A 115,343-nucleotide genomic window follows, 5' to 3' on the forward strand; every position below is an offset into this window, starting at 1 on the left:
ACGAGAAGTATAAGCAGGATGGTGTTCCCGACGACGTATATGAACGATCGATGGCGTACGGTGAGGCCGTTGCCAAACACGTGCTCGATTACGCAGCCAAAGACAATTACAAACAGACACGCGGATTCAAGCATACAGTAACCAATGCCGAAGGAACCTGGGTGCCAACCCCGCCTGCTTACATGGACGCGGCCGAGCCCCAATGGAACAAGCTACGCTGCTGGGCCATGGATACCTGTAACCAGTTCATGCCGCCCCGCCCATTGCCGTACAACATGACCGTCGGAAATCCGTACCGGAAGGAAGTCGACGAGGTATACACCGTAGTTAAAAACCTGACGAAAGAACAGGAAGCGACGGCTTATTTCTGGGACGACAATGCGTTTGTGATGAACGTAGCCGGACACGTCATGTACGCGTCGAAAAAAATGACCCCCGGTGGCCACTGGATGGCGATTGCGCAGACGGTTGGGCGGCAGAAAAAACTGTCGATGATGCAGATGGTTGAAGCCTATGCGCTGACGTCGTTTGCCCTCACCGACGGCTTTATTTCGTGCTGGGACGAGAAGTACCGCAGCAACATGGTTCGTCCGGAAACGGTTATCAACAAGCTGATGGATCCAAAATGGACGCCCTTCCTGCAAACCCCGCCCTTCCCCGAGTACCCAAGCGGGCACAGCGTGATTTCGACGGCCGCAGCGACGGTGCTGACCAACCTGATGGGCGATAATATTGCGTTCACCGATTCAACCGAGTACAAATATGGCCACGGTGTTCGCTCGTTCAAGTCGTTCCGCGATGCTGCCAACGAAGCATCGATCAGTCGGCTGTATGGAGGTATTCACTACCGGTCGGCGCTGGATAACGGGCAGGTAGAGGGCGAAAAAGTGGGCAACTGGGTTGTGCAAAAAGCTATAACCCGGCGCAAGGCGGTTGCTGCACGCTAGCTTTAACAAGGCTTTAATGCACATGAGCCGGGAAAGAGCCACATTGGCTGTCTAGCTCAACGCAATAGCCTGTGAACCACGTCTTCCGAATCATCTGTGTCATAACCTTGCTGGCTACGAAGCCCGGTTTTAGCCAGCAAACGTATTTCAACGTGCCCTCGTCAGACATTGTCGATAAGCACAAATTTGCGATTCAGCAGCAGTTCAATATCGAGTCTTCCTATCACTCGGCCACAACAATTAACTACGGGCTGGGGAATAACGTTGAGGTCGGGGCGAATCTGTATAATCTGATCTACGACCCCGATCAGCGGCAATTGTCTCGTAACGATTCAAGTACGCAGATGCCATTCGGTCCGCTGGTGCTGTTCAACGCGCAAAAAGCGTTTCCCATTAGCGAGCAGTTGGAGATTGGCTTCGGTACACAGTTGGGATTCAACCTGTCTCAACGGCATCAAACCCGATTTGTGTCGTATGGATACGGTCAACTAGCGGGTTCGTTCAAAAAACAGCGTTACAAATGGTCGCTGGGTGGGTATGTCGGCAATCAGCCTTATCTGGGTGAAGGGCGTGCCTACGGTTTTCAGGGTGGTTTTGATGCCGGAATTTTTGAAAAGCTACATCTGCTGGGCGACTGGATTTCCGGGCAACACGTACAGGGACAACTCGTAGTCGGTATCGAATACTATGTCACAAAACAGTTGCCCATTGCTCTTGGCTGGCAGCGCACCAACGTCGATGGATCGCAATCAGCAGTGATTCAACTTACGTACAGCCCGAATTAATTTAACGATTCAACGAGTTTAAGACGGCCCGGCGGCTATTCATGCACGGATAGCCGCCGGGCCATTGTTTTATAGTGTAGAATAGAATTATTTTGATAACTAATTTTCCTATGACTACATGAAAAAAACGTTACTACTCGTTGGGCTGCTTGTCGCGGCTGGCTCTGCCGTACAGTCGCAGAATACTCCGGCCGATTGGCTTATCGTCGGGCAAAACATTAACCCGGCTAACTACTACGGCATTACCGTCGCCAACGGGATGGTCGGCCTGGTATCGTCGCCGGAGCCGATGAAAGTGAAAGACGTAGTGTTGAATGGTGCCTTCGACACCTATGGCCGGGGACGGGTGTCGAACATTCTGAAGGTGTTCAACTTCGCCAACATGAACCTCGACGTCGACGGTACACGGGTAGGGCCTAAGGATATCAGCAACTACCGGCAGACGCTCGATATGCAAAAGGCTGCCCTCACAACAATCTTCGACTACAAGGATAAAGTCAGTGTGCGGCAAACGATGATGGCGCTGCGCCACCTGCCTTTCTCCGAGCTGACGATGATGGAAATCACGGCGAAGAAAGACTGTGAAATCATGCCTGCCAGCGTCATCGAAACACCGGATAACCTGCGGGAGGTCAAAAACCTGTATTCTGAGATCGACCGTTCGCACGTAACCATCCGCCTACTGACGTCCGTCGCGAAAAGCCCGACCGGACGGCATACCGTAGCCGCATCCACCAGCTTCATCTTCGAGGAACCGCACGGGCAGGAGCCCGATGTAATTCACGAAGACTGGGATTACAACATGCATCTGGCTAAGTTCAAAAAGCGGCTGAAAGCTGGCGAAACGTACCGATTCAGCGTTGTCGGCTCGGTATCGTCGACTGCTCATACGGCTGACCCGCATAATGAAGCTGAACGCCTGACACTGTTTGCTGCACTCGAACGCACCGAACGACTGCTAAGCCGCCACCGCGCCGAATGGGACAAACTCTGGCAAAGCGATATTGTCATCGAAGGCGACGCCGATGCGCAGCGGGCCGTACGCTCAGCCATCTACCACCTGTATTCGTTCTCGCGGGAAGGTACCTCGTATAGCCTGTCGCCGATGGGCCTGTCGGGATTGGGCTACAACGGACACGTATTCTGGGATACCGAACTTTGGATGTACCCACCGTTGCTGACGCTGAAACCGGAATTGGCAAAGTCGCTGCTGGAATATCGGTTCGAGCGGATGAGCATGGCCCGGCAGAACGCATTTAGTCATGGTTATAAAGGCGTTATGTTCCCCTGGGAGTCTGATTCAGACGGGCAGGAAGCTACGCCCGTCTGGGCGTTGACTGGCCCTTTCCAGCACCATATTACCGGCTGCGTCGGCTGGGCTTTCTGGAAGTACTATCAGGTCACGGGCGACAAAGAATGGTTGCGCACGCGCGGCTATCCGATGCTTAAAGAAGTGGCCGAATTCTGGGCAAGTCGTGTTGAGCGGGAGGGCGCGGGCAAATACCACATCAACAACGTGATCGGGGCCAACGAGTGGCAGGAAAACATCGATGATAACGCGTTTACGAATGGTATGGCTAAAACCTCCTTGCAGTACGCCATACAGGCGGCTCAAACACTTGGTATAACGCCTGATCCCGACTGGAAGCTCGTCGCTGATAATATTCCAATCCTGAAATTCCCGGACGGAGTGACCAAAGAGAACCGCACGTACGACGGTGTACAAATCAAACAGGCTGACGTAAACTTGCTGGCTTACCCACTGCATATCGTTACCGACGAAGCGGCCCGGCGCGATCTGGACTACTACAGCCCGCGCTATTCGCCCGAAGGCCCCGCCATGGGCTGGTCGGTACTGTCGACGCTCAACGCCCGTTTTGGCAACATGGACAAGGCGTACGAGTGGTTTGTTCGAAGCTACAAACCCAACGAAGTGCCGCCTTTCGGGGTGATGGCTGAAACGGCGGGAGGTACCAATCCTTACTTTGCTACGGGGGCTGGGGGCATGCTACAGTCGGTGCTCAATGGCTTTGGCGGACTGGAAATCACCGATTCCGGTATCGTTCAACAAAAGGCCCGATTGCCCAAACAGTGGAAGTCGCTGACTATAAAGGGATTCGGGCCGCAGAGGAAGACGGTCAAGGTACAATAAAAATAAGCGGCTGGAGTCAGACTCCAGCCGCTTATTTTTTAACGAGTTAGTTAGGTTGGTAGGAAAACTACCACTGCGCCACCGGCAATTGCGCCGATTGCAGTTCGAGGTTTACTTCTTTTGCCTGGCTGGCCATGCGATTCAATGCGATGTATATCGTTTTCACGGCACTTTCAACGCGCTTCCAGCCTTCTTCGCTCCGCAGATCAATGCTGATCATTGTACGGTCGTTCTGCGCCATGATTGTCAGGTAATTCATCGCGCCCAGTATGATGGCAGAAATTGCCTGCGTATCGGCACCTTTAACGAATGACAGCTGCTCCACCAGACGAGTCATTTCTTCGTCCTGCGCGCGGGCCGTCGTTTCGGCAATCGAGTCATTTTCGATAACACTGGCTTTCAGTACCTCGCGGGCTGCTTTAAACGTACGGAAATACCGGTACGTCTGAATTACCTGCCGATACCATATGCGGGCTACGTCGGAATCATGCAACGGGCGAATCTGGTCCAAAACCGCCGGGTTGAATACCGGAAAGAGTTTGCCCATCTTCACATAATATTCCATCAGCCCCTCCATGCCGCCGAAATAGCGGTAGATCAGGACTTTGCTGACATTAGCTTTTTCGGCCACTCGGTTTACGCCTACGCCTTCCAGACCCCGTTCAGCAATGACTTCTTCAAGAGCTTCTACGATACGTTGGGTCGTCTTCGCGCGGTTCCGCCTGACCTTCTCGTCCTTCTCCATACAACGACTATGAATTAAATATCCAGAACTTTATAGTACTGTGACGTAATTTGAGAAACGTGGTCACATCAGGTTTTTAAATTGTCTGCCGTATCAAATACAAATCGTATTATACGAATGAAGACGATGTTATAACTTAAACGAGTCTTAGCTGATTGCTTGTATACGTGTTCGGGTAATAGTGCAATAATTTTTTTGCTGACCGCTTCACAGTTAGCGTAACCGTAAGAGCGAATCAATTCTAAATAAGCGAGCTGATTAGTAACAAGTTATGGGTCAATTGTTAACGAATTCGGCAATTACTTTCGGGCGTCACCTGTGTCTGTATAGTTAACGAATTGCATTTGAGAGACACTGTGTTTACCAGATACATACACCTACTATTGCCTACTAAAATAGCTTACAATTCCGACAGAGAATAGGGCTGAAGAAAAATAAAAAAGCCGCTAAATTCTCATTTAGCGGCTTTGCTGTTGCCCGAGAAGGATTCGAACCTCCACAAACAGAACCAAAATCTGTCGTCCTACCCTTAGACGATCGGGCAATTGCGAGTGCAAATGTAGGATGATTTGGTAGGTAAATGCAAGCCTGGGCCGAAAAAAAATAGCCAGAAAGAGTAAAATAGTCTCTTTCTGGCTGATAATCAGATTAAAAATTTTTTAGATTGCTCGTGTCGGAACTGATGAGTTTATCTTTTTGATCAACCCTTGCAACACTTTGCCCGGACCACACTCGATAAATTCGGTGGCACCATCGGCAACCATACGCTCAACCGATTGTGTCCAGCGAACTGGAGCCGTCAGTTGAGCAATCAAATTGGCTTTGATTTCAGCCGGATCGGTATGGGGCAGCGCGTCGACATTTTGGTAGACCGGGCAGCGGGGCGTCTGGAAAACCATGTTTGTGACGGCTTCAGCAAACTCAGCACGGGCAGGCTCCATAAATGGTGAGTGAAACGCGCCACCTACTGCTAATGTCAGCACGCGTCGGGCACCAGCTGCCGTAAGCTGTTCACCCGCCCGCCGGATACCTTCCATGCTTCCCGAGATTACCACCTGACCAGGACAGTTATAGTTCGCGGGGATGATTATTTCATCAGTGATGCCGGCGCAGATACGCTCGATCACGTCGTCAGCCAGATTGGTTACTGCCGCCATTCCCGATGGGGCCAGTTCGCAGGCTCGTTGCATGGCCGTAGCCCGGATTGAGGCTAACCGCAATCCGTCGGCAAACGACAGCGCGCCGGCGGCCGTCAGAGCAGACAGCTCACCCAGCGAATGCCCCGCTACCATATCCGGTGCGAATGAATCGGTAGTCAGGGCTAGTGCTACGCTGTGCAGGAAAATAGCGGGCTGGGTGTAGACGGTTTGTTTAAGTTCTTCTTCAGTACCCTCAAACATGATGCGTGTCAGGTCGTAGCCGAGAATGTCGTTGGCCTGATCGAAGAGTTGTTTGATGGCGGGCGAGGTTTCGTACAGGTCGCGGCCCATACCGGGCGATTGCGATCCCTGCCCTGGGAATACATATGCGTTCATAGCTAAAAATAAGGTTCGTCGCTGCATTTCGAGCACGTTGTACAGCCAGCGATTGTTCTTTTTACAAAGGAACGGGCCTTTTCAACGTAATTCAAGACCGGTCTGCCGTTGCAGCGGTTATCGGGAGAATACGGAAGGTCGTCTATCGATAAAGATTGTTTCGATTGCCTATGAACCAAACAGTCTAGGATAGGCCACAGGGCAAACATTTTTGACGAACGTTCCGTTGGAAAAACATTTTCAAATTGCGGAATTTGGTGATTGGACAGGGTCTAAATACTAATCGAAATGGAAAGGCAAAGTTGTTTGCGTGGGGTTTGTGAAGTAGTTTTGATGCGCCGTAAACTGCGGCTTTCGTCCTAATTTTTCCCACTTAATTTTCGTGTCGTTTTTTATATGGTTTGGATAACGCAGGCATTGTCCAGCTCCCTCGGCCGCAAGGTAATCATGTCGCTGACGGGGCTTTTTCTGAGTTCGTTCCTGATCGTGCACATGGCCGGCAACTTGCAACTATTCAAGGCCGACGGCGGACGGGCGTTCAATGAGTACACGTACTTCATGACGCACAACCCACTGATCATTACTGTTTCGTACCTGTTGTATACGTCGATTCTGGTGCATGCGCTGATGGCGTTCATCCTGACTCGTCACAACCGGGATTCGCGCCCTGTTCAGTATGCTTACTCGAAGCCAGAAGCTAACAGCGACTGGTCGTCGCGGAACATGGGTATCCTGGGAACGATCGTTTTGCTGTTCATCATCATCCACATGCGTACGTTCTGGTATGAAATGCACTTCGGTTCGGTTCCGATGGCTGAGTACGATGGCAAACAGTACAAAGACCTGTATGCTGTGGTGAAGGAAGCGTTCTCACAGTGGTGGTATGTGTTGCTGTACGTGCTCTGTATGGGCGCACTGGGCTATCACCTGGCCCACGGCTTTCAGAGTGGTTTTCAATCGCTTGGTGTCCGGCACAAGAAATACACGCCGGTCATTGAACTGGTCGGGCGTTATTTCTTCGCGATCATCATTCCGCTGGCATTCGCAGCGATGCCAGTCTACGTGTTTCTACAGGTTCACGGGATTATTTAATGAGCGTCAGGTTAAGGGTGTGCTCAGCGACATCAAGCGACAGCCACTCTTTCATTCGTTCACTCTTTCACTCTTTAGAGTATGAAACTCGAATCTAAAATTCCTGCGGGGCCGCTAGCCGAGAAATGGGCGCGGCAGAAGTTTGGTCTGAAACTGGTAAACCCGGCCAACAAACGCAAATACGATATCATAGTTGTCGGAACAGGGCTGGCGGGAGCGTCGGCAGCCGCATCGCTGGCTGAGCTGGGCTACAACGTAAAAGCATTCTGTTTTCAAGACAGCCCTCGCCGGGCGCACTCGATTGCCGCGCAGGGTGGGATCAACGCTGCCAAGAACTATCAGAACGACGGCGACAGTGTATTCCGGCTGTTTTACGATACCATCAAGGGGGGCGACTACCGCGCTCGTGAAGGAAACGTGTACCGACTGGCAGAAGTTAGTGTCAACATTATCGACCAGTGCGTAGCGCAGGGGGTACCCTTCGCCCGTGAGTACGGCGGTTTGCTGGCCAACCGGTCATTCGGTGGTGCACAGGTATCGCGTACATTCTACGCCCGTGGGCAGACCGGCCAGCAGTTGCTGCTGGGTGCTTACTCGGCGCTGAGCCGTCAGGTGGCCAACGGTAAAGTGAAACTGTACACCCGGACCGAAATGCTGGACCTCGTCGTAGAGGGCGGCAAAGCACGGGGTATCGTAACGCGGAACCTGATTACGGGTAAAATTGAATCGCACGCAGGACACGCTGTATTGCTGTGTACCGGCGGCTACGGTAACGTATTCTACCTGTCGACGAACGCGATGGGCTCGAACGTGACGGCTGCGTGGCGGGCACACAAGAAAGGGGCGCTGTTTGCCAATCCCTGCTTTACACAGATTCACCCAACCTGTATTCCGGTATCGGGTCACTACCAGTCGAAACTGACGCTGATGTCGGAGTCGCTGCGGAACGATGGTCGGGTGTGGGTTCCTAAAAAACAGGAAGATTCACTGCGGATTCGGGAAGGTAAAATCAAGCCGACGGATCTGCCGGAAGATGCACGCGATTACTTCCTGGAACGTCGCTACCCATCGTTTGGTAACCTTGTGCCACGCGACGTAGCGTCCCGCAACGCGAAATATGTCTGTGACGAAGGACGTGGTGTTGCCAAGACGGGTCTGGCCGTATACCTCGATTTTGCTGATGCCATCAAGCGCGACGGTCGGAAGACGATCGAAGCCAAGTACGGTAACCTGTTCGAGATGTACGAAAAAATCACCGGTGAGAATCCATACGAACTGCCGATGATGATTTATCCTGCCGTGCACTATACCATGGGCGGTCTTTGGGTTGATTACAACCTGATGACGACTATTCCGGGCTGCTACGCGCTGGGTGAAGCAAACTTCTCGGACCACGGTGCAAACCGGCTCGGGGCATCGGCCCTGATGCAGGGATTGGCCGACGGGTATTTCGTGATTCCGTACACAGTCGGTGACTACCTGGCTACGATCGGGCCTGCCGATAAGATTGCGGTCGATTCGCCGGTGTTTAAGGAAGCCGAGAAGAAAGTTCACGATACGGTACAGCAACTGCTGTCGATCAAAGGCGATCGGCCAGTCGACGATTTCCACCGCGATCTGGGCCACATCATGTGGGAGTATTGCGGCATGTCGCGTAACGCAGAAGGCCTGAAAATTGCCAAGCAGAAAATTCAGCAGTTGAAAAAAGACTTCTGGACGAACGTGAAGGTGCTGGGCGATTCGGAAGAAATCAACCAGGCGCTGGAGCAGGCCTCACGTGTGGCCGACTTCATCGAACTGGGTGAGTTGATGGTCGACGATGCACTGAACCGGGAAGAATCGTGTGGCGGTCACTTCCGCGAAGAGCACCAGACGGAAGACGGCGAAGCCCTGCGCGATGACGAAAACTTCACGTACGTGGCAGCCTGGGAGTATCAGGGTGAAAACCAGCCTGAATTGCTCAACAAGGAAGTGCTGGAGTTTGAAAACGTGAAACTGACACAGCGGAGTTACAAATAAGTGATGGGTTTTCGGTATTCGGTTTACGGTGACTGATCTCAACCGAGGATGGTACCGTAAACTGAATACCGAAAACCGTAAACCCATCAAAAAGATGAAAATCACACTCAAAGTCTGGAGACAGAAAAATAATAATACCCCAGGTAAGTTGGTTGAGTACCAACTGGACAACGTATCGGAAGATATGTCGTTTCTGGAAATGTTCGACGTGCTGAACGACTCGCTGACCCGCAAGGGCGAGGAGCCGGTTGCCTTCGACCATGATTGCCGCGAAGGAATTTGTGGTATGTGTTCGATGTACATCAACGGTCGGGCACACGGGCCACAGACGGGGGCAACGACCTGTCAGCTGCACATGCGCTCGTTCAGCGATGGCGACACGATCGTGGTGGAGCCATGGCGGGCACGCGCATTTCCGGTCATCAAAGACCTGATGGTCGACCGGGCAGCGTTCGACCGGGTTATTCAGGCGGGTGGGTATGTATCGGTCAACACCGGTTCGGCCCGCGATGCCAACGAAATCCTGATTCCCCGTACGATTGCTGACGAAGCAATGGACGCGGCAGCCTGTATTGGCTGTGGAGCCTGCGTAGCCGCCTGTAAGAACGCATCGGCTATGCTGTTTGTGTCGGCGAAAGTGTCGCAACTGGCTATTCTGCCGCAAGGTAAAGCCGAACACGTTGAGCGGGCCGAACGCATGGTTGCGCAGATGGACGCTGAAGGTTTTGGTGCCTGTTCGTTCACGGGTGCCTGCTCGGTAGAATGTCCCAAGTCGATTTCGCTCGACCATATCGCCCGGTTGAACCGCGAATACCTGGGTGCCAAACTGACGTCGGACAACGTTCAGTAAGCCTATATCGCTTCAAGAAAAGCCTGATCTGCCAGCGGTAGGTCAGGCTTTTTTGTTGGTGCGTAGAGACCGCACCGGCGGACCGGCAATCCTTTGCGTCTCCTCTGCCGGATGGTTTTAGCTGACGCGCACCGAGACGCGAAAGATCGGAAGTTGGCGAAATGATTTGATCAGGATAGCTGTGGCGGACGCATGCTGAGACGCGAAGGATCGCCGGTCCACGCCACGGTGGTCGCCGGTGCGATCGCGTTCCCACAAACTACCATTCAATCACAATTTTTAGGCTAGTCTAAAAATTAAGTAAGTATACTGTGATTTTTGTGGCAGATACGCGTACTTCGTTGTTGAATAAAAAGGTGAGAAGCGACACAGTTTGCTAACCAGAACAACCATACGACGATACACGGCGCGGGGCCTGACACTGCTGTGGGGATTGATTACGCTCAACAGCATGATCTTTCTGCACGCGCACCGCTTGCCGAATGGTCGTATCGTTATTCACACCCACCCGTACAAACTGACGGGCAAACAGGGGCCGATTTCCAACAATCCGCACACGTCGTTCGAGCTGTTCTGGCTCGACATGTGCACGAATGCGCCGTTTGTCCCCGGTGTTGAGCCAGTGTTGACTACTCCGGTCTGCTGGACAATCCCAACGACAAACACCGGTTTTTCTTACCTTCTCCCGACTGCCGAGCAGCGCGCCATCTTCGCCTGTCTCCGTGGCCCGCCTGCCTTCATGGCCTAGCATCCTGATTGACAAACGTTCATCAGCAGCTTCGGCTGTGTCGCACGAGCGTTGCGTTTCCTATGCGCGTCTTTCCGCGCTGTACCCTGGCCGAACCCGTTCGGAGCGTCGGTTAATTGCTGGTTCTATCTGTCTATTCTTCCTGTCTTAGCCGGTCAGTTGACCGGTCCTATCGCCTTGTTTACCATGCGGGTAACGCTTTTACTCCTGATTTTTCTTGTTGCCATAGCGCCGGTTTGGGCGCAGTCAGACAGTCTGGTTTCTGTCAAGGGTATCATCACAACCGGTGGATCGCCGTTGCCCGGTGCCACGGTTACGCTCATCAATACGCAGTTTGGTACGGCTACCGATACGACGGGCGCGTTTCAATTCATTGACGTTCCAACGGGGACGTACCAGCTTAGTGTATCGCTGATCGGGTACGAGTCCTACCGCAAGACCGTAAAACTGACGGCCGGTCAGGTAATCAACCTGTCAGTTGACCTGCGGGAATCGGCCCGTAATCTGAACGAGGTTGTCATAACCGGCGCGCGAGCGACTGAACTTCGGAAAAGCCCGGTTGCCATTGCTGTGATAACGCGGAAGGAGATGAATCTCAACGCGAATACGAATGCTGTCGATGCGGTGCTGAAAGGTGTGCCGGGTCTAAGTGCGGTAACTACCGGCCCCAACGTATCGAAGCCATTCATTCGTGGCCTGGGGTATAACCGGGTACTGACGTTGTACAATGGCGTTCGGCAGGAGGGGCAGCAATGGGGCGACGAACACGGTATCGAAGTCGATCAATACGGCATCGAGCGGGCAGAGGTGGTCAAAGGGCCGGCCAGTTTGATTTACGGGTCCGATGCGGTAGCGGGAGTCATCAACTTTATCCCCTATGTGCCGCGTGGTGCCGAGGAAAAAATCAATGGCGATGTCGTCGGCGAATACCACACCAATAATAGGATGATTGGTACATCATTGGGACTATCGCACGTAAAGAGTGGCTGGAAGTCGGCCTTTCGGATGTCGAACAAACTGGCTACGGCTTACACCAATCCCGTCGATGGGCGAGTATATGGGACAGCTTATCGTGAACTGAATCTTTCGGCGATGACGGGCGTGGAGAAGCGCTGGGGCTCATCGTTTCTCTACGCAACGCTGTACGATAACTTACAGGAAATCCCCGATGGAAGCCGCGATTCATTGACCCGCCGGTTTACGCGTCAGGTGCTGGAAAGCGATGAAGACGATATCAAACAACGACCAATCGTACCCGACGCTGACCTGCGGACGTATCGTATCAATCCGCTGCATCAGCACATTCAACATTATCGACTGTTTACCCGGAATCGGTTTATCATCGGCAAGAGCGATCTGTCGGTACTGGCGGGTTTTCAGCAGAGCGTTCGCCGGGAGTACAATCACCCCACCGCCACCGATCAGCCGGGCCTGTATGTCCGACTTAACACGCTCAACTATGATCTAAAGTACAACCTGCCGATCTGGAAGGGCGTTGAGCCGACGCTGGGTGTGAACGGGATGTACCAGACGAACAAGAATCTGAACGGCACCGATTTCCCAATACCCGACTACTCGCTGCTGGACATTGGTTCGTTTCTCTTTGTTAAGAAAACACTCGGACCTGTCGATATCAGCGGGGGAATTCGCTACGACACCCGGTTGATCGACTGGGCCAGTCAATATGTACAACCCAACCTGGCTACCGGGTTCGACCAGTTGGTCTACGCACCGGCCAATCCGACGGCGGTACCGCAGTTTGCAGCATACCGCAGGCCGTTCACGGGCGTATCGGGTAGTTTGGGTGCGACGTACAACATCTCGGAACGTCTGTTGGTAAAAGCCAACCTGTCGCGCGGCTATCGGGCTCCCAACATCACCGAGATCGGGTCGAACGGTCTCGATCCGGGTGCCCGTATTGTTTATCTGGGCAACCGTAACTTTCAGCCGGAGTTCAGTCTGCAAACGGATATTGGCTTCATTGGCTACCTTAACGACATGGACGTCAGTGTCGAGTTGTTCAACAACGTCATCGACAATTACATCTATCAGGCCCGGCTTTACGACGACGCTGGTCAGCCGGTCGTGATCGTGCCGGGAAATTTTACGTACCAGTACCAACAGTCGAAAGCGCAATTGTACGGAGCGGAGTTTAGCCTGAATCTGCATCCCCGTACAAGCAAGTGGCTGACGATCAACAATAGTCTGGCGCTGATTCGCGGATTGAACTGTAACCCCCGGCTAATCGAACAGCAGGGAGATGCTGCCCGGTATTTGCCATTTATCCCTCCGCTGCACGGCCGATCAGAAGTTCGGGCCACGTTCGGGACGGATAAAGGCCAGCTGACGGCGTTGTATGCCCGAGCAGAGCTGGACTACTATGGCGCGCAGAACCGATTCTATGGGGTCGACAATACGGAGACGGCAACACCGGGCTATGCACTGGTCAACGCAGGTTTTGGCGGTACCATCAACAACCGCCAAAACCGACCGCTACTTCAACTCTTTTTCCAGGTCGACAACCTGTTCAACGTAGCGTACCAGTCGCACCTGAATCGGCTTAAGTATTTCGAATATTACACGGCATCGCCCACGGGCCGGTTTGGTATGTACAACATGGGGCGAAACGCGAGTGTCAAAGTAATCGTACCCTTCTAAACGCTGCGGGCTTAACGCATGGTGATCTGACGCTGTGGCAAGGTCTCCTGAATACCGGGTGTACTGATGCGGAAGCTGCGTTCCTGCGTTTGCTTACCGTCGCTAATCGTGAACGTATACAGACCATCGGCGAGCTGGCTCATATCAAAGCACTGCCGTCCTTTGTCGGTTTGGCGCGGTACGTATCCGTCGTACATTTCTCTGTTCTTGTTATCGCGCAGTGTGATTCGTAATGGTTTGACGGCATCGTACCGTTCGAAGCTGAGCCAGACTTTCGTTTGTGTGCTATTAGGGAACATACCAATCTGGAAGGTAGGAGTCGCGTAATAATCGACCGCTTTCTGGGCGAAAGAAGGGAGCGAAACAGACAGACTTGTCAGAAGCAACAGGGCAGACAGGATAGAGGCAGCACGGGTTTTCATGGCGATCGGTAAGGTTTGTGATCCGAACCATTTCGAATCTGACCAAGAGATGAGCGCCTGCCGGAGCACGTTGCACCGATCGGACCAACGGCTGATTTTTGGGATAAAAGGCAAATCGGCGATTGTACGAAAACAGACAGGCCGTCGTTCGCGCGAACGACGGCCTGTCTGCCTGGTATAGTCTAACGCAGTTCGACCTTATTTCATCAGCTTGTTAAGCTTGCCGGACGCCTGCATTGTGTTCATTTTCTTCATCATCTTGCGCATCTCGTCGAACTGCTTCAGCAGATTGTTGACCTGCGTGATACTGGTGCCGCTACCGGCGGCAATACGCTTTTTGCGACTACCGTCGATGAGTTCAGGCCGGCTACGCTCTTTCGGCGTCATCGAGCTGATAATGGCTTCGATGGGTTTAAACGAATCGTTGTCGATGTCGAGATCCTTGATCATCTTGCCCATTCCCGGAATCATACCGAGCAGATCCTTGACGTTGCCCATCTTCTTGATCTGCTGAAGCTGTGACAGGAAGTCATCGAAGTCGAACTGGTTCTTCCGCATCTTGGCGTTGATACGTTTCGCTTCGTCTTCGTCAAACGCCTGCTGCGCCCGTTCAACCAGCGAAATCACGTCGCCCATACCCAGAATCCGGCTAGCCATCCGGTCGGGATAGAACACGTCGAGGGCTTCCATTTTCTCGCCCGTGCTGATGAACTTGATGGGTTTGTTGACAACGGTTTTGATCGACAGGGCGGCTCCACCGCGAGCGTCACCGTCGAGTTTTGTCAGTACGACACCGTCGAAATTGAGCCGGTCGTTGAAGGTTTTGGCCGTGTTTACCGCATCCTGCCCCGTCATCGAATCGACAACGAACAGGGTTTCTGTTGGGTTGATGGCCCGCTTCACCGCTTCGATTTCCTGCATCATCGCTTCATCGACAGCCAAACGACCGGCGGTATCGACGATAACGATTTTCTTGCCGGTTTTGCGGGCGTGACTAATCGCGTTCTGCGCGATGCTGACGGCGTTTTTGTTCTCAGGCTCCGAGTAGACCTCAACGCCTACCTGCTCGCCCAGCACTTTCAGCTGATCGATAGCGGCCGGCCGGTAAATGTCGTCGGCAACGAGCAGCACGCCACGACCCTGCTTTTTCAGAAAAGCGGCCAACTTACCCGAGAAGGTTGTTTTACCGGACCCCTGCAAGCCCGAGATCAGGATAACTGCCGGATCGCCTTTCGTATTGATCTGCTGCGCTTCGCCACCCATCAGCTCGGTCAGTTCTTCCTGCACGATCTTGACGAACAGTTGGCCTGGTTCCACCGAAATCAGTACTTTCCGGTCGAGGGCTTTATCGCGAATACGGTCGGTAATGTCTTTGGCAACTTTATAGTTAACGTCGGCGTCAGTCAGCGCCCGGCGCACTTCCTTCACGGTAGCGGCCACGTTGATTTCAGAAATTCGACCCTGTCCTTTGAGGGTTTTGAACGCCTTATTGAGTTTATCCTGAAGGTTCTCGAACATAGTTTATGGCAAACAGTGCAACAAAGATAGTAGTTTCCGGCGGGCAAAACCCACCCGTCTTTACAGACCCTGTCAGGTAGCAAACTTCCCTGGTACATGAGCCCGTTAGCTGCGATAACTGTTACAGCACCGAAGGCATAAAGTTTGGCTGTCTAGTGTAACAATAGAGTGAGCCGATAATGCGTTGATTCAGAAGATTAGCCCAATAATTCGCCTAAAAGCCACACAACTATTCGTCAACTTGGTTGATTAGTTAATTTCCTTCGGAAAACTGGCTATTTTTTTAATGTGGTAAAAGGTGGTTTCTATTAAACTATTTTTATATGTTTGTTGTGCTTCGCTGATTGCTGTCAATTCTGCTTAACCGCTTGCCTGTAAGATCATGAATAGGAAACACATGAAAGATACCGCTATGTCAGTGCTTCTGCTGGTCGTGATGATGCTCCCCGCTACAGCTGGCAGCATTGATAAGCAGGTGCCGGTAAACCGGAGCAGCAGTGCCGCAAAAACCGATTCACCGTATAAAAGTGCGGTGCTCGCCCGCAACACGACAGCGAAAGCAGACGTAACCACCGTGGCTACGGTACCGGCCAAAGAGCAGAAAAAGCATGATAAACGCGCGATCGGTCGCTGCTGGAGCCGGCTGATGGAGACGTTCCGTGAGATCAACCTGGCGCACCGCAACCGGACGAAATAAGCGGTTTACAGTATACGGTTTACCGTTAGCCTTCGCCAGCTACTTTAAACCGTACACCGAAAACTGTAAACACACCCCTACAAATCAGAAAGGCACGACAATCGCTGCGATTGTCGTGCCTTTCTGATTTGTAGGGGTCAACGCTGACCTGACGTGGCTTTTTGTAAGTCGGCCTGCTGATCGTCGCGCAGGGTCGGGTACTTGATGCCCAACTGGTCGAGGTACGTTTTATACTTCGACGGATCGTAGTAAAATTTCTCCAGTTTTGGCTTGTATTCGGTCATGATCTTCTGGTTCAGATAAACCGCCGGATACTCTTTTGGCGAAATCAGGGGTGTATATTTCTGCTCTTTCGTCTGCTCATCTTTGTAGTACGCCCATGCCTGCTTGACGATCTCTGGTTTCGTCAGCAGATCGATCAGGGTCATGGCTTCGGCCTTGGCCCCCGCCACAATTCCTTTATGGGCAATTGGCGTTGCCATCGAAATGGCATTGCTCCAGTGGTGGCCCGGCAGGCCCGGAATGTTCGACGGATAATAGAGTACGATCGTCGGCAGCGACCAGGAAATATCGGCAATGTCGTCGGAACCACCCGTTAGCGGTACGAACGTTTGCCCGCCCATCATCATGGTGGGTTGCGTTGTCGCCGGCAGATCGATGCTGTCGAGTTTCATTGCCAGGCCTTCTGTCTTGGGAGCCTGTAACTCTTTCTGTGTCGCCTTGGCCAGCATCTGATCGTCTGCCGACCAGGTTGGTAACCCTACCTTTTTGATGTTGTTGTACATCGCTTCGGCAATGGGCTTGTTGAAATGCCCCGGCCAGGCTGACCCCAGGATTTCGTAGGTCATTTTGGTGTCGGTCATCATGGCGGCTCCCTCGGCAATCTTCATTCCCGTTTCAAACAGCTTTTTGATTTTCGGATAGCTGCGTTCCCGGAAGTAGTACCAGGCCGACGCTTTCGACGGAACGACGTTAGGCTGATCGCCCCCGTCTGAAATCACGTAGTGCGAGCGCTGGGTGAGTTCGAGGTGTTCGCGCCGGAAGTTCCAGCCGATATTCATCAGTTCAACCGCATCGAGCGCACTACGACCCCGCCAGGGTGCTCCCGCAGCGTGGGCCGCCGACCCTTCGAAGCTAAACTTCACCGACACCAGCCCATTGTTGCCCGCATCGCCGTAGCCGACTTTCAGATTGTTGCCCACGTGGGTGAAGATACAGGCATCGACGTCTTTGAAATAGCCATCACGCACGTAAAAGGCTTTAGCACCGACCAGTTCTTCGGCGACGCCCGGCCACAGCATGAGCGTACCGGGTATCTTTTCCCGCTCCATGAGCTTCTTGACCGACAGGGCCGCCACAATGTTGAGCGCCTGCCCGGAGTTGTGGCCTTCACCATGGCCTGGTGCGCCTTCTACGATCGGATCTTTATAAGCCACACCCGGTTTCTGACTGGCTTTCGGAATACAATCGACGTCGGAGCCGATGGCAATAACGGGTTTTCCACTACCCCAGGTCGCGATCCAGGCAGTAGGCATACCGGCGATACCGCGCTGAACGGTAAATCCTTCCTTTTCGAGCAGATTAGTCAGGTAGGTGAATGTTTCCTGTTCCTGAAAACCAAGTTCCGAAAAGCTGAACAGCATGTCGTTGATCTGCTGCGCCTGGTCTTTTCTCGCATCAACAGCCGCCATCGCTTCGGCTTTTAATTTGTCAATCCGGGCGTCAGGTTTTGCTGCCTTTCTCGACTGCCCGAAGAGCAGGGTTGGAATCAGTAGCAGGGCTGTTAAAAGATTTGTACAGTTTTTCATCAATAAGACAAAATTTTATATAGATGATTGGGTATTTGTCCATATAAAGATAAGGTCTACATTGAAAAGTTAGCATTTATTTTGCCAACACATTCTCTCTGTGTAATCAGTACGATCTACATATCGGCAGGCTGACAGCCAATTGAAGCGATTGCGAAGCTGCAATGTTCGTTACGCCATCCAGTACCGCATGAGACAGGATACGGGCTTCTACGTAAAGTGGGTATTTCTGTCTGATGAGCAGGTTAGCACCTACGCCCGCCAGAGAACCCACACCTAAATTTGTGCGGTGTAAAATATCAATAGGAATGGTTATGCCTAAATCACTTGATACGAAATTGGCGTCCTGAATTGTCGTCAGCGTCGGGCCGAGCCCAGCTTTGATATACCAGCGTGTGCGCTTATCTATAAAGACATACCGGGCAGTAATGGGAAGGGAGAGATACGACTCTTTGAACGAATAGAGCCGATACGCTTTTTTAGTTGGTTCCAGCGGATCGGTGAGGGGAACGTTACGATTACCGGAATACCAACTGGCCAACAGCTCAATGCTCACCGACAGACGCTTACGGGGAGCGATAGTGAAAAAGCCGCCAATAGCTGCGGTGTAGGTTGGGCTGTAGCTACCACTAGGATCGTAGTAAGTTGCGTTCATCTGGCCAGATCGTCCGTAAATCCACCTGTTCTGAACCGCACTTACAGACAGGCCGAGTTCGTATCCTAATTTTTTCTTTGGCGTCGACTGATTCGCCACCTGACCAGGCTTAACGCAGGTATTATACGTGCTGACAATACGCTTTAGTGTGACGTCCGATACGTAAAACGACTGCGGGCTGAGTAGTCGGGTAAAACCAGGATTACTGCACTCCTTGAGACTATTAGTCAACATCAGTAGTGACAGCTTACCTCGCAGCGGCACAAACGTGTTATCCGGTAACCGAAGGGCGTGCGTCAAGCGTCCTTCGGGACTAAATAGCCGGTATAAACTGACGTAGCCGTTGAGCAACTCATACATGAAATACGAGTTAGTCCGTCCGTCCTCTTTCAGATAAACGGAGACCCGGTTTGTATTGTCGGTGTAATAGCTGGCGACCTGCGCTGGTGTGTACTCCTGCGGAGTTGATTTGTCGTTTTGACGAAACTGAATCAGTTGACTGTTCTGCTCACGCACTTCACCCTTGACGGTATCACCGGTGGTAGTTACTAAATAGCCAGGTGTGAAAAAAAGCTGGGCAACGCTCTGGTTGGTCAGCAGAACAAAGTAGGTAAGAAAGGCGACGATGCGGCTAGTAGTAGACAGTGACATATAGGCTACGGGGCTAAACAATCGGCAAAATATCACAGTCGCTTTGTCTATCAATCAAGTACTAGTGGTAGACATCGATATTGTTAGCAGACGGTAGTCAGCTTGGTCAGTTGCGCAATTGGCATGGGTAGAATCCGGCGGTGACGGGGTTTTTTACTACTTTTACCCCCCGAAAGTTGTATCGTTTTCAATCGCTTATACCCAAGTCCAATGGAGAAAATTAAAGTAGCCAATCCGGTAGTCGAACTGGATGGCGACGAAATGACCCGGATTATCTGGAAATTCATCAAAGACAAGCTCATCCTGCCATACGTCGATGTCGATATCAAATATTACGACCTCGGCATTGAATACCGCGATGAAACGAACGATCAGGTAACGGTCGATGCGGCTAACGCGATCAAACAATACGGTGTTGGTATCAAGTGTGCCACCATCACGCCCGACGAACAGCGCGTGGAAGAGTTCGGTCTGAAGCAGATGTGGAAGTCGCCCAACGGCACGATCCGGAACATCCTCGACGGTACCGTATTCCGTGAGCCAATCGTCATGAGCAACGTGCCCCGCCTGGTTACCAACTGGACCGCGCCGATCATCATCGGCCGTCACGCGTTTGGCGATCAGTACCGCGCTACGGATTTCGTCGTACCCGGCCCCGGTAAGCTGACGATGAAGTTCGAAGGTGAAGACGGTACCGTGATGGACTTCGACGTATTCCAGTTCAAAGCGGGTGGTGTTGCGATGGGTATGTACAATGTCGACGAGTCGATCCGTGGGTTTGCCCGCGCCTGCTTCAATGTCGCCCTCGACAAAGGCTGGCCGCTCTACCTGTCGACCAAGAACACGATCCTGAAAAAATACGACGGTCGGTTCAAAGATATTTTCCAGGAAATCTACGACGCCGAGTACAAAGGCAAGGTTCATTACGAACACCGCCTGATCGACGACATGGTGGCATCGGCCCTGAAATGGGAAGGTAACTTCGTGTGGGCGTGTAAGAACTACGACGGCGACGTACAGTCGGATACGGTAGCGCAGGGCTTCGGTTCGCTGGGTCTGATGACCTCCGTACTGGTTACACCCGATGGCAAGACGATGGAAGCCGAAGCCGCACACGGCACGGTGACGCGTCACTACCGCGAGTACCAGAAAGGCAACAAAACCTCGACCAACCCGATCGCGTCGATCTACGCCTGGACGCGTGGTCTGGCCTTCCGGGGTAAGGTAGACGGCAACCAGCCGCTGATCGACTTCGCCAACGCGCTGGAAGCCGTCTGCGTTGAAACGGTTGAAAGTGGTAAAATGACCAAAGACCTGGCCCTGTCGGCGTTCCCGGCTGGTACGAAGCTGGTTGCTGGTGAGCACTACCTCTACACCGAGGATTTCCTCGACGCACTGGATCAGAACCTACAGGCTAAACTTGCCTAAGCACGTTCAGAACCACTACAGGCGGGTTGATTTCTTCGGGAGTCGACCCGCTTTTTTTTAACCGGCAAATCGCTACCTTCGTTTTTCGCAGTGGATGGTATGCAAGTTCAGATAGACATTGGATTCAGCCAGTTGATGCAGATCGTTAAAGCGCTGCCGCCAACGCAATTGAAGCAACTACGGGTCGCCATTGATGAAGAAATTCAGGCCGAACCAACACCGACGGAAGAAGAAAAACTGTTGTTGGCCTTTCCGGTCGCCACGGAAGATGATCTGCGATTTATTGAAGAGAAACGTCAGCATCTGAATCAATGGCAATAGCCTGCGTTGACACATCGGTGCTGATTGACCATTACCGGGCTACGGATAAGAGTGGTACATTTCTGTTCAAGGCTGCGTCTCTGTACACGTTGCACATTCCGGCTATCGTAACATACGAGGTGTTGCGGGGCGACGCGCAGAAAGATCAATTTTGGAAAGCATACTTCAGCACTAAAATCATATTGCCATTTGATGAGTTGTGCGCCGAACGAGCTGCTACTATCTACGCTGCTCTGAAGCGCGCCAACCAATTAATTGGCGCGGAAGATATATTAATCGCGGCTGTGGCTTTAGTAAATGAACTACCGCTGCTTACGCTGAACGCAAAGCACTTTTCGCGTATCGCTCACTTGAACGTCATTACGCCCGGACAATTGACCGTATAATCTCCAACCCCTTACCTTTTACCTGACAAACATGAAACGAATCCTTTCCCTGCTGATGGTTGGCTTGCTGCTTGCTGTCGGCACGTATGCCAAACCGCCCAAGAAAGCCATGAAAAATGCCGTTGTGCAGCATATTGTCCTGTTCAAATTCAAGCCGGAAACAACGCCCGAAAAGCTGAAGGAAATCCTGACAGCGTTTGAAGCGTTGCCATCAAAAATCAAAGAAATCAAGCGTTTTCAGTGGGGTACGAACAACAGCCCCGAGAACCATGCCCACGGTCTGACGCACGCGTTTATCCTGACGTTTGACTCGGAAAAAGACCGGGATGCGTACTTGCCGCATCCGGCGCACAAGGAGTTTGGAACCATTGTCGGTCCGTGGCTGGCTGATGTCACAGTAGTTGATTTTACCAATCAGGCGAAGTAAACCATAACTGCCTGATGTGAAGGGGGGGCTGGCAATCTAACTATTAGATTGCCAGCCCCCCCTTCTTTTACTACTGACTAGTTAGCCCAAAAAGGCTTAAAGTCCAGCTAATGCGCAATACGCCAAATACAAATATTCTGCTTTAGAATAGTACTTATTGTATTGTGTAAATTTTACACTATATATTTGTTCGCCGAACTGCATCACTTCCTCTTTACGACACATGGATAGTTATTTGAACGGGCATCGGGTGCTGGTCGCTCTGGACTGTATCATCTTCGGATTCGATGGTAAGTCGCTCAAACTGTTGCTGATCAAGCGAAACTTCGAGCCCGAAGTTGGCAAGTGGTCGTTGATGGGCGGGTTTCTCGAAGAAAACGAGGCCTTACAGTCGGCGGCTTCCCGGATTTTGTTTACGCTGACGGGGCTGCACAACAACTATCTGGAGCAACTACAAACGTTCGGTGCTGTCGACCGCGATCCCGTTGAGCGAACCATATCGGTAGTCTACTACGCACTGGTCACGATCGACGATCAGGACCCGGTTACGCTACAGGCCCATAACGCGTCGTGGATCGATCTGGCCGACAAGCCCGCCCTGATCTTCGACCACGATCAGATGGTGGAAACGGCCTTGCGTCAGTTGCGCTACAAAGCAGCCATGTATCCCATTGGCTTTGAATTACTGCCCGAAAAATTTACCGTTCCGCAACTGCACAAACTCTACGAAGCGATCTACGGCGTGCAACTCGACCGGCGTAATTTCAGCCGCAAGGTGATCGCTACCGAACTGCTGCGTGGTACGGGCGAAAAAGACGAAACATCGCTGACCAAGAAAGGACAACTGTACGCGCTCAATACGGAGAAATACCAGGCCTACCTGAACGGCTATGCCACCTTTATGCCCGAGCTGGCTGAACTGGCGAAACCCTAGCAAGTGCCACACGAGTCATCCGGTCAATCGCTGGCCGACTCGGAATAAAAGCGATGCGCTGGCCTGCATCGGTACGATAAGCGAACCACCTAAAACAGTCTAACAGACGCATGTACGTAGTAACCAAGACGGTTGCCCTGCTATTGGCAACTGCCTGCATGACCCTCGCTCAGCCAACGCCCGTGCTCCGGGTTGACATGGCGAAACCCGTTGCGGAGATTCAGCCGACGATGTGGGGGGTATTTTTTGAGGACATCAACTTCGGAGCCGACGGTGGTATTTACGCCGAAATGGTCAAAAATCGCTCGTTCGAGTTTTTCAAGCCGTTGATGGGCTGGAAAGTCGAGGGAAAAAAGCGTACCGAAGGCGACGTGCTGGTACAAAACCGGGGCGATGAGAAAAGCAGCAATCCCCGCTACCTGCGTGTAACCACCAATAACGCAGCTACCGGTGATCTGAGCCTGACTAACGAGGGTTTTCGGGGAATGGGCATCAAAAAAGGATTGCGCTACGACTTTGCCATGCTGTACCGCTACCCGTCGGCTGGTCAGGTAACGATGCGGCTGGACCTGCTCAACGCCAAAAACGAAGTCATTGGCACAGGTACACTGAAGCCTGGTGACGCGACACCGGGACAGTGGCAGAAAGCGCAGGTTAGCTTCACGGCGACGGCCACCGAGCCGAAGGGTAAGCTGCGCATCGGGCTGGAAGGAACGGGCGTGATCGACCTGGATATGATTTCGCTGTTTCCTGAAGATACCTGGAAAGGGCGACCCGGTGGTATGCGGGCCGACATGGTGCAGATGCTGGCCGACCTGAAACCCGGTTTCGTACGCTTTCCCGGTGGCTGTATCGTAGAAGGGCACGATCTGGAACAGCGGTATCAGTGGAAGAAAACGCTTGGGCCGATCGAAGACCGGCAATTACTGATCAACCGTTGGAATTTCGAGTTTGGACACCGCCCGGCCCCCGATTATTTTCAAACGTTCGGACTGGGCTTTCTGGAGTACTTTCAATTGTGTGAAGACATCGGTGCGGCTCCGCTGCCAATACTGAACTGCGGCATGGCCTGTCAGTTCAACACCGCCGAACTGGTACCGATGAGTCAGATCGATCCTTACGTACAGGACGCGCTCGACCTGATCGAGTTTGCCAATGGCGACGTGTCGACGTCGTGGGGAAAAGTACGGGCGGATCTGGGACATCCCAAGCCGTTCAACCTCACGATGATGGGCGTCGGCAACGAAAACTGGGGGCCGCAGTACATCGAGCGACTGGCCGTTTTTCAGAAAGCGATCAAAGCCAAACACCCTGATTTTAAACTCATCTGTAGTTCCGGTACCGATCCCAATGGTGACCGGTTCGACTACCTGAACGGGAAGCTGCGGGCGATGAATGCCGATCTGATCGACGAACACTACTACCGCCGTCCCGACTGGTTTTTGAAGAACGTTGGCCGGTACGATGACTACCCGCGTTCCGGCTCGAAAGTGTTTGCCGGCGAGTGGGCGGCTCAGAGCGACGATATCGCGAAGCCAACCAACAAAAACAACTGGCAATGCGCGCTGTCGGAAGCCGCGTTCATGACGGGGCTGGAGCGTAACGCGGCTGTTGTGCAGATGGCTTCCTACGCCCCGCTGTTTGCCAATGCCGACGCCTGGCAATGGACGCCCGACCTAATCTGGGTCGACAACCTGCACGTGTATGGTACGCCCAACTATTACGTACAGCAACTGTACTCGCGCAACAAAGGCACGAACGTACTGAATCTGACGGAAAACGGACAGGTGCTGGCCGGCAAAGACAGCCTGTATGCGTCGGCAGCCTGGGACAAAGCGACCAGCGAACTAATTCTGAAACTGGTCAACACGTCGGACAAATCCGTAAACCGGACGGTTCAACTTGCCGGAGCCAAAAAGCTGGCTAAAACGGGCACGCTGACGTTGCTGACGAATGACAAGCTGGACGCTGTGAATTCATTCGAGAACGCCACCGCCGTCAGTCCGGTCGACCGGCAGATTCCGGTCGATAGCAATCGGAAAACGGTCGCGCTGACGCTGGCACCCCGGTCGCTATCCGTCGTCCGCATTAAGGTTACGCCCTAAATTTTCTTCGCTCATAGGTTGGTAGTGCAAATGGGGGTGGGGCGTTGCTCCACTCGCTTTTCAACCGCCGACAAACTCCATCACTTCATGAATCATCCTTACGTAATTGGCGTCGATTTCGGGACCGACTCGGTCCGGGCGCTGATCGTCGATACGCAAACCGGTCAGGCGGTTGGTACGCACGTGCATGAGTACGCCCGCTGGAAGCAGGGCCTGTATTGCGATCCGGCTACGTCGCAGTTCCGGCAGCATCCACTCGACTACCTCGAAGGTATCGAGGCAACCATCAAGGGCGCGCTGGCGCAGGCTCCGGCGGAGGTGCGCGGGCAGGTCGTCGGCATTTCGATCGACACAACGGGATCGACACCCGGCCCGGTCGATGAAACGGGACTGCCGCTGGCACTTCGTCCCGATTTCGCCGAGAACCCGAACGGTATGTTTATCCTCTGGAAAGACCATACTGCCAATGCCGAAGCGGAAGAAATCAACAACCTGGCACACCACTGGGATACCGATTACACCAAATATGTCGGCGGTATTTACTCGTCGGAATGGTTCTGGGCCAAGATGCTGCGTACCATTCGCGTCGATGCGGCCGTTCGGGAAAAGGCGTTCTCGTGGATCGAACATTGCGACTGGATTTCGGCGGTGCTGACGGGCAACACGAACCCGCTGACCTTGAAACGATCGCGCTGTGCAGCCGGCCACAAAGCCCTCTGGCATGCCGACTTCGACGGACTACCATCCGAAGAATTCCTGACCAAACTTGATCCGCTGCTGGCTGGTCAGCGCGACCGCTTGTTCCACGACACCTATACTTCCGATCAGGCGATGGGTACGCTGTCGCCGGAATGGGCGGAGAAGCTGGGCCTGTCGCCGGACGTGGTCGTGGGTGTCGGTGCGTTCGACGCGCACATGGGCGCTATCGGAGCCGAGATCGAACCGTACGCATTCGTCCGGATTATCGGTACCTCGACCTGCGATATTCTGATGGCCCCCAACGAAGAGATCGGCCACCGGCTGATTCGCGGTATCTGCGGACAGGTCGATGGGTCGGTAGCACCGGGTATGCTAGGTCTGGAAGCGGGTCAGTCGGCCTTTGGCGATGTCTACGCCTGGTTTGCCCGGCTGATTACTAAGCCCGTTCGCGAGTTGCTGGGCGATGACGCTGCTGATACGATGGCGGCCAAACTGATTCCGCACCTGACCAGACAGGCCGAGCAACTGCCCGTCACACCGACCGATCTGATTGCGCTCGACTGGATCAACGGCCGCCGTACGCCTGATGCCAACCATACGCTGAAATCAGCCATTGCCGGGCTGAACCTGGGTACCGATGCCCCCCGCGTGTTCAAGGCGCTGGTGGAAGCCACGGCCTTCGGCTCGCGCAGTATCGTTGACCGCTTTATCGAAGAAGGTGTCCCCATTAAGAAGGTGATCGCCATTGGTGGTGTCGCCAAGAAATCGGTGTTCGTGATGCAAACGCTGGCCGACGTATTGAATAAACCCATTCAGGTCGCGCAGGCCGATCAGGCGTGTGCGCTGGGTGCGGCTATGTGTGCTGCCGTTGCCGCTGGCGTGCACCCGACAATGGAAGCCGCTCAACAGGCGATGGGTTCCGGCTTCGACGCTGAATACCATCCCCGCCCGGAGCTGGTACCCATCTACGAGACGCTGTATCAGCGTTACCGGAAACTGGGTGGCTTTGTGGAAGGGGAATTCGCGAAAAACACTGAGTTCGTTAGTGCCTAAACTTTACCGCACCAGTGGATTACCCCCAACCCCCTGAAGGGGGCTTAGACCGCAAGTAAGCGCAGCCCCCTTCAGGGGGTTGGGGGTACCAGCAAAGAATTTAGAGCGGATCATCAAAAAATCATTCTACAACCGAATACAATGCTTGATTTAAAACAGTACGAAGTCTGGTTCGTAACGGGCAGTCAGCACCTTTACGGCGACGAAACCCTGCGGCAGGTGGCCGACCACTCGACGCAGATCGCGCAATTCCTGAACAACAACGCGGCTGTGCCGGTACGGGTCGTTTTCAAACCGACCGTTACCCGGCCCGACGAGATTTACGCCATTTGTCAGGAAGCGAACGTAGCGCCGAATTGCGTTGGTGTGATTGCCTGGATGCACACATTCTCGCCCGCTAAAATGTGGATTCGGGGCCTTACCATCCTGAAAAAGCCGCTGTTACACCTGCACACACAGTTCAACCGCGACATTCCCTGGTCCGACATCGACATGGACTTTATGAACCTCAACCAATCGGCGCATGGCGACCGGGAGTTTGGGTTTATGGTCTCGCGGATGCGAATGAATCGGAAAGTCGTTGTCGGCTACTGGCAGGACGAAACCGTACTGGCGCAAATCGGTGCCTGGACACGCGTAGCGGTGGCGGGTTACGAACTGAAAACATTGAAAGTAGCTCGCTTCGGCGATAACATGCGGCAGGTAGCTGTCACCGAAGGCGACAAGGTTGCCGCTGAAATGACCTTCGGTATGTCGGTTAACACCTATGGCATCGGCGATCTGGTGGCGGTTATCAACCAAATGGCCGACGCCGATGTGGATAAACTCGTGCAGGAGTACGCAGATACGTACACGCTGATGGACTCGCTGGTACGCGGTGGGGCGCAGCACGAATCCCTGCGCGATGCCGCCCGTATCGAATTGGGGCTGCGCGCCTTCCTGACCGATGGTGGTTTCAGCGCGTTCACCGACACCTTCGAGGACCTGCACGGGATGAAGCAACTGCCCGGTATCGCGTCGCAGCGCCTGATGGCTGATGGCTTCGGTTTCGCTGGCGAAGGCGACTGGAAAACGTCGGCGATGGTTCGTACGATGAAGGTAATGGCGGCTGGTCTGCCGGGCGGTAACTCGTTCATGGAAGATTACACCTACCATTTCGATCCGTCGAACCCGCTCGTGCTTGGGTCGCACATGCTGGAGATCTGCCCCTCGATCGCGGCTGGGAAGCCGACCTGCGAAATCCATCCGCTGGGTATTGGTGGCAAAGAAGATCCCGTCCGGCTGGTGTTCAACGCGGGCGCGGGTCCGGCAATCAACGTGTCGCTGGTCGACATGGGTAATCGCTTCCGACTGATCGTCAACGAGGTTGAAGCCGTCGAGGTCGCGCAGGCGCTGCCCAAACTGCCTGTGGCCCGTGCGCTCTGGAAGCCCATGCCCGACATGGTAACCGGCTGTGCCGCCTGGATTTACGCGGGTGGCGCGCACCATACCGTGTACAGCCAGAACCTGACGACCGAACACGTCGAAGACTTCGCCGAGCTGTTTGGCGTCGAGCTGGTCGTGATCGACAAAAACACCACCCTGCGTCAACTCAAAAACGAGCTGCGTTGGAGTGAGGTAGCGTATAAATAGACTGATTGAGTGTTAGAATGATTGAATGGAAAAGTGTCTTGACAACCTATTCAATCATTCTGTCATTCAATCACTCGATCCTTCCAACCTTCCCGAACTATGAAAAAACTGTTTATCACGCTATGGGTTGCTTCCCTCGCCATGCCCACCTTGGCGCAGAACAAGGCGACGGTCAACGCTGAGGGGGCCACGGTGACCATCAACCGGCATATCTACGGCCATTTTGCCGAACACCTGGGTCGTTGCATCTACGGCGGGTTTTACGTTGGCGACAACAATAAGACCATCCCGAACAAAAACGGGGTACGGCTCGACGTGGTCGACGCGCTGAAGAAGATGAAAATTCCGAATCTGCGGTGGCCGGGCGGCTGCTTCGCCGATACCTATCACTGGAAAGACGGTATCGGTCCGAAGGCGAAACGCCCGAAGATCGTGAATACCTGGTGGGGGGGCGTTACGGAAGATAACAGCTTCGGTACGCACGACTTCCTGAATATGTGCGAGCTGCTGGGCACCGAGCCGTACCTGGCGGGTAACGTCGGGAGTGGTACCGTGCAGGACCTCAGCGAATGGGTGCAGTACGTCAACTTCCCCAGCAATAGTCCGATGTCGAACCTGCGGCAACAGAACGGTCGCCAGAAACCCTGGAACGTGAAATTCTGGGGTGTCGGCAACGAAGCCTGGGGCTGCGGAGGAAACATGAAGCCTGACTACTACGCCAACATCTACCGGCAGTACAGCACGTTCATGAACAGTCAGGTCGGTACCGAAAAGATCTTCCGCATCGCGTCGGGGGCCAGCTCCGACGATTTCAACTGGACCGAAACGCTGATGAAGAACATTCCCGGCAGCATGGTCGAAGGGGTCGCGCTGCACCACTACTCGGTATTCGGCTGGGGCGAAAATGCAAAGGGCTCGGCCACGGAATTTACCGAAACCGACTACGCCCACACGATGAACGAAGCCCTGAAAATGGACGAGTTCGTGCAGAAGCATTCCGACATCATGGACAAGTACGACCCGAAGAAAAAGGTCGCGCTGGTCGTCGACGAGTGGGGGGCGTGGTACAACGTCGAGCCGGGTACGAATCCGGGTTTTCTCTTTCAGCAGAACACCATGCGCGATGCCGTACTGGCGGGGGCTACGCTCAATATTTTCCACAAGCACGCCGAACGGGTTCGGATGGCGAATCTGGCGCAGGCGATCAACGTACTACAAGCCGTTATCCTGACTGATGGGCCGAAGATGCTGCTGACGCCGACCTATCACGTGCTGGAGATGTACAACGTCCACCAGGATGCGACGATGCTGCCCGTCGACGTGAAAGCGGACGAATACAAAGTGGGTGAGTACAAACTCCCCGCCGTATCGGTTTCGGCCTCGCGCGACAAAGCCGGAAAAACACACATCTCGCTGGTCAACATCGACGCGGGTAAGCCGCAGACGATCACGGTAAACCTGAAAGGCATCAGCGCGAAAAGCGTATCGGGCCGGATTCTGACGTCGGCTAAAGTGCAGGACTATAACACCTTCGCCCAGCCGAACAAAGTGAAACCCGCGCCTTTCTCCGGTGCCAAACTCACCGGCGACGAACTAACGGTTACGCTGCCCCCGGTGTCGGTGGTGGTGTTGGAAATGTAGAATGACAGAGTGATTGAATAAGCTGACGCGCAATTGAACTGATGCATACTTAATCATTCTATCACTCATTCATTCTATCACTCAATCATTGAACCATGTACAAAGATCTCCAAGACGAATGCTACGAGGCTAACATGCAGCTGCCCGAGTTGGGGCTGGTGCTGTTTACGTTTGGTAACGTCAGCGCTGTCGATCGCGACAAAGCCGTATTTGCCATTAAGCCCAGCGGGGTGCCGTACGCCCTGCTCAAACCCGAAGACATCGTTATCTGCGACTACGACGCGAAGATCGTTGCCGGTACCATGCGCCCTTCGTCGGATACGAAAACGCATGCGCTTTTGTATAAAACCTGGGACGACATTGGCGGTATCACGCACACGCACAGCACCTATGCCGTGGCCTGGGCGCAAGCGGGTATGGACATCCCCATCTTCGGAACGACCCACGCCGACCACACCCACCAGGATATTCCCTGTGCCCCGGTACTGACCGATGCGATGATTCAGGGCGACTATGAGCACGAAACCGGCAACCAGATTTTCGACGTGTTCCGGGAAAAAGGACTGTCGCACAAGGAAGTCGAGATGGTGCTGCTGCAAAATCACGGTCCGTTCACCTGGGGGAAAACGGCTGAGAAATCGGTCTACAACGCGGCCGTGCTGGAAGAAGTAGCCCGCATGGCGTACATGACGCTGGCGATCAACCCCGAGACGCCCCGCATCAAAGACACGCTGCGGATGAAGCACTACGAGCGTAAGCACGGCAAAGACGCCTATTACGGACAGGGCTGCTAATGAGCCACACCGTCGACCATTCCTAAACCTTTCTTTATGAAACTCGGACTCGAAACTATCGACTACATCATTTTTGGGGTCTACTTCGTCATTGTCGCTTCCTACGGGTACTGGGTGTACCGCAACAAAGGCAAGCAGACCGCCGATAGTAAAGACTTCTTTCTGGCTGAAGGCTCGCTGACCTGGTGGGCCATCGGTGCATCGATCATCGCGTCGAATATCTCGGCTGAGCAGTTTATCGGTATGTCGGGGCAGGCGTTCCAACTGGGGCTGGCCATCTCGGTATACGAACTGGTGGGTGGCCTGTCGCTGGTAATCATCGCGGTGTATTTTCTGCCGATGTACATCCGCAACAAGATTTATACCATGCCGCAGTTCCTCGAAATTCGGTACGACAAGCGGCTGGCGACGATCATGGCCGTGTTCTGGCTCTTCCTCTACATTCTCGTCAACCTCACCTCAATCATTTACCTAGGGGCGCTGAGCCTGGAGAAAATGACCGGCTTCAATTTCATGGCCTGCGCGATTTTCCTGACTGTCTTCGCCGTGTTCATCACACTGGGTGGTATGAAAGTGATCGGTTATACCGACGTGATTCAGGTGGTCTGTCTGGTCGTCGGTGGGCTGGCGACGACCTATCTGGCGCTGAACCTGCTATCGGACAAAGTCGGTACGGGAGCGGGCTTGTTTGAGGGGCTGAGTCTGCTGCGGGAAAAAGCCGATCACCACATGCACATGATCTTTGCTAAAGGCGAATACTTCGTACACGACGGACGTGGTGGCAAGATCGACGCATACAATCAACTGCCGGGTTTGTGGATGTTTATCATCGGCGGGCAGTGGATCGTGAACTTTAATTACTTCGGCTGTAACCAGTACATGATTCAGCGGGCGCTGGGTGCCGATCTGCCGACGGCGCGTAACGGCGTTTTGTTTGCCGCGTTTTTGAAAATCATGATGCCGTTTATCGTGGTACTGCCGGGGCTGGCGGCTTATGTGCTGTTCCAGGAGAATGCGGATATGGCTATCGTGCAGGGCATTACGGACAACAATATCGTCAAGCCCGATAATGCCTACCCCGTACTGCTCAACATCCTGCCGACGGGCTTGAAAGGCTTATCGTTTGCGGCCCTGACGGCCGCTATCGTGGCATCGCTGGCCGGGAAAGCCAACAGTATCTCGACGATCTACATGCTCGACATTCACCAGAAGTTTTTCAACCCGAACATGACCGAGAAACAGACTGTGTGGCTGGGTCGGGTGGCGATCGTTGTGTCGTTCATCATCGCACTGGCAATCAGTCCGTTCCTGAAGAATTTCGGGCAGGGCTTCGAATACATTCAGGAGTATACCGGCTTCATCTCGCCGGGTATCCTGTGTATCTTCCTGCTGGGCATGTTCTGGAAACGGGCAACGGCAAGTGGTGCCCTGGTTGCCGCGCTGTTGAGTATTCCGTTGTCGACGTTCTTCAAGTACGAATACCCCGACATCCCGTTCCTGAACCGGATGGGTATTGTGTTCTGGATATGCGTTGCCGTTCACGTACTGATTAGCCTGCTTAGCGCAAAAGGAGCCGAAAGTCCGAAAGCATTCACCGTCAACAGCGAGTGGTTCCGTACAAATTCCTCGTTCCGACTGGGGGCCGTAGCCGTTTGTGTGCTACTGGCGACGGTCTACATTTTCTTCTGGTAAGTAACCCGCACCAATAAGCGAAGGCCCCCGTTCTGACTAACTCTGGTCAGAACGGGGGCCTTCGTTGTTAGGGCTTATTTTAACGCCAACTTTTGTCATCCCGACGGAGGAGGGATGACAAAAACAGTACTATTTTACCGGTTCAGCCGCAGGCGTTCCTTCCAGCAGGCCTTTGCGCCGGAGAATGGCGTCGGTAAATTTCAGATCCTGCTCGCTGTTGAAGATGCTGTACGGCAGGTACAAAAACTGCGCTTTGGCCAGTCCTTTCGTAACCGTTTTGGCTATCCAGCTTGCTTTGACGTTGCGGGTTGCTTCGGCGTTGTCGAGATACAGGATGTAAGCTTCCTTGTCTTTGTTGACGCTGCTGATCTGATCCCATTTCAGGATGCCGCCTTCTTTGGCATTGATACGCATCAGAATCTGCCGGCTGTCGATTTCGTAGACGTATTTCTGAAACAGGGCTTTGCTCTGCTCCATCTGTGCGATACCGGTGATCTGCACGGCCCAGAACAGCACGTACAACACGGTTAACAGAAAAATAACGATGGCGGGCCAGTAATGATCGAACGTACCGGTGGCGTATAGCGCGATGTTGAGAATAATCAGCGCGAGTGGAATCAGGCCAAACTTCCAGTTGTCGCGCAGCCACTGCTTTAGGGCTAGATTAATGTACGTTTTTTGATCTAGAGCGTATTTTCTGGTCTTAACAATCATACCTGTGGTAAAATAAAGACAAAGATACGCAACCGGCGTCGGTTGTAGAGTTGTAGGGTTGCATAGTTATAAAGTTGTAAAGTCGTAAAGTTGCTGCCGTCGGATGGACTGACGCGCCAGCCAACTCGACAACTTCATAACTTTACCACTTTACAACTTTATACAGAATGGAAACTGCCCAGCCCACGCTGATCTTGACCGCCGAACAAATTCGCCAGAAGATCCGGCGTATTGCTTTTCAGATCTACGAAAACAACGTCGACGAGTCGGCGCTGCTCTTGGCCGGTATCACTGGTGAAGGATTTATGATGGCACAGGCGCTGGCCGGCGTACTGCGGGAAATCGCACCGTTCGCCGTCGATCTGATCGAACTGAAACTCGACAAAACGCAACTCAGTCAGACGCCGGTACAGACCGATCGACCTGCCGATGCGTTCACCGACAAAGTGATTATTCTGATTGACGACGTCATTTATACAGGCCGGACGCTTGCCTTCAGCCTGCAACCGTTCTTACAGGTACCAGTCCGCAAACTACAGGTCGCCGTACTGATCGACCGGAACCATCCGCGTTATCCCGTAGCCGCCGACTATAAAGGCTACGAACTCAGCACGACACTCACCGAACACGTCGACGTCGTTCTCAGCAATGACGATCGAATGGGGGTATACTTGCGGTAGAAGAGAAGGAAGAAAGAGAAAAGACGTAAGAAGAAAGACGCTGACGCAAATCAATCTTTCTTCTTACGTCTTTTCTCTTTCTTCTAAAAAAAACCTTTCCCCAGACACAGACCTGGGAATGTTACAGGAGATACGAGACGAAAGAGGAGAGATAAAAGAAGAAAGATTTCCGTAGTGGCAGTCTTTCTTCTTTTATCTCTCCTCTTTCGTCTAAAAAAAATTTACCCCTTCGTCGTACGAATCAGGCTGATGCCGGCGAAGAACAGCACACCGCCCAGAATCAGGTAAACGAAAGACGCCTGCGCGACGCCACCTTTGGTGAAGTCGATGCCGCCGTAGATCAGACCGACAAGGCCGACCAGGGTTAAAATGAAGCCGATTATGCTTTTGGGAGTCATTGTGGTAGAATTAGTTGGTGAATGCCAGGTTTTGACTCACAACTAATTCCCGTTCAGAGTGTCCCGGAAAATTTAGTAAGCAGTCAGCCCGGCTATTCCAGCAGCACCATAATGTCCTCTCGTGTCAGCGACTTGATAAAGTTCTCTTCGGTCGTAATCAGGCTACCCGCCAGTTGCTGCTTGGCCCGTTGTAACGCCAGAATTTTCTCCTCGACGGTATCCTTCGCGATGAACTTGTACGTGAACACCGGCTTCTGCTGCCCAATCCGGTGCGCCCGGTCAACGGCCTGCGCTTCGATGGCGGGGTTCCACCAGGGGTCAAGAATAAAGACGTAGTCGGCCGCAGTCAGGTTGTGGCCCAGTCCGCCCGCTTTGAGCGAGATCAGAAATAGCTTGACCGAATCGTCGGTCTGGAACAACTCGACCTGACTTTGCCGGTCAGTCGTCGATCCGTCGAGGTAAGCGAATTTGATGCCCTTCTCCTTCAGGTACTGCCGTACCACGTTCAGGTGCTTGATGAACTGACTGAACACCAGTACCTTGTGGTTTTCGGTCATCGCGCTTTCCAGCCGCATCAGCACGTCCGACAGCTTACCCGAATCTCCCTCGTACTCGTCGTTGACCATGCGCGGGTGGTTGGCGATTTGCCGCAGCTTGGTCAGGCCCTGTAGCACGACCATCTGCGAACGCGCCATGCCTTCTTCCTCGATGCGTTCCAGAATCAGGTTGCGGTAATACGACTTGGCTTCTTCGTACTGCTCGGCTTGTGCTTCGGTCATGTCGCAGAACAGCACGTTCTCCACCTTTTCGGGCAGGTCGGTCGCCACCTGACTCTTATTGCGACGAAGCAGAAAGGGCTTGATGAGCGCGTACAGCCGGGTAATTTTTGCCTCGTCGTGTCGCTTCTCGATCGGAATCTGAAACTCGTTCCGGAAAAAGGACTGGCTACCCAGCAGACCCGGGTTGATGAACGTCATCTGTGCCCAGAGGTCCATCGTACTATTTTCCAGCGGTGTACCCGTCAAAATCAGCCGGTGAGCCGCGTTGAGGTGCATCACTGCCTTCGTGATGTGCGACGATGGGTTTTTGATCGCCTGCGACTCATCGAGAATGATGTAGTGAAAGCGGTAGTCACTTAGTAAATCGATGTCGATTCGTACGATACCGTATGAGGTCAGGATCAGATCGTAGCCGTCGAACTGCGCCGTGTTTTTGTCGCGGTAGGTACCCGTGTAGACCAGCACGCGCAGGTCGGGGGTGAATTTACGGGCTTCAAGTTCCCAGTTATACAGCAGCGACGTCGGCATGACCAGCAGCGACGGCTGGGTAGCACCGGCTTCTTTCTGCCCCTGCAACATCGCCAGCGTCATAACCGTTTTGCCCAGCCCCATGTCGTCGGCCAGGCAACCGCCGAAGCGATACTGCCGCAGGAAGTTCATCCAGTTGTAGCCGGCCTGCTGGTAGGGGCGGAGGGTGCCACCGAAGCCGCCGGGCAACGGAAACGATTCGATTTCCTGAAAATCGCGCAGTCGTTCGAGTTTGTGGCTCATCACGGCCGTGGCGAGGTTGTCGCGTTCGAGTTCCTGTACCAGCGCGAGGTGATGCTTGCGCAGCATCAGCCGGTCCAGCATCAGCCCGTCGATACCGTCGGGGTGCTCCAGAAAACCGAATAACTCGGAGAAGCGCGTAAACCACGCTTCGGGAATGACCGCTATTTCGCCGTTGGGCAGTGTAAATTCCTGCTTCTTATCGAGAATCAGTGAGCGCAGTTTGATGAACGGAATCTCGAACTCCCCGAAGCGGACGTTGGCGTAAATATCGAACCAGTCGCGCCCTTCCTCGATCGACACGTCGATGCTCGAATAGCCGAGGAAGTAACGCTTATTGTCCTGATTGTGCTGCTGCACCAGAAAGCCCGCGTCGCTTAGCTGATTGCTGTGGGTATTGAGCCAGTCGAACGCTTCGGACTTGGGCAGAACGAGTCGCCCGTGCCGGATGTCGAGCCCGATTTCGCGGAGGAACGTCAGCTTCTGCCGTTCCAATCGCTGATCGCGCCGAACCCGGTGGAAGATATAATCGTCGCCCTTCTTTTCCAGATTGACGTTGGCCGACGTGCTGAAGCTATCGAAGCGGAACGCAAAATCACCGTACTGAAACGACAGGTCGAAGGCGATACGCTGACAGGCGTCTTCGTCGCTATCACCACCGTCGGTAAACAGCCCTGTCGCTACCGTCCGGCTCGACGCGACCATTTCCGAGATCGTCAGAACCGGCACCAGTTCGAGGGATTCCTGCCGAATTTCAAACCCCTTGGCGTATACGTCGTAGGAGGCAATTAGCGGAGACACAAACCGTTCGTAGTACTGCTGCTCAATATTGCGCGGCACAACGATATGGTTCTTGTTGAAGAAAGGCCGGAGTTTACGCCCATCGACATTCTTGCTGAAATGATACAACTGGTTGCCCACCATCATGTAAGCGGGTTCGTCGCAGATCATCAGCGCGTTTTTGAATTGAAACTCAATCCGGCGCGTCTCGCGTGACCCGTCGGGGTTGGTCCCACCCGTTGGGTAGCGGATTATCGGGAAATAGTGGGTAGCGTCGGCTTTGCGGTCGAAGTGAAAATGGACCCTGGCGGATTCCGGCATCCAGTTAATCAACTCACCGGCCGGGTTACCGTCGTTGCCCATGATGTAAAAGGGCCGCCCCTTCAGCAGGGCCATTATTTTGGGTTTGATGGTCTCAAGATAGCCGCTGATGGCTTCCTGCACCACTTTATCCCCCTTGTTGGTGTCGTATAGCTTCAGAAAGAAATCGACCGTGGGCAGCTTACGGGTATTGTATTTCTTGACGATACAATCCTGCTGAATGCTCTCGATAAGCCGAACCAACTCGAAGTCGATCTCATCCAGACCATGCGCGAACTCGCCGACGTTCTGCGTCGACAGTGTCTGATTGAGCAGCGTTAGTTCGCCCCGGCTATTCCGCTGCACAACGAACGCTTCCACAAGATAGCCCAGAAACTCGTGCTCAAGCAGGGAGTAGACGATCTGAAAAGGTTGAGTAGGCGAAACTTTCATGCCGACAGACGATCAGCCCGGCACCCGTCAGTCTGACGTTCGGGGCCGGGTAAGGGTTAAACTAGAGAGATAGATTGATGAAAATGAGCTAGTCAGATTAGTTTCCTAAGCAGCTCATTATGAGTTTGTTGAGTGAAATTTAGTAAGGCTACTAGCGCCAAATATACAAATAGAAACAAAAAAGCCAAGTGCCTTTAAATAGTATAGTCGCAAAGAGGTGACTTACGCAAATGACCAGGATCGTAACAGACGGTGACGGGCCACAAGAAACCGATGCACATGGATGGACTCCAGAAGCGGTCAGGCGTGTATACGAACTGCTGGCGTTGGCTCAGGCTCGATCAAAGTAGGTATGCTGTCACTAGACACATCTATGTAAAGTATACGAATGTTTATAATTTGGCACGAATGGTTATCAATGTTGGTATTTAGTATATAAATGTATTGAAAAGAAAATTATTTTTTAATGATGAGCCTATTATAGTATATTAATCATATAGTCTTACTCACGAAAAATATAAAGTTATGAACTACGCAATGGCCTGACAAATAGATACTTATCAACGGGGAGGGTTATTGGCTAGCCAGTCATAGCTGACATATGATGACAACTACGAAGGGATGGTACAGGGATACGATCATCATTACAACGTATAGCGGGGGAGGTATTAACAGTCTGGCATTTTGTTTGCCTTTGGCAAAATAAATAAAGTACATGGTACAGCTATGTGCTATCTGTAAATCATACCATCGTATAACCATGATGAATAACTACCAATCGCGACGTGCTACGTTCGCTACAATGTGGATAACCAGCCTGTTCTGGCTGCTGTCCGCTGTAGCCTGGGCAGGCAGCCCACCTGGAAACCCACCCGGCCGAACGGGGGCACCCAACGCCCTGTCGATCGGGAACCGGCTTTTTCAGGATTACAATCGGAACGGTATTCAGGACGCCACGGACCCGGGTATTGCAAACGTGCCGGTGTATCTGTATGAAAATGGGGTGCTGCGCGGATCAACGACGTCGGCCGCCGACGGATCGTACCAGTTTAGCAGTACAAACGTGACGAACGGGCTAAAAGCGAGTACGGCATATGAAGTACGGGTTCTCCGGTCCGATTTCCCGTCGGGCATGTCACTGACCAGACAGAACGTCAATGGTAATGCAAACGACGCGACCGATAGTGATGCGCAACTGGTCGGTAATCTGGCCGTTATCAGCGTGACCACTTCGGGCAGCGATCAGGCCAGCAATAACAATGACTTTGGCTTCTCAGCCGGTGATCCTGATTTAAGCATCACCAAAACAAGCAATGTTTCGTCCGTAACCTTAGGCAGCAACGTAAGCTTCACCATCCAGGTAACTAACGTAGCGGCCAATGCCACCGACGTAGCCACCGGCGTAACCGTAAAAGATACGCTCGACCTTGGCTTAACCTACGTATCATCTTCACCGGCCGCCACCGTTAGTACGGTTGGTAGCGGCAGTGCAACACAAACCGTGCTGACTTGGTCACTGGGGACTATCTCGGGGGCTAATTCATCGAGTACCGTAACTGTAACGGCGACCGCGAACGCTGAAGGAGTACTGTTTAACACAGCCTATGTAACGGCAGACCCATCGAGCGGACTGCCTGAGTTCAATGTAAGCAATAACGTGAGCCGGGCCTGCGTAACGGTGCCGGTGAAACTTTGTGCTGGCGAAGGGTACGTAGCCTCGATCCCCGCCAGCTTCAGCAACGTAACCTGGTATCGTGGGAACACGCAGGTAGCGACCGGCAACAGCTACACCATTACCCAGGCAGGTAGTTACAGCTATACGGCTTCTGGTACCGGTGGTTGCGGAGCCAGCAGCTGCTGCCCGATTGTCGTTGAAGACGGCGTTATTCCAACGTTGGCGATCACACCCAGTAACCCGGCTATTTGCGCCGGTACTTCGGTTAGCCTGACAGCCAGTGCAACTGGAGTCGGTAGTTCGGCTGGTACGATGACATGGAGCGACGGTACCACGGTGGCGGCTAACACGAGCACTATCGTCAGGACGCCTGTCAGTACGACCGCTTATTCGGTAACGTTCACGTCGTCGGAATACGGAACCTGTTCGGCATCGACCAGCACAACGGTAACAGTGAACCCCAACCCGGTCGTAACGCTGACCAGCGCGACGATCTGCGCGGGTACGACCGCCACCTTATCAGCCAGTGTGGCAGCTGCTGGTACGTACACCTATGCCTTCTCATCGGGCCTGACGCCAACGGCACCGGGCAGCGCATCGGCGACGACGGCTGCACTGACTACAGCGGGTACTTTCCCCTACAGTGTGACCGCTACGAGCGCCGAGGGTTGCTCATCAACAGCTACGGCTAGCGTAACGGTAAATCCGAACCCAGTGGTGACCCTGACCAGCGCGACAATCTGCGCGGGTACGACCGCCACCTTATCGGCTAGTGTGGCCGCAGCGGGCACGTATACCTACGCCTTCTCAACGGGCCTGACACCAACGGCTGCCGGTAGCGCCGATGCGACGACGGGTGTGCTGAGTGCAACGGGTACGACGACGTACAGCGTGACAGCGATAAGCGCTGAAGGTTGTTCGAGCACCGCCGTTGCTAGCGTAACGGTTGATCCAAATCCGGTAGCAACGATCACGGCAAGCAGCCTGACCGCCTGTCAGGGTACAAACATCCTGCTGACATCTACTGGTGGTAACACGTTCAGTTGGTCGACGGGCGAAACGACGGCCAGCATCAGCGTAACGGTAAGCGGTACCTACTCCGTAACGGTGGGTAACGCGACGACGGGCTGTACGAGCACGACCAACGTAACCGTAACGGTTCTGCCGACACCCGTACTGGCGGTGACCACCTCGGCCCCATCGGCTACGCTCTGCGCTGGTGTGTCGACGACGCTAACGGTAAGCGGATGCAGCGGTAACGTCGTCTGGTCGACGGGCGACACGGGTGCTTCGCTGCTGGTTCAGCCGCTCGTAACGACGACTTACTCGCTGACCTGTACACTGTCGACAGGCTGCTCGGCTACCACGGCTGTAACGGTAAATGTCAACGAAGCGCCAGCTTACGACGATCCGGCAACGGTAACGGCGGCTACCTGTGCGGGTGCTACGGCGAACAATGATGCTAGAATTGCCTTCGCTACACTGCGCAATACAGCTAAAGCGGCTTACTCGATGGGTACGACCTACACCGGTCCTGACTTCAACGGCGCAACGGCCGTTAGTAGCAACAGCATCACGTTTAGCGGTCTGGCTAATCCGAATACACGACAGGCTTACACCGTCCGCCTGTACAGCGCGGGTGGTAGCTGCTTCACCGATGTGGTGGTGTACCTCAACCCTGCCCAGTGTATTTGCCCGACGCCGAAGTGCGTACCGGTCGTGATTCGGAAAACACGCTAATGACACTGCCCACGCTAATGGGTATGTAGAGTGACATAGAGAGAGACTATGCAAACAGAAAACCCCGGCGACATTGTTGCCGGGGTTTTTGTTTACACTGCTACCCGAACAGACAGGCGAGTGGGTAAGTCGGACAGGAACATTTCTTTCATACGTAGTTTGTTCGGATAGGTTAGCCTGCTGTAAACAGCACACCTACCAACTGTCCATTGACCTTATGCGCCGACTGTTCGTTCTACTGATTCTGTTCACTATCGGCTGTCAGTCGCGGGAGGGGGGGAAGCCGCGCGCGCTTGTGTTCTGGTGTTCGAATAACGGCGGGGAAATACAGTTTGCCAGGGAATTCGTCGAACGATGGCAACGTACCCGTCCCGACAAGCCGCTCCGCTACCAGCCTATCCCGGAAGGACAGTCGAGTGAGGAGATCATTCTGGCGTCGGTGGTGGGCAAGACTACGCCCGACATCTACGCGAATATGTGGCAGGGGAGTGTGGAACTGTACGCCAAGGCGGGTGTGCTGGTGCCCCTCGACACGATTGCCGATTTTCGGTCGTTCATCCGGGCGCGTTGCGACAGTGCTATGATTCGGGAAATCACCTCATCCGATGGGCATATCTACCAGGTGCCGTGGAAGGTCAATCCGATCATGACGCTCTGCAATACGGGTGAACTGACGCCCAACACCACTACGGGCCCGCCTTATGACTACAGCGGCTACCTGCGGGCCGGGCAGCATGTACAAACGCGGGATGCGAACGGTTACGTCAACCGGTGGCTGGGATATACCGAGGTGAAGGCAATCTGGTACCAGCGGCTGTTCAATTTTTACCCGCTCTACCTGGCTGCATCCAATGGCGCTCCATTACTCACGCAACGACCGGGACAGCCACCCAAAGCGGCTTTCAACAATGCCGCTGCCGTACAGGTGTTTCGCTTTTTACAGACGTTGTACCGCAACAATTACTTTGCCCGCGAACGACTCTCAGCCACGCGCGACCCCTTCATCGACCAGCGCATCGTAACGCAGTTCACAGGCCCGTGGCAGCTTAGCTACCTCGACAAGTTTGGCGGGGCTGACCTGCGGTACGCGTTCTACCCGATGCCCGTGCCCGACAATCATAAGGGGCCGATCTACACGTACGGCGACCCGAAGAATATCGTCATTTTCAACACCTGCCCTGACCCGACAGCGGCTTGGGCATTCGTCAAAACGCTGGTCGATAAACCCGGTGACCTCCGGCTGATGGAGCTGACGGGGCAGTTTCCGCGTCGGCAGCAACTCGACACTGATCCGTATTTTACCCCGTTTCTGGCGAAGAATCCACGCATGGCCCCGCTGGCCCGGCAAACCCGCTACATCCGTGGAGTCGATAACAGCGAAGTCATCGTGGAAGTGTTCGACATCATCTCGCAGGAGTACGAAGCCTGCGTCATCTTTGGCAAGAAAACACCCGAAGCCGCCATCGCCGATGCCGCCCGCGCGGTGGATGTGCTGCTAATGACTGAATGATAGAATGATTGAGTGATTGAGTGGGCGGTCCGCCGTCGCGGTGAATATGATGCGCCAGCCCATTCAATAATTCCGTCATTCCATCATTCAATAAACGTACCTATGAAAAAACTGACCCCATACCTGCTCGTGTCGCCGTATGTCCTGCACTTCGCGGTGTTTGTGGCGTTTCCGGTGGTGTTTTCGATTGTGCTGACCTTCCACCGGTGGAATATTATCTCACCCATGGAATACATTGGGCTGGGTAATTACGAGCGACTGCTGCACGACCGGCTGTTCTGGCAGGCGGTCTGGAACACGATCCGGTTTCTGCTGGTGCATATCCCGTTACAGATTGTCGTGGCGCTGGGCCTGGCTGAACTGCTGAACCGGACTGTGCGGGGCGCGTCCTTTTTTCGGGGGGCGTTCTTTCTGCCCGTTATCGTGTCGGGCGTTGTCGTAACGATCTTGTGGCAGCAACTGCTCGGCTTCAATGCCGGCCTTATCAACCGGATGCTGACGAGCCTGCACCTGCCGCGCGTTGCCTGGCTCGACGATCCCGCCATTGTCATGTATTCGATCGCGATGATGGCAACCTGGAAGAATGTCGGACTGTACGTGATTCTGTTTCTGGTCGGCCTGCAATCCGTGCCGGAGCAGTACTACGAAGCGGCTGACCTGGAAGGGGCAACGACCTGGCAGAAGTTCCGGTATATCACGCTGCCGATCATCAACCCCACGCTGTTCACCGTCGTCGTGCTGTCGACGATCAGCGGCTTTTCCCTGTTCATCGAACCCTACATCATGACCGAGGGCGGTCCGTTGAACAGTACCTTGTCGGCGGTAATGTACATTTACAAGCAGGCGTTTCAATATTACCACATGGGTTATTCGGCAACGCTCGGCTTCTGTTTCGCCCTGATCATTCTGTTCGTCGTCATCATCCAGCGCCGGTATGTCGAGCAGGAAAATTGATCGGTTTACGGTACACGATTTTCGGTTTACGGTATTCGGTTTTCAGTTCTCGGCGGCCGGTGTACGAGGAGGGCGTCATGCAACTCACAGGTGTGTTGCCGAACTTACCTGCCGGATACAGATCTATGGAGACACAGATCGAGGTAGAAGCGTAATTTTTAGAGTCAACAACCCACTACGACAAACCGTAAACTGAAAACCGAATACCATAAACCGACATGAAATACTTCCTCCTCGCGCTGGCTGCACTGACGTTTGTGTATCCGTTTATCTGGATGTTGAGCGCGTCGCTGTCGGCGGAAAGTGGTCTGGGTGACCTGACGCTACTGCCGGAGCAGTTTACGTGGAACAACTACGTGACCGTTTTTACCAAAATACCGCTGGGTCGTGCCTTCCTGAATAGTGCCTTCGTCGCCATCATAACGACGGGACTTGTACTGATAACGGGGGCCATGGTGGGCTATGCGCTGGCCCGGTACGAATTCGTGGGGCGCGACTGGATTTTCTACGCGATCATTTTTACCATGACGCTACCGTTTCAGATTACGCTGATCCCGAATTACATCACGATGGTACGGCTGGGCTGGATCGATACGTATCTGGCGCTGATCGTGCCGTTTTCACTGAGTTCGCTGGCGGTGTTACTATTTCGGCAGGCCTTTCAGAGCTTGCCACAGGCGCTGATCGATGCTGCCCGAATCGACGGGGCGGGGGAGTTGCGGATCATCTTTCAAATCCTGGTACCCAACGTCCTGCCCACCGTGCTGACGATTACGATTCTGACGTTTATGGGCTTGTGGAACGAAGCCCTGTGGCCGCTCATCGTTATCCGCGATGAATCGACCATGACGATGCCGCAACTGGTTACGCTGTTTTCGGTGGGTGGTCGGGCAGAGGGGCAACTGGGCGTCAAGATTGCGGCTGCCGTCCTGCTGGCTGTTCCCGTGGTTATCCTTTACCTATTTTTTCAGAAACACTTTATCCGCAGTATGGCCTCGTCGGGGCTGAAAGACTAAGGGTCTTTTCGTCATAGACCTAAAAGGTTTCCAAAACCTTTTAGGTCTGTTTAGGACGGGGATGTTCAACAACAGGGGGAGAATCAACTATAGACTTTAGTAGTCAATGTACCTGTCTCGTTTTTACCACTTTATAGCAATCGTCCTGCTGATCGTCAGTGGTAGCGGTCGTCTCGGCGCGCAGTCGGCTCCCGCCCGGCGATACGTCAACCTCGCCCATCTCGACCACCTGTACCAGACCGTGACGTTGCCCAACAGCGCGACGGTTGGAACGATAGCGATTTACAGCAATGCGCCCGACTACCGGCTTGTCGGCGACGACGATGAGGGCTTTACCTGCATCGACGATGTGGCACGGGCAGCGCTGTTTCTGTTCAACGAACCCGATCTGAATGGAAACAGGGGCAAGCAGACCAAGCTGCGCGCTATGACGGAGTTTGTCCTGCAACTTCAGGCCCCCGTCGGGGTGTCCGGCGCTGGCTACTTCTATAATTTTCTGTGGCCCGATCGCACCATCAACACGACGTTCCGTACCAGTGTCGCCGAAGCTAATTTCTGGTCGTGGCGGGCGTTCTGGTACCTGACCGAAGCGTACCCGTACTACCAAAAGCGTGATACCGCGTTCGCCGGACGCATTCTGACGGCCACGCAGAAAATTACCGCCAATGTCGTGCGGGACTTCGGGGATAAACCGGCCGAGTACGGCCATAGTCAGGGCGTCGCGGTGCCGACGTGGTTACCGTTCGGGTCGGGTACCGATCAGGCGGCTATCCTGTTGCTTTGTCTGGCCAACGTGCAGCAGCGGCAGGCGAATCTGGCCGTGTTGCGACTGATCGATAAACTGGGAAGCGGTATCGTAGCGATGCAGCACGGCGGACCAAACCAGTTTCCGTACGGCGCGATACTGAGTTTCGAAAACACCTGGCATGCCTACGCCAGCGATCAGGCATACGCCTTGCTGAGGGTGGGCAAGCAACTAGCCAAGCCCGACTGGCAGGCAGCCGCCCGACGCGAGATCGACAATTTCTATCCCTGGCTCATTCAGCAGCAGTACCTTGAATCGTTCGCTGTGAACCAAACCGATACTACCTTGATACCCATTCGGACGAGTCAGTTTTCGCAGATCGCGTATGGCATACGGCCGATGATCTGGGCGGCACTCGAAGCCTACGACCAGACCAAAAACCAGAACTACGCCACGCTCGCCCGGCAACTGGCAGGCTGGTTTCTGGGTAAGAACGTCGCCAACACGCCCATGTACGACCGATCGACCGGGCGCGGGTACGACGGTATCGGTGCAACGGGTATCAACCGAAATTCGGGCGCTGAATCAACTATCGAAAGTCTCTGGGCGTTTCAGCGGCTGGAAAAATATGGGATGATTGAATGAATGAGTGATAGAATGATTGAATGTGATGCGTCAGCCCATTCAATCATTCTATCACTCATTCAATCGCTCAACCACTCAATTAGCAAAACATGGCTAACGTTACTTTGACGCATATTGCCAAGGCGTACGGCAACGGCCCGACCGTGATTCGGGATGTTACGATCGACGTGCGCGATCAGGAATTTGTCGTGCTGGTCGGGCCGAGCGGTTGCGGGAAGTCGACACTGCTGCGCATGATTGCTGGGCTGGAAGACATCACGTCCGGCGACCTGCTGCTCGATGGCAAACGCATCAACGACCTGCCGCCGAAAGACCGTGACATTGCCATGGTCTTCCAGAATTATGCCCTGTATCCGCACATGACGGTGTTTGAGAATATGGCGTTTGGGCTGAAGCTGCGCAACATGGCGAAGGCCGACATCCGGGAGCGGGTGACGCAGGCAGCCCGTATTCTGGAGATCGAAAACCTGCTCGATCGTAAGCCGAAAGATATGTCGGGCGGGCAGCGGCAGCGCGTCGCTATCGGGCGGGCTATTGTGCGCGAACCCAAAGTGTTTCTGTTCGATGAACCGCTGAGTAACCTCGACGCCAAACTGCGTGGGCAGACGCGGATCGAATTACAGAAGTTACACCGACAACTCCGGGCAACGATGATCTACGTCACCCACGATCAGGTCGAAGCCATGACGCTCGGCGACCGGATCGTCGTGCTGCGCGGGGGTGATGTCATGCAGTTCGACACCCCGCTGACGCTTTATAATCGACCGGCCAACCGGTTTGTCGCCGGTTTTATCGGTACGCCACCCATGAACTTCCTGCCGGGTCAGGTGCGGCAGGTTGACGGCGTACGCTGCTTTATAACCGCAGGTGTAGCGATGAATATACCGATAACCGATGTTGCGCAACAGACAGCGTTAACGCCCTACGTCGGCAAGCTAGTGACGCTGGGTATCCGGGCTGAACACCTGACTGTGGTATCAGTCAACGAGCAGGCTGTGCCGCTGCCGGTACGGATCGATGCGCTGGAGAATATGGGTAATGAAGCGCTGGCGTATGTCACGATGGGGGAGAGCCGTTTGGTAGCCCGTCTTTCACCGACCGATGTACTCGCGCTCGCTGTCGGCCAGTCAGCTACGCTTTTTCTCAGCACGGCACACGCCCATTTTTTCGACGACGAAACCGAGCTAGTCATCCGCTGAAATTTTTTTCGACAGGATTACAGGATTAGCAGGATTTAGATTGTACAAAATGCTGTCAATCATGTAATCCTGTCAATACAATTTGTCCCTATGTTTTTCGGTAATGCCGTAATGTCAACAGCGCCGTCGCCATGGCGACCACGGCCAGGCATCCACCGAACAGGCCAATGGTGGGGGCGGTGAAATGCAGCAGCGCACTGCCCGCGAAATACGTGCCGGCGACGTCGCTCAGGTTGACAAACGCCATGTACGTCGTGAACTGTGACCCTTCTACACCCTTGCGGCAAATCGCCATCAGCACTGGCATGGCAGCCGCACTCACCGCCGGGTCCATAAAGTACAGCACGACCAGACCCGTCCGGGCAACGTCGCGCTGGACCCAACTGGCCGACAATACATTGAAACTGATTAGATACACGGCTACGATACCCATAACGACGATGAGCAGTCGACGAGCGCCGAAGTGGTCGGCAAGGCTACCGCCGATCAGGGCGACGGCGGTGGCCGCCAGCATCCCGTACGTACCCGTCAGCACAGATACGTCGGTATCGGCCCAGCCCAATTCGTCGATCAGATGGTGATTGTAGGCTCGTAGGAATAAAGCGTTACTGACATAAGCCAGGAGAATAGCACCGAACAATAACATACTTTGCCGGGCAAATAAGCCCCTGAACAGCTCGCTAAACAGCCACTTGAAATCGTGATCGATATGCGTTGACGCGACTGCTTTCGACTGATTGATGCGCATCCGATCCTGCGGTATGCCCTCGCTAAATAGAGGCAGTAGCCGATCGCCGGGTTGTTCACGAATAAAAACCATCAGGACGACCCCCGTCAGCAGAAACATGATCTGTAGTAGAGCCGCGCTATGAAAGCCGTAGTCGCGCAGAATGGTCGCGAACACGGCTGCGCCGATGCCCGTTCCGACCAGATACCCGGCTCGCATGAAGGCGTTGACCCGGCCGCGTTCGTCTTCTGGAATGACCGTGATCGCCATCGCATCGACACTGGCGTCCTGAATGGCGGCAAACACGCTACGCAGGCAAAACAGCCAGCCCAACGTACTGACCTGCGCAATGGGATCACCCACGAACAGCAGTACGCAGGAAGCCAGTACCGTCATCAATTGCGAGCCGACAACCCACGGTTTCCGCCGACCCATTGCCGACCCCTGGAACCGGTCGATCAGCGGTCCCCAGATAAACTGAAACGCCCACGGTAGACCGATAACGGCGATAAACGACCCCACAACGTCGGGACTGACACCTTTTCCGGTAAAATAATTGGCCAGTGCCGTTAGATAAAAACCGGCCGGAATTCCCTGCATGACATACAGGTAAAAAAAGACACCATAGCGCAACGGGCGGCTCTGGCTAAGCGTCAGCGGATAACTGGGCGAGGGAAGGGCAATCTGCATGGGTTGAGGAAGGAATAATCGGCACGATTATAGATCGTATAGCTGGCGTAACCTACTCATGCACAGGCCAGACTGTTATCGTACGGATTGTGCAGTCGAGATGTTTGAAAAGTAGGTGAACTATCGCAGAAAAAATCCGTTTGACTATTGCAGGACCCGGAGAATCTCCCGATGTTTGTCCGCTATTTTTGTCAGTTCACAACCGATGGGTAAGCTCGTTCTCATACCGACCTTCTTCCATACTACGCCCTTCCGGTTTAGGTCCGTATGGACCATATAGCATTATTTACCTACGTGGTAAATCAGTTTCGCCCCCTTTTCCGTTTACATAGTCCAACCACATTCACGACGCGGATAACAACGTCTCCGCAGCGGCCGTAAGGCTGCACAATCAACGACGATGATTAAGCCAGAAGTAGTCAACGACCAGTACATTGTTCAGGTAGCCAGCGAAAACCATCTGCGACTGGCAGAAGCCATTTGCCATGAGATGGAAGAAAGTGCGAAAGCACGCGGAACCGGTATTGCCAAACGGTCGCCGATATACGTCATGGAAAAGATGCTCGAAGGCAAAGCGATTATCGCGCTGACCCTGACGGGCGAGTGGGTTGGGTTTTGTTACATCGAAACCTGGGACCACGGCAAGTTCGTGGCGAACTCAGGGCTGATCGTACATCCCGAACACCGGAAAAGCGGTATCGCAACGCGCATCAAAGCCAAAGCGTTCGAACTGTCGCGGACGATGTTTCCAACGGCCAAGATTATCGGTATCACGACGAGCCTGGCCGTGATGAAAATTAATTCCGATCTGGGCTATCATCCGGTGACACTAAGTGAACTGCCCGGCGACGATTCGTTCTGGAAAGGCTGTCAGACGTGTACGAACTTCGATATTCTGACGCGTACGAACCGGAAGCACTGTCTGTGTACGGGTATGCTGTACGATCCGGAAGAACATCGTAAAGAGGAGAAAAAAGAGAAGTGGAATTTCCTGACCGAATCAACCTTGTACGAACGCTGGATGCGTATCAAGAAAGGTATCCTGATGCGTCTGCACATCGACCGGGCGCGCACACGGTCGCGGGAGCGCGAACTGGAAGCTGCGCACTGATTATTCGGTTTACTGTTTTCGGTATGCGGTGATCGCATATAGATGAAAGCCCTGCTGATTATCAGCGGGGCTTTTTGTTTGGTCACCGATAGTTAAGTCGGGCTGGGCAACGTCTTTGTTGGGTAGGTTCTTCAGAAAACACTGCTTCCGTTATGACTGCCTTTTCGCTCGACCGCCGTCACTTCCTGCTGGGTTCGGCCGCTTCATTAGCCTTGAGTACACTCGACACAAGTGGTTTGCCGCTCGGCTCGCTGGCCAAAACCTACCGCGTCGCCTTGATCGGTACGGGCTGGTATGGGAAAAGCGATCTGTTTCGGTTGATTCAGGTGGCTCCCGTCGAAGTGATTGCCCTGTGTGACGTCGATCAGCATCAACTTGACGAAGCGGGAAAACTGGTTAGTCAGCGGCAGAAATCGGGTAAAGTACCGAAGCTGTATGGCGACTACCGGAAGCTGCTGTCCGAGAATCAGCTCGACATTGTGCTGATCGGGACACCCGACCACTGGCACGCCCTGCCCATGATCGAAGCCGTCAAGTCGGGCGCCCATGTCTATGTGCAGAAGCCAATTAGCGTCGACGTACTGGAAGGGGAGGCCATGGTGGCAGCCGCGCGTAAGTATGGCAAGGTCGTGCAGGTCGGGACGCAGCGCAAAAGTACCCCGCACCTGATCGACGCCAAGAAAAACATTGTCGACGCCGGACTGCTGGGCAACATCAAGCATGTGGAGATGTGCTGCTACTACCACATGCGCAACAACGGCAATCCGCCGGTCGAGCCGGTTCCTGCCTTTTTCGACTACGAGATGTGGACCGGTCCCGCGCCGAAGCGTCCCTACGACGGCCTGCCGCACATTCGCTGGTGGCGGACGTTTACCGAATACGGCAACGGCATCATGGGCGATATGTGCGTACATATGTTCGACACCGTCCGCTGGATGCTGAAGCTGGGCTGGCCGAAACGTGTCAGTTCGACCGGGGGTATCTACGTGCAGAAAGAAGGAAAATCGAATATCTCCGATACGCAGTCGGCCCTGTTTGAGTACGACGGCCTGAACTGTGTCTGGCAGCACCGGACCTGGGGTACGCCCAATAATCCCGACTACCCGTGGTCGTTTACGCTGTACGGCGACAAGGGTACGCTTTGGGCCAGCACGATGAGCTACGACTTCATTCCCGAAGGTAAAGACGGCCCGACGAAAGGAGAGAAGATTCACAAAGATGTCGTCTACGAAAAAGAGAAATACCCCGAAGACCTGAACGAAGACCGAATCGAGTTGAACGCAGCCCCGGCTACCCGCCTGCACATGCTCGATTTTCTGGCGGCTATCGAGAGGAACGGCCGCCCTATTGCCGACATCGAAGAAGGCCACATCTCGACGGCAAGCTGTATTCTGGCAAACCTCTCCATGAAAACCGGCCGCCCACTGGTCTACGACCCGCAAAAGCGCGAAGTCGTCGGTGATCCGGAAGCCACCAAATTATTGCAACGCCCGTACCGGCAACCCTGGGTTCACCCCACCCGGCAGAAAGTCTGATCGCGTAGACCTAAACGATTTCAAAAAACCGTTTAGGTCTGTCAGCTACATATCAAGATGATTCAGGCAATTTTCATTACACAACCAGCGAGTGGTGAACATCGGGAAAAAATTATTGATGTGCCATTTAGGGAGCATGTTATTAGGCCCTGGAGCTGGGTGCTCTTTTGTAAGGATGACTATACGGAATGGGTTGCCTGCCTGCATGGAGGAGAGAATGCCTATCGACACGTTGACGTAGTCGGTACCCTTGCCTTTGTAATTGCGGATGGCCAAGGCTATTTTATAGATGGTCAAACGGAGGAGCTCATTTACTACACAGCAGAAAGCACAATCAGGAGCGTAGTCGCTGATGATCAGAATGGCCTTTTTGCGTATACGTCAGATGAGGGCGATTTATTGGTGATTGACCAGTCGTTTGTGCCCCGGCCTGTATCGCTACCTTTTCAGTTTTACACGATTAAGCTTGAGAAAATCGCAGGTAAATTTTTAGTGGTAACGTACGAGGACAGAACCACTAATGAATTCAAAACAGCCTGGGTTGACATGACGGAAGCTGGAGCCACTCGTTGATTTTCTCATAACCGTAGCAGGGTGCTGCGCGTTAGGCAAAGACGGTGGTCGGATAAATGGCGACTGTCTGTACGAACGTTATGAATAAATCGACTGGTCCCCCCTTGCTCTGGACACTGTTGGGTGTTGGCGCTGCCGTTGCCGCCCGCGCCTATGTAAAGCATCAGCGGACGATGCGTTTCGCTGGTAAAACCGTCGTTATCACGGGTGGGTCGCGTGGGCTGGGGCTAGTTATGGCCCGGCAGTTTGCACAAGAAGGCGCTAACGTCGCCATTTGTGCGCGCGATGCCGATGAGCTGGTTCGGGCCGAAGCGGACCTGCTTCAATACGGCACCGACATCCTGGCCATCACCTGCGACCTGACCCACAAACCCGATATTGACGCCTTTATCACGACCGTCGAGCAACAGTTCGGACCCATTGACGTGCTGGTCAACAACGCGGGTGTCATCAGTGTATCGCCCTACGAAAATACTACGGAGGCCGATTTCAAGCTGGCGATGGACAGTAACTTCTGGGCCGCCTACCGAACCGTCGAGGCTGTCCTGCCCGGTATGCGGGATCACGCCCGGACGCACCCCTGCCGTATCGTCAACATTACGTCGATCGGGGGGAAAGTGGCGATTCCGCATATGGCACCGTATTCAGCCAGTAAGTTTGCGCTGGTGGGTTACTCGGAAAGTATCCGGGCTGAACTGCTGAAGGACGGTATTCTGGTCACGACGGTTTGTCCCGGCCTGATTCGGACGGGTAGCCCGCGTCATGCCATCGTCAAGGGGCAAAACGAGAAGGAATATGCCTGGTTTAAAATTGCCGATGCGCTGCCGTTGCTGACGGTTAGCGCCGAAGAATGTGCCCGGCAAGTGCTTGACGCCTGCCGGATTGGGCGGGCGCAGGTTGTCGTGTCGCTACCCGCCAGGATGCTGACCGCACTGCACAGCCTGATGCCGGGGCTGTTCATGGACACGCTGTCGGTCGTCAATCGGCTACTACCTGCTCCCGGCGGTATCGGCGAAGCCAGCGCGAAGGGATACGAGAGTGAATCGGCAATTTCACGTTCGTTCGTTGCCACGCTGGCCGATCAGGCTGCAGAAGCAAATAATGAGTAGGGGATAAGCTCACCGCTATCATGAGCCAGTTAGCCTGTTTTGGCGTGAAAATGTCGTATTGTACTAGACGTTAGTGAGCAGAGAACGGCTATATTGACGTTAAATAAAGGCGATATGGTTACTACTAAACTCACCAACTTACAACTGGAGTTAATCCAGACCTTCTCCTACACGTTGCCCGATGAGCAAATGATTGAAATTCGTCAGCTGCTGGCTAAGTACTTTCTAGATAAGGCTGATGCAGAAATGGATCGACTGTGGCAAGAAAATGCTTGGGATGAAAATACCATCGACGAGTGGGCTAAAGGGCATGACAGAACCCCCTACAAGCCGCAGGCATGAGGATTGTTCTGGATACAAATAGCCTACTGGCGGCCCTGCCCAAAGCGTCACGGTACCGATCCATAATCTCAGCATTAACTACGGGACGTATTGAGTTAGTTGTAAGCACGGCCATCCTGTTAGAGTACCAGGAGATACTAACCCGTAAGACGAACGAGATTGTCGCTAACAATTTTCTGGAGTTCATGGCCAAACTGCCCAACGTTGTTCGGGTCGACACGCCGTTCATGTGGGGAATCATCGAGGCTGATCCTGATGATAATAAATTTGTCGATGCTGGACTAATCGCCGGTGCTGATTGTGTGGTAACGTTTGATAATCACTTTACTATACTAAAGTCGCATCCATTCCCTGCTATGGATGTTCTAAATCCAGACCAGCTACTGACTAAACTGGAGGAGTTGACCTCAGGTAACGAAAACAGGCCGTAGCTTCCGATTTGCTACGGCCTGTTTTTCTATTGACCTCCGATGACGGGAAACTGGGCGATGCGGAGGTTGGTGCAGCCGTAGGGAATCAGGGTAATTTCTTCGACGGTTTCGTCGGCGTCGATGCCGTAAATGGCGCTGTACGGCATGGGGCCGGTCATGTCGTTGTACAGTTGCCAGGTCGGGATGCGCCGGGCGCGGGCTTTGATGGTCAACGGCGCTTTGTCCGGATTCCAGGGATAGATTGCGACCGGGCCGGTATTGCTCACCGGGAACGCACTGTCGAGTTTGTCGTTGGCCACGTTGAGTAATCCATAGTTCCAGGGTGTTGTAGGGCGAAGTTCGGTGTAGGTATCGCCGTAGTCGATCGGATCTTTTTTGTTGGTGATCTGTTTCGCGGTTTCTCCGATTTTCAGCGCGTACACCAACGGCCCCCGTTCTACCGACATCGAGTTTTCGTACCACCGGTTCCGGCTGATGTGCATGGGTAGCTGTAACTCGACCACGTCGCCTGATTTCCACGTTCGGTTGATCGTGGCGATTCGGTTACCAGTCAGCTCCTGCACGGTTTTACCGTTGACACGGATAGCCGCTTTTTTGCACCAGGCAGGAATGCGTAGCTGAAAGGGAAACGCCACGTCCTTGGTGCTATTCTCAACCGTGACTGTAAACCGAACGGTCTCTTCGAACGGATAATTCGTTTCTTCACTGATCGTTACCGGTACGCCCTTACCAACCGTGGCTCTGACTTCGCTCGGTGAATAAATCAGGGCCGCAATACCGTTATTCGTCTGTCCCGCCGTTCCGGTACTGTACCACAAATTCTGCGTGAATTTGGGCCAGCCCTGGTGCATGTTCGACGTACAGCAGGCATAGCCCGTCAGGAGGCCGAAGCAGACGTCGGTACCACCGTGGTTGTCGCGGAAGTTGCGCATGTGCCGGGTGGCCATTACCTGATTGGCCTGCTGAAAATACTGCCGCCCCATGTAATCGTCGGTGGCCTGCGTCGGTAGCGCGTTGAAGGCGATCCGTTCCAGTTGATCGGCGTAAGCGAGATCGCCGGAGATTTCGAGCATGCTTTCGAGCGAAAACAGCATTTCGACTGCCGAACAGAACTCCGATCCCTGCGTGGGATCGCTACCATGCAGGGCTTCGTCGCCACCGAACAGGCCGTGTGCCATGCCGTTGTACGTCCCCAGATCAGCCAGTCCTTTCTTCGACGCTTTCCGGTACTTTTCGTCGGGATGCTGCTGATAGTACACCAGCGGTTCTTTAAATCCCTGCGCCAGATTGACGCAGTGGATACTTCCTTTCCGGCTCAGCAGATCGGTGTTCAGAAAGGCATTGGTATAATCGAAGGTTTGTTTATGGATCAGGTCGCCCAGGGTGAGCAGGAACTTGTCGCCCGTGATGCCGTACAGCCAGTAGACGACCTGCAGGTTGTCGCCACCCCGGTAGCGGCCCCAGAACGTCCAGTGGTCGAGCGGTTTTTTGGGTAGTTCGGCCAGTTGGTAGCGAAAGTAGCGGGTCATCAGGTTAATGACGCGTTTGTCGCCGGTTGCCGAATAATATTGCTTCAGTACTTTGAGCATCACCATTTTCGGCCACCAGTCGCGGCTGTTGTCGCGCTGAATGCCGGGTTCGGGACTGTAGTCTTTCGATGGACCGAAATAGCCGTCGGGTTGCTGACTGTTGAGCGTCCACTCGACCCAGGGTTTGGTTTTGGCAATCAGCGTTTTGTCGTCTAGAATGTAGGCCAGGGGAAGTAAGCCGTCGATCCAGTACGGGCCGCGTTCCCATTGGTCGCCGTCGCCACCCAGCCAGCCATTGCGCTGATTCATCACCAGTGGATATAGACTGTCGAGTTGCCCCGTGGCCCCGTCGCGCTGCCGTACCAGCATCTCACGCAGCCAGCCCTTCGGCCGAATGGCACCCAGCGGTAATTCGCGATACGGATTGCGGTTAACGGGTTTCTGCTGACCAAACCCGGTCAGGCTAACAAGCAGTAAGAGCAGGAGTGAATGTAGACGGGTCATAGGTTGGGTTGATTATTTGGTAGCGGGTATCCCCCCGCCCCCTAGCGGGCAGGGCTGTTAAGTTCTAGTCCATCTACCCCCCAGCCCCCTAAAGGCTAACCTTGTAGGGGTTTTGAGCCTTCAAAACCGAGCACTTCGCAAAGGAGCTTTTTTACCCCTAAATCCCCTGAAGGGCGGTCGGCCGCTGCCGGACTTTTTCTAAGTGCGAGTAAAGTCCCCTTCAGGGGATTTAGGGGTAAAAAAGCCTGTCCATAAAGCCAGTTAAGTACAGGACGTGAAACCCCTACAAGATTAGCCCTAAAGGGGGAGTGGTTTCTTTGTGGAATACTCCCCCTTTAGGGGGTTGGGGGGTGAAAGGGCGGAACACTTGACGAAGTTTGTAAAGAAGAAAAGATCAGGTCGTTTTCAGCAGCTTCATACCGAAGCCCGGTGTTGTTGGCGGTACGAATTTTCCGTCGACAATGCGGTAGTCGCCGAAGTCGATGTCGTCGCTGGTGCAGGGAACCCCCTCGATCGTGACGGTATTGCCCAGACCGGCTGTTAGCTGAACCGTGTAGTATGATTTGGTTAGCTCGCCAAACGCGTGGGGCGATGCCTGAATGCCCATACGCTGTAGTTGTGGCATCAGTTTACGCCAGGGCGTGAACCCGTAGCCCATGATGTCGGAGATGTGGACGTCGATAAGCTTTTGCCGGGCGAGCTCCGTGAGCAGTGTTTGATCGGGTTCGTATTCGCCATCGGCCAGTAACGTTTTGACCTGGTTTGCCTTCATCCAGTCGCGTAGTTTGCGGTAGTCGGCTACGGTTTCGGCAAACGGTTCTTCAAGCCAGAACAGGGGAATGCCGTCGATGCCTTTCAGGTACGCAATCATGGTGTCGACCGTAAAGCCGTCGTTGCCGTCGACCAGGATCTCGCAGTCGGGGAAGGTTTTGGCGACGAGCTTCGTCACCTCCACGTCACGTTGCACACCAGCGTCGCGCGGCATCCACATATTCCCCCGCCCGATCTTGAGTTTAAACTGCCGGTAGCCGAGTTTGTAGTCGTGCGCGCAGTTGGCGAGCAGTTGATCCATCCCCTTCGCCATCGTGTCGACCTTCCCGGCTTTGGGCTCCAGTTCATCGAAGTAAATCATACCGCTGTAGCATTTGGTCAACGTCGGTTTGGACTTGCCCAGTAATTGGTAGACCGGCTGTTTCAGGATTACCCCGGCCAGATCGTGCAGCGGAACGTCGACTGCCAGCGCCTGCGGGTCGGTGACACCTACGGTAGTCTGGAACAGCTCACCGACGCGCTTTCCTTTCAGGTACGCCATGCGCGCATCATCGCGCCGGCCGTTGGGTTGCCCCCAGCCTTTGGCCCCCTGATCGGTCGTCAGCATACAGACGGTGATTTTGGGGCCGTGACCGTGAATGTCGCGCCGGGCATTTTTACCAACGAAGCGAGGCCATGTCAGTTGCACGTCGGTGTAGCTGATGTCGGCGATGCGGTGCTTCATCAGTTCGTCAGCCCCCGCGCTGGCGTAGGCTGACAGCGTGTCGAGCGCAAGGACGGATGCGGTAGCCCCCATCAGGTTCTGGAGAAAGCGTCGGCGTTGCATAGCGTTTGTTTTTACCCGTTTTTGTCCTGCGTACTTTACCCGCGGCCCCCTTTAGGGCAGGGCTGTTAAGTTCTTGATTTAATGCTGGTATTGGCCAAATTTCCTTCGGCTAACCCCCCCCCAGCCCCCTAAAGGGGGAGCATTCTGCGGATGAACGGCTCCCCCTTTAGGGAGCTGGGGGGGGGCTACCCAGAACTTAACGGCCCTGCCCTGAAGGGGGAGGAGTTTGTGTGCTAATTTCACCACCTTCAGGGCAGGGATGGTCGGCCGCAGCCGGGTAAAGCATGCGTAGAAACCGTTACTTGTCGAACAGGGGTGCGTGGATCTGCCGGAGGGTCTCGACCGGAATCTTGATCACCTCGCGGTCGTACGTCAGCAGGCCGTTGACCTCGCCTTCCACGTCGGTCGTCTGCGTGTAGACAGCGGCTGAGAGCGCCCGATTTTTATAGTAGTCGGCGATTTTGGCGTACTTCGTCCGGTACGCCTTCTCGACTTCGGCAGCTGAGTGGTAGGTCTGATAACCCCAGTTGCGCATCTCGGGATTCCAGAGGTGCCCCTGAATGGGCCAGCCAATGCCACCAAACTCGCCGATGACCACCACCCGGTCGGATTTGGGCGCGGGAAAACGGGGCTCGGGTTCGTAGGTGTGGATGTCGAAAAAATCGCCCGCGTTCCGATCGTTCCAGCCGCTTACCGCGTTGACCGTCCGGCTCGGGTCGAGGCCTTTCACCCAGGCTGACAGTCGTGGGTTGTCGTACTGTCCCCAGCCTTCGTTGTGCACGACCCACGTGACAATGCTGGGGTGATTGTGCAACTGATTCATCATCCGGCGCAGCTCCAGCTCAAACTGCTCGACGCCCTTCGACCGGCGAATGGGTTCGAACTGATCACCGGGCGACTCGTTCTGGCCTTCCAGAAAACCCGACGGCATGTCCTGCCAGACGAGGATACCCAGTTTATCGCAGAGGTAGTAGTACCGATCGGGCTCGACCTTGATGTGCTTCCGCAGCATGTTGAACCCCGACTTTTTCAGGAAATCAATCTCGAACGCCATGGCTTCGTCGGAGGGGGGCGTCAGCAAACCGCCCGGCCACCAGCCCTGATCGAGTGGGCCGTTCTGAAACACGAATTTGTTGTTCAGCAGCAGCACCGGCTGATTCCCTGTCGAACCCGTCGGGTTGGGGCCCATGGCTATTTTGCGCATGGCGAAGTAGCTGGTTACGGCATCGGCTGCGGTACCGGTGACAGTGGCTTTCGCGTAGGCCGCCCGTTCGGCGTCGTTTCGGCGGGGGCGCTTGTCATTGGCCGTTCCGGCAAACGGATCGTTGACCGTGACGAGTTCAGCGCGGAAATTGTACAGAAACGGGCTATCAGGCGACCAGAGTTTTGGATTCTGGATGGGCAGGTAGGCAACGCGGTCCGCCCGGGTTATCGTCGTCGCTACGGTTTGATTGCCGTCCATCGCCGTCAGACGAATGGCTGTGGTTGGGCCGGTCACGGGCTTGTCGAGCAGCACTTCGACCCGCACCCGGCCCGAATCGACTTCCGGTGTCAGGCGGATCTCGTCGATATGGTGGGCCTTCGGGACCGGCTCCATCCAGACGGTCTGCCAGATGCCCGACACGGGCGTGTACCAGATGCTGTTGGGGTTGAGTAACTGTTTGCCGCGCGGCTGTTCGCCCGTCGATGTGGGGTCGGTAACGCCGAGAAGAAGCTGGTTCTGCCCGTCTTTCAGGTAGTCGGTAATGTCGAAGCTGAAGGCGTCGCTGCCGCCGGTGTGCGAACCGACTAGCCCGCCGTTGATCCACAGGCTGCATTCGTAATCGACGGCCCCAAAGTGCAGCAGTACCCGCTGCCCGTTCCAGTCGCGGGGCACTGTTATGCTGCGCCGGTACCAGAGCCGCTGATCGGGCGTAAGCGGTTTGGTCACCTTCGAGAGCGTCGACTCGACGGCGAAGGGTACCAGTATTTGTCCCCGGTCCGGCGCTCCGCTGAATTGCGTTGGGGCGGGGGCTGTTTTGGGCGTGATGGCATAGTCCCACATGCCGTTGAGGTTCTGCCATTGCTGCCGCATCAGTTGCGGGCGGGGGTACTCGCGCCAGGCGTTGTCGGCGGTCACCTGTTTCTCCCAGCGGCTCATAATCGGGGCCGGCCGAACGGCTGGCGTAGCTGGCGACTGGGCAAAGCCGAACGACGTCAGCAGGCCATTCAGTGCGAGTAGCGTGCCGGTTCGTTGCAAAGTAATGTTTCGCATAGGGGTAAGTTCAGGGTAGGAATTTCGTAGAAACAGACTGCCCCGATCAACTACGTTTCACTCGGTACGTAATCAGTCGGGGCAGCCAGGTTCGTTACTGTTTTGGATGCTTCTCAAGGTAATCGGCCAGCATCTTGATGTAGTAGCCGCCGACCACCGACCGGGCCTGGAAACCGACCTGCTTGGCGTCTACGGTTTCGTGCCAGTCGCTGAGCGGGACCCGCGTGGGGGTTTCGTTGGCGTATTTCCAGATGGGACCGATGAAGGCGTTGAAATCCTTGTCCGAATCGGCCATCGTCGCCGTCCACATAATCCAGTCCGACTTGGTGTAGGTCTTGCGGCTGTCGAGGGGCAGGCCATATGGTTCCTGCTTGGTCAGGTAGAAGTCGATTTCTTTCTTCACCACTTCTTTCGGGAACACGTCCAGATTCAGCAGCTTGTCCCAGACGATGTTGTATTTCTGACTCCAGCTACCCGGCTTCTTGTCGAAGGTCAGCGCGTAGTGGTCGCCTTCCGCATCCATCTGCATCCACTTGCGGGCCAGATCGCGGGCCAGCGTCAGGTGCTCGTCGGCCGTTTTCTGATCGCCCAGCAGCGCGGCCATCTGTCCGTAGCAGGCAATGCCCATAATGGCTTTGGCCGACAGGTTGGCGTTGCGGGCCAGGTGTCCGGCAAAGTCGTCGGTGCAAAGCTGATTGGCGGGGTCGAAACCGTCGCGTTTGAGGAAACCCACCCACTTGGTCAGCGTTGGCCAGTGTTGTTTGGCGAAATCGGGCTTCCCGTCCATCCGCACGGCCGCAGCGGTCAGAATCATCATGTTGCCGGCTTCCTCGACGGGCATGTCTTCGCCGTAGGTCTGCCCGTTGGCGAGCGGGTAGGTGCCTACGTCATGCGCGGGGAAGTCTTTTTTCCACCGCCCCGATTCGCTGTAGTCGAAGATGAAGCGCAGCAGCCCCTTCGCCAGTTCATTGTTGTACAGCAGAAACATCGGTGCCGATGGATAAGTCACGTCGACGGTACCGATCGAACCGTTGGAGAAATTCTCTTTCGAGAAAAATAGTACGTCGCCCGTTGGCCCGGCGACGATTTTGTGCGCCGAGATGGCTTGTCGGTAGGCCAGCACGCAGAGGTCGGCATATTGCTTACCCCCCGACTTTTCTGCGTCTGCGCGAAGTTGTTTGTCGAAATCCGCGCTCTTTTTGCGCAGCCGGGCGTAGTCGTTTTCGGCGGTTTGCAGCAGTTGTGGCATGGTCGTTTTGTTGTCGCGACGCCACCACGCCCGCAGGTTTTTGCCGAAGTACTGCACTGAATACAGATCGTCGTAGCCCAGCAGCAAATGCTTCTCGACCACGTCTTTACCGACCTTGCCCAGCGGCATGCTGATTGCCAGCCCGTAGGTTTGCCCCGTACCCAGCGAGATTTTACCGGCCGGTACGTGACCCGCCTGAATGAACCGCGCTTTCATTGACTCGATCGGGCCGGGCGACAGTTGCGCGCCTTCCGCCGTGGGAGCCGCCAGATACGCGTAGCCCCAGTCGATGCGGACGTTGTCGCCTTTTTTCTGTAGCAACGGCTGCTGCTTTGTCCCGACGTTGAGCCACGTCAGCCCCGCCGTCGTGCCCGCATCGCCGACCACTTCCTGACCGCCGGTATTGGTAGCCATAGTACCCGCTTCGCCGAAATAAACCTGTACGTCGTGGGTTTTCCCGTCGCGCGATTTTACGTCGAAGGTTACGTACGTAACGGGCCGAGCAACGACTTCCAGTTCATCGAGCAACAGGGGCGACAGGAAGTTGAGGTGCAGGTCGACGGGGCCGGCGGTGAACGCGTAGTCCGTCTGGGTTGCCGTCACCGTTACGTCGGTCTGCTGCGCCGTGGCTATGCCTTTCGTCACGACCGGGCTGACGATGCCGACGTCGACAAACGAACCACCGATGGGGCTGACGCAGTGAATGGCCAGCACGTTACGGCCTTTCCGCAGGGCTTTCTTCGCTTCTGCCGACAACGGCTCCTGCCGGTATTCACCCGCGCAGCAGGTTTTCGTCAGGATCAGCGTGCCGTTTAGATAGACCGTGAGATCGTCGTCATAACTGGCCGACAGCAGCAGTTTGTCGGGGTCGAGCTTGCCGTCGTACGTGAATTCGCGCCGGATGTGAATACCGTTCGGGTCGGTTTTGCTGCTCAGCCAGCGTGTGCGCGATTCTGCATTGTCACCAAACGGACCCTGTCCGGTTTTCCAGCCCTTGGCGTTATAGTCGGGTTTTTCCCAGCCGGGCTCGGGTTTGGTCAGCGTGTATTGGGCGGTGTACGGAGCCGATTCGCCCGTGGGCAGCAGGTTGGTGTAGGTCGTCGGAACGGCACCCAGGAATTGGTACGCCTTGCCGTCGACCCGGATAACGCCTTCCATCGACTGCGGCTTGCCGGTCCAGTGGCGGGTGGGTGAATCGGTGAGTTTGTCGGTCGTACTCCAGACGCTGAAATACGGGTCGTGGGTGACGAGCGGGTAAGCGGGCGGACGCAATTCCTGCGCCTGCGCCGTCAGGGTAGTCAGGGCCGCCAGCAACGTGGCTGTGCGGAGAAAAGAACAGTTTTGCATTGATAGGTTGGTAAATAAGCAAACGAACGATGCCACTATAGAGAGCAAACCGACAGGCGGCTATACTCACAAACGGGCATCCGTCAGGGCTGAACCTTCTGAACGGGTGAGAAGATCAGGTCTTCGACGCCCGCGATTTTTACACCGATGCGGGCGTAGGCATAGGTCTGTCCCGTGATGGCGGGCATGCTGGCCGAGAGTGAGACGGCGCTCAGGTCTTTGATCGCCGAACCCGCCAGATCGACCGAACTCAGGCTGGTCCGGCTGTCGACAAACTGCGTCTTGCTCAGGTACAGTGACACCCGCTCGATAGCCCGTGCATTGGTGCCGGTGATGATCTGCTCCAGCTTACAGGTTGCCGACACGGTACCGTTGCTGAGTGAAAATGCCGGTGTACGGACCATGTAGTAAGGCAGCACGTCGATGTCGAGCGTCTGATCGCCCGTCAGATTCACCGTCGTTGTGTCGGAGTTGTCCCGCCGGACGGACTGGAACGGTCCTTGCGCCGTCGGGATGACGAGCTTGTAGGTTGCTTTGAACAACTGGGCCGAATACGAGCCGTCCTGCGCGACCGTAACCGTAATCGGGATACGCTTCTGCCAGCCGGGTTCCCACAGTTCAAAGGTGACGTTGTTATACTCCACATTGATGGGTTCGCCCTGGTAGACGAGCCGCCCCTGCAACCGCGATTCCGGCGCCGGATAGTTGTCGTACGCGCAGGAGAAGAGCGAGATCGTAGCGAAGAGACAGAGTGATACAATGGATAGGAATTTCATGGCTGCCGTGTTGAGATATTGAGTGGTTGAATGATTGAGTGATTGAATTTTTTGCGCCAGCCCATTCAATCATTCCATCACTCAATCATTCTATTACTGGTTCGGGTTGCGGACAATGAGGGGGTTGTTGGCGCGGATGTCGTCGTTGATGAACGAGTAGTAGTTGCCGAGCCGGAAGCGGTGGGCGTTGGTCACCCGGCTGGGGAGTACCTGCCGGAACAGCCACTTGCCGTCGTTGGGCTGACCCGGATCATAGACCTTGTACGGCCATAGCCCGAAGACGCGCGTGCTGGGGTCGTCGGCCTTGCCGGGGTTTTTTGTCAGCTCCGTACTGGCTCCGTTCCAGACCACGTGTGCCAGCCGCCAGCGTTTGTAGTCCCACAGTTCGTGGCCTTCAAAGGCCAGTTCTACCTTCCGTTCGTGGACGATCCGGTCGAACGTAAGGTCGGCAGCGGTGAGTGGCGTGGTCAGGCCGGCGCGGGCGCGAACCTGATTCAGGTAGTCGACGGCGACGCCTTTCTGGCCCAGTTCGAAGGCCGCTTCGGCCGCGTTGAGCAGCACCTCGGCATAGCGATACCGCACCCACCAAACCTCGCTTTGCGTACCGATCTGCGCTGATCCTACCGTCGGGTCGAGGTACTTGCGGACGTAAAAACCCGATTGCGCCGTGTATTCCAGTCCGTCGATCGGGCCGTCGCGGCCAATAACGGCAACCGGTGTCGTGCCGCCGGGCAGTGTCTTCTGACCTCCGGGTTTGTCAGCAGTGACGACGGAGCCGTTTCCGAGCTGATAGCCCGCCCAGATGTCGACCGGCTTCCCTTTGAACGAGGTGCCGGGGTACAGCACCGTACCCGCCAGCCGGGCATCGCGTCCGGCAAACAGATCGGCGGGATTACTGTAGTAAATCGGATTACCCGCTGCGTCGCTGATCGGCAACGGCGCAAACGTATTGTCGAGCTTTTCGAACGACTGCACCAGGTTCAGCGAGGGGTTCAGCCGCCCGCCATTGGTGCCTTCTTCTGCCGAGGTCAGGGGGCTGTTGTCCAGTGTCCAGCCGACGATCTTGCCACTCTTCAGCTTGTAATCGTAGACGAAAATGACCTCCGGGTTATTCGCCTTGTCGAGGAACAGGTTGGCGAAGTTATCGGCCAGGTTCGCTGGGTTTTTCTGGTACAGCGCATAGCCCGTGATGGCCTGGGCCGCTTTCAGGGCCGTCTGGTAATAGCCCGTTGCCCGTTCTGCCGGGATGCCCACTTCACCGCCCGATAGCGACACCTGCGGGGTGTTGACGCCGTAGCGGGCAATCGAGCCGGCATACAGCGCAGCCCGTGTTTCCATGGCCAGGGCAGCGGCTTTCGTCGCCCGCCCTTTGATCGACGGGTCGCTGGGAAGCACCGCCTGAACAGCCTCCATTTCGCTGATGATGAAGTCATAGATGTCGCTTTCCTTCTTGCGCGGATTCCGCAGTGAGGTTGCGTCGCCACTGAAATCGTAGGTCAGTGGGTCGAGGATGAGCGGTACCCCACCCATGCGTTTGACCAGTTCGAAATACACCCCCGCCCGGATAAAGCGCGCTTCGGCCAGATACCGGTCGCGCACGGCCGGTGCCAGCGCCGTCGCCTGACTGCACTGCTGAATAAACAGGTTCAGGTCGCGCAGGTAGCCGTAATCCCAGTAGTTCCAGCTGTCGTAGTTGTACTCCTGATTCTGATGCCGGAAATAGTCGCCGGAGTTAGAGGCAAAGGCTTCGTCGAAATTGGTGAACTCATACCAGCGGTCGGTCCGCTGAAAATCGGGGAAGCGGTCGTACAGGTCGGCCATGGCCGAGAGCGTCAGCTGTTCGTTCGAGAAGATCTGCTCGTTCAGCAGGATGTTCCGGGGCTCCCGGTTCAGAAAATCCTCGTCGTTACAGCCACCGCAGACGGCCAGCAGCGCAAGCAGGGTAATCGTTAGTTTTTTCATGGTCAGGTCAGAACGACAGGTTAACGCCCAGGTTTACCAGCCGGTGTTGTGGGTATTGCAGGCCGTTTTCTTCGGTGATTTCGGGGTCGATGCCCAGGGCGCGTACGTTGTCGAGCGAGAACAGGTTGAACGAGTTGACGTAGATACGGGCCCGCTGAATCTTGATTTTGCTCAACAGCGATGCGGGAAGTGAGTAGCCGATTTCGGCCGTCCGCAGGCGCAGATAGCTGATGTTGGTGAGCCACCACGACGAGTTTTTGTTGTAGTTGTTGTGGCCACCGTCGTTGAAGCGCAGCGGTGGATTCTTGCCCTCAATCCAGGGACTGTCGGCGTTGAGCGGGTCGGCCCGGTGCCAGCGATCGGTATACATCGATGCCAGCAGGTTGCCCGTGTTCTGGTACGGCCACCGCATCTCCCAGTTCTGGTTGTAGGAATACATCGACCCACCCGAAAAATCGGCCGTCATGTCGAAGCCTTTGTAGGTAAGCGACAGGTTGATGCCGAAATTGACAACGGGTACGGTCGAGACGGGGTAACCAATGGGGCGCTGATCGTAGTCGTCGATGCGGCCGTCGCCGTTGACGTCGCGGTAGATGAAGTCGCCCGGCAGCATGGTCTTATTACCCTGCCCGTCGTTATTGACCGTATAGGCGTTGATCTCATCGACCGATTTAAACTGCCCGATCACTTCGTAGCCCCAGAAAATGTTGCTCCAGCGGTTTTCGATCGAGTTGCGGTAGTAATCCCACGAGTTACCGAAGGTCGGTCGGTAGGTTTGCAGCGATCGGCCCCGCGAATAGCCGACGTTCCCGCCCAGTCGGAAGCCGATGCCTTTAAAGGTGCCATTGTAGGCCAGCGAGGCTTCGCCCCCGATCCGGGCGTCGCTGTTCACGTTTTCGTCGGGCAGCGCATAGCCGATTTCGTTCGGTACCAGTATGTCGTACTTCCGGCCGCGCAGCCCCGTCCGTTTGCGGTAGAAGTAATCCAGTTCGCCCGTCAGCCGTCCGTTGAACAGGGTATAATCGAGACCGATGTCGGTGATCGTGCTGGTAAACCAGGAAAGGTTCGTGATGGGAACGCCCGCGTTGCGCGAGCCCTTGATGACCTGCCCATCGAGCACGACCGTTGACGACGCGTAGTTGTAGCCGGGCAGATACGCGAAGGCAGAGAGACCGATGTTGTCGTCGCCCAGCTTCCCGTACGACGCCCGTAGTTTCAGGTCGCTCAGGACAGTCTGATTCAGGTTTTTGAAGAACGATTCTTCGCTGATTCGCCAGCCTGCCGACACCGACGGGAAGAAGCCCCACCGCCGACCCGGTGCAAAGCGCCAGGCAGCATCGCGCCGACCCGACACTTCGGCGAAGTACTTATCCGCGTAGTTGTACGTCGCCCGGCCCACGTACCCGATCCGTGCTTCTTCGTAGTCGGTGTCGTTGTAGGTGTCCATGTCGGCAAACTGAATCAGCGGCAGCACGTTGGTCTTCGGTACCGAGTGCACAAACGTTTCCTGCTCCCGCCGACTGATCCGTTCGGCGACGAACGTGCCGCCGACCGTGTGTCGCCCGAAGGTGTTGTTGTACGTCAGCTGACCCTGTAACACGTTCTCGAAGATCTTCCGCGTTACCCGTTCGCGATAGGGGTTCGAACTGCCGCCGGTGATGCTGTACTTGTCGGTAGCCGGGTCGTAGGTATACACGTCGTAGGTGTATTCGTGGATGTTCGACAGCCGGTCGGCAAAGTAGTAGGAGTAGACCCCACGGGCGGTCAGGCCCTTGATCGGAAGCTGATATTCAGCGTTGAAGTTGGTTTGCAGCACGCGCCAGTCGTCGCGGGCATAGCCCGAAATGGCGTAGTTCAGCAGCGCCCAGTTTTCGGCATTGTGGCCGATGTTGTTCGGATAAAGCGGGTTGTCGTTGGCGTAGGGACGCTCGGTAGGCCGGTTGCGGAACAGGGCGAAGCGGGGTGCCCAGTAATCATCGCCACCCGGTACGCCCGGATTTTGCCGCGTCTCGATCCGGCCGTTGATCTGCACGCCGATCTTGAGTCGTTCGGCAACGCGGGCGTCGATGTTCGACTGAATGTTGGTTCGGTTGAAGTTGTAATCTTTCAGCACCGCGTCCTGATTCAGCCGCGTGACCGAGAAGTAGTAGTTGATCTTTTCCGACCCGCCCGACGCGTTCAGGTTGATCTGGTACTGCGGGGCGTTTTTCCCGACGATGTAGTTGTACCAGTCGAAGCTTTTATAGCCGTACTCGGTACCCTGCTTCCATTTGTTCAGTTCGTCCTGCGTGATGGTCGTCTTACCCGTCTGGTTGACTTCTGCATCGGCTTTGCCCACCATCCAGTCGTAGGCGCTTACGCCTTTCGGGAAACGGGTCCAGTTCTGCACGCCGTAGTAGGCGTCGAGGTTGATGGTGTTGCGGTTACCGGTTTTGCCCCTTTTGGTCGTCACGATGACAACGCCGTTGGCCGCCCGCGATCCGTACACCGACGCCGACGCATCTTTCAACACCGAAATCGACTCGATATCCGACGGGGCGATGTTGTTGAACTGACCGGCATCTTTCTGGATACCGTCGATAACGAACAGCGGATCGCCCATGCCGCGCACCTGCAGGAGTGCCGACGCGCCGGGTCTCCCTTCCGCCTGCCGAAACGATACGCCCGGAATCTTGCCCGCCAAAGCCGCACTGACCGTACTGGTCTTGGCCTTTTCGATGTCGCGGCTGGTGATGCTCGAAATAGCGCCCGTCAGCGACTCTTTCCGCTGCGTACCGTAGCCGACGACGACTACTTCGCTTAGCGACTGATCCGACGATTTCAGGCTGACGGTCAGATTCGTCTGATTCCCAACCGCAATTTCCTTGTTGCCGAAGCCAATAAAGCTGAAGATTAGCACGGCGCTGGCGTCGGGAACGTCGATGCGGAAGTTGCCGTCGGCGTCGGTAGTCGTACCCCGTTGCGACCCCTTCAGTACGACGCTCACGCCCGGTAGTGCCTGCCCGTTGGTACTGTCGCGCACGACACCCCGAACGGTCTGATCGGTACTTTGCCCCACGGTCGGTAAGGCTGGACTGGTATTCGTTGACGAATAAGGCGCGATGGCAGTAATGCGCTGCGTCGACCGCAGGGGCTCCGCCGTGACGGTTTTCGTGTCGGTATGAGCCGCTACGATAATGTAGGCCCCCTCCTTCATCTTGCGGTATGTTAGGCCCAGTGGGCGCAGCAGGGTGTGCAGCGACGTTTCTGCCGACGCATCGAGCTGTATGCTACTGACCGGTACGACGACGTGTTCGATCAGCCGATTCTCGAACAGCAGGTTGATCTGGTAGCGATTTTTCAGCGCCGTCAGGGCATCGCGTAACGATCGGTTTCCCGCGTTGTGGGGCTCTTCCGTCGACTGACGAACCTGTCCGGCGCGGGCCAGTATCTGCGCGTTGCCGGCCGCGCCGAGACTGGTTACGATCGCTCCGGTCAGCAAGCAGGCGTAAGCACGTAAGGTATGTTTCATGGGCAAAGGAGAGGAGGTAGCGGATTATTTAGCGGAGAAGATGACGCGGTTGCGCTGCCGGGATACGTTGATGCCCAGCAATTCCCGTAGTACGTGCAGGAGTTCATCGGCATTGTCGGCGTCGAAGGTGCCCGTCACCATGCGCTCGGCCAGCGCGGGGCTTTTGATGGCGACGTCGAGCCCATAGTTTTCTTTGATCATGTAGCCGACTTCGCGTAGGGGCGTATTGTTGAAGACGAAGCGATGTTCGGTCCAGGCGGCTTCGTCGGTCGGTCGGGCGATGGGCTTGACCTGCACCGATCCACCTGGCTGTAAAGTGGCCAGTTCGCCGGGGTGCATCAGCCATTCGCGCCGGTCGTTGCTCCGTTGACTACGCAGTTTTACACTTCCCTTCAACAGCGCCACGCGGGTCGCCCGGGTTCGGTTGAAGACGACGAACTCCGTGCCGAGTACTTCCACGTCGAACTGCCGCCCCGTCTGTACCACGAAACGCTTGTTGTCGTAGGTGTGGGTGACGGAAAAGGTCGCTTCCCCGCTTAACGTGACAAGTCGATCGTTTCCTGACAACAGTTGGTAGCCCAGCACCGAGCGGGGGACGCGCAGGCTTGAATTGGCGTTGAGCACAACCCGGCTACCGTCCGATAAAGTGATGCGTTTGAGCTGCCCGAACGACGTTTTATACGTCTGGTACAGCAGTGGTTCGCGGAAGAGCCAGCCGGCCAGTCCGAGCAGCAGCGTTACCGATGCCGCTACCAGCCAGGTCGACAGCCACGACCGGGTGCTGCGTAGGGGGGGCGGTTCAGCCAGCGTCGGAACGGGAAACGGCTGATCCATGAACCGACGAAACCGGTCGAGTGCGGCCGGGGTGTCGGCAATGTATTGCGGACAGGTTTGTTCCCACTCAAACAAGGTCTGGTAATAAAGGGCCTGGTTCTGCGGGTCTTTGAGCCAGTCCTCGATCAGTCGTACCTGAAGGGCACTCGTCCGACCAGCATGGTGCTCCAGCAGCAACGCTTTTGTAATAGTTTGCATGATGTCTTGTCAATCGTCAGGTTGTGGGTGGATCAGGCCTGTGTGCTGAGCAGGAGCGCGACACCCCAGACCCATTCGTCTTTGAGTACGGTGCGGAGTAGCGTCAGCGCCTTGGTCATGTGCGCTTCGACGGTCTTGGTCGCGATGCTGAGTTCGTCGGCGATCTCGTTGTATTTACGGCCTTCGAACCGGCTGAGCAGGAACACGCGCCGGCACTGTGGGGGAAGCTGTTCGATGGCCTGTTCGATTTTTCGCCGGAGTTCGTCGTACTGCATCATCTCCGCCGGCGATGACCTGGAATCGATCAGGTCGTCCATGCGTTCATCGGTGCTTTGCTGCGATTTGGTCAGTTCCCAGCGCAGGTAATTGTAGGCCCGGTAGCGCACTGCCTGAAACAGGTAGGCCGGGTAGGCACTGTCGATGGTCAGGTAAACCTTGTTTGTCCAGAAGTTACAGAACACCTCCGACACAATGTCTTCCGCCGTTTCCTTGGCGTAGACCAGTCGGATGGCGTGGCTGCACAGGGGGGCGTAGTACTTGCGGAAAAGCAGTTCGCAGCCCTGCTGAGGGTCGGTCTCGAACACGGCTTTCAGGTGCCAGTCGGGATCGGGCGACACGGGCGAACTAACCGGCGCGGGGCCGGTAGTCGCCTGTGGGGAGGTTGATGGAATAGGTAGAGGAAGGCGCATGTAAGAACCGTCGAGTACTGACCACGGGTAGGCGGTCATACTACAGACAAGTCAGGGTAGGTATACCCTTACTCCGTTTTGACTTTTTTTACTATTTTTTTTAACGATACGGTAATGAGTGGCCTGCTATAGTGCAGGTCTATCTTGGAAACGCCTGATTTAGTGGGGTCAGGTGTTTTTTAGGCAAACTGATTGGCTCATCCAATCGGCAGTTTGTCGGGTAGACAGTGGAAACGGTGGTATACTTTTCGCATGCTGATTTATTCATACGTGGCTTCTCCGTTGAGGTAAGCAGACGATTGTGTACTAGCCAGACATGCGTAAACAGGTAAATCAGTACGATAAAATTTTACGGGAAAATCTGGAAGCGATCATTCCGGGTTTGCTGGAGAACGTGCTTGGTATCACGGCGGTGGAGTCAGAAGAGTTGCCCGACGATCTTCAACACACCAAGGAGCGCAAGCCGGATGTATTGAAGAAGATCGTTAACGAGACTGGAGATGAGTTCGTGTTGCAGATAGAATTCCAAGTGGCCGACGAGCCGGATATGGTGTACCGTATGGCGGAGTACTACATTATGCTGGAACGCAAATATCGGTTACCTGTCCGGCAGTTCGTTGTATTTCTCGGTGCCACCACCCCACAGATGCCGACCCGCTTGAATCGGCTAACCCTGACGTTCGAATTTCCAATCGTCTCATTTGCTACGCTCGACTACCATCTTTTTCTCCGGTCGAATCAGCCGGAGGAAGTACTGTTGAGTATTCTGGCGAATCTGGGCACTACCGACATGGAAGCAAAGCTGGTTCAAATCGTTCAGCGCGTAGGCGAAACGAGTCAGGGCGATTTCTCGTTTAGAAAGCACATCAATCAGTTGCGTGTACTGGCGCAACTGCGTAACTTAGGTATCAAACTCAAAGAAGCTATGGACAGTATCGAAAAGCTTATCAGCCCTGAAAAGGACGTCTTCTACCTGATGGGTGAAGAAAAAGGTGAGCAACGGGGGCAGATGAAGGCGGAAGAACGCTTCGTTCGGAATCTGCTTGCTGAGACGAATATGCCCGCTGATCGGGTTGCAAAGCTTGCCGGTGTATCCGTTGAGTTTGTCGAGCAGGTTCGGCAGAAAATGGCTAATGACTAATAGTATGCTTACGGTAGTAATTTTCAACTACACTGGTGCTTTCAGCCGCGTTGATTGTAGAAAAATACCGATCGGCACACGTGTCACCGCAGTAGGTAGTGTCCCCGGCACTGAAGAGTGGTGGGACGATAGGGAAAACAATCACCTTCAGCACGGGTAAAACAATCCCAACTAAAAATCCCGATCAGCGTACCGATCGGGATTTTGCATTCTTGGCCAACCGGTCGGTTGGTCGACGGGCTGGGCTACATTACTAGCTATGCTGGGTAACAGCTGGTTGATCAACAGCTGGTTGATCGTTGGTAGCCGTCACGTATTTTTTCACGAAGTCGGCCTTGTTGTCGCGGTACGACGAAACCATCCCTACTTTCGACAGGCCGTAAATGTAAAGCCAGGCTAAATCGAGCTGGAAAGGCAGGAAACCGGCGCGGGCACTGCTGGGGTACAGATGGTGGTTATTGTGCCATTCGCCCGCGAACAGGCCGGGCCGCCACTGATTGATCGAGAGATTACGCCGGTCGAAGTCAACGCCGTCGACATGCTGTTCTTCGCCCTTACCGTGACCGGTGTAGTTGAACGTGCGCACGACAACATACCAGAACAGAGCACCCGTAAACATGGTGCAGGCTAGTGGATGGCCGCCGATCAGGAAGAATATCGTGTACCAGAAGGCCCAGTTGGCAGCCCACAAACCAAACGTGTACAGGGGCGAACCAACCGACCCCCAGCGCAGGTAACTGCGGTAGCTATTGGCCTGAATGCCGGTATGGCCCAGAAAACCCGCTACCCGGCCATAATCGGCTTCCGACAGGTTCTTGGCAATCGGCTGGTGGTTGACGTCTGAAAGCAAGCAGTAGAAGAGACCGCCACGGGCATTGTAGGGGTCGCCGGGCTGATCGGATTTGGCGTGGTGAACGTGGTGTGAAACGACGTAAATCTCTTCGGGAAACGTTTTGACAACCAGATTCTGCGTGATAAAACGCCAGATGGGATGGCTGAACGTATACGCCTTGTGCGTGCAATACCGGTGAAACCAGATTGTCGCATGCGTGCTCATGATGACCATGCCGTACAGGATACCGATACCCAGCAGTGGCAGGGAAAAATACCGCCCGAATGCAATGATGGCGAAGGGAAGCAGACAAAGAATCATGAGCCAGCTGGCAGCCGGAACCCAGTTTTTACGGTCGGCGAAAACATTCATCCGCGTAAAGGCTTCCCGGAAGAGTTGTCGATTTGTGGGGATAACCAGGTCACCGGAGGGCGTGCGCCAGCCATAGGATGGCTCCTGTAGTACATTGTCGATAAATGGCATAAAGAACGAACTGAGCGAAGAATGGCGAAATCCGGGCAGACATCGCCTGATTAGGTAGTAGAAAGTTGCGGAGCGAAAACGCTGTTAAATTTAACGGGTCTGCCGGGTAAAACAAGGGCTGGCGGTCAGATAGCCAGTACTTGTTTTGCCTGATCGACGGCTCGGTGCAACTGACTGTGGAGATAAATACGCTGATCGTCGATAAAGAAGGCTATGTCTCCGTCGAATTCATTGGCAAAGGAACAGCCGTTGGCAAACCGGCCCCAGCCTTCGTTGATATAGCGGTTCAGCCGATTCTGGGGCCATTGTCCTGGCCGATCGGCGGCTACGGCAGGTAAATGCTGATGCATCCAGTGCACGAGTGACGTGATATCCTGAATTTTGCCCTGCACACCAATGCCTTTCGTAAAGTCGATCCGTTGGCCCCGTTCCTCGACCTGAGTCAGGAGTTTGTCTACCCGGCTTATTAGCTCGGCGAAAGAGGTGCGCCAGGCTAGATCGTCAGCAGCATCAACGGCGAAAGCCGGTGACCGAAATAAGGCCTCGATGGCTAGCAGGTTGTCATGGGGCGTTTGTGTATCAATAGTCATGAGTTGGGTAAAAAGGAGGAAGGAAAGTCAGGCCAGTGAACGGACGCAGGTCTACCGGTCAGTTCGGGCAGTGTGCGTTACCAGTGACGGTGGTACTTGGCAAGAAAGGGAGTGGCCAGGTTGCGAAGGCAGGGGAACTTGCTGCATAGTCAGGCCCGGACGCGGCTGGGACGTTCGCAGTAATGGCCGAAAAACCGGACTGATGATCAATTCGTAGTGATCAAGTAGGGAAGACAGGACTCGTTGAGCGGCCGTGTCGAATTGACTGAGCAAGCGATACATGGAGCGAGTGATTTATGAGCAGAGAAGGATAAGATGCCCCGGCGAATCGGGATTAGCCGCTGAGAATGCCGATAACGAGTAATTGATGCTGGTATGGGCAGACGCGTTATGTTTTGAAGAACAAACGCTTGTATCCTGGCACGGGGCCGGGTAATCAGCTCACCAACGATAGTGGCTAGAGTAATCGAACTGATCTGGTCTTGGGCGGTGAAGCCAGCCGATACTGATGCGGTCGGGTGCTTCACTTAGTTTACTAATGAGGACCGGCTGATGACGTGTAAAACCGGTAACGAGTTGCCAAAATGTGAAGACGATGAACCGACTGTTGATCGGGTATATAAACTAAACCAATTTATACATAAAAAGATTAGTCTACATACGATATAGTTGCCGGTAACGATCTGTCAAGGCTATAATTTATAGCCGAATTACTTGGTAAAAACGATCAGTACGGCGCTACCGCGCACTAATGTGCTATCTGCAAGCTGGCCAATTATTTGTATTCTGGTAAGTTTATTTTAGCGAGGGTATAGGCCGATTAAACGAAAAAGCGTCGGAAGGGGTTGACATTATGACGCGTTATCAAATTCAACCATTGAGCTGCGTCCACTCTCCATGAAGGAATACACAGAAATCCCCGACACCAGCGATTCGGACTACTGGCAGATCAAAGTGACGGAAGGTCAACTGCGGAGCCAGACATTTGTGCCGCGTGACAAAGAACTCCATCATCGGCTAAAAACGAAGGCATGGGCTGATATTCAGGCGGCTCAACCGCGCCGTCGTCGGAACGCCAAAGATTAGCGATAAGGACATATTCAGCTCGTTTCGCCTGTAAGCGGTTCCGGCTGCGTCAGGCCTTGTCTGAAAACAGCTGTCTGTACCCAACCAACAGGTACGGACAGCTGCCTTTTTATGCACTTTACTTGCCCGACAGGTAGCGCCGGATGGGGGTATCGACATACGCCATAATCAGCTGCGCGAAGGCAATCAGCGCCACCGTCAGTACGGGTACCAGCACCCACAACTGGCCTGCTGTCGGCTTCCTGGCTTCGAGATAGCTCATGAACAGCCAGATGAATGGGTAGTGGACCATGTAGAGCGGGTACGATAAATCACCCAGCCAGTTGCAAAGCCTGTCCCAGAAAGGGTTTGTTTGTGTACCGGCACCCAGGGCAATCAGAAACGGGAAATAAACGAGTACCAGAAAAGGTTCGGTAAACTGGTTCAGGCCGACTCGGTACGGGACCAGAAACGCCAGCAGGAGTAGTATGCTGATGGGAACGAAGCCGAGCGAGTTGGTAATTCGCCAGCCCGACCGAAAGACGAGCATGCCCAGCAGAAACGAACCCGCTACCCTGGGCAGACCGCCGTATTCGTTGCCAATGCCCCAACCCACACCGACGTTGCCGTACGCATTGGCCGTGATACAAAGCGCAATGGCGGCTACGATCGTTAAGCCTACCAGCGTTTTGCGGGAGATCCGGTAGAGGATTAGTGCGTAAACGATATTGGCGATGTATTCCCACAGCAACGACCAGGTCGGCGGATTGAGGTGAAACAGATTATGGTATCGCTCCGGAACCGCCGGGTACGGAATCATCAGGCTACCTGACACAAATAGCAGCGCCGTTTTGCCGGGTCCCTTCAACGCGTACAGCTTACTGAATGGGTCGAGCACGAAACAGATCAGCCCAATAACCGCACCGATGACGACGAGTGGGTGCAGGCGAATCAGGCGTAGCCGGAAAAACGCCCAGCTGCCCAACTGGCCAATCCGGTTGTCATACGCGTAGGCAATGACGAAGCCCGACAGACAGAAAAAAAAGTCGACGGCCAGATAGCCGTGGGTGATAAAACTCTTGCTGGGGTCGGGAACGACGATTTCCATAAAGTGGAAAATCAACACGGTTAGTGCGGCTACACCGCGTAACCCATCCAGGACTAGAAAATGGGGTCTGGTAGTCAGCTGTAACGGCTCTTGACTAGATTTCTTCATCAGGCTGGCCTGCGTCGGAGCAGGCATGGTTCACTAGCCAAAGCAGAAAACCGATCGATTATATGCATCAGGACAAGCGTTGTTGACCACCCGGCGACAGTCCGACCGGATTGACAGGTCGGGAGAAGACAATGTGCTTGCCGGGTTAGTAACAAGGCGTGGATATGAAAAAGCCGCTACCCGAGTGGGGGAGCGGCTTCTTGTTTGCCTGACGAAGTAAAAAAGTGAACGGTGGGTATTATTCAGGTTGTAAACACATACGGGTGGTGCATGATCTATGTCGGAACTACCTCAGTATGGTAAGTGGATGGTAACACAAGAGCGTCGGGCAGGCAGTGCCACGCACAACTGCTGTATCAGTCAGGCAACGACAGTCCGGTTATCGGCTACTTTTAGTTGCTGCATGATCGCGTAGCGGTCAGACTCGACCAGCATACCCAGTTCCGCTAGCAGCAATGCCTGCGCCGGAATACTGAGCGTCTGAAATCCGTTCGCTGCCCGGACGACAACCCGGTAAACGCCGTCGGTTCGTAATTGGTGAGCCTGGTAATGGCTAACGCCCGGAACTGCCAGGTCGACTAATTTCTGAAAGAGTTCGCCGAGCGAGGCCGGTTCGATCGTGGTTTCGTTTGCTGTAGCTGACATGATGAAATGCATGGTGATTGCCTCTTTTGTGTTTGTAAATCAAAATTGGTAGTCTATTAAGTGAAAATGCTGATCTTTCGATGAATGGTAGAAAATGGGGGATAAGCTATCAGAAACGGGCTAAAATCGTCCTTTGACTACCGTTTTTTAATGATTTATTTGTCATTCAATCTATTGATAATCAAGTTCTAGTCTGTTCTTTAGTATATGCGTGCTTATTTGCTGGGCTTACTGATCGGCTATCCCCTCTTCACCACGGCTCAATCTGCCACTCCGCCCTGCGATTGCCCATCGGTATTGCAGCAGGTCAGCCGTAAAGTAGCCGACAATTACGCCGGCTGGACCGATAAGGTGACGGCCAAAACAAAGCCTGCGCACACCCGACTGCTGGATAGTCTGCAACAGCAGGCCACCAAAGCAACAACCGATGCCGACTGCTTTCAACTACTGAAAGCGTATAAGGCGTTCTTCCGGGATGGGCACTTTCAGGTAGAGCTGCGCAATACCGGCTCAGCGGCAACACCAACCCCAGCGCCCGTGGTTGGCGTTCGGACTATCCCGCTGTCGGAAGCGCAGGCTCAACAATTGCTGCTGGACAAAGCGAAAAAACACCACCCTGTCGAGGGAATCTGGGAGACGCCCGAGCGGAGCTACAAACTGGCGATCATCCCCGATCCGCAATCGGCGGATTCGCTGGTTGGGGTCGTACTCGCATCGACGAATCCCCGGTGGACGCCGGGCCTGGTCAAGCTGAAACTGGCTACCCGCAATCCGGCTGCCGGTCAGGTGTTGTACCGCAACGGAGCGTTTGAAGAGGAGTCGCTCCGGCTGGCGCAGACGGGTAATCTGTTTCGGATCGGCGGGTACGGGTACTGGCTACGGCGCTTTCCTCAGGCGGTAACGGAGGCCGAGCAGCAAACCGTTGCGCGCCAGGCGATCCCGATCGAGTTTCGCCAGCTTAGTCCGCAGGTAGCGTATCTGCGGGTGACCAGTTTCAATACGCCCAAAGCACAGGTGGATAGTATGGTCCGGGTACATCAGTCGGCGCTGCGCCAGACGCCCACGCTGATTATCGACATTCGCGACAACGGGGGCGGTAGTAACTCGTCGTTCGCATCGCTGCTGCCACTGATGAATACCAACAACTTTCAGGATACGCACACTTACATGCGAACATCGCCCGACAACATTGCCGCTGAAGAAGCGATGATCGCCCGCGCCCGCGCCGGTCATTGGGATACCGATAGCGTGCTCAACGTTTGGGCCACCGACGTCGCGCAGGCGAAAGCGCATCCCAACCAGTTGTACCGTACCGAAGGCTCACTCCTGAAGATGGACTCGGTATTGACCAATCCGGTTCGGGTCGCCGTGCTCATGAATGCAAACTGCTACAGTAGCGCGGAGTATTTCGCCTTCTACGCCAAACAGAGCCGTAAAGCCACACTATTCGGCCAGCATACGGGGGGCGTCATGGATTATGGCAACGTCCGGAATCAGGTGCTGGACTGTCCCCACTTTGTGCTACGCCTGCCCACCACCCGTTCGGGCTGGGTCGATACGGCTCCGATCGATAATCGGGGCTTTCAGCCCGACGTCGTTATTCCGGCTACCGAACCCGACTGGGTCGATTATGTCGTTCGCTATTATCAGTTGCCGACTGAGCAGCCCCGGCGATGAGTAGCTGTACGGTAGTGGACTGCTGCCCGTACGGAAGCGGACAAGCATAAGTTGGCATAGATGGTTAATATGCTGACAGTGAGTATGGTAGTTTAGCTGGCACGAGAGTTGGCTTTTAGTGGTCAATCGAATCAATCACTAAAACAAACAAGTACCAATGACTTCGCTATTGACTACCGCCTTCGTAAAATCAGTTATCGCCCTCCACCTGCTGGCCAGTCCCACCACTGTACTATCAACTGACAAACCAGCCACACCGGAATCGTTTGAGGCTAGCGCGTACGTAAACAAGGAACGGAAAATCCGACTGTCGATCGATAAGTCGGCCGCCGAAGCTATGACCGTCAACCTGCGTCCGGTTGGAAAGGCGGCAACTGTGTTTACTGAACATGTTGGACGCAGGGCGACGAAGGCGAGACTGTTGCTTAACGTGGATCAACTGCCGGACGGCCTTTACGAACTGGAGTTGCGGACGGCAAGTGGCCAGTTGACCCGGCGTATCGATCTGAAAACGCCCGTAGAAACAGTGTTGCCACAGCGGCTACTGACGATTCGCTAGGCCAGCCTATAGTCAGCCTGACCGGCAATTAGTACAGGAATGGGTTGTTGCCGGGGCCTTCGTTCGGAAGACAGCATAATCGTCTGTTTTATTTAAAAAAAAAGACACATGGGTAACATATGATTTGTGGCGTGAATGATGCATTTTTGAGAAGGTATCCCACTCCTCTCTATTGATCGATATGCGCGTTACATTCACTCCCTGTTGCCCCCATTGTCGGTGCGATGATGGCTTCTACCGAGTCAGACAGCCCATCTGGAGTAAAGTAGTACTGTTCCCATTCCGACGCCGAGCGTACTACTGTCACCATTGCGACCATTCGTTTCTGTTGCTAGGCAACCGCCAACGCCGGCTTACGACGAGCTGACAAAAACGAAGCCTATCAGAACTCCGCAGTTGTGGGTAACCCCCATGACTGCGGAGTTTGCTGTTCAAGGAGCAGAATAGCCAACTGACTGCCATAAACGGTGTCTAAAACCGTTCAGGGCGGCAACTACGCCGACTAATCACGCGGGTTCGATATGAATCAGCACGTCATAAACCGATGGCTTGGCCGTCAGAATGGCCGCTTTGACCGCGTGGGCAATGTCGTGCCCCTGCCTGACGGTCAGGTCGCCGGGTACTTTTACATGCAGGTCGACAAAGTATTCGAAACCTGTCTTGCGAACCCGGTACTTATCGATACCCTGCACCTGCGGAACGCTCAGGGCGATCGTGGTCAGTTCGGCCTTCCAGTCACCCGCCGGGGCTTCGTCCATGATTTCGCCGAAGGAGGGACGGAAGATGCGGTACGCGTTGAAAATGATAAAGCCTGAGGCCAGTAAAGCCGCCCAGTCGTCGGCGCTTTCGTAACCGGGGCCACCAATCAGGGCAATGCTGATACCGACGAAAGCGGTCAGCGAGGTGATGGCGTCGCTGCGGTGGTGCCAGGCATCCGCTTTCACGGCCTGACTTTCGGTTTCCTGTCCCACCTGCTCGATCCGGCGGAAAAGCACTTCTTTGACGATAACGACCCCCGCCAGTACCGCCAGTGTGAATGGGGCCGGTACTTCGTGCGGAACCCGGATATTACGGATGCTCTCGACGGCAATGAATATGGCCGCGCCCACCAGCGCAACTGATACAACGATAGCCGCCAGCGGTTCGGCCTTACCATGCCCGTACGGGTGGTCTTCGTCGGGCTGGCGGGCGGCTACCCGCAGACCCAGCCAGACAAACGTAGACGTGACGACGTCTGTGCCCGATTCGATCGCGTCGGCAATCAGCGCGTAGGAGTTGCCCAGCCAGCCGGCAATGCCTTTCACCAGCAGCAGCACGATACTGACCGCGATGCCGATCAGGGTGGTTTTCTGGCCACGTTCCGCCTGACGTGGGGTTAACTGTTCCATAAAAGTGATAGTGTTATAATGAACGTGTCATGAAGGTGTATGGGGTATCGCTGTAATCAACCATTAGCCGGCGAGTTTGGCCCGCTCGGCGCTGATAAAATAAGCTCCCTGCCGAACAATGGCAGTGGGGTCGATACCCCCAGGCAGCTTTATTTCCGTCTGATGGTTCTGGCTGATACCGGTCCGGACCGGAACGAGCTGAAACTGATACGTACTGGTCGGACTGCCACTTCGCCGGACGTAGACAAAGGTTTGATTGCCTTCCCGCACTAGTGCATCGTCGGGTAGGGCCATAACTCGCCGGGGAGCCGATAGAATTGTGGCGCGAACGTACGAGCCGGCAAACAGCCGTCCGTAGTTCTTGGGGGCCAGATTTGCGTGTACCAGTACCGTTTTCGTCTGCGTATCAAATGCCTGCCCCACCCGGTATACGCTGGCCTTCATCGGACCGGTCTGCTGCTGAGGAATGGTAAACTGAACCGCTTGACCTTCCCGAATCTTGCGGATGTCGTTCTCGAACACGCGCAGCTCCAGGTACAGGTGTTCTTTGCCAACGATTTCGACCAGCGCATCGGTCGTGCCGACAAACTGACCCAAATGCAGGTCTACCTTGTCAACATACCCACTGATCGGTGCCAGTAGCGGAATTGTCCGGACGATAGTGCCTTTGCGAAGGGTGGGTAGCGGAATGTGCAACTGCGACAGCTGGGCTTCCAGCGAGCTGAGCAGGGCCTGCGTAGTCTGGTAATCGGCCGTCGATTGCTGAAAATTACGCCCGACCCCGATAGCGGCCTGGCTTAATTCGGTCTGCCGGTCCAGCTCCTGCCGCTCAAACCGGCTACGGGCTATCGCCTGCAAGTATTCCTGCTGTAGCTTGATGTAGTCGGGGTGTTCCAGTTGAGCCAGCACCTGGCCTTTCCGGACGAAATCACCTTCCACCAGCCGGGTTGAGCGGACGAAGCCGCCCATGGGCGCGTGAACACTGGCCCACTGGTCGGGTGGCGCTTCGAGTTTACCAGTGGCCTGAATGCTTTCGCCCAGCGTCAGCGTATCGGGAGCGCCCAGTTGAATGCCTGTTTCCCGAAACTGATTGGGGCTGATGGCAATGGTTTGCGGGCCTTGGCGAGTTGTATCCTTGGGGGAAGCGGCCGTTGCCTGTTCGGTGGTTTCCGTCGAACCCGAGCAGGCGAACAGGCTCAGCAGCAGGCCGACGCACAAAAGTCGGAGTGGCTGCGGATTGATTCTAGAACGCATAATCTTATCCGTGAAAAGACTAATGAATAAAGGTTGATACGGCTTGGTCAGTAGCCGATGGATGACTATCCGGTGCCCGGCGCGTGGCTATCAGACTATACAGGACCGGTAAAACAACCAGTGTCAGGAGCGTGGCCGATACCAGTCCGCCGATGACGACCGTTGCCAGCGGTTTCTGTACCTCAGCACCGGCCGAACTCGACAGCGCCATCGGTAAAAAGCCCAGCGAGGCTACGGCCGCCGTCATGACCACCGGACGAAACCGAACGGCTGTCCCCTGCTTGACCCGCTCGATGACGTTTGTTACGCCCTCGGCTTCGAGTTGATTGAAATAGCTGATCAGAACGATTCCGTTGAGTACCGCAATGCCGAAGAGGGCGATAAACCCAACCCCGGCGGAGATACTGAACGGCATACCGCGCCCGACCAGTGCCAGCACACCACCGATGGCTGACAGCGGAATCGCCGTGAAGATCAGCAGCGCCTGATTGACCGAGTTGAAGGTTAGAAAGAGCAACAGGCCGATCATCACCAACGCCAGCGGCACGGCAATACCCAGTCGCCCCTTGGCTTTAACCAGGTTTTCGAACTGCCCGCCGAATGTGTAGCTGTAACCCGCCGGTAGCGGGACGTCTTTGTCGAGTACGGCTTTCATTTCACCCACCAGACTTTCCACGTCCCGGCCCCGTACGTTGATGCCGATGGTGATGCGTCGCCGGGCGTTATCCCGCGAAATCTGCATGGGCGCGTTCTCGTAGCGGATCGTCGCCAGTTCGGCCAGCGGTACCTGCTGCCCGTCGGGCAGATCGACGTAGAGCTGACGGATGTTATCGATGTCCTGCCGGTAGGTGCTGTCGAGCCGGACGACCAGATCGAATCGTTTTTCGCCCTCGAAGACGGCCCCGGCGGTTTCACCCGCAAAGGCAGCTTTCAGAATCCGGTTGAGGTTGGCCACCGACACGCCGTACTGCGCCAGCCGCTGCCGGTTATACGATACCAGCATCTGCGGCAAACCACTGATCTGCTCGACTTTCAGATCGCCGACGCCCGGTATGGTCCTGATCCGGGCAGCGGCCTGATTGGCTTTCGCAAACAGCGTAGCCAGGTCTTCACCGTAAATCTTCACGGCAATGTCCGACTTGACTCCCGTCATCAGCTCGTTGAAACGCAGCTGAATCGGTTGTGTAAATTCGGTTGTGATACCGGGCAACACGCTCAGCGACCGTTCCATCTGCTGAATCAGCGCTTCCTTCGTGTGAGCCGACGTCCATTCGCTCGGTTCCTTCAGCAGTACCATTACGTCGGCTGCTTCGATGGGCATCGGATCGGTGGGGATTTCGGCGGTACCAATTTTAGAAATGACGTCTTTTACTTCCGGGAAACCGTTCTTCAGAATCGTCTCGATCCGGCCGGTGGTCTCGATGGTCTGCCGCAGCGATGAGCCCGGTTTGAGCGACAGGCTAATGGCAATGTCACCTTCGTCCAGGTTGGGAATGAACTCACCGCCCATCGTACCAAACAGGCCTACGGCTCCGGCCAGTAGCAGTACCGATGCCGCGATGATTGCCTTCGGCCAGCGCAACGCCCGGTTCAGCAGGGGTGCGTAGCCTCGGTACAGAAAGGTCATGATCCGGTCGGCGAGGGTGCCTTCTTCCTGAATATCTTTTCGGAGCAGCGTGGCCGATACCATGGGTACGTAGGTCAGGCAGAGAATCATGGCACCGATGATGGCGAAACTGACCGTCAGCGCCATTGGTCGGAACATCTTGCCTTCGATACCCGTCAGCGACAGAATCGGAACGTATACGATCAGAATAATCAACTGCCCGAACAGCGCCGACCGCATCAGTCGGCTGGCGGAATGCTGCGCAATAGCATCCATCGACTGGTGTCTGCTGGCCTGATCGTGTACGATGCTGAAGATCATGCTCTCGACGATGATAACGGCCCCGTCGACCAGTAAGCCGAAGTCGATGGCACCCAGGCTCATCAGGTTAGCCGATACGCCAAAGACATGCATCATACCGAGCGCAAATAGCATACAGAGCGGAATCACGGAGGCTACGACGAGTCCGGCCCGCCAGTTACCCAGCAGGAGCAGTAGTATGCTCATCACAATCAGCCCCCCTTCGATCAGGTTCTGGGCAACGGTATGGATGGCCTTGTCGATGAGTGTTTTACGGTCCAGAAACGGCTCGATGACCAGACCCGGCGGTAAGCTCTTCTGAATCTCGCCGATGCGCGCTTTCACCCCTTCGATTGTCTTTTCCGACGACGCGCTTTTGAGCATCAGCACAATCCCGCCGACCACTTCGCCCCGTCCGTTGCGGGTCATGGCCCCGTAGCGAACAGCATGGCCGAAGCCGACCTGGGCTACGTCGCGTACCAGCACGGGCGTATTGCCAATGGTTTTGACGACTATCTGACCAATCTCATCCGGGGTACGGACCATGCCTTCGCCCCGGATAAAAAAGGCTTCCGGCCCTTTTTCGATGTAGCTGCCGCCCGTATTGGCGTTGTTGGCAGCCAGCGCGTCCATTACTTCGGTCAGGCTGGTATTCATCCCGTGTAGCCGCTCCGGGTCGATCTGTACTTCGTACTCTTTCAGATACCCACCGATGCTGCTGATGTCGACAACACCGGTTACGCCCGACAACTGCCGCTTGACGATCCAGTCCTGAATGGTACGCAGGTCGGTGGCTGAGTAGCGCGTATCGGCTTCATTTTCCGGCCGGATCACGTACTGGTAAATTTCGCCCAGGCCGGTCGTGATGGGGGCCAGCTGTGGTGACCCCGCCGTGAGGCTACCTTCTGCTGCTTTCAACTGTTCGGCCACCAGCTGCCGGGCCTGAAGCGTGGGCGTTGTCTCGTCGAACACTACGGTGATCACCGAGAGACCAAAGCGCGAAATCGATCGGATTTCCGTGACGCCCGGTACGTTGCGAAGCGTCGTTTCGAGCGGAAAGGTGACGAACTGTTCGGTTTCCTGGGCCGCCAGCGAGGGTACCTGCGTAACGACCTGAACCTGATTGTTGGTAATGTCGGGAATGGCGTCGATGGGCAACTGCGTCAGGGCGTAACTTCCCCAGGCAATCAACGCCACTACGCCCAGCCCCACCAGTAGTTTCTGGCGGATGCTGAACTGAATGATTTTTTCTAGCATCAGACTGACTAATTCGTTGAGAAACAGGGACAGACTACCCGATCAGACAGGGTGTCCAACGGGAAGAGAGTCACTATGAACGAAGTCGAATTAGCCTAGCTGGGGCGGCTGGAAGAGGAACGACGTATTCTGGTAGGCATACAGGTTCTGATAGGCAGAATACACCTGGGGCCAATGCATCACGACCGCTGGTTCGCTGACGATCTCCTGCTTGGGAGCCATCGGCAGTGTAAAGACAAAACCAAGCGAGAGGTGATTGTAGAGGGGGATTTTTACGCCATCGTGGGGCAGCTTCGCGTGCGTCGACGATGCGTTGTAGTGCATGTCGAGAAACTGCCAGAAATCGAAATCCTGCCCGGCGCTTTGCTTGTGTAGCTGATAGTGCGAAACCAGACCCGGAATTTTGTACACTTCTTCTACGTCCGTCTGCGGAAACAGACTGCCGACCAGTAGCAGGAGACCCAGAAAAAGTGAGGTAACTGATTTCACCCTGTAAAGATAACACCATCAGCCCAAAATCGACGCGCTGACCAACGCCAATCTAACGAAGCCCTGCGTAGGCTGGCCCTAAGCAAAACGCCTTCCTTGATAGTAAGGAAGGCGTTTTTCATTGCGGCAGTTGCCGGTAATTACGCAGTACCGAATATACCGATCGACCAGTAATCGATAATAGTCTTATTTCTTCATCAACTGCTTGACCAATTGTTTCAGTTCGTCGATTTCGCTCTGTTGCTTGTCAAGACGTTTCTGCTGATCGATACCGTACAAGGTCAACTCCTCGACTTTTTCCAGCAGCAGACTGTTCATCTTCACCAGATCGACGCCCTCTGTTTTGACTTGCTCGGCCGAGGGAACACCCGGCAGATGGCCCTGCTCACGCACGTAGTTGGCAACTGCACTCAATGGTCGTAGTTGGTAGGTAGGGCTGAACACCTTGTCGCTCCACTGGCTCACGTCGCTGATGCGCAGCTGGTAGCGGGCCTTGACCACGTCACCCTGCGCGTTGACCGTCAGAAACTGATCGGTAGTCAGCGCCGATGGACTGTTCGTGGTCAGGCTGGTCAGGCGCAACCCACTCTGATCGGCTTGCGGACTAACTACTTCCAGCCGGGTAGCGGGCGCTGAGGTACCGATCCCGACGTTGACCCCGTTACCCAGAATCAGCGCATTACTAACGGCTACCCGCGAGCCCGCCCCGATCGCCGTAGCATTATGCAGCCCGTCCTCCGCCTGACTGTTGTAGCCCATCAGCACGTTATCACTCCCATCGGTGATGGCCGTCCCCGACATCGGCCCAACGATGATGTTGTTGCTACCGGTCGTTATGTTTCGCCCTGCCTGATAGCCAACCAGCGTGTTGGACGAGGAGGTAAGATTATAACCAGCCTGGTAACCAAGCAACGTGTTTTGATTGCCACTCTGGTTTGTATATCCCGATTTAGATCCTAGAAACACATTGCCTGATGCTACGTTATTTAATCCCGTTGAATCGCCAATGAGTACGTTGTTGTTGCCTAGGACCGTCAACGTGTTTGGTTGACCTGCGCCCGCCTTCACGCCTATAACGACGTTGCTGAAACCATTCGATTTAAACCTACCGGCTTCGCTACCCAAAATAGTATTGAATGAGCCGTCTGGATTGCGACTACCCGCAGCATGCCCTAGATAAGTATTAGAAGAACCGGTATATAGTAGTCCACCACTGCTGTTGCCAACAGTTACGTTCTGTGATCCCGTTCTGTTGTAGTAACCTGCTTGGGAGCCAACAAATATGTTATTGCTACCCTCTGTATTAGACTGACCAGCCAATGCACCCATGAATGTATTTGCCCCCCCAGTTGTAGTTTGATTGCCAGCGTTGTAGCCAACAAAACTATTATTGTTACCAGATGTAATCACGCTTCCTGCTTGTGGGCCAACTAGTGTGTTGTTTGTACCCGGTGTCTGCGAATTAGCCGTATTCGCCACGTAATTAGTCTGTGCCTGAAGTGAAAGAGAAGTGACTAAGATAAGCGCTGCTACGTAAAAAAACTTCATGGATGATTGATTAAATGAAGTACGAAAAATGGACACAATATACAGATGAACTATATACAAACTGGCAATTCTGATAAGCTAGAGGAAACTCTATTTCCCTGCCGAATGCTACCAACAAAACCGCATTACTTATGCCATTCGATGGATACTGAGATGACCTGGATAGGTGGGCGCTGTGCTAACGAAGAAGCTGTCGGCAGCGACACAATACGCTGGGGTCAATAAAAAAGCCGCTCAGTTGATCTGAGCGGCTTCCAAGAGCCTCCTACGGGATTCGAACCTGCGACCTACGCATTACGAATGCGTCGCTCTACCAGCTGAGCTAAGGAGGCTTTTGCTGTTTTGAGGTGCAAATATACAGTCAGTTCCGGCATTCGCGCAACTGGTGTTGCGCTTTTTTTTAATGCAATCGGTTACATGAATAGCATTAGATTCTTTATGTCGCTGTCTTTTAGCCGCATGACACAGCAATCAACTACCCTAAGCCGCCGGGCTTTTCTCGACGTAGCCGCGAAAGGAACACTGGCATCGTCTGCCCTCATCAGTGGATTTCCGACGATCGTTCCGGCGTCGGTATTTGGTAAAAACGCACCCAGCAACCGGATCAATGTCGCGGCCATCGGGACGGGACGCATCTCCCGGGGGCACGACATGCCCGGCGTGTGGCAGTACGACAACGCCCGCATCATGGCCGTCTGTGACCTCGACAGTCAACGGGCTGAGGATGCCAAACGGCTGGTCAACGAGTATTACGCGAAGAAATCAGGAAAGGATTACGACGGGGTACGGGTCTACACCGACTACCGCGACCTGCTGACAAACAAAGACATCGACGCGGTAATCGTCAGCACGCCCGATCACTGGCACGCGCCGATTGTCATTGATGCAGTTCGGGCGAAGAAAGACGTGTACATGCAGAAACCGGCTTCGCTAACCATTGCCGAGGGCCGTATGATGGCCGACGCCGTGAAGCAAACGGGCCGAATCGTGCAGGTGGGCAGTCAGCAGCGATCGTCGCCCCAGTTTCGCTACGCAGCCGAACTGATTCGCAACGGCCGCATCGGACAGCTTAAAACGGTATATGTCGGCCTGCCGGGCGATCCGTCGGGCGATGAGGAACCGCAGATGCCGGTGCCGAAAAACCTGAACTACGATATGTGGCTCGGTACCACGCCCGACGTGTACTATACCGAAAAGCGGGTGCATCCACAAATGGGTTACGACCGGCCGGGCTGGCTGCGTTGCGAACAGTTTGGGGCGGGTATGATTACCGGCTGGGGCGCACACCACATCGACTGCGCCCACTGGGCGATGGACACCGAACATACCGGCCCCGTCGAAATATGGGGCAAGGCTGACTTCCCGAAATCGGGTCTATGGGACGTACACGGTATTTTTCGTACGGAAGCGCTGTATGATAATGGTGTGCACATGGTCGTCAGCAACGAGATTCCGAACGGTATTCGCTTCGAAGGAACGGAGGGCTGGGTTTTCGTGTCGCGGGGCGACGCAGCCGTTACGGCCAGTGACCCGACGGCGAAACAACAGGCGGCTAAAAAGCTCGACGCCAGCGACCCAAAGCTGCTAACCTCGAAGATCGGGCCGAATGAGATTCACCTGCCCGTTAGCAACGAGCACCACGGTAACTGGCTGGAAAGTATCGTCAGCCGGAAAGAGCCGATTGCGCCGGTCGAGGTGGGGCATCGGTCGTGTACGGCCTGTCTGCTGCATCATGCCGCTATGAAACTCAACCGGCGACTGTACTGGGACCCGAAAAAAGAGCAGTTCAAAAACGATGCGGAAGCCAACGCCATGCTGTCGCGTCCGCAGCGCAACGAATACGCGATCAAAGCCGTCGCCAGTTCACGTTAAGTCATTTCATCTCACCGTATGCAGTATCGTTTTATTATCGGCACAGTCATGCTGTCGCTTTGTCTGATGGCGTATCATCTGCCTGAACCCATCCGGCTGATTACCCTCGACCCCGGCCACTTCCACGCGGCACTGGTCCAGAAATCTGATTATCCGAACGTCGATAAAACAGTGCGGGTCTATGCCCCTGCTGGCCCGGATCTACAGCAACACCTCGACCGGATCAAAGGCTACAACAACCGGGCGGAGAACCCGACGCACTGGGACGAACAGGTGTACACTGGCCCGGATTTTCTCGAAAAAATGCTGGCGGAGAAAGCGGGGAACGTAGTCGTGATGGCGGGCAACAACCGGCTCAAAACCGATTACATCCTGAAAAGCGTGGCGGGCGGATTCAACGTGCTGGCCGATAAGCCGATGGTGATTCAGGCGGCTGCGTTCGACAAACTGAAAGAAGCTTTTGCGACGGCGGCTGCGAAGAAGGTACTACTGTACGACATCATGACCGAACGCTACGAGATCACGACGCAGTTGCAGCGGGCGTTTTCGCGGCAACCGGGCCTGTTTGGTACGCTGGTGAAGGGTACGCCCGACAACCCGGCGGTGGTCAAGGAAAGTGTTCACCACTTCTACAAAAACGTGTCGGGCAGTATCCTGACCCGCCCGGCCTGGTTTATGGACGTCGATCAGCAGGGCGAGGGGATCGTCGACGTGACGACGCACCTGGTCGATCTGGTGCAATGGGCTTGCTTCCCGGAGCAGATTCTCGACTACAAACGCGACGTACGGCTTACCTCCGCGCGACACTGGCCGACGACCATGAACCGGAATCAGTTCAAGGCCATTACGAAACTGTCGACCTTTCCTGATTACCTGAAAAAAGACGTCGTCGGCGACAGTGTATTACGGGTATTCAGCAACGGCGAAATCAACTACCAACTGCGCGGCATCAACGCGCGGGTAGCGGTGACGTGGTCCTACAAAGCGCCCGAAGGCGGGGGCGATACGCACTACTCGATCATGCGCGGCACCAAAGCGAATCTGGTTATCAAGCAGGGTGCCGAGCAGCGCTATAAGCCGATGCTGTACATCGAACCAATCGTCGGGAACACCAAACTCGACAGTGATCTGCAAGCGGCCTTGCCCGTCGTTCAACGCGAATTCCCCGGTATCGACCTGAGCAAAACGCCGACGGGCTGGCAGGTAACGGTACCCGAGAAGTACAACGAAGGGCACGAAGCGCATTTCGGGCGGGTCATGGAAAAATACCTCGACTACCTGAACGCCGGTAAGCTCCCCGCCTGGGAAGTCCCCAACATGCTGGCGAAGTACTACACCACAACGCAGGCATTATCAATGGTGAAAGAGCGAAACCGGGCTACAGGGCGGAGATAAACCGGGCCGCCGGGCGGAGCGAAAGTAAGGCATCTGTAGCTGATCGCCGGGTTGAAACCCGGCGCGAGTGAAGACAGGGTTAGCTACTGTTATTATTACTAATTGCACCGGGGTTTAACCAGGTAATCTGCTCATCTGCTCCTGATCGTTACTCATTCACTCAATCACTCATTCACTCTTTTGTATATGGAACGACGTAATTTCCTGACTGCTGCCGCCGGACTGGTGGCGCTACCTGCCTTGTCGACTGTTGCGCAGGCGGCTGTACAGCCTGATCTGCGTGGAGCGAATCGAATCAAATTTGCCGCTGTCGGACTGAACCACGGGCACATTTACGGACAGGTTGAAGCCGTAATTCGGGGTGGGGGCGAACTGACTTCGTTCTACGCCAAAGAGCCGGATCTGGCCGCTGCCTTTGCCAAACGCTATCCGCAGGCGAAACAGGCCCGTAGTGAGCAGGAAATTCTGGACGACAAGTCGATTCAACTGGTAGTGAGCGCCGGTATCCCCGTCGACCGGGCTCCGCTAGGTATCCGCGTGATGCGGGCTGGAAAAGATTATATGTCCGACAAGCCCGGTATCACGACGCTCGATCAACTGGCCGAGGTGCGGAAGGTGCAGCGCGAGACAAAGCGCATCTACTCGATCATGTACAGCGAACGGTTCGAAAACCGGGCGACGGTGAAAGCGGGCGAACTTGTGAAAGAGGGTGCCATCGGTAAGGTGATTCAGACGATCGGGCTGGGGCCGCACCGCATAGCCCTGATGTCCCGCCCGGACTGGTTTTTCGACAAAAAGCAGTTTGGCGGTATCCTCTGCGACATTGGTTCGCATCAGTTCGACCAGTTCCTGTATTTCACCGGTTCAACCAAAGCCGACGTGGTTGCGTCGGAGGTGGGTAACGTGCACTATCCGCAGCATCCGCAGTTCGAGGATTTCGGCGACGTAATGGTGCGCGGCAACGGCGGAATGGGTTACGTCCGCGTCGACTGGTTTTCACCGGAGGGGTTGAAAACGTGGGGCGACGGACGATTGACCATTCTGGGAACGGATGGCTATATCGAAATTCGCAAGAACATCGACATCACCAAAAGCGACAAGGGTAATCACCTGTATCTGGTCAACCAGAAAGAAACGCGCTACATCGACTGCGCCGACGTGCCCCTGCCGTACGGACAGCAACTGGTCGATGACGTGCTGAACCGGACCGAAACGGCAATGTCGCAGGCGCACTGTTTCCTGGCCACCGAGCTAGCCCTGAAAGCCCAGAAGCGGGCTGAAGTGGTCAAACTGAAGGTTTGATGTTTTTGGTTTAAGCGTTTAAAGTTAATGCGTGTGTAGACTGAACCTCCAGGTCCAAGCAGGCGGGATAGCGACCCAAAAAGCTACCGCCTGCATAAGTTAGCCTGGCGGCTACCAGACCTAGAGGTCTGGGCTACAAACGCGCCAGCCAACATTAAACCTCAAACCACAAACGTTAACCCCACAAAACTACCGGAATTTAAACCCATACAGATCGGTTTACTTTCTGGTAACTTTGTGCTATGATTTCCATTACCAACCTATCGTATTATCTCGGCAGTCGGGCGCTCTACGAAAACGCGTCGCTGCACATAAAGCCAAACCAGAAAATCGGTCTGATCGGTCTCAACGGTACGGGCAAATCGACGCTGCTGCGGATTATCAACGGTGAATACCAGGCCGATGGCGGTACGATCTCCAAAGCGGGCGACGTAACGCTGGGCTTCCTCAATCAGGATCTGCTGTCGTATCAGACCGAAGATTCGATTCTGTCGGTAGCCATGCAGGCGTTTGAGCGGCAGAACAAGCTTCAGAAGCAGATCGACGAGGTGCTCCACGAAATGGAGACTGACTACAAAGACGAACTGGTCGACAAGCTGGGTAAGTTGCAGGAGGAGTTCGAAGCCCTCGACGGCTACTCGGTACAGTCGAAGGCAGAGGAAATCATGGAGGGGCTTGGCTTCTCGACCGACGATCTGCAAAAGCCGCTCCGGCAGTTTTCGGGGGGTTGGCGGATGCGCGTGATGCTGGCGAAACTGCTGTTGCAAAAGCCGTCGCTGCTCATGCTTGACGAGCCGACCAACCACCTTGACCTGCCCTCGATTCAGTGGGTGGAAAAATACATTCAGACCTACGAAGGTGCCGTTATCGTCGTTTCCCACGACCGCGAATTCCTCGACAACGTCATCGACGTGACGGTTGAAGTGGCGAACGGTAAGCTGAACTACTACGCGGGTAACTACTCGTTCTACCTGGAAGAAAAGGCGCTGCGCAACGAAATCCAGAAAGGCGCTTACGAGAATCAGCAGGCTAAAATCCGGCAGACCGAACGCTTCATCGAACGTTTCAAAGCCCAGGCCACAAAAGCCAAGCAGGCCCAAAGCCGGGTGAAGCAACTGGCGCGCATGGAACGCGTCGATGACGTGATCGATGAGTCAGCGCGGGTAAACTTCAAGTTTCAGTTCTCGACCCAGCCGGGCCGCCATATCCTGCACCTGGACGATGTTACGAAAGCGTATGGTCCGAAAAAAATTCTGACCAAAGCAGACATCCGGCTTGAGCGGGGCGATAAAGTGGCGCTGATCGGTGCCAACGGGCGCGGTAAGTCGACGCTGCTGCGAATTATTTCGGGTTCTGAACCTGTCAACGAAGGCAACCGGCAGCTGGGGCACAACGTATCGTTTAGCTTCTACGCCCAGCACCAGCTTGAGTCGCTAAGCGTAGAAGACACCCTGCTCGATGAGTTGAAACATGCCAACCCGACCAAGAGCGAAGGTGAACTACGGGGCGTTCTGGGGTGCTTCCTGTTCTCCAACGACGAAGTATTCAAGAAAATCAAAGTCCTGTCCGGGGGCGAAAAATCGCGCGTGGCACTGGCGAAGGTGCTGCTTTCACAAGCCAACTTCCTGCTGCTTGACGAGCCGACCAACCACCTGGACATGCAGTCGGTGAACATCCTGATTCAGGCGCTGGAGCAGTACGAAGGCACGTACGTCGTCGTCTCCCACGACCGGTACTTCGTATCGCAGATTGCCAACAAAATCTGGTACATCGAAGACGAGCAGATCAAGGAATACCACGGCACGTACGACGAATACGAATGGTGGATGGAGGAACGCAAAGCCGGTAAAGCCGAAGCACCACCCGCCCCACCGAAGCCTGCGCCTACGAACGGGGCTACCAACGGTAAGAAAAACGGCTCCGACGATGAGCGCCGGGAATGGCAGAAAACCCTGAAGAAGCTGAACCAGCAGGCCGAAGAGTCGGAAACGAAAATCGGTCAGCTGGAGGAACGTAAAAAACGGCTTGAAATCGAACTGGCTGATCCGGCTACCTACGGCGACGACAAGCTGATGCAGGCCAAAAACGACGAGTACAGCCGGGTGAAAGCGCAGATCGGGCAGTTGCAGGATGAGTGGGAAACCGCCATGCTCGACGCCGAAGAATGGGAGAAGAAGCTGGCGTAAGCGTACGCGTCAGGCCAGCTTCTTCCCAAAAAGAGTTACGTAGCCGTGGGTTAGCGCCTGCGGCTACGTTGTTTTGTAGCCGGTCGATGAAGTGTCTTGGCGATCTCGTCGAACGAAAGGTCGAGCAGCTCGAACGTCGTATTGGTCTTGTAGTTGTAATGCCACCATTCGACGGGGTCGACCGTGAAACCGTGCGCCTGCATTGTCGCTTTCAGGAGGTCCCGATTGCGAATCACGTCGGCAGGCAGGCGGTCGAAGTTGGGGTGGGAGGCATAGACCAGCGCATCGAAGGGCGTCGGCATGCGCAGCTCGTTCCCCGTTTTCAGGTCGATGAGTGTCAGGTCCAGCGCGACGCCCCGGTTATGACGGCTTCCCTGCCGGGGCAGTCCCATGTAAACGGTATCGGGCAGCATCTCGAACATCTGACAGGTAACCGAGTACGGCCGGTACGCATCATACACTTTCAGCCCGACGCCTTTGCTGGCCAGGTCCGTCTGTACAGCCGCCAGTGCCTTAGCAACCGGGAGCCGGACGTAGGCGCGTGGCTGTTTGTACAACTGGGTGTAAAACACATTCTGCGTCGTCGCGTACTTGATGTCGAGGGCGATGGTTGGTGCGTAGTCGGTGATCTCGACAAACGCTTTGTTGCTGTCCAGTTCAACCGTGCGGAGGAAAGCAGGAACGTCGTTGATGATGGAAAGGCCGTACGGATTGGCCCGTTGTGCGTCGACGGCCTGACAGGTGAGCACCAGCAGAGCGACGAAAAGATAAAAACGTAGGAACATAGTGGAATGAGTGGTGGCTCAAAAGTAGCCGCTGTCCGTCTATTTCAGGGCGTAATACAACCAGATTTCTGTAGGTGTCGCTACGCCTTGCCCGTCAGGACGGTTGGGGTTGGGTGCTCAAATCCTTGATGCACCGTTTTGTAAATTGTCTGGCAGATAGAGTCGAGGGGCAGGTCATTTTCGTCGGTGCCGAACGGATTTTCCACTTCTTCGGCCAGAATTTCCAGACTCGCCAGTACGTAGAATACAAACATGGTGAACGGCACGACCAGGTAATGCAGGCTGAAGGTAAAGCCAATGGGCAGCGTCAGGCAGTAGCTGACGATGAATTTTTTGATGAACGAACTGTACGAGTACGGAATCGGTGTTTTCTTGATGCGCTCGCAGGCCCCGCAGATGTCCATGAACGATTGCAGTTCGGAGTTCAGCACCAGCAGATGCTCCGGCCGTAGTACACCCCGCTGTTCCAGCGCAAACGCCTGCCCGAACATAGCCGACGCCAGCTGATTTGGCAGGTGTTCGTCGGCGCGCAGGTCATTGAAACGCAACAGGGGTGTGTCGACAAAATCACCTGGTCGTATATGATCGCGCAGGTGGTTTCGCAACACAAGGGCAAAGTTAGGAATGGCTGCCTGATAAAACTGCCGGACCTGTACTTCCGAAAGGGGTAGCATCTGATGCAGTTTCAGCCCCAGATTCCGGCTGTTGTTGACAAGTGAACCCCACAGTCGTCGTCCTTCCCACCACCGGTCGTAGGCCGTGTTGGTACGAAATACCAGCAGCATCGAAATGACGAAGCCGAGCAGCGTGTGTAACAAAGTGACGTTGCGCAGCACCGACTCGTCGCTCAGGTGCAGTACGTGTTTTTCGAGCAACACAATCCCGAGTGCATACGCGCCGAACGTCAGAATGTAAGGGGCCAGTTTGCGGGCGGTGTCGCTACGTTTGAGGGTGAACAGGTTAAACCACTGCTTGGGCTCGTAGGGAATCATAAGGCTGTAAAGGCGAAATGGCCGGAACGTCGACCTGGTTTATCAACCCGTCAGCTGCTCCGAAAGTTGACAGACACAGCAATGCGGATTTTATTCGTAACGTTAGGTTCTCAAACGCTACTTATGCGATTTCTCTATCTTCTGTTTATTGGTTTGTTTGTTTTCGGTACGTCTACGGCCATCCGTGCCCAGACACCCGCGCTCCCGACGATCGATCACATTTACGATCCCAACGTGCAGACGGCACTGCTGTTTCCGTTGGTCAGTGCAAATCCGTCTGATCCGGCCCTTACTCTCAACCCGCCCATTATTTCGCTGGACGAGCCGACGGTGCTGCAACTTGAATTCGACGACCTGACGGCAGATTACCGTTCATTTCGCGCCCGGCTTATCCACTGCAATGCCGACTGGCAGCGATCGGTGCTGAACGACATCGAGTTTACGTACGAATACAACGACATGCCGATTACGGATTACCAGGTGTCGATCAATACCAAGGTTCAGTATTACCACTACCGCTTTCAGGTACCCCGCGTGAAGCTGCCGGGTAATTATCTGCTGGTGGTCTACGACGAACGTAACCGAACCAACATCATCCTGACGCGCCGATTTTCGACCTACCAGAATCGTATCGGCGTTAGTGCGGCCGGCCGCTTTTCCGTCGATCCGGCGCGACAGTTCAGCGATCAGCAGATCGATCTGGCCATCAGCTACAAAGGCTATCAGGTGATCTCGCCACAGGATGATTTCAAGGTCGTGATCCGGCAGAACTACCGCGACGATCGGGAAATTCGGGGCCTGAAACCCACTAACGTGCAGGCGTTCGACCAGACGCTGCAATACAATGTTGCGGACCTGAGCAATACCATGCCGGGGGGTAACGAATACCGCTTCTTCGATACGCGTACCATCCTGTCCCGCGCCAACTACATCGACCGTATCGAGCGCCCGGCCGACCGCAACATCGCTTATGTACAGGTCGATCAGCCACGGAGTCAGGGGCCATACATTCAAAGTGACGACTTCAACGGCCTGTTCGTGATCGACCATCGCGAAACGGGCAATGGCGACGTCAACGCCGATTATATCGAAACGGTGTTTACGCTCCGCGCTCCGCAACTGTCGGGCGATGTGTATGTCAACGGGGCCTTCAATTTCTGGCAGCGTAACGACCGCAATCGTATGACGTTCGATCCCGCTACGGGTACGTACCGGGCGGCTATCCTGCTCAAGCAGGGAGTGTACAACTACGATTATGCACTACTCGCGAATCAGACGCCCCCGACGGTCAACGAAACGCTGATCGAAGGTGATTTCTCCGGTACCGAAAACGACTACGAAGTTTTTGTCTATCACCGCCCCCCGGCTGCCCGAGCCGATCAGTTAGTGGCGTATCAGCGGCTGGGCGTCAATAAACGCAAGTGATTGTCAGGAGAATCGGGAAACCTATCCACTTGCGTACAACTACACGCAGGTAGTTACTGCTTCCAAGTCGCGGAGAATGTGAAGCGTCCGAAAATCCGTACGCCGTTCATTCGTCGTCGCCAGGAAACCGTTTGTGTAGTGCCAGGCTGCATTGGTCGAAATAAGTTTTGACTACCATGTGTTATCGCATAATTTGGGAAGCTATTCAATCTCCCTACACGATAACACCATGAAAATTAAACTTGGGAACGCAGTGCTGAATCAGCGGGCTCTGGTTAAGCTGTTTCTCATCTTTTTCCTGACTGGCATACCGATCGGGGTAGCAGTCGCAACGCTGAAAGCGGGTAAGTCTGTAAAGTTGCTTTCCTTCCTACCGATTTACGTCATCGTTCTTCCGATATTGATACGCGGCATCCGAAAAGAAATCGCAAACGAACGTCCGTTGTAGAGACGCGACCCTTCGCGTCTCAGCGCGCGTCAGCAATTGTATCGTCAGTATAAACCATCCGGCGGTGAGACGCGAAGGATTGCGTCTCTATCAAAAACTCCCTTAATCATGAACATCAGAATCGGCTCAGTCATCATCAGTAAGGTTGTCTGGATACGGGTTGGCTTAGCCATCCTGTTGGTAATTCTGCCCACTGCCCTCGGTCTACCATTCCTGTATTTTCCGGCTGTCAGCTTTCCTGCCATTCTGCTGGCCAGCCGTGCCACGAAGCAGTTTCGCATCGACAATGGGTACGAAAATAGCGATGACATGCCAACGCATTAGTCGAAGTCAATGCCCATATTGGTCGAAAAAATCCGGGCATTAGTCGAAATAAATTTCTGCTGCGAGCCGGTATCCGTTGTTTCGTATCAGCTTTTCGCTGCTGTCCATCCACTATAACTTGTTTTTCACGAACCTTCCCCTTTTTCACTATGAACCTACTGATCGACGGTCTGACCAAAACCTACGACAACGGTGTCAAGGCGCTCAACGGAATCTCGTTGACCATTGAACCGGGTCTGTTTGGCCTGCTGGGCCCCAATGGAGCCGGTAAGTCATCGCTGATGCGTACCATTTCCACGCTACAGTTACCCGATCAGGGGCGAATCGTGTTGCAGGATGTCGAGGGCCAGGATATCGACGTCCTGGCCCAACCCGATGAACTCCGTAAAGTGCTGGGTTACCTGCCGCAGGATTTCGGCGTTTACCCGCGTATCGACGCTGTTACGCTGCTCGACCACCTGGCCGTGCTGAAGGGTATTCACAACCGTAAAGAGCGGAAAGAAACGGTTGAAACGCTGCTCCAGCGGGTCAATTTGTGGGAGGCTCGCAAGAAAAACCTGAGCGGTTATTCGGGTGGGATGCGGCAGCGGTTTGGCATTGCACAGGCGCTGCTGGGAAACCCTAAACTGATTATCGTCGATGAACCAACGGCCGGTCTCGACCCCGCCGAGCGCAACCGGTTTCTGAACCTGCTGGCCGGACTAGGGCAGGAAGCCATCGTTATTCTCTCGACGCACATCGTGGAAGACGTACAGGAACTGTGTGCGCAGATGGCGATCATCAATAAAGGTAACGTACTGCTGTCGGGACACCCGCTCGATGCAGTGCAAATGGTACAGGGTGTAATCTGGAAAAAGAGCGTAGCCCCCGGCGACCTCGATCTGATGCATCGCATGTACGCCGTTATCAACGATCGTATGGTAGCGGGTCAGCCGATGGTGTACGTGTACGCCACGTCGCAGCCGGGCCCCGGTTTCGTCCGGGTCGAGGCCGGTCTGGAAGAAGTGTACTTTACCGAAATTACCGATGCCGAAAACCGGTATCACGCCCAGCGAACCGTTCCTATCCCCGCCCACTAAGCTCCCTACACCATGAATTGGTTATCGATTTTTCGCTTCGAGTTTCGCTACCGGCGGAACCGACCGGCTACCTATTTGTATTTTGCGATCCTGCTGATCATCAGCTTCTGCGCTGTTACGACTGATCTGATTGACAGCTTGTCCGGCGGGGCTGTCAAAGAAAACGGAACGCGCCCCGTTGCTACGCTTAGCCTGATTCTGTACCTGACAATCGGGGTATTAATAACGTCGGCGATCATGGGCGTGGCTGTCGTCCGCGACTTCGAACACCGCACCGACGCGTTGTTTTTTACGAAACCCATCCGGCGCTGGGAGTACCTGACGGGTCGGTATCTGGGTGCGATGACGATTCTGATTCTGACGCTAACGGCCATTCCGATGGGGATGATGATCGGCGAATGGATGCCCTGGCGCGATGCCGACCGGCTGCTACCGTTTCGGGCTGCTACCTACTGGCAACCGTACCTGACGCTGATCATACCGAACGCAATTATCGTGGGGAGTATTTTCTTCGCGGTAGGTGCGCTAAGCCGGAAGATGCTGGTGGTCTTTACGCAGGGAATGGTTTTTCTGATGCTGTACCTGGTGTCGGGAACGCTGATGGCGCAGATCGACCGGCGGGAAACGGCTGCCCTCTTCGACATCTTTGGTCTGCGGGCGTTGTCGTACACGACGCAATACTGGTCAATCGCACAACAGAACAATCAACTGATCACGCTGACCGACACGTTACTCTACAACCGGCTGATCTGGCTAGGTGTCGCGCTGCTGGTAATGGGCGTTACCTATTCCTTCTTTTCCTACGAACATTCAGCCGGACCGGCTGGCAAACGGCGTAAAGCAGCTGAACAGACGGCGCTCGGCGCGGCTGCACTCCGTCGGCCGTTACCGCGCGTCAGCCGTCAGTTCGGTACGCTGTCATGGCTGGCGAGTCTCCGGCATCAGACCCAGTTCTACGCGAAAGTTGTGCTCAACGACCTGCCGTTTCTGGCGCTGAGTATTGGCGGACTTGGCATGTTCCTGTTTCTGGCCCTCGACGACGCAGGGGCGTGGTACGGATCGCGGACGCTGCCCACGACGTACGTGATGCTGGGCAAGATGAACATCTTCACCGGGCTGTTTCTGTTCATTCTGATGGTGCTCTACGTCGGCGATCTGATCTGGAAAGAGCGCGACGTGCGGATCAGCCAGATCAGCGACGCCTTACCCGTACCCAATTGGGTATCGCTGCTAAGTAAGTACCTGGGGCTGGCGCTGGCCTTTTTCCTGACGCTGACCGTTGCCATTGGCCTGGGTGTATTGATGCAGGTCATCAAAGGGGGGGCATCGCTGATCGAATGGTCAGTATACGCCACCGAACTCTATGTGGGGGCCTTGCTCAACCTGCTGATTTTTATGTTGCTCGGCTTCTTCGTACACGTACTGGTCAACAATAAATTTGCCGGGCACGCCATCGTTATTCTGTTTTTCGTCGTGCTGGGCCTTATGGCCTATCTGGGTGTCGAACACCGGCTGCTGTTATTTGACGATGCCAGTCTGGGGCAGTATTCCGACATGAACGGCTTTGGCCATAACGTCACGCCCTTCTCCTGGTCGACCGTCTACTGGGCTGCGTTTGGCGTGTTGCTCTTCGCCGGGGCGGTGGTGCTGTCGGTTCGTGGTTCGGAGGAACTGTTGAAACTGCGGCTGCGCATCGGTCGGCATCAATTAACCCGCCCCCTGCTAACGGTCGTGCTGGCCATGCTGATCGTCTTCTTGTCGAGTGGCTCGTACATTTACTATAACACCAATGTGCTGCACGACTACCAGAACAGCAAGAAAAACGAGGCCGAGCAGGCGCGTTATGAGACGACGCTGAAGAAGTTTGCTACGCTGCCACAGCCCCGTATCACCGACATCAACGTCAACGTAGAACTGTATCCCGATGTGCGCGACTTCTCGGCGAAAGGCTATTACTGGTTGAAAAACAAGACAACGCAGCCGATCCGTCAGATTCACCTGCAAACCTACCCCGCCGACGAAATGCAGGTAAAGCAACTGAGTCTGTCGCGGCCGGGCCGTTTCGATGATCGCTACGTACACGACTTCGACTACCACATCTATCAGCTCGACCAGCCGCTGCAACCCGGCGACAGCCTGCAACTGAATTTCGATCTGCTTTACCACACCAGCGGATTCAAAAACGGCCGGGAGAACGTCGATATCGTGCAGAACGGGACGTTTTTTACGAACCAGTATTTTCCTAACATCGGGTACGACGAAGGGTACGAACTGGGTGCTGATGATAAGCGAAAAGACAATGGCTTAAAACCCAAGGAGCGGATGCGCGCGCAGAACGACCCCGTTGGTCTGCGGCAAAGTGTCATGGGCGATGATGCCGACGAGGTTCGCTTTGCTATGACAATCGGTACCACGCCCGATCAGGTGGCGATCGCACCGGGCTATCTGAAAAAGGAGTGGCTGGGTAAAGGGACGGATGGTAAACCACGCCGGTTCTTCAGCTACCAGATGGACGCGCCAATGGCCAATTTCTATTCGGTCGTGTCGGCAAAGTACGTCGTGAAGAAAGAGAACTACAAAGGTGTCAATCTGGAGATTTACTACCATCCCGGTCACACCCGCAACCTCGACCGGATGATGAAGGCGATGCGGACGTCGCTGGACTACTACCAGCAGAATTACGGTCCGTATCAGCACCGGCAGCTACGCATCATGGAGTTTCCGCGCTATCGGGGCTACGCCCAGTCATTTGCCAACACGATTCCGTTTGGGGAAGACATGGGCTTCGTAGCCAACATCGACGACGCCAAAGACATTGACATGCCGTTCTTCGTAACGGCCCACGAAACGGCGCACCAGTGGTGGGGGCATCAGGTAACGGAAGCCGACGTGAAAGGTGGGGCCATGCTGTCGGAATCGCTGGCTGAATACAGCGCGCTGATGGTGATGAAACAACAGTATCCAAAAGAGCGGATGCAGGAGTTTCTGGGCTACGAACTGGACTACTACCTCAGCGGTCGGCGTGGCGAAAGCAAGAAGGAACAGCCGCTCAGCCAGACCGAGCATCAGTCGTACATCCACTACAACAAGGGCGCGCACGTGCTCTATGCCTTGCAGGACCAGATCGGAGAGGCTAAACTGAATCAGGCGCTGCGGACCTACCGCGACAAGTGGAATGTCTCGCGGGTGGCTCAGACGGGCATCTATCCGACGGCTGCCGACCTGACCGCCGAAATTCGCGCTGTCACGCCCGATAGCCTGCGTGGTCTGATCGACGACTGGGTCAACGCCATTACGCTCTACGAACTCAAAACGGATCGTATTACCGTCAAGCCGGTCGGCAAACAGTACGACGTGACCATGACGATCTCGGCGGAAAAGGTGCGGGCCGATAGCCTGGGGAACGAATCAGCTCGTCCGCTCAACGAGTGGATGTGGGTGGGGGTCTACGCGCCGAAGGCGAAGGGAAGCCCGACCGAAAAGCTGCTTTACTACCAGCGACACCGCATCACCAAGCCAAAGCAGCAACTTACGGTACGCGTCGATCAAAAACCTGATCGCGCCGGTATCGACCCGCTGAACCTGCTCATCGACCGTCACCCCCGCGATAACGTCAAGACGATCGAGTAAGAACGAAAAACGGTCCCGTCTGGCAATCAGACGGGACCGTTTTTTCGTGTAGCCTAAGTTCGTAGCCTGGACGTCCACGTCCGGGTAGCCGTTAGGCTAACTACTTCAGGCGGATGCTTTTCCAGCCGCGATAGCGGCTACCAGACCTGGAGGTCTGGGCTACACAACTTACGCGCTGTGCAGGAACTCCATGATGTCGCCGTCCTGAACGACGTATTCTTTTCCTTCGACAGACAGCTTACCGGCTTCGCGAACACCCGCTTCGGTTTTGAACTGTTCGAAGTCGGGGAGCTTCATTACCTGTGCCCGGATGAACTTCTTCTCGAAATCGGAGTGAATAACGCCAGCGGCCTGTGGCGCTTTCCAGCCCCGGTGAATCGTCCAGGCACGGACTTCTTTGACACCCGCCGTGAAATAGGTAATCAGGCCCAGCAGCTTGTACGACGCCTTGATCAGCTTACTCAGCCCCGATTCGGTCAGACTGTATTCGCCGAGGAACAGTTCGCGTTCTTCAGGATCTTCCATCTCCGCAATCTGCGACTCGATACCCGCGCTGATGACGATGACTTCGGCACCTTCGTCTTTCACTGCTTCCCGCAGCGCATCCGAATACGCGTTGCCGTTGGGCAGTGACCCTTCGTCGACGTTCGCTACGTAAATGACCGGTTTGATGGTCAGCAGCGCAACATCCCCGATAGCTGCTTCACGCTCGTCGGGCGTCAGGTTGACGGTACGTGCGCTTTTGCCGGCTTCGAGGGCCGTTTTGTACTGTTTCAGAATTTCCAGTTCGGCTTTTGCCTTGGCATCACCGACTTGAGCCGCCTTGCCAATCCGCTGGATCTTCTTGTCGACCGACTCCAGATCTTTCAGCTGTAGTTCGGCGTCGATGATTTCCTTGTCCGATACCGGATTGACTTTCCCTTCGACGTGTACGATGTTGTCGTCTTCGAAGCAGCGGATAACGTGCACGATGGCGTCTACTTCGCGGATGTTGGCCAGGAATTTATTACCCAGGCCAGCTCCCTGACTAGCGCCTTTTACCAGTCCGGCAATGTCGACGAACTCAATGATCGTCGGCACCACTTTCTGGGGTTTTACCAGCCCTTCCAGCGTATCGAGCCGTTCGTCGGGTACCGTTACGACGCCCACGTTTGGTTCTATCGTACAGAACGGGTAGTTGGCTGCTTCGGCCTTCCCGCTCGAAATTGCATTAAACAGCGTCGATTTGCCGACGTTCGGCAAACCCACGATTCCACATTGTAGGCCCATGTTTGGTTGAATTTGTAGAGACGCGACCCCTCGCGTCTCACCGCCGGATGGTATTACCGACCGGATGGTACCACCCACTGGATGGTATTGGCTGACGCACGCTGAGACGCAATGGATTGCGTCTCTACAGGTTTTCCACAAAATTACGGTTTCGTCAACGGACCACCGCAACAGCAGACCGTAAAAAAAGCCTTCGGTATATGACGAAGGCTAAGCAATGAAACGAGTTGTACCGCTGACGGGATTAGAGACTGCATTAGTCCCACTTCAGCTCTGTACTCAGGTCATCGAGTTGATCGCGGTCGCGCTGAGCAAACTGCGAAAAGTCGACCTCAGGCATCAGTTCGGTTTTGACGTGACAGAGTGTTTCCTGTAGGGCTTCGAGAAATTTATCGAAGTCCTCTTTGTACAAAAACAACTTCTGCTTTTCGTAGGTGTAGCTTTCGCCCTGCCCTTGCCGCCGGCTTTCGGTAATGGTCAGGTAGTAGTCGTTCGAGCGCGTGGCTTTCACGTCGAAGAAATACGTTCGTTTACCCGCCCGTACACGTTTTGAGTAGATTTTCTCTCGATCTCTGTCCTCCACAGGTTTGCTTAAGTTAGCCGGTAAGTTCGCCATAAAGTACGTGGAATCAGGTCATAATAAAAAAAACGGCACCTTTTTTTGTGGAAAATACGTCACGAATTTCAGCACTGTTGTGGAGCCGTTTCCACGGTTTTTCACCTAAATGCTTGGTTATAAGGGGAGGGGCGACTATCTTTGTTTAACGGGAGTTGTACTTTTTGGAGATTTCGGCCACGCAGCCATCGTTTTTCGGCAACTGGTCAGTCCGCAAACCTTAACCAAAAGTCGAATGAATTTACTCGTGTCGTTGCTGCTCCTGATGGGTGGCGTCAAGTCTGCGGAGAAGTCGGCAGGCGTGTCACAAAAGGGAAAAGCAACCTATTACGCGTCGAAATTTGCCGGTCGAATGACGTCGTTCGGCGAGCGCGTTAACCTCAAAGCGTTTACAGCGGCTCACCGTACGCTTCCCCTCAATACGCTGATTGAAGTCACCAATCTGAAGACCATGAAGTCGGTCGTCGTTCGTGTGAATGACCGGGGTCCATTTACCAAAGGGCATATCGTCGATCTGTCGCACGCAGCCGCCAGCGCCATCGGGCTGATGGGCAAAGGCGTTACCAACGTAACGCTACGCGTACTCGACAAAAGCCGGGTTGGCGATCTGATGTCGGTGCTGACGGTGCCCGACATGAACCAGTCGCTGATGCAGCCGGTACTGTAAGCCGCTCGATCGGCTTCCGCCACACATACCACGGCCGCCCGGCGCATCGTTGGTAGGATAGGTACATCCTTTTGTGTACCTTCCGGCATGAAGCAATCCCTTAATCTTGGGCAGGTTCGCGCGTTCGGCAATGTCGAGTTTCTGGCCCGACAGATGGTCGAAGGGTTTATCACGGGACTGCATAAATCGCCCTTCCACGGCTTTTCCGTCGAGTTTGCCGAACACCGGTTGTACAACACCGGCGAAACGACGCGCCACATTGACTGGAAAGTGTTTGGCAAGACAGAAAAGCTGTTCGTCAAACGCTACGAGGAAGAAACCAACCTGCGCTGTCACTTGCTGATCGATACGTCGTCGTCGATGTATTATCCCGATGCCAATTACGGCAAAATGACGTTCAGCGTGATGGCTGCCGCCTGCCTGGCCTACATGCTACAGCGGCAGAAAGACGCCGTCAGCCTCACCACCTTCGCCGATACGATCGACGTACAAACGCCGGTCAAATCGACACCCTCCCACGTTCATAAGCTGTTTACGCAACTCGACCTGCTGATGCAGCAGCCAAAGCCGCTGCGTCGTACGTCGGCGGCCGATGTGATTCATCAGGTTGCGGAAAAGATCAACAAGCGGTCGTTGGTTATCATCTTCAGCGACATGTTCGAGAACGTGTCGAAAAGCGATGCGCTGTTCTCGGCCTTGCAGCACCTGCGGCACAACCTGCACGAGGTTCTCCTGTTTCACGTCACCGACAAGAAGACGGAGGAAGATTTCGCCTTCGATGAGCGCCCGTACGAATTTATCGATCTGGAAACGGGGGAGAAGGTAAAGCTACAGCCGGGACAGGTACGGGCATCGTATCAGCAGGCGGTGAAGCAGCAGTTTCAGGAACTGCGGATGCGCTGCGGTCAGTACAAGATCGACTTTATCGAAGCCGACATCGCGCAGGGCTTCGATCAGATCCTGACGGCCTATCTGGTGAAGCGGACGAAAATGAAGTGATTTTTTGATTAAACACAGAGAGCACGAAGGTTTACACAGAGAACACAGAGAAAAACTCTGTAGCCTCCGTGATACCCTCTGTGCTCTCTGTGTTTAACCTTTATTTCTTAGTGGCGGCTTTAGTCGTTGCTACGGGCGCTTTGGCCGTGGCTGCCTGCTGCTTTTTGTGGAATTGTACGAAATCTTCCAGTTGCTCGGGTGGCAACTTGCGGGCAATGATTTTCTTCTGCTTGTCGAGCACGTAGACCGTGGGCGTTGTCCAGACGTCGAAGCGAGTGCGGAAGTCGGTCTGATGCTTGTAATCGTAACCGTTGATGACGTTGCCAAGCTTGAATTCACGAATAAACTTTTTCCACTCGGCGGGTGTCTGCTCGATGGCGATTGCCATTACTTCAACGCCCTTGCCTTTATTACTATCGGCAAACTTTTTCAGGGCGGGAGCACTCTCGCGACAGTGCCCGCAGTGCGGATCGTAGAAATACACGACCGTGTAATCAGCTTTGATAGTCTGGAAGTTGATGGGGCGGTTCAGCGTATCGCTTACCATGGGAGCAGGCAGTGTCTTGCCGACTAGCAATGGCTTCAGGGTAGCTACCCGTTCGCCAATGCTTTTCAGGGTCGAGCTATCCGAGACGGGCATGATTCCCGTCTTGTAATATTTCTCGAACATGTGGACAAACAACCCGTCTGTACCCACAACTTTGGGCCGCTCATACTGACTGGTGATATAGTAAATCACGTACGAAGTCACGTCTTTATTCTTACCAGCCTGCGCCTTCGCGACCACGTAGTCCGCTTCCTTAACCAGCGAATCCGGGTTTTGAACGGTCAACTCCTTGATATATCGGTCCAGCTTGCGTTGGAGAATGTTGGTGCGAACAAAGCGCTCGTCTGAGAAATCGTAGTCGTCCCAGAAGTGCTTTTTGAAATAGTTGAACACCCACACCGAATCGGGTCGGCCGTTGGCGGCTTTCGGGGCGGTGGGTACTTCGGGTTCACTAGCAGCTTTGATAATCTTTACGGCAAACGAGTTTTTGTTGTTCGTAAAAAACTGATCGCGTTCAACCTGCGCCCGCTTTTGCAAATCCGCCATTTTTTTGTCGACATCCGCATTGGCTGCGGCATCGCCCGGCTTCTTTTGCTGCCCCAGCACTTTAGCTTCTTCGTATAATTTATTCAAGCCCTGCTGATAGCCGTAAAACAGTTCGTTTTCTTTCGAACCCGTGATTTTCATGTTCTTCACGATACCCGCCGTATCCGTGGCAAATGAGAAGTTCTGGTCGCTGTCGATCAGGAATTCAACGTAGCCGTTCTTCGGCGTTACAAGCAGGTACAAGCCTTCTGGCAGCGGTTTGGTACCGGTAAATACCATGCGCCCCTCGCGATCGGTACGGGCCGTATCTTTGGGAATGTATTGCGTGGTGCCGTAATAGTGCGCCAGCACGCAGGTCGTATCCGCCACCCCACGAATCTGTCCGTTGATGGTGTAGGCTTCCCCGCCGGTTGCCGGAGCCGACTGCGCCAGTAAGCCTGTGATGGAGGCTACTGTCAGCAGGATCGTTAGAAAGAGATGGTTCATAAACGAGTGGAAGTATATCTTCATGCTTAACTCTCAAATTTACGGGTTTTGCGCCCATAATCTGCATCGTTACAACGTCTGTGCCACCTGCGCTAGTCTATGTTTTTCTTCTTTTCTAAAACGCTGAATTACTTGCTTACCCCAGCGGGCTGGCTGGTTGCCCTACTCCTGTGGGCTTTTTTTACCCGCAAACCACATCGTCGTCGCTGGGGTGTCGGATTGGCCATTTGCCTGTTCTGGTTGCTGGGCAATTCGCTGCTGACAAACGAACTGGCGCGCTACTGGGAATTCCCGCCGTCGGCATTGCCCGGCGTCGATAGTACCCGCTCAGTAGCCGTCGTGTTGACAGGAGGTACGACGAACAGCCATATCGACATGCTGGATGGGCATCCGTCGCTGGGGCCGGAATCTGACCGGCTGGCGCAGGCGCTGTACCTCTACAAGCGGGGTGTTGTTCGGAAAATCCTGATTAGTGGCGGTAGTGGTAGCTTACCGCTTGGCCCCGCGCCCGTTACCGATGAAGGGCATGAGGGGGGGCGCTTCCTGATCCTGGCTGGGGTTCGGCCAGCCGACATCTGGCTGGAAAACAAGTCGCGCAATACACGCCAGAATGCGCTGTTCACCAAACGGGTATTACGCCGGCAGTTTCAGACGAACCGTTGCGTGCTGGTTACCTCGGCATCGCATATGCGCCGGGCTGTGAAATGCTTTCAGAAAGTAGGGGTCGACGTGCTACCGTACCCCGGCGGATTCCGGCAGGCTCCGCGTTCGTTAGCCGTGGCAGAATGGCTCTTCCCGAACGAAACCGCCTTCCTCGACGCTTACCACCTGATCCGGGAGATCGTCGGCTACGTCGTATACCGGGTGGTGGGGTACATATAATTAGTGAATGAGCGAATGGTGAATGAGTGAATTGGCTGACGCAACCAAACTATTCACTCATTCACCATTCGCTCATTCACTAATCAGACACTTAGTATCTTCACCATCCGCAGCAGGTCTTCGCTGATGGGTTTGGGCAGGCGGATGGTATCGCGGAAGGGCGTGTAGACGAGTTCGTTGTTGACGACGCCCGCCATGACGTTCTTCTCACCATTCATTAAGCCTTCGAGCGCACCCAGTCCGAGTCGGCTGGCCAAGATACGGTCGTAAGCGGTTGGGATACCGCCCCGCTGAATGTGGCCCAGCGTTGTGACCCGCATATCAACTTTTGGTTCGACCTGCGCCCGAATTTTCTCGGCAACTTCCGTAGCAATACCGGCTTCTTCCCCTTCCGCAATGACCACGATCGACGACGACTTCTGCCGGCTCCAGCCCGCTTTCAGCGTTTCGACCACTTCCGAAATTGGGGTCAGTACTTCTGGTACCATGACCATTTCGGCCCCGCCCGCGATACCCGACTGAATGGCGATATAGCCTGAGTCGCGGCCCATCACTTCGATGAAGAAGATCCGGTCGTGCGAGTCGGCGGTGTCGCGAATTTTATCGATGGCTTCCAGAGCGGTGTTAACGGCGGTGTCGAATCCAATGGTGTAGTCGGTACCGTAGAGGTCGTTATCGATCGTACCCGGTGCCCCGACCGTCGGGATGCCGTATTCGTCGAAGAACAGCGTTGCGCCCGTAAACGTACCGTTGCCACCAATGGCGATCAGCCCTTCGATACCGAACTTTTGCAGTTGTTCGGCCGCTTTGGCCCGACCTTCCGGCGTCATGAATTCTTTACTACGGGCTGATTTCAGAATCGTACCGCCCCGCTGAACAATATTGCTCACCGAGTGCGAGGTCATCTGAAAAATATCCCCATTTATCATTCCGCTGTACCCCCGGCGAATTCCGAAAACTTCGATACCGTGATAGACCGCCCCCCGGACAACGGCCCGGATGCAGGCGTTCATACCCGGCGCGTCGCCACCCGAGGTAAAAACAGCTATTCGTTTCATAGGTTAAAGACTAAGTTTTCGCAGAAAAAGGACAAAAAGGCTAATAAGGATCGGATTCAGGGCCAAATTTATGGTCATTCTTCTGTAAAAAGCACATTGGACCTACTTATCACGCCTTTTCCGTTAAAATTTAAAAAAATCATAATCGCCGTACCGTATTTACCCGCCCGTTTCAGGACTGATGGGCTTCTTCCGATACCAGGGCTGCCAGCTCCGCATACGCTGTTTGGACCTGTTGTTGTAAGCCTGATGCGACCTGTTCGGCTGCCTGCCGGCCTGCTACAACCTGCGCTGGCGTCAGCGAAGTCAGGTAAGCGGCTACGGCAGTGTCGATGGGCTGTCGGGCGTCAATCAGTTGGACGGCTTGTTGTAGCAATACGTAACTGTCGCTGTCGGGGCTACCGCAAAACAGCACGGGTGAACCTGACCCAACGGCGCTGAGGGCTTTGGACGGAACGGCAATATGCGTCCATTCAGGCAGCAGGCTGACGAGCTGAACGTCGAGATAATGCAGCTGACTACGCGGAATGTTGGCTAGCCGAATGATACCCGCCTTACCTTCGCTAGCCCGCAGTACAGCCGCAGCTTTGGTACCGTACAGCGCCAGAACAAGCCGGAAACGGGTTGGGTCCAGGTGGCGGATAACGCTTTCCAGAAACTCCGCTGAATGCGCCTGCCCGACATTGCCCGCATAGCCAAGGTAGATCAGGCCGTCGGTTGGGTCGCGCCAGGGTGGGCAAACGGGATCGCGCTCCTGATGCATCAGGACGCCACAGGGCAGGATCGTTGTGGGTATCGCTTTACCGTACTGTTGCCGAACGTGTTCTGCCTGCCGGGGGCCAAGGGCGATCAACTGCCGGGGGGCGTTGCGGTAGGTTTGCCGGATCACCCAGCGGTACAGCGGATTCGTCGGACTGACCTTGCCTTCGGCGGCAAACCCTTCGGGAAACAGATCCATCGACCAGAGCCAGTAGGGCGTACGCCGAAGCAGGAGCGAGGCCCAGAACGGCAGCATCGGCGGACTCGTCATGATGAGCAGTGGCCCCCGCCTGACTTTTAGCGCCTGGCGAATCAGCAGGAAACCGTCGAGCAGCCCCGCGATGAGTTTGAGCAGCCCGTTTTTACCGGCGTAGACCGTTTTGACGCCGTGCGTTTCGCCCACCGGCTGCCGGATGGCTCCACCCCCGTCGTAAGTGCGTTCGATATGCACCACTACGACGTCGATGCCGTGCTGTTCGATCAGGTACCGCGCCAGATCCCAGGCCGACTCCCCGGTAATGCCCGGATTCGGCGGATAGTGGCGATTGACGATTGTGAGGGATGGCAAAGGGTTGAGTGATTGAGTGGTTGAGTGATTGAGTGGTTGAGTGATTGAATAGGCTGACGCGAACAGACCAATCATTCTATCACTCAATCATTCTATCATTCAACAATTGGTACAACTGTAGGTGCTGGCTCACCACTACCCTCTCCCCATAGTGCGTTTCGGCGAAGTGGCGGGCGTTGTGGCGCAGGGTGGCTGGGTTGGGGTGGCGGAGCAACTGAATGATGCCATCGGCAAGGTCGGCGGTATTGCCGACGTCGGCGAGGTAGCCCGTTCGGCCGGGTTCGATCATTTCGGGAATACCCCCTGTGCGAAAGCCTACTACGGGCGTACTACAGGCGAGGGCTTCCATGATCGTATTGGGCAGGTTATCTTCCAGCGACGGTACGATCAGCGCATCGGCCGCATTGTAAGCCGCTACGATGTCGTCGGCTTCGCGCAGCACGCCCAGATGCCGAACCGTGTACGGAATTTCGTTGAACAGATAGGTTTTCCCCTTGCCGAAGACAAGCAGTTCGATGGCTAGGTCCGGGTTGTTCTGGTGCACGCGTTGCAGTGCGTCGGCCAGAAACCGGAATCCTTTCCGTTCGTCGGTGACGTTGGCGCTACCGAACAGCAGCCGCATCGCGTTAGTGGCCGGTAGATCGAGCCGGGCGTTGGCGTCGGCGCGGTCAACGGGGCAGAACAGCGCCTGATCGATGGTGTTGGGGATGACCGTCATCGGTGCATTGCGTAGCAGCGTACTCCGGCGAAGGTCATCGCCCAGCCACTGACTTGGCGGTACGAAATGCGGCATGTGCTGAGCAAACAACTGCTTTTTTCGCTCGAACAGGCGATACGACAGATCGTGCTCGCCCGGCTTTTTCAGGTAAGGGCATCGATGGCAGTGGGTTTGGTAATGCGAGCAGGTCCGGCTGTAGTGGCAACCACCCGTAAACGCCCACTGATCGTGAATGGTCCAGAAGACGGGCTTGCCGAGATCGAACAGCGCCTGCAAACCCGACAGTGACAGAAAGCCAAAGTTGATCCAGTGCAGGTGCAGAACGTCAGCCTGCTGAATCGCTGGGTGAAACGTCAGATTGGCACCGAACGCGGCTGGTGAGAAACCAAACCGGACCGCTGCACTTCGTTCGTAGGGTAGAAAATAGAGCCGTTCGGCAACGAACCGGCCGAACGCCGTTTGCTCCGCCAGGAAGTTATTCGCCAGGTAGACGACGCCTTCTTCCGGCTGATGCCGTTCGAGCCGGTTCGGAATACCTACCAGCAAGGTCGACGCTACGCCCTGTGCCAGCATGGCGCGGTGCAGCCGTGTGGCCGCAACGCCTGCGCCACCCGACAGGTGATAGGTACTCAGGTGGACGACATTCACGGGCGGTACGCGAAGATGTTGAGTTGCAGATCCATCAGGTCGTTGCCCCGGTAACGGTGATTGACCAGCGGCCGTGTCCGTCCCTGATTGCTATCCATGTAGTAGCGAAAACCGGCTGCTTCCAGCACCTGAATAACCTCGCCCAGCGTTTGTGGGTAACCGATGTAGGCGTGAAACTCAACGAACAGGTTCTGCACGTGTGCCAGGGCATCGCGACAGTCGGTAAGCACGGCGGTTTCTGCCCCTTCGATGTCGATTTTGAGCATATCGATGCGGGGTTCGCGGAGCAGGTAGTCGCGCAGCCGCACCGACGGAACCCGCCGACGACCGGTGTCCGAAAACATCGACGCAGCATCGGCGTCGCCCGTGCCGAAGTCCAGTCCCTGCTCATCGATCCAGACGGCCTTATTGACGATTTCGATGTCGGGAATGTTGTTGTCGCGCAGATTTTTTGTCAGCACCTCACCGATGGCCGGGTCAGCTTCGAAAGCGATGATCCGGGCAGCGGGGTAAGTTTGCCGGAAATAAGCCAGGCTCGTGCCAATGTTGGCACCACAGTCGAGAATGACCGGGTGGGTAGCTGTTGTGTTAAACCGGTACGATTCGTCGGCGAAGATCTCTTTAAACTGCCAGACGAACGACAGCGCGTCGGGTACCTGAAAGCGGTAGTTGTTAAACGAAATCGAACCCGCCTGATGCCGTGGCCGACCAGCATAGCGGAAAAACAGCCAGAGCAGCTGTCGGCCATCTGCCGTTTGCACCGCCCGGTACAGGTTCGTAAACAGGTATTTGAAAAGCCACATAGTGGGTTTACGGTTTACAGTATTCGGTTTATGGTTTTCGGGGTATGGCGGCTAACGTGTACGCTCGATGTCATCAGACATCGTGTGACGGGCCACCGTACACCGAAAACTGAATACCGAAAACTCACAGGAAAGAAAAGCCGATGCCGGCACCGGGGTACCAGTGATCTTTGGGCACTTCGGGATAGTATACGAACTTACGGCCTGCGTCAAGCGAGAGCTGCGCCAACGAACTAGCAACGTGCGCGTTGTCGCTGAGCAGAATGCCGGTAGGGGTTAACTTCGGGAGCACGACTTTATACTCTTCGAGTTCGTAAGTTGCGGAGTGGTCGCTGTCGTTGATAAACAGGTCGATGGGCTTGTCGAAGGCTTTCAGACTGGTGATCGAGTCGCCGTACAGCACTTGGCCCACTTCCTTGTAAATGCCGTCGAGCAGGTAGCCCGCTTTCGGGGCGATGTCGGTGCCGTAATAGCGACCCGGTGCGCCTTCGGCCCGGTTGCGGAGTAAGGCCGAACACAGCAAGACCGCACCCAGTCCTTTGTCGACACCCGTTTCGATAACGACACCCGGCTTCATGATTCGCACGAGCGCATACCAGCCCAGCCGACGACCAAACTCGACGCGCAGATCGGCCACGCGCCGGTACGACGACGTTCGGGTTTTTTCCAGCACATAGTCGCGCAGGGCTTCGTCGGTTTGTGCCTCGCGAAAATACTGCTGCACCGTTGCCGGCGATACCCCTGATACGACCGCTACCGTGTGCGCCAGATAAAGCAGACTATCGTCGGTAAGGGCGTAGGTGTAGTTGGTGTCTTCCCGTGAGTCGACGCTCCAGCGCAGAATCTGTCCGTAGCGATAGTTATAGGCGCGGGTAGCCTGCCGAAGCCGGGGCAGGTAGTTGACCACCCGCGACTTGCGAATTTTATAAAGTCGGTCGAGGCCGAACAGATCGATCAGTAGTTTGCGCATACATCGGTAGATGAAAGAAAAAAGAGGAAAGAAGAACGATCGAACGGGAATGACCACGCGTCTTTCTTCTGGTATCTTTTCTCTTTCTTCTCAAAAGACAAAGATAGGCGATGTTAGCGAACCCGGCGGATACGTTGCCAGATGGTTGCGGCCATACTGCTGGCGTCGGACGACAGGTTCAGGCCAATGATGCCGCCGACAAACAAGCCGGTTATCAGCGCTGACCGCCACGCCATGTCGAGCAGTGTCTGCCAGATCGGGACGGTCGGGGCGGGGTAAGGAATCTGTACTGCTACCCACCAGACGACGAGACCCAGGGCGATAACGGCTGCATTGTGCCAGGTGAACGGCTGCATGCGAAAGGCAAAGCCGACAAACAGGGTACGGGCGAGGTTGAACAACCCCGTTGCCAGTGCTGCACCGATGGCCGCCCCCGTAATGCCGTACTGCGGAATAAGCGCGAGGTTAACGGCGATGGTGATAAAAATCAGCCCGATGAAAAACAGCGAATCGTAGGCGTAGTACCGCGAGGTCGATAGAATCATACCGTTGACACCCGTTGCCATGTCGAAAAGCTTGCCCAGCCCCAGCCAGAGAATGACGTAATAGCCGGCTTCGTAGCCTGCGGGCAGAAACCGAAACACGCCCGGTAGGTTAGCCGCCACACCGACGAACACCAGACAACCGGCAACCAGCTGATTCAGGCAGCTCTTGCGGTAAATCATCCGGATGTTATCAAGGTCGTTGGTTTTCCAGGAGTCGGCGATGAGCGCCCCCGACACTTTATACAACGCCGTGGCCGGTACGGCGATGACAGCTGCGAAGTACGACGCTGTTCCGTAGATACCCGTATTGTCCAGCCCGAGCTTATCGGAAATCATAACCTTGTCGATTGCCAGAATAACCTGCGATGACAGAGCCGTAGCCAGACTCAGGGCCGAATAGCGGACGATGTCACTGCGTAGTTGAGCCGTAACGGAAACGAATCGATGATCCAGAAAAAAGGCATCGTCGCGGATGACCTTGGCTATCATCAGCATCGCTGCCAGCAGGAAAGCCGTGAGCCAGAGGTATAGAAACTGCTCGAACGTCAGCCAGCCGAACCAGTAACACACGCCCGACGCCAGAATCAGAACACGCAGCACAAACTGCTGGAGTAGCGTACCGGTAACGGGGTCGTAGAGTAGCCGGGCGTAGTTATCGAATACAGAGAAAATCAGCGTAAAGAGCGTCAGCGGAATGAGCAGGTAGTAGTAATCGACAAACAGGGGCGAGTCATTGCTATAATTGGCGAGTACCAGCGGGCGGGCCAGCCAAAGCCCCAGTACGCTCAACCCAAAACCGGCCAGCATCGTCACGAGACTGATAAGCAGGTAGCCGTTGTGCTGTCGGTCGGCATTACGGAAATAGGTGAAGTAGCGACCACCGGCGCTGTTCAGACCCAGCGTACTGGCCTGCGTCAACACCTGCGCCAGCGATACTAGTAACGTCAGTAGCCCAATTTCGGCTTTGTCAAAAAGGTACGGAAAAAACAGACCCTGCGTCAGGAAACCCACGGCCACGCCTGCATACGTGTACACCGAACTCTGTATGGTCTGCCGTTTGATGATGCCCATGGATTGAATAATCGAGTGATAGAAGGATTGAATGGTTGAGTGAATGGGCGCGTAAGGCAGTCAATCACTCACTCATTCGATCACTCAATCATTCCCCATGAAAGTGCCGTTCCGGCTGCGATGTCCTGAGTGGCGGTTTTGCCCAGAATATCGTCGTAATAGCGGGTGTGCAGGCCGTTGGCGGGGCGAATGCTACGGACGGTATCGGGTGTGAACGATTCGCCCGCTTTCATGTCGCGCACGACGTAGAGTGACCGTTTGAATTGCAGGCTTTTGCACTCTTTGGGTGTCAACGTGTAGCTGACGTGACCCAGTGCCAGTTTGGCCCGTTCAGTTTCGATAACCAGTGCTTTCAACTCATCGGGTTCAAGCGAGAACGCGGAGTCGACACCGCCATCGGCCCGGCGCAGCGTGACGTGTTTTTCCAGTACGACGGCCCCCAATGCGACTGCGGCCACAGCCGCGCCGATTCCCATGGTATGGTCAGATAAGCCCACCGATACGTCGAAGAGGGTACTCATGTGCGGAATCGTAAGCAGGTTGGTGCTTTCGGGCGTGGCTGGGTAGGTGCTCGTGCATTTCAGCAGTACCAGTTCCGTGCAACCATTCTCGCGCAGCACCCGTACCGACTCTTCCAGATCGGCTACCGATGCTACACCCGTACTCATGATAACAGGCTTGCCGGTCCGTGCCACTTTTTTGAGCAGGATATGATCGGTGTTCTCGAACGACGCGATTTTATACAGCGGCACGTCGAGCGATTCCAGAAAATCGACAGCAGTCGTATCGAAGGGCGAACTGAACGGAATCAGTCCCCGCTTCCGGGCGTGTTCGAAAATGGGCTTGTGCCACTCCCAGGGCGTGTACGCGTCCTGATACAGTTTGTAGAGGTTTTTATCAGCCCAAAGCGACTTGTCATCGCGGATATAAAACTCCTCTGACCCACCGTTGAACGTAATTGTGTCGGGCGTGTAGGTCTGAAGCT

90 protein-coding genes and 2 tRNA genes (2 of these 92 running past the window's edge) are annotated in these 115,343 nt (G+C 54.8%); 49 read left to right on the plus strand and 43 right to left on the minus strand.

From position 1 onward, the window contains the following. The 3 genes from CLV58_RS07265 to CLV58_RS07275 form a co-directional block, all read left to right on the plus strand. Window positions 1–947, plus strand: the 3' portion of a protein-coding gene (locus CLV58_RS07265; RefSeq protein ID WP_106137129.1) for a vanadium-dependent haloperoxidase. 409 nt of this gene lie to the left of the window's left edge; the window shows 947 of its 1,356 coding nt (coding positions 410–1,356); the start codon falls outside the window, past its left edge; its stop codon occupies window positions 945–947. Window positions 948–1,018: 71 nt separating this feature from the next. Further along, window positions 1,019–1,732 (plus strand): hypothetical protein, encoded by a 714-nt coding sequence (locus tag CLV58_RS07270; protein WP_245882253.1) that lies wholly within the window; start codon window positions 1,019–1,021, stop codon window positions 1,730–1,732. A 118-nt stretch (window positions 1,733–1,850) separates the two neighbouring features. Beyond that, window positions 1,851–3,884, plus strand: coding sequence for a kojibiose hydrolase (locus CLV58_RS07275; protein WP_106137130.1), 2,034 nt, complete (start codon window positions 1,851–1,853; stop codon window positions 3,882–3,884). A gap of 67 nt (window positions 3,885–3,951) precedes the next feature. Here CLV58_RS07275 and CLV58_RS07280 read toward each other — a convergent pair whose 3' ends face one another. The 3 genes from CLV58_RS07280 to fabD all read right to left on the minus strand — a co-directional run bounded on the left by CLV58_RS07280 (window position 3,952) and on the right by fabD (window position 6,164). After that, entirely contained in the window at window positions 3,952–4,629 is a 678-nt protein-coding gene (locus CLV58_RS07280) for a TetR/AcrR family transcriptional regulator (protein ID WP_106137131.1), read from the minus strand. A gap of 473 nt (window positions 4,630–5,102) precedes the next feature. After that, window positions 5,103–5,173: transfer RNA gene (locus CLV58_RS07285), tRNA-Gln, on the minus strand. A 115-nt stretch (window positions 5,174–5,288) separates the two neighbouring features. Next, window positions 5,289–6,164, minus strand: a complete 876-nt coding sequence (fabD, locus tag CLV58_RS07290; RefSeq protein ID WP_106137132.1) for an ACP S-malonyltransferase — start codon at window positions 6,162–6,164, stop codon at window positions 5,289–5,291. Window positions 6,165–6,560: 396 nt separating this feature from the next. Here fabD and CLV58_RS07295 point away from each other — a divergent pair, with 396 nt between their 5' ends. The 5 genes from CLV58_RS07295 (at window position 6,561) to CLV58_RS07315 (ending at window position 13,531) form a co-directional block, all read left to right on the plus strand. Then, window positions 6,561–7,256 carry a succinate dehydrogenase cytochrome b subunit gene (locus tag CLV58_RS07295; RefSeq protein WP_106137133.1) on the plus strand — a complete coding sequence of 232 codons (696 nt, stop codon included), beginning with the start codon at window positions 6,561–6,563 and terminating at the stop codon, window positions 7,254–7,256. Window positions 7,257–7,337: 81 nt separating this feature from the next. Beyond that, the gene (locus CLV58_RS07300) at window positions 7,338–9,275 is read left to right on the plus strand and encodes a fumarate reductase/succinate dehydrogenase flavoprotein subunit (protein WP_106137134.1); all 1,938 of its coding nucleotides are present in this window, start codon (window positions 7,338–7,340) and stop codon (window positions 9,273–9,275) included. 94 nt (window positions 9,276–9,369) lie between these two features. Beyond that, window positions 9,370–10,125 (plus strand): succinate dehydrogenase/fumarate reductase iron-sulfur subunit, encoded by a 756-nt coding sequence (locus tag CLV58_RS07305; protein WP_106137255.1) that lies wholly within the window; start codon window positions 9,370–9,372, stop codon window positions 10,123–10,125. 373 nt (window positions 10,126–10,498) lie between these two features. Next, window positions 10,499–10,873 carry a hypothetical protein gene (locus CLV58_RS07310; RefSeq protein WP_146141383.1) on the plus strand — a complete coding sequence of 125 codons (375 nt, stop codon included), beginning with the start codon at window positions 10,499–10,501 and terminating at the stop codon, window positions 10,871–10,873. 186 nt (window positions 10,874–11,059) lie between these two features. Further along, complete coding sequence (locus CLV58_RS07315; RefSeq protein ID WP_106137136.1) at window positions 11,060–13,531, plus strand: TonB-dependent receptor; 2,472 nt, start codon at window positions 11,060–11,062, stop codon at window positions 13,529–13,531. An 11-nt stretch (window positions 13,532–13,542) separates the two neighbouring features. Here the strand turns inward: CLV58_RS07315 and CLV58_RS07320 are convergent, their stop codons facing one another. Both CLV58_RS07320 and ffh read right to left on the minus strand, forming a co-directional pair. Next, the gene (locus CLV58_RS07320; protein WP_106137137.1) at window positions 13,543–13,953 is read right to left on the minus strand and encodes a hypothetical protein; all 411 of its coding nucleotides are present in this window, start codon (window positions 13,951–13,953) and stop codon (window positions 13,543–13,545) included. Between the two features lie 198 nt (window positions 13,954–14,151). Continuing rightward, on the minus strand, window positions 14,152–15,471 hold the full coding sequence (gene ffh, locus CLV58_RS07325; protein WP_106137138.1) for a signal recognition particle protein: 1,320 nt from the start codon (window positions 15,469–15,471) through the stop codon (window positions 14,152–14,154). A gap of 382 nt (window positions 15,472–15,853) precedes the next feature. On the opposite strand from ffh, the gene CLV58_RS07330 reads away from it, so the two are divergent. After that, the gene (locus tag CLV58_RS07330) at window positions 15,854–16,168 is read left to right on the plus strand and encodes a hypothetical protein (protein WP_170108659.1); all 315 of its coding nucleotides are present in this window, start codon (window positions 15,854–15,856) and stop codon (window positions 16,166–16,168) included. A 137-nt stretch (window positions 16,169–16,305) separates the two neighbouring features. Here CLV58_RS07330 and CLV58_RS07335 read toward each other — a convergent pair whose 3' ends face one another. Together CLV58_RS07335 and CLV58_RS07340 are read right to left on the minus strand one after the other, a co-directional pair. Continuing rightward, window positions 16,306–17,976, minus strand: a complete 1,671-nt coding sequence (locus tag CLV58_RS07335) for an amidohydrolase (protein WP_106137140.1) — start codon at window positions 17,974–17,976, stop codon at window positions 16,306–16,308. A gap of 106 nt (window positions 17,977–18,082) precedes the next feature. After that, window positions 18,083–19,282, minus strand: coding sequence for an outer membrane beta-barrel protein (locus CLV58_RS07340; RefSeq protein WP_106137141.1), 1,200 nt, complete (start codon window positions 19,280–19,282; stop codon window positions 18,083–18,085). Between the two features lie 210 nt (window positions 19,283–19,492). On the opposite strand from CLV58_RS07340, the gene CLV58_RS07345 reads away from it, so the two are divergent. From CLV58_RS07345 to CLV58_RS07395, 11 genes are all read left to right on the plus strand, one after another. Beyond that, window positions 19,493–20,710, plus strand: a complete 1,218-nt coding sequence (locus CLV58_RS07345) for an NADP-dependent isocitrate dehydrogenase (protein ID WP_106137142.1) — start codon at window positions 19,493–19,495, stop codon at window positions 20,708–20,710. Between the two features lie 90 nt (window positions 20,711–20,800). Beyond that, window positions 20,801–21,031: a hypothetical protein gene (locus CLV58_RS07350; RefSeq protein WP_106137143.1), complete on the plus strand. Its 231-nt coding sequence runs from the start codon at window positions 20,801–20,803 to the stop codon at window positions 21,029–21,031. Continuing rightward, window positions 21,022–21,417 (plus strand): type II toxin-antitoxin system VapC family toxin, encoded by a 396-nt coding sequence (locus tag CLV58_RS07355; RefSeq protein WP_106137144.1) that lies wholly within the window; start codon window positions 21,022–21,024, stop codon window positions 21,415–21,417. The genes CLV58_RS07350 and CLV58_RS07355 overlap by 10 nt, the downstream gene beginning before the upstream one ends. Before the next feature lie 31 nt (window positions 21,418–21,448). Then, window positions 21,449–21,844 carry a Dabb family protein gene (locus CLV58_RS07360; protein WP_106137145.1) on the plus strand — a complete coding sequence of 132 codons (396 nt, stop codon included), beginning with the start codon at window positions 21,449–21,451 and terminating at the stop codon, window positions 21,842–21,844. A gap of 223 nt (window positions 21,845–22,067) precedes the next feature. Continuing rightward, the gene (locus CLV58_RS07365; protein WP_106137146.1) at window positions 22,068–22,778 is read left to right on the plus strand and encodes an NUDIX hydrolase; all 711 of its coding nucleotides are present in this window, start codon (window positions 22,068–22,070) and stop codon (window positions 22,776–22,778) included. 110 nt (window positions 22,779–22,888) lie between these two features. Then, window positions 22,889–24,883, plus strand: a complete 1,995-nt coding sequence (locus CLV58_RS07370; protein ID WP_106137147.1) for an alpha-L-arabinofuranosidase C-terminal domain-containing protein — start codon at window positions 22,889–22,891, stop codon at window positions 24,881–24,883. 87 nt (window positions 24,884–24,970) lie between these two features. Beyond that, entirely contained in the window at window positions 24,971–26,635 is a 1,665-nt protein-coding gene (locus CLV58_RS07375; RefSeq protein ID WP_106137148.1) for a ribulokinase, read from the plus strand. Window positions 26,636–26,776: 141 nt separating this feature from the next. Then, window positions 26,777–28,267 carry an L-arabinose isomerase gene (araA, locus tag CLV58_RS07380; RefSeq protein WP_106137149.1) on the plus strand — a complete coding sequence of 497 codons (1,491 nt, stop codon included), beginning with the start codon at window positions 26,777–26,779 and terminating at the stop codon, window positions 28,265–28,267. Between the two features lie 99 nt (window positions 28,268–28,366). Beyond that, on the plus strand, window positions 28,367–29,908 hold the full coding sequence (locus tag CLV58_RS07385; protein WP_106137150.1) for an alpha-N-arabinofuranosidase: 1,542 nt from the start codon (window positions 28,367–28,369) through the stop codon (window positions 29,906–29,908). A gap of 95 nt (window positions 29,909–30,003) precedes the next feature. Then, window positions 30,004–30,702 (plus strand): L-ribulose-5-phosphate 4-epimerase, encoded by a 699-nt coding sequence (locus CLV58_RS07390; RefSeq protein ID WP_106137151.1) that lies wholly within the window; start codon window positions 30,004–30,006, stop codon window positions 30,700–30,702. A gap of 36 nt (window positions 30,703–30,738) precedes the next feature. Then, window positions 30,739–32,394: a sodium/sugar symporter gene (locus CLV58_RS07395; RefSeq protein ID WP_106137152.1), complete on the plus strand. Its 1,656-nt coding sequence runs from the start codon at window positions 30,739–30,741 to the stop codon at window positions 32,392–32,394. Window positions 32,395–32,523: 129 nt separating this feature from the next. On the opposite strand, the gene CLV58_RS07400 is transcribed toward CLV58_RS07395, so the two are convergent. Continuing rightward, window positions 32,524–33,108, minus strand: coding sequence for a YcxB family protein (locus tag CLV58_RS07400; RefSeq protein ID WP_106137153.1), 585 nt, complete (start codon window positions 33,106–33,108; stop codon window positions 32,524–32,526). 167 nt (window positions 33,109–33,275) lie between these two features. Between CLV58_RS07400 and CLV58_RS07405 the strand changes: the two genes are divergently transcribed. Then, window positions 33,276–33,788 (plus strand): phosphoribosyltransferase family protein, encoded by a 513-nt coding sequence (locus CLV58_RS07405; protein WP_106137154.1) that lies wholly within the window; start codon window positions 33,276–33,278, stop codon window positions 33,786–33,788. Between the two features lie 221 nt (window positions 33,789–34,009). On the opposite strand, the gene CLV58_RS28295 is transcribed toward CLV58_RS07405, so the two are convergent. Both CLV58_RS28295 and CLV58_RS07410 read right to left on the minus strand, forming a co-directional pair. Further along, entirely contained in the window at window positions 34,010–34,186 is a 177-nt protein-coding gene (locus CLV58_RS28295) for a hypothetical protein (protein ID WP_170108661.1), read from the minus strand. A 92-nt stretch (window positions 34,187–34,278) separates the two neighbouring features. Next, window positions 34,279–37,266: a DEAD/DEAH box helicase gene (locus tag CLV58_RS07410; RefSeq protein ID WP_106137155.1), complete on the minus strand. Its 2,988-nt coding sequence runs from the start codon at window positions 37,264–37,266 to the stop codon at window positions 34,279–34,281. A gap of 802 nt (window positions 37,267–38,068) precedes the next feature. Between CLV58_RS07410 and CLV58_RS07415 the strand changes: the two genes are divergently transcribed. The 6 genes from CLV58_RS07415 to CLV58_RS07440 all read left to right on the plus strand — a co-directional run bounded on the left by CLV58_RS07415 (window position 38,069) and on the right by CLV58_RS07440 (window position 46,750). Further along, a complete protein-coding gene (locus CLV58_RS07415) occupies window positions 38,069–40,681 on the plus strand; it encodes an SdrD B-like domain-containing protein (RefSeq protein WP_170108662.1) in 2,613 nt (870 codons plus the stop codon). Between the two features lie 217 nt (window positions 40,682–40,898). Then, window positions 40,899–42,191, plus strand: a complete 1,293-nt coding sequence (locus CLV58_RS07420; RefSeq protein ID WP_106137157.1) for an extracellular solute-binding protein — start codon at window positions 40,899–40,901, stop codon at window positions 42,189–42,191. Window positions 42,192–42,293: 102 nt separating this feature from the next. Further along, window positions 42,294–43,145 (plus strand): carbohydrate ABC transporter permease, encoded by an 852-nt coding sequence (locus CLV58_RS07425; RefSeq protein WP_106137158.1) that lies wholly within the window; start codon window positions 42,294–42,296, stop codon window positions 43,143–43,145. A 218-nt stretch (window positions 43,146–43,363) separates the two neighbouring features. Beyond that, on the plus strand, window positions 43,364–44,161 hold the full coding sequence (locus CLV58_RS07430) for a carbohydrate ABC transporter permease (protein WP_106137159.1): 798 nt from the start codon (window positions 43,364–43,366) through the stop codon (window positions 44,159–44,161). 106 nt (window positions 44,162–44,267) lie between these two features. Beyond that, on the plus strand, window positions 44,268–45,551 hold the full coding sequence (locus tag CLV58_RS07435; RefSeq protein ID WP_106137160.1) for a hypothetical protein: 1,284 nt from the start codon (window positions 44,268–44,270) through the stop codon (window positions 45,549–45,551). An 89-nt stretch (window positions 45,552–45,640) separates the two neighbouring features. Further along, a complete protein-coding gene (locus CLV58_RS07440) occupies window positions 45,641–46,750 on the plus strand; it encodes an ABC transporter ATP-binding protein (protein WP_106137161.1) in 1,110 nt (369 codons plus the stop codon). Between the two features lie 88 nt (window positions 46,751–46,838). Here the strand turns inward: CLV58_RS07440 and CLV58_RS07445 are convergent, their stop codons facing one another. Further along, window positions 46,839–48,167 carry an MFS transporter gene (locus CLV58_RS07445; protein ID WP_106137162.1) on the minus strand — a complete coding sequence of 443 codons (1,329 nt, stop codon included), beginning with the start codon at window positions 48,165–48,167 and terminating at the stop codon, window positions 46,839–46,841. Window positions 48,168–48,567: 400 nt separating this feature from the next. On the opposite strand from CLV58_RS07445, the gene CLV58_RS07450 reads away from it, so the two are divergent. From CLV58_RS07450 to CLV58_RS07475, 6 genes are all read left to right on the plus strand, one after another. Further along, window positions 48,568–49,278 (plus strand): GNAT family N-acetyltransferase, encoded by a 711-nt coding sequence (locus tag CLV58_RS07450; RefSeq protein WP_106137163.1) that lies wholly within the window; start codon window positions 48,568–48,570, stop codon window positions 49,276–49,278. Window positions 49,279–49,430: 152 nt separating this feature from the next. After that, window positions 49,431–50,813, plus strand: a complete 1,383-nt coding sequence (locus CLV58_RS07455; RefSeq protein ID WP_106137164.1) for a Gfo/Idh/MocA family protein — start codon at window positions 49,431–49,433, stop codon at window positions 50,811–50,813. 57 nt (window positions 50,814–50,870) lie between these two features. Beyond that, window positions 50,871–51,386 (plus strand): hypothetical protein, encoded by a 516-nt coding sequence (locus CLV58_RS07460; RefSeq protein ID WP_106137165.1) that lies wholly within the window; start codon window positions 50,871–50,873, stop codon window positions 51,384–51,386. An 80-nt stretch (window positions 51,387–51,466) separates the two neighbouring features. Then, the gene (locus CLV58_RS07465) at window positions 51,467–52,495 is read left to right on the plus strand and encodes an SDR family NAD(P)-dependent oxidoreductase (protein ID WP_245882254.1); all 1,029 of its coding nucleotides are present in this window, start codon (window positions 51,467–51,469) and stop codon (window positions 52,493–52,495) included. A 114-nt stretch (window positions 52,496–52,609) separates the two neighbouring features. Next, window positions 52,610–52,837, plus strand: a complete 228-nt coding sequence (locus CLV58_RS07470) for a hypothetical protein (RefSeq protein WP_106137167.1) — start codon at window positions 52,610–52,612, stop codon at window positions 52,835–52,837. Then, window positions 52,834–53,268 (plus strand): putative toxin-antitoxin system toxin component, PIN family, encoded by a 435-nt coding sequence (locus CLV58_RS07475; protein ID WP_106137168.1) that lies wholly within the window; start codon window positions 52,834–52,836, stop codon window positions 53,266–53,268. The genes CLV58_RS07470 and CLV58_RS07475 overlap by 4 nt, the downstream gene beginning before the upstream one ends. Window positions 53,269–53,294: 26 nt before the next feature. Here CLV58_RS07475 and CLV58_RS07480 read toward each other — a convergent pair whose 3' ends face one another. The 9 genes from CLV58_RS07480 to CLV58_RS07520 all read right to left on the minus strand — a co-directional run bounded on the left by CLV58_RS07480 (window position 53,295) and on the right by CLV58_RS07520 (window position 69,718). Then, window positions 53,295–55,301: a beta-L-arabinofuranosidase domain-containing protein gene (locus tag CLV58_RS07480; RefSeq protein ID WP_106137169.1), complete on the minus strand. Its 2,007-nt coding sequence runs from the start codon at window positions 55,299–55,301 to the stop codon at window positions 53,295–53,297. 394 nt (window positions 55,302–55,695) lie between these two features. After that, window positions 55,696–56,898: an enolase C-terminal domain-like protein gene (locus CLV58_RS07485; RefSeq protein ID WP_106137170.1), complete on the minus strand. Its 1,203-nt coding sequence runs from the start codon at window positions 56,896–56,898 to the stop codon at window positions 55,696–55,698. 298 nt (window positions 56,899–57,196) lie between these two features. Then, on the minus strand, window positions 57,197–59,152 hold the full coding sequence (locus CLV58_RS07490; RefSeq protein ID WP_245882255.1) for a glycoside hydrolase family 2 protein: 1,956 nt from the start codon (window positions 59,150–59,152) through the stop codon (window positions 57,197–57,199). 94 nt (window positions 59,153–59,246) lie between these two features. Beyond that, entirely contained in the window at window positions 59,247–61,748 is a 2,502-nt protein-coding gene (locus CLV58_RS07495; protein ID WP_106137171.1) for a glutaminase family protein, read from the minus strand. A gap of 83 nt (window positions 61,749–61,831) precedes the next feature. Next, complete coding sequence (locus CLV58_RS07500) at window positions 61,832–62,524, minus strand: DUF3823 domain-containing protein (RefSeq protein ID WP_106137172.1); 693 nt, start codon at window positions 62,522–62,524, stop codon at window positions 61,832–61,834. 93 nt (window positions 62,525–62,617) lie between these two features. Continuing rightward, window positions 62,618–64,486, minus strand: a complete 1,869-nt coding sequence (locus CLV58_RS07505; protein ID WP_106137173.1) for a RagB/SusD family nutrient uptake outer membrane protein — start codon at window positions 64,484–64,486, stop codon at window positions 62,618–62,620. A gap of 7 nt (window positions 64,487–64,493) precedes the next feature. Continuing rightward, window positions 64,494–67,997: a SusC/RagA family TonB-linked outer membrane protein gene (locus CLV58_RS07510; RefSeq protein WP_106137174.1), complete on the minus strand. Its 3,504-nt coding sequence runs from the start codon at window positions 67,995–67,997 to the stop codon at window positions 64,494–64,496. Between the two features lie 24 nt (window positions 67,998–68,021). Continuing rightward, window positions 68,022–69,029, minus strand: coding sequence for a FecR family protein (locus tag CLV58_RS07515; RefSeq protein ID WP_106137175.1), 1,008 nt, complete (start codon window positions 69,027–69,029; stop codon window positions 68,022–68,024). A gap of 32 nt (window positions 69,030–69,061) precedes the next feature. After that, window positions 69,062–69,718, minus strand: coding sequence for an RNA polymerase sigma-70 factor (locus tag CLV58_RS07520; RefSeq protein ID WP_170108663.1), 657 nt, complete (start codon window positions 69,716–69,718; stop codon window positions 69,062–69,064). A gap of 316 nt (window positions 69,719–70,034) precedes the next feature. Here CLV58_RS07520 and CLV58_RS07525 point away from each other — a divergent pair, with 316 nt between their 5' ends. Further along, window positions 70,035–70,859: an RpnC/YadD family protein gene (locus CLV58_RS07525; RefSeq protein WP_106137177.1), complete on the plus strand. Its 825-nt coding sequence runs from the start codon at window positions 70,035–70,037 to the stop codon at window positions 70,857–70,859. Window positions 70,860–71,112: 253 nt separating this feature from the next. Here the strand turns inward: CLV58_RS07525 and CLV58_RS07530 are convergent, their stop codons facing one another. After that, a complete protein-coding gene (locus tag CLV58_RS07530; protein WP_106137178.1) occupies window positions 71,113–72,174 on the minus strand; it encodes a fatty acid desaturase in 1,062 nt (353 codons plus the stop codon). Between the two features lie 125 nt (window positions 72,175–72,299). Continuing rightward, a complete protein-coding gene (locus tag CLV58_RS07535; protein ID WP_106137179.1) occupies window positions 72,300–72,764 on the minus strand; it encodes a hypothetical protein in 465 nt (154 codons plus the stop codon). Between the two features lie 897 nt (window positions 72,765–73,661). Between CLV58_RS07535 and CLV58_RS07540 the strand changes: the two genes are divergently transcribed. Continuing rightward, window positions 73,662–73,850: a hypothetical protein gene (locus CLV58_RS07540; RefSeq protein WP_106137180.1), complete on the plus strand. Its 189-nt coding sequence runs from the start codon at window positions 73,662–73,664 to the stop codon at window positions 73,848–73,850. A 118-nt stretch (window positions 73,851–73,968) separates the two neighbouring features. Here the strand turns inward: CLV58_RS07540 and CLV58_RS07545 are convergent, their stop codons facing one another. Further along, window positions 73,969–75,072, minus strand: coding sequence for an acyltransferase family protein (locus tag CLV58_RS07545; protein WP_245882256.1), 1,104 nt, complete (start codon window positions 75,070–75,072; stop codon window positions 73,969–73,971). 333 nt (window positions 75,073–75,405) lie between these two features. After that, the gene (locus CLV58_RS07550; protein ID WP_146141385.1) at window positions 75,406–75,690 is read right to left on the minus strand and encodes a hypothetical protein; all 285 of its coding nucleotides are present in this window, start codon (window positions 75,688–75,690) and stop codon (window positions 75,406–75,408) included. Between the two features lie 207 nt (window positions 75,691–75,897). Here CLV58_RS07550 and CLV58_RS07555 point away from each other — a divergent pair, with 207 nt between their 5' ends. Together CLV58_RS07555 and CLV58_RS07560 are read left to right on the plus strand one after the other, a co-directional pair. Further along, window positions 75,898–77,367, plus strand: coding sequence for a S41 family peptidase (locus tag CLV58_RS07555; protein ID WP_106137182.1), 1,470 nt, complete (start codon window positions 75,898–75,900; stop codon window positions 77,365–77,367). Window positions 77,368–77,524: 157 nt separating this feature from the next. After that, the gene (locus CLV58_RS07560) at window positions 77,525–77,926 is read left to right on the plus strand and encodes a hypothetical protein (RefSeq protein WP_106137183.1); all 402 of its coding nucleotides are present in this window, start codon (window positions 77,525–77,527) and stop codon (window positions 77,924–77,926) included. A 169-nt stretch (window positions 77,927–78,095) separates the two neighbouring features. Here the strand turns inward: CLV58_RS07560 and CLV58_RS28300 are convergent, their stop codons facing one another. The 7 genes from CLV58_RS28300 to CLV58_RS07590 form a co-directional block, all read right to left on the minus strand. Further along, window positions 78,096–78,236, minus strand: coding sequence for a hypothetical protein (locus tag CLV58_RS28300; protein ID WP_170108664.1), 141 nt, complete (start codon window positions 78,234–78,236; stop codon window positions 78,096–78,098). Between the two features lie 196 nt (window positions 78,237–78,432). After that, window positions 78,433–79,314, minus strand: coding sequence for a cation diffusion facilitator family transporter (locus CLV58_RS07565; protein WP_106137184.1), 882 nt, complete (start codon window positions 79,312–79,314; stop codon window positions 78,433–78,435). 63 nt (window positions 79,315–79,377) lie between these two features. Next, window positions 79,378–80,568, minus strand: coding sequence for an efflux RND transporter periplasmic adaptor subunit (locus CLV58_RS07570; RefSeq protein WP_106137185.1), 1,191 nt, complete (start codon window positions 80,566–80,568; stop codon window positions 79,378–79,380). Between the two features lie 19 nt (window positions 80,569–80,587). Next, entirely contained in the window at window positions 80,588–83,731 is a 3,144-nt protein-coding gene (locus tag CLV58_RS07575) for an efflux RND transporter permease subunit (protein ID WP_106137186.1), read from the minus strand. Window positions 83,732–83,821: 90 nt separating this feature from the next. Then, a complete protein-coding gene (locus CLV58_RS07580) occupies window positions 83,822–84,220 on the minus strand; it encodes a hypothetical protein (protein ID WP_106137187.1) in 399 nt (132 codons plus the stop codon). A gap of 186 nt (window positions 84,221–84,406) precedes the next feature. Continuing rightward, window positions 84,407–85,132: a hypothetical protein gene (locus tag CLV58_RS28740; protein ID WP_245882257.1), complete on the minus strand. Its 726-nt coding sequence runs from the start codon at window positions 85,130–85,132 to the stop codon at window positions 84,407–84,409. 895 nt (window positions 85,133–86,027) lie between these two features. Then, a tRNA-Thr gene (locus tag CLV58_RS07590) sits at window positions 86,028–86,100 on the minus strand. A 127-nt stretch (window positions 86,101–86,227) separates the two neighbouring features. Here CLV58_RS07590 and CLV58_RS07595 point away from each other — a divergent pair. From CLV58_RS07595 to CLV58_RS07610, 4 genes are all read left to right on the plus strand, one after another. After that, on the plus strand, window positions 86,228–87,640 hold the full coding sequence (locus tag CLV58_RS07595) for a Gfo/Idh/MocA family protein (RefSeq protein ID WP_106137258.1): 1,413 nt from the start codon (window positions 86,228–86,230) through the stop codon (window positions 87,638–87,640). A gap of 48 nt (window positions 87,641–87,688) precedes the next feature. Beyond that, window positions 87,689–89,035 (plus strand): putative oxidoreductase C-terminal domain-containing protein, encoded by a 1,347-nt coding sequence (locus tag CLV58_RS07600; protein WP_245882267.1) that lies wholly within the window; start codon window positions 87,689–87,691, stop codon window positions 89,033–89,035. A gap of 186 nt (window positions 89,036–89,221) precedes the next feature. Beyond that, window positions 89,222–90,337, plus strand: coding sequence for a Gfo/Idh/MocA family protein (locus CLV58_RS07605; protein ID WP_106137190.1), 1,116 nt, complete (start codon window positions 89,222–89,224; stop codon window positions 90,335–90,337). Window positions 90,338–90,579: 242 nt separating this feature from the next. Beyond that, window positions 90,580–92,523 (plus strand): ABC-F family ATP-binding cassette domain-containing protein, encoded by a 1,944-nt coding sequence (locus CLV58_RS07610; protein ID WP_106137191.1) that lies wholly within the window; start codon window positions 90,580–90,582, stop codon window positions 92,521–92,523. Between the two features lie 50 nt (window positions 92,524–92,573). Here the strand turns inward: CLV58_RS07610 and CLV58_RS07615 are convergent, their stop codons facing one another. Both CLV58_RS07615 and CLV58_RS07620 read right to left on the minus strand, forming a co-directional pair. Next, window positions 92,574–93,308: a M15 family metallopeptidase gene (locus CLV58_RS07615; RefSeq protein WP_106137192.1), complete on the minus strand. Its 735-nt coding sequence runs from the start codon at window positions 93,306–93,308 to the stop codon at window positions 92,574–92,576. 80 nt (window positions 93,309–93,388) lie between these two features. Further along, window positions 93,389–94,300 (minus strand): bestrophin family protein, encoded by a 912-nt coding sequence (locus CLV58_RS07620; protein WP_106137193.1) that lies wholly within the window; start codon window positions 94,298–94,300, stop codon window positions 93,389–93,391. Window positions 94,301–94,423: 123 nt separating this feature from the next. Here CLV58_RS07620 and CLV58_RS07625 point away from each other — a divergent pair, with 123 nt between their 5' ends. The 5 genes from CLV58_RS07625 (at window position 94,424) to CLV58_RS07645 (ending at window position 101,206) form a co-directional block, all read left to right on the plus strand. After that, window positions 94,424–95,725 (plus strand): type IX secretion system plug protein, encoded by a 1,302-nt coding sequence (locus CLV58_RS07625; RefSeq protein ID WP_106137194.1) that lies wholly within the window; start codon window positions 94,424–94,426, stop codon window positions 95,723–95,725. Window positions 95,726–95,954: 229 nt separating this feature from the next. Continuing rightward, window positions 95,955–96,173 carry a hypothetical protein gene (locus tag CLV58_RS07630; protein WP_146141386.1) on the plus strand — a complete coding sequence of 73 codons (219 nt, stop codon included), beginning with the start codon at window positions 95,955–95,957 and terminating at the stop codon, window positions 96,171–96,173. 108 nt (window positions 96,174–96,281) lie between these two features. Beyond that, the gene (locus tag CLV58_RS07635) at window positions 96,282–96,497 is read left to right on the plus strand and encodes a hypothetical protein (RefSeq protein WP_106137196.1); all 216 of its coding nucleotides are present in this window, start codon (window positions 96,282–96,284) and stop codon (window positions 96,495–96,497) included. Between the two features lie 149 nt (window positions 96,498–96,646). Next, a complete protein-coding gene (locus tag CLV58_RS07640; protein ID WP_106137197.1) occupies window positions 96,647–97,576 on the plus strand; it encodes an ABC transporter ATP-binding protein in 930 nt (309 codons plus the stop codon). 12 nt (window positions 97,577–97,588) lie between these two features. Beyond that, a complete protein-coding gene (locus tag CLV58_RS07645; protein ID WP_106137198.1) occupies window positions 97,589–101,206 on the plus strand; it encodes an ABC transporter permease/M1 family aminopeptidase in 3,618 nt (1,205 codons plus the stop codon). Window positions 101,207–101,374: 168 nt separating this feature from the next. Here the strand turns inward: CLV58_RS07645 and ychF are convergent, their stop codons facing one another. Further along, window positions 101,375–102,475 (minus strand): redox-regulated ATPase YchF, encoded by a 1,101-nt coding sequence (ychF, locus tag CLV58_RS07650; RefSeq protein WP_106137199.1) that lies wholly within the window; start codon window positions 102,473–102,475, stop codon window positions 101,375–101,377. Window positions 102,476–102,731: 256 nt separating this feature from the next. Continuing rightward, complete coding sequence (locus CLV58_RS07655) at window positions 102,732–103,058, minus strand: DUF3276 family protein (RefSeq protein ID WP_106137259.1); 327 nt, start codon at window positions 103,056–103,058, stop codon at window positions 102,732–102,734. A 268-nt stretch (window positions 103,059–103,326) separates the two neighbouring features. Here CLV58_RS07655 and CLV58_RS07660 point away from each other — a divergent pair, with 268 nt between their 5' ends. Together CLV58_RS07660 and CLV58_RS07665 are read left to right on the plus strand one after the other, a co-directional pair. Then, window positions 103,327–103,758 (plus strand): septal ring lytic transglycosylase RlpA family protein, encoded by a 432-nt coding sequence (locus tag CLV58_RS07660; RefSeq protein WP_245882258.1) that lies wholly within the window; start codon window positions 103,327–103,329, stop codon window positions 103,756–103,758. An 87-nt stretch (window positions 103,759–103,845) separates the two neighbouring features. Further along, window positions 103,846–104,757: a DUF58 domain-containing protein gene (locus tag CLV58_RS07665; RefSeq protein WP_106137200.1), complete on the plus strand. Its 912-nt coding sequence runs from the start codon at window positions 103,846–103,848 to the stop codon at window positions 104,755–104,757. Window positions 104,758–104,857: 100 nt separating this feature from the next. Here CLV58_RS07665 and CLV58_RS07670 read toward each other — a convergent pair whose 3' ends face one another. Further along, entirely contained in the window at window positions 104,858–106,336 is a 1,479-nt protein-coding gene (locus CLV58_RS07670) for a TlpA family protein disulfide reductase (RefSeq protein ID WP_106137261.1), read from the minus strand. Between the two features lie 99 nt (window positions 106,337–106,435). On the opposite strand from CLV58_RS07670, the gene CLV58_RS07675 reads away from it, so the two are divergent. Continuing rightward, window positions 106,436–107,218 (plus strand): YdcF family protein, encoded by a 783-nt coding sequence (locus CLV58_RS07675; RefSeq protein WP_106137201.1) that lies wholly within the window; start codon window positions 106,436–106,438, stop codon window positions 107,216–107,218. 83 nt (window positions 107,219–107,301) lie between these two features. On the opposite strand, the gene pfkA is transcribed toward CLV58_RS07675, so the two are convergent. The 7 genes from pfkA to pseI all read right to left on the minus strand — a co-directional run. Further along, window positions 107,302–108,276, minus strand: coding sequence for a 6-phosphofructokinase (gene pfkA / locus CLV58_RS07680; RefSeq protein ID WP_106137202.1), 975 nt, complete (start codon window positions 108,274–108,276; stop codon window positions 107,302–107,304). Between the two features lie 172 nt (window positions 108,277–108,448). Then, window positions 108,449–109,603 carry a glycosyltransferase gene (locus CLV58_RS07685; protein ID WP_106137203.1) on the minus strand — a complete coding sequence of 385 codons (1,155 nt, stop codon included), beginning with the start codon at window positions 109,601–109,603 and terminating at the stop codon, window positions 108,449–108,451. 79 nt (window positions 109,604–109,682) lie between these two features. Beyond that, window positions 109,683–110,969, minus strand: a complete 1,287-nt coding sequence (locus tag CLV58_RS07690; protein ID WP_106137204.1) for a glycosyltransferase family 4 protein — start codon at window positions 110,967–110,969, stop codon at window positions 109,683–109,685. Further along, a complete protein-coding gene (locus CLV58_RS07695; RefSeq protein WP_106137205.1) occupies window positions 110,966–111,772 on the minus strand; it encodes an FkbM family methyltransferase in 807 nt (268 codons plus the stop codon). Before CLV58_RS07695 ends, CLV58_RS07690 begins: the two co-directional genes overlap by 4 nt. A gap of 124 nt (window positions 111,773–111,896) precedes the next feature. After that, the gene (locus tag CLV58_RS07700) at window positions 111,897–112,742 is read right to left on the minus strand and encodes a class I SAM-dependent methyltransferase (RefSeq protein WP_106137206.1); all 846 of its coding nucleotides are present in this window, start codon (window positions 112,740–112,742) and stop codon (window positions 111,897–111,899) included. A 113-nt stretch (window positions 112,743–112,855) separates the two neighbouring features. Then, window positions 112,856–114,358: a lipopolysaccharide biosynthesis protein gene (locus tag CLV58_RS07705; RefSeq protein ID WP_106137207.1), complete on the minus strand. Its 1,503-nt coding sequence runs from the start codon at window positions 114,356–114,358 to the stop codon at window positions 112,856–112,858. 80 nt (window positions 114,359–114,438) lie between these two features. Next, window positions 114,439–115,343, minus strand: the 3' portion of a protein-coding gene (gene pseI / locus CLV58_RS07710; protein ID WP_106137208.1) for a pseudaminic acid synthase. The gene runs 157 nt beyond the window's last position; 905 of the gene's 1,062 nt are visible here — the last part of the coding sequence; the start codon falls outside the window, past its right edge — the gene reads right to left on this strand; its stop codon occupies window positions 114,439–114,441.

The sequence above is a fragment of the Spirosoma oryzae genome (assembly GCF_003002825.1).
In the GTDB taxonomy this organism is placed as follows: Bacteria; Bacteroidota; Bacteroidia; order Cytophagales; family Spirosomataceae; genus Spirosoma; species Spirosoma oryzae.

Bases quoted from the DNA above. Each gene is read 5' to 3' on its own strand.
- CLV58_RS07275 (WP_106137130.1), top strand. From the start codon at position 1,851: ATGAAAAAAACGTTACTACTCGTTGGGCTGCTTGTCGCGGCTGGCTCT.
- CLV58_RS07280 (WP_106137131.1), bottom strand. From the start codon at position 4,629: ATGGAGAAGGACGAGAAGGTCAGGCGGAACCGCGCGAAGACGACCCAA.
- fabD (WP_106137132.1), bottom strand. From the start codon at position 6,164: ATGAACGCATATGTATTCCCAGGGCAGGGATCGCAATCGCCCGGTATG.
- CLV58_RS07295 (WP_106137133.1), top strand. From the start codon at position 6,561: ATGGTTTGGATAACGCAGGCATTGTCCAGCTCCCTCGGCCGCAAGGTA.
- CLV58_RS07300 (WP_106137134.1), top strand. From the start codon at position 7,338: ATGAAACTCGAATCTAAAATTCCTGCGGGGCCGCTAGCCGAGAAATGG.
- CLV58_RS07305 (WP_106137255.1), top strand. From the start codon at position 9,370: ATGAAAATCACACTCAAAGTCTGGAGACAGAAAAATAATAATACCCCA.
- CLV58_RS07315 (WP_106137136.1), top strand. From the start codon at position 11,060: ATGCGGGTAACGCTTTTACTCCTGATTTTTCTTGTTGCCATAGCGCCG.
- CLV58_RS07320 (WP_106137137.1), bottom strand. From the start codon at position 13,953: ATGAAAACCCGTGCTGCCTCTATCCTGTCTGCCCTGTTGCTTCTGACA.
- ffh (WP_106137138.1), bottom strand. From the start codon at position 15,471: ATGTTCGAGAACCTTCAGGATAAACTCAATAAGGCGTTCAAAACCCTC.
- CLV58_RS07330 (WP_170108659.1), top strand. From the start codon at position 15,854: ATGAATAGGAAACACATGAAAGATACCGCTATGTCAGTGCTTCTGCTG.
- CLV58_RS07335 (WP_106137140.1), bottom strand. From the start codon at position 17,976: ATGAAAAACTGTACAAATCTTTTAACAGCCCTGCTACTGATTCCAACC.
- CLV58_RS07340 (WP_106137141.1), bottom strand. From the start codon at position 19,282: ATGTCACTGTCTACTACTAGCCGCATCGTCGCCTTTCTTACCTACTTT.
- CLV58_RS07345 (WP_106137142.1), top strand. From the start codon at position 19,493: ATGGAGAAAATTAAAGTAGCCAATCCGGTAGTCGAACTGGATGGCGAC.
- CLV58_RS07355 (WP_106137144.1), top strand. From the start codon at position 21,022: ATGGCAATAGCCTGCGTTGACACATCGGTGCTGATTGACCATTACCGG.
- CLV58_RS07360 (WP_106137145.1), top strand. From the start codon at position 21,449: ATGAAACGAATCCTTTCCCTGCTGATGGTTGGCTTGCTGCTTGCTGTC.
- CLV58_RS07365 (WP_106137146.1), top strand. From the start codon at position 22,068: ATGGATAGTTATTTGAACGGGCATCGGGTGCTGGTCGCTCTGGACTGT.
- CLV58_RS07370 (WP_106137147.1), top strand. From the start codon at position 22,889: ATGTACGTAGTAACCAAGACGGTTGCCCTGCTATTGGCAACTGCCTGC.
- CLV58_RS07375 (WP_106137148.1), top strand. From the start codon at position 24,971: ATGAATCATCCTTACGTAATTGGCGTCGATTTCGGGACCGACTCGGTC.
- araA (WP_106137149.1), top strand. From the start codon at position 26,777: ATGCTTGATTTAAAACAGTACGAAGTCTGGTTCGTAACGGGCAGTCAG.
- CLV58_RS07385 (WP_106137150.1), top strand. From the start codon at position 28,367: ATGAAAAAACTGTTTATCACGCTATGGGTTGCTTCCCTCGCCATGCCC.
- CLV58_RS07390 (WP_106137151.1), top strand. From the start codon at position 30,004: ATGTACAAAGATCTCCAAGACGAATGCTACGAGGCTAACATGCAGCTG.
- CLV58_RS07395 (WP_106137152.1), top strand. From the start codon at position 30,739: ATGAAACTCGGACTCGAAACTATCGACTACATCATTTTTGGGGTCTAC.
- CLV58_RS07400 (WP_106137153.1), bottom strand. From the start codon at position 33,108: ATGATTGTTAAGACCAGAAAATACGCTCTAGATCAAAAAACGTACATT.
- CLV58_RS07405 (WP_106137154.1), top strand. From the start codon at position 33,276: ATGGAAACTGCCCAGCCCACGCTGATCTTGACCGCCGAACAAATTCGC.
- CLV58_RS28295 (WP_170108661.1), bottom strand. From the start codon at position 34,186: ATGACTCCCAAAAGCATAATCGGCTTCATTTTAACCCTGGTCGGCCTT.
- CLV58_RS07410 (WP_106137155.1), bottom strand. From the start codon at position 37,266: ATGAAAGTTTCGCCTACTCAACCTTTTCAGATCGTCTACTCCCTGCTT.
- CLV58_RS07415 (WP_170108662.1), top strand. From the start codon at position 38,069: ATGTGGATAACCAGCCTGTTCTGGCTGCTGTCCGCTGTAGCCTGGGCA.
- CLV58_RS07420 (WP_106137157.1), top strand. From the start codon at position 40,899: ATGCGCCGACTGTTCGTTCTACTGATTCTGTTCACTATCGGCTGTCAG.
- CLV58_RS07425 (WP_106137158.1), top strand. From the start codon at position 42,294: ATGAAAAAACTGACCCCATACCTGCTCGTGTCGCCGTATGTCCTGCAC.
- CLV58_RS07430 (WP_106137159.1), top strand. From the start codon at position 43,364: ATGAAATACTTCCTCCTCGCGCTGGCTGCACTGACGTTTGTGTATCCG.
- CLV58_RS07435 (WP_106137160.1), top strand. From the start codon at position 44,268: ATGTACCTGTCTCGTTTTTACCACTTTATAGCAATCGTCCTGCTGATC.
- CLV58_RS07440 (WP_106137161.1), top strand. From the start codon at position 45,641: ATGGCTAACGTTACTTTGACGCATATTGCCAAGGCGTACGGCAACGGC.
- CLV58_RS07445 (WP_106137162.1), bottom strand. From the start codon at position 48,167: ATGCAGATTGCCCTTCCCTCGCCCAGTTATCCGCTGACGCTTAGCCAG.
- CLV58_RS07450 (WP_106137163.1), top strand. From the start codon at position 48,568: ATGATTAAGCCAGAAGTAGTCAACGACCAGTACATTGTTCAGGTAGCC.
- CLV58_RS07455 (WP_106137164.1), top strand. From the start codon at position 49,431: ATGACTGCCTTTTCGCTCGACCGCCGTCACTTCCTGCTGGGTTCGGCC.
- CLV58_RS07460 (WP_106137165.1), top strand. From the start codon at position 50,871: ATGATTCAGGCAATTTTCATTACACAACCAGCGAGTGGTGAACATCGG.
- CLV58_RS07465 (WP_245882254.1), top strand. From the start codon at position 51,467: ATGAATAAATCGACTGGTCCCCCCTTGCTCTGGACACTGTTGGGTGTT.
- CLV58_RS07470 (WP_106137167.1), top strand. From the start codon at position 52,610: ATGGTTACTACTAAACTCACCAACTTACAACTGGAGTTAATCCAGACC.
- CLV58_RS07475 (WP_106137168.1), top strand. From the start codon at position 52,834: ATGAGGATTGTTCTGGATACAAATAGCCTACTGGCGGCCCTGCCCAAA.
- CLV58_RS07480 (WP_106137169.1), bottom strand. From the start codon at position 55,301: ATGACCCGTCTACATTCACTCCTGCTCTTACTGCTTGTTAGCCTGACC.
- CLV58_RS07485 (WP_106137170.1), bottom strand. From the start codon at position 56,898: ATGCAACGCCGACGCTTTCTCCAGAACCTGATGGGGGCTACCGCATCC.
- CLV58_RS07490 (WP_245882255.1), bottom strand. From the start codon at position 59,152: ATGCGAAACATTACTTTGCAACGAACCGGCACGCTACTCGCACTGAAT.
- CLV58_RS07495 (WP_106137171.1), bottom strand. From the start codon at position 61,748: ATGCAAAACTGTTCTTTTCTCCGCACAGCCACGTTGCTGGCGGCCCTG.
- CLV58_RS07500 (WP_106137172.1), bottom strand. From the start codon at position 62,524: ATGAAATTCCTATCCATTGTATCACTCTGTCTCTTCGCTACGATCTCG.
- CLV58_RS07505 (WP_106137173.1), bottom strand. From the start codon at position 64,486: ATGAAAAAACTAACGATTACCCTGCTTGCGCTGCTGGCCGTCTGCGGT.
- CLV58_RS07510 (WP_106137174.1), bottom strand. From the start codon at position 67,997: ATGAAACATACCTTACGTGCTTACGCCTGCTTGCTGACCGGAGCGATC.
- CLV58_RS07515 (WP_106137175.1), bottom strand. From the start codon at position 69,029: ATGCAAACTATTACAAAAGCGTTGCTGCTGGAGCACCATGCTGGTCGG.
- CLV58_RS07520 (WP_170108663.1), bottom strand. From the start codon at position 69,718: ATGCGCCTTCCTCTACCTATTCCATCAACCTCCCCACAGGCGACTACC.
- CLV58_RS07525 (WP_106137177.1), top strand. From the start codon at position 70,035: ATGCGTAAACAGGTAAATCAGTACGATAAAATTTTACGGGAAAATCTG.
- CLV58_RS07530 (WP_106137178.1), bottom strand. From the start codon at position 72,174: ATGCCATTTATCGACAATGTACTACAGGAGCCATCCTATGGCTGGCGC.
- CLV58_RS07535 (WP_106137179.1), bottom strand. From the start codon at position 72,764: ATGACTATTGATACACAAACGCCCCATGACAACCTGCTAGCCATCGAG.
- CLV58_RS07540 (WP_106137180.1), top strand. From the start codon at position 73,662: ATGAAGGAATACACAGAAATCCCCGACACCAGCGATTCGGACTACTGG.
- CLV58_RS07545 (WP_245882256.1), bottom strand. From the start codon at position 75,072: ATGCCTGCTCCGACGCAGGCCAGCCTGATGAAGAAATCTAGTCAAGAG.
- CLV58_RS07550 (WP_146141385.1), bottom strand. From the start codon at position 75,690: ATGTCAGCTACAGCAAACGAAACCACGATCGAACCGGCCTCGCTCGGC.
- CLV58_RS07555 (WP_106137182.1), top strand. From the start codon at position 75,898: ATGCGTGCTTATTTGCTGGGCTTACTGATCGGCTATCCCCTCTTCACC.
- CLV58_RS07560 (WP_106137183.1), top strand. From the start codon at position 77,525: ATGACTTCGCTATTGACTACCGCCTTCGTAAAATCAGTTATCGCCCTC.
- CLV58_RS28300 (WP_170108664.1), bottom strand. From the start codon at position 78,236: ATGGTGACAGTAGTACGCTCGGCGTCGGAATGGGAACAGTACTACTTT.
- CLV58_RS07565 (WP_106137184.1), bottom strand. From the start codon at position 79,314: ATGGAACAGTTAACCCCACGTCAGGCGGAACGTGGCCAGAAAACCACC.
- CLV58_RS07570 (WP_106137185.1), bottom strand. From the start codon at position 80,568: ATGCGTTCTAGAATCAATCCGCAGCCACTCCGACTTTTGTGCGTCGGC.
- CLV58_RS07575 (WP_106137186.1), bottom strand. From the start codon at position 83,731: ATGCTAGAAAAAATCATTCAGTTCAGCATCCGCCAGAAACTACTGGTG.
- CLV58_RS07595 (WP_106137258.1), top strand. From the start codon at position 86,228: ATGACACAGCAATCAACTACCCTAAGCCGCCGGGCTTTTCTCGACGTA.
- CLV58_RS07600 (WP_245882267.1), top strand. From the start codon at position 87,689: ATGCTGTCGCTTTGTCTGATGGCGTATCATCTGCCTGAACCCATCCGG.
- CLV58_RS07605 (WP_106137190.1), top strand. From the start codon at position 89,222: ATGGAACGACGTAATTTCCTGACTGCTGCCGCCGGACTGGTGGCGCTA.
- CLV58_RS07610 (WP_106137191.1), top strand. From the start codon at position 90,580: ATGATTTCCATTACCAACCTATCGTATTATCTCGGCAGTCGGGCGCTC.
- CLV58_RS07615 (WP_106137192.1), bottom strand. From the start codon at position 93,308: ATGTTCCTACGTTTTTATCTTTTCGTCGCTCTGCTGGTGCTCACCTGT.
- CLV58_RS07620 (WP_106137193.1), bottom strand. From the start codon at position 94,300: ATGATTCCCTACGAGCCCAAGCAGTGGTTTAACCTGTTCACCCTCAAA.
- CLV58_RS07625 (WP_106137194.1), top strand. From the start codon at position 94,424: ATGCGATTTCTCTATCTTCTGTTTATTGGTTTGTTTGTTTTCGGTACG.
- CLV58_RS07630 (WP_146141386.1), top strand. From the start codon at position 95,955: ATGAAAATTAAACTTGGGAACGCAGTGCTGAATCAGCGGGCTCTGGTT.
- CLV58_RS07635 (WP_106137196.1), top strand. From the start codon at position 96,282: ATGAACATCAGAATCGGCTCAGTCATCATCAGTAAGGTTGTCTGGATA.
- CLV58_RS07640 (WP_106137197.1), top strand. From the start codon at position 96,647: ATGAACCTACTGATCGACGGTCTGACCAAAACCTACGACAACGGTGTC.
- CLV58_RS07645 (WP_106137198.1), top strand. From the start codon at position 97,589: ATGAATTGGTTATCGATTTTTCGCTTCGAGTTTCGCTACCGGCGGAAC.
- ychF (WP_106137199.1), bottom strand. From the start codon at position 102,475: ATGGGCCTACAATGTGGAATCGTGGGTTTGCCGAACGTCGGCAAATCG.
- CLV58_RS07660 (WP_245882258.1), top strand. From the start codon at position 103,327: ATGAATTTACTCGTGTCGTTGCTGCTCCTGATGGGTGGCGTCAAGTCT.
- CLV58_RS07665 (WP_106137200.1), top strand. From the start codon at position 103,846: ATGAAGCAATCCCTTAATCTTGGGCAGGTTCGCGCGTTCGGCAATGTC.
- CLV58_RS07670 (WP_106137261.1), bottom strand. From the start codon at position 106,336: ATGAACCATCTCTTTCTAACGATCCTGCTGACAGTAGCCTCCATCACA.
- CLV58_RS07675 (WP_106137201.1), top strand. From the start codon at position 106,436: ATGTTTTTCTTCTTTTCTAAAACGCTGAATTACTTGCTTACCCCAGCG.
- pfkA (WP_106137202.1), bottom strand. From the start codon at position 108,276: ATGAAACGAATAGCTGTTTTTACCTCGGGTGGCGACGCGCCGGGTATG.
- CLV58_RS07695 (WP_106137205.1), bottom strand. From the start codon at position 111,772: ATGTGGCTTTTCAAATACCTGTTTACGAACCTGTACCGGGCGGTGCAA.
- CLV58_RS07700 (WP_106137206.1), bottom strand. From the start codon at position 112,742: ATGCGCAAACTACTGATCGATCTGTTCGGCCTCGACCGACTTTATAAA.
- CLV58_RS07705 (WP_106137207.1), bottom strand. From the start codon at position 114,358: ATGGGCATCATCAAACGGCAGACCATACAGAGTTCGGTGTACACGTAT.